Source organism: Stenotrophomonas sp. BIGb0135 (genome assembly GCF_024810105.1).
Classification (GTDB): Bacteria; Pseudomonadota; Gammaproteobacteria; order Xanthomonadales; family Xanthomonadaceae; genus Stenotrophomonas; species Stenotrophomonas maltophilia_AB.
This window is the reverse complement of sequence record NZ_JANUDX010000004.1, coordinates 1-114,975: the sequence shown is the minus strand read 5'-3', so window position 1 is coordinate 114,975 and position 114,975 is coordinate 1. Positions and strand designations below refer to the sequence as shown.

The 114,975-nt window shown below is 67.7% G+C and carries 103 protein-coding genes (1 of these 103 only partly in view); 45 read left to right on the top strand and 58 right to left on the bottom strand.

What is annotated here, in order from left to right; translation table 11 throughout:
* The 10 genes from M2421_RS10910 to M2421_RS10865 form a co-directional block, all read left to right on the top strand.
* Positions 1–1,981 carry the 3' portion of a hypothetical protein gene (locus tag M2421_RS10910; protein WP_259206664.1) on the top strand. The gene continues 128 nt to the left of window position 1, outside the view, so 1,981 of the gene's 2,109 nt are visible here — the last part of the coding sequence; its start codon lies off the left edge, out of view; its stop codon occupies positions 1,979–1,981.
* On the top strand, positions 1,978–4,362 hold the full coding sequence (locus M2421_RS10905; RefSeq protein WP_259206663.1) for a hypothetical protein: 2,385 nt from the start codon (positions 1,978–1,980) through the stop codon (positions 4,360–4,362). The genes M2421_RS10910 and M2421_RS10905 overlap by 4 nt, the downstream gene beginning before the upstream one ends.
* Positions 4,362–6,890: a hypothetical protein gene (locus tag M2421_RS10900; protein ID WP_259206662.1), complete on the top strand. Its 2,529-nt coding sequence runs from the start codon at positions 4,362–4,364 to the stop codon at positions 6,888–6,890. Before M2421_RS10905 ends, M2421_RS10900 begins: the two co-directional genes overlap by 1 nt.
* A complete protein-coding gene (locus M2421_RS10895; RefSeq protein ID WP_259206661.1) occupies positions 6,887–7,213 on the top strand; it encodes a hypothetical protein in 327 nt (108 codons plus the stop codon). Before M2421_RS10900 ends, M2421_RS10895 begins: the two co-directional genes overlap by 4 nt.
* The gene (gene terL, locus M2421_RS10890) at positions 7,200–8,867 is read left to right on the top strand and encodes a phage terminase large subunit (protein ID WP_259206660.1); all 1,668 of its coding nucleotides are present in this window, start codon (positions 7,200–7,202) and stop codon (positions 8,865–8,867) included. Before M2421_RS10895 ends, terL begins: the two co-directional genes overlap by 14 nt.
* A 21-nt stretch (positions 8,868–8,888) precedes the next feature.
* Positions 8,889–9,137, top strand: a complete 249-nt coding sequence (locus tag M2421_RS10885; RefSeq protein WP_259206659.1) for a hypothetical protein — start codon at positions 8,889–8,891, stop codon at positions 9,135–9,137.
* Positions 9,130–9,669 (top strand): lysozyme, encoded by a 540-nt coding sequence (locus tag M2421_RS10880; protein ID WP_259206658.1) that lies wholly within the window; start codon positions 9,130–9,132, stop codon positions 9,667–9,669. The genes M2421_RS10885 and M2421_RS10880 overlap by 8 nt, the downstream gene beginning before the upstream one ends.
* The gene (locus tag M2421_RS10875; protein ID WP_259206657.1) at positions 9,666–10,058 is read left to right on the top strand and encodes a hypothetical protein; all 393 of its coding nucleotides are present in this window, start codon (positions 9,666–9,668) and stop codon (positions 10,056–10,058) included. Before M2421_RS10880 ends, M2421_RS10875 begins: the two co-directional genes overlap by 4 nt.
* Positions 10,059–10,227: 169 nt before the next feature.
* The gene (locus tag M2421_RS10870; protein ID WP_259206656.1) at positions 10,228–11,757 is read left to right on the top strand and encodes a hypothetical protein; all 1,530 of its coding nucleotides are present in this window, start codon (positions 10,228–10,230) and stop codon (positions 11,755–11,757) included.
* Positions 11,757–13,211: a hypothetical protein gene (locus M2421_RS10865; protein WP_259206654.1), complete on the top strand. Its 1,455-nt coding sequence runs from the start codon at positions 11,757–11,759 to the stop codon at positions 13,209–13,211. Before M2421_RS10870 ends, M2421_RS10865 begins: the two co-directional genes overlap by 1 nt.
* Before the next feature lie 29 nt (positions 13,212–13,240).
* Here M2421_RS10865 and M2421_RS10860 read toward each other — a convergent pair whose 3' ends face one another.
* The 7 genes from M2421_RS10860 to M2421_RS10830 form a co-directional block, all read right to left on the bottom strand.
* Complete coding sequence (locus M2421_RS10860) at positions 13,241–13,618, bottom strand: hypothetical protein (RefSeq protein ID WP_259206652.1); 378 nt, start codon at positions 13,616–13,618, stop codon at positions 13,241–13,243.
* Positions 13,619–14,050: 432 nt separating this feature from the next.
* Positions 14,051–14,785: a hypothetical protein gene (locus M2421_RS10855; RefSeq protein WP_259206651.1), complete on the bottom strand. Its 735-nt coding sequence runs from the start codon at positions 14,783–14,785 to the stop codon at positions 14,051–14,053.
* A 27-nt stretch (positions 14,786–14,812) separates the two neighbouring features.
* Positions 14,813–15,121: a hypothetical protein gene (locus tag M2421_RS10850; protein ID WP_259206650.1), complete on the bottom strand. Its 309-nt coding sequence runs from the start codon at positions 15,119–15,121 to the stop codon at positions 14,813–14,815.
* Between the two features lie 280 nt (positions 15,122–15,401).
* The gene (locus M2421_RS10845) at positions 15,402–15,941 is read right to left on the bottom strand and encodes an ATP/GTP-binding protein (RefSeq protein WP_259206649.1); all 540 of its coding nucleotides are present in this window, start codon (positions 15,939–15,941) and stop codon (positions 15,402–15,404) included.
* Positions 15,938–16,894, bottom strand: coding sequence for a hypothetical protein (locus M2421_RS10840; protein ID WP_259206648.1), 957 nt, complete (start codon positions 16,892–16,894; stop codon positions 15,938–15,940). Before M2421_RS10840 ends, M2421_RS10845 begins: the two co-directional genes overlap by 4 nt.
* A gap of 95 nt (positions 16,895–16,989) precedes the next feature.
* Positions 16,990–17,349: a roadblock/LC7 domain-containing protein gene (locus M2421_RS10835; protein ID WP_259206647.1), complete on the bottom strand. Its 360-nt coding sequence runs from the start codon at positions 17,347–17,349 to the stop codon at positions 16,990–16,992.
* 76 nt (positions 17,350–17,425) lie between these two features.
* A complete protein-coding gene (locus M2421_RS10830; RefSeq protein ID WP_259206645.1) occupies positions 17,426–17,878 on the bottom strand; it encodes a roadblock/LC7 domain-containing protein in 453 nt (150 codons plus the stop codon).
* Between the two features lie 307 nt (positions 17,879–18,185).
* Between M2421_RS10830 and rocF the strand changes: the two genes are divergently transcribed.
* From rocF to M2421_RS10815, 3 genes are all read left to right on the top strand, one after another.
* Positions 18,186–19,106 (top strand): arginase, encoded by a 921-nt coding sequence (gene rocF, locus M2421_RS10825; RefSeq protein WP_259206642.1) that lies wholly within the window; start codon positions 18,186–18,188, stop codon positions 19,104–19,106.
* Between the two features lie 236 nt (positions 19,107–19,342).
* Positions 19,343–19,480 (top strand): entericidin A/B family lipoprotein, encoded by a 138-nt coding sequence (locus M2421_RS10820; RefSeq protein WP_038691079.1) that lies wholly within the window; start codon positions 19,343–19,345, stop codon positions 19,478–19,480.
* 192 nt (positions 19,481–19,672) lie between these two features.
* Positions 19,673–19,894 (top strand): CsbD family protein, encoded by a 222-nt coding sequence (locus M2421_RS10815; RefSeq protein ID WP_256775189.1) that lies wholly within the window; start codon positions 19,673–19,675, stop codon positions 19,892–19,894.
* A gap of 96 nt (positions 19,895–19,990) precedes the next feature.
* Here the strand turns inward: M2421_RS10815 and M2421_RS10810 are convergent, their stop codons facing one another.
* Positions 19,991–20,824 carry a hypothetical protein gene (locus tag M2421_RS10810; RefSeq protein ID WP_259206637.1) on the bottom strand — a complete coding sequence of 278 codons (834 nt, stop codon included), beginning with the start codon at positions 20,822–20,824 and terminating at the stop codon, positions 19,991–19,993.
* Positions 20,825–20,932: 108 nt separating this feature from the next.
* On the opposite strand from M2421_RS10810, the gene M2421_RS10805 reads away from it, so the two are divergent.
* The 4 genes from M2421_RS10805 (at position 20,933) to M2421_RS10790 (ending at position 25,397) form a co-directional block, all read left to right on the top strand.
* On the top strand, positions 20,933–22,222 hold the full coding sequence (locus M2421_RS10805; protein ID WP_259206636.1) for a tryptophan--tRNA ligase: 1,290 nt from the start codon (positions 20,933–20,935) through the stop codon (positions 22,220–22,222).
* 131 nt (positions 22,223–22,353) lie between these two features.
* Positions 22,354–22,692, top strand: coding sequence for a hypothetical protein (locus M2421_RS10800; RefSeq protein ID WP_259206635.1), 339 nt, complete (start codon positions 22,354–22,356; stop codon positions 22,690–22,692).
* 30 nt (positions 22,693–22,722) lie between these two features.
* Positions 22,723–23,655 carry an MBL fold metallo-hydrolase gene (locus M2421_RS10795; RefSeq protein ID WP_259206634.1) on the top strand — a complete coding sequence of 311 codons (933 nt, stop codon included), beginning with the start codon at positions 22,723–22,725 and terminating at the stop codon, positions 23,653–23,655.
* Positions 23,656–23,744: 89 nt separating this feature from the next.
* Complete coding sequence (locus M2421_RS10790) at positions 23,745–25,397, top strand: M28 family metallopeptidase (RefSeq protein ID WP_259206929.1); 1,653 nt, start codon at positions 23,745–23,747, stop codon at positions 25,395–25,397.
* A 6-nt stretch (positions 25,398–25,403) separates the two neighbouring features.
* Here the strand turns inward: M2421_RS10790 and M2421_RS10785 are convergent, their stop codons facing one another.
* Together M2421_RS10785 and M2421_RS10780 are read right to left on the bottom strand one after the other, a co-directional pair.
* Complete coding sequence (locus tag M2421_RS10785; protein ID WP_259206633.1) at positions 25,404–25,985, bottom strand: hypothetical protein; 582 nt, start codon at positions 25,983–25,985, stop codon at positions 25,404–25,406.
* Between the two features lie 123 nt (positions 25,986–26,108).
* Positions 26,109–27,449 (bottom strand): MFS transporter, encoded by a 1,341-nt coding sequence (locus tag M2421_RS10780; protein ID WP_259206632.1) that lies wholly within the window; start codon positions 27,447–27,449, stop codon positions 26,109–26,111.
* Between the two features lie 213 nt (positions 27,450–27,662).
* Between M2421_RS10780 and yedA the strand changes: the two genes are divergently transcribed.
* Positions 27,663–28,568, top strand: a complete 906-nt coding sequence (gene yedA, locus M2421_RS10775) for a drug/metabolite exporter YedA (RefSeq protein WP_259206631.1) — start codon at positions 27,663–27,665, stop codon at positions 28,566–28,568.
* On the top strand, positions 28,565–29,470 hold the full coding sequence (gene rarD / locus M2421_RS10770; protein WP_259206629.1) for an EamA family transporter RarD: 906 nt from the start codon (positions 28,565–28,567) through the stop codon (positions 29,468–29,470). The genes yedA and rarD overlap by 4 nt, the downstream gene beginning before the upstream one ends.
* A 551-nt stretch (positions 29,471–30,021) precedes the next feature.
* Here rarD and M2421_RS10765 read toward each other — a convergent pair.
* The 5 genes from M2421_RS10765 to M2421_RS10745 all read right to left on the bottom strand — a co-directional run bounded on the left by M2421_RS10765 (position 30,022) and on the right by M2421_RS10745 (position 38,184).
* Positions 30,022–32,844, bottom strand: a complete 2,823-nt coding sequence (locus M2421_RS10765; protein ID WP_259206627.1) for a TonB-dependent receptor — start codon at positions 32,842–32,844, stop codon at positions 30,022–30,024.
* Between the two features lie 729 nt (positions 32,845–33,573).
* Entirely contained in the window at positions 33,574–34,884 is a 1,311-nt protein-coding gene (locus tag M2421_RS10760; protein WP_259206626.1) for an ABC transporter permease, read from the bottom strand.
* Positions 34,885–34,894: 10 nt separating this feature from the next.
* Positions 34,895–36,055: an FtsX-like permease family protein gene (locus M2421_RS10755; protein ID WP_259206625.1), complete on the bottom strand. Its 1,161-nt coding sequence runs from the start codon at positions 36,053–36,055 to the stop codon at positions 34,895–34,897.
* A gap of 14 nt (positions 36,056–36,069) precedes the next feature.
* The gene (locus tag M2421_RS10750) at positions 36,070–36,759 is read right to left on the bottom strand and encodes an ABC transporter ATP-binding protein (protein ID WP_259206624.1); all 690 of its coding nucleotides are present in this window, start codon (positions 36,757–36,759) and stop codon (positions 36,070–36,072) included.
* Positions 36,760–36,942: 183 nt separating this feature from the next.
* Positions 36,943–38,184 (bottom strand): efflux RND transporter periplasmic adaptor subunit, encoded by a 1,242-nt coding sequence (locus M2421_RS10745; RefSeq protein WP_259206623.1) that lies wholly within the window; start codon positions 38,182–38,184, stop codon positions 36,943–36,945.
* A 206-nt stretch (positions 38,185–38,390) separates the two neighbouring features.
* Between M2421_RS10745 and M2421_RS10740 the strand changes: the two genes are divergently transcribed.
* The 5 genes from M2421_RS10740 to M2421_RS10720 are packed head-to-tail and all read left to right on the top strand — an operon-like array spanning position 38,391 to position 42,910.
* A complete protein-coding gene (locus tag M2421_RS10740) occupies positions 38,391–39,290 on the top strand; it encodes an ABC transporter ATP-binding protein (protein WP_259206622.1) in 900 nt (299 codons plus the stop codon).
* Positions 39,287–40,060, top strand: coding sequence for an ABC transporter permease (locus tag M2421_RS10735; protein WP_259206621.1), 774 nt, complete (start codon positions 39,287–39,289; stop codon positions 40,058–40,060). The genes M2421_RS10740 and M2421_RS10735 overlap by 4 nt, the downstream gene beginning before the upstream one ends.
* A gap of 18 nt (positions 40,061–40,078) precedes the next feature.
* Positions 40,079–41,305: a sensor histidine kinase gene (locus M2421_RS10730; RefSeq protein ID WP_259206620.1), complete on the top strand. Its 1,227-nt coding sequence runs from the start codon at positions 40,079–40,081 to the stop codon at positions 41,303–41,305.
* A complete protein-coding gene (locus tag M2421_RS10725) occupies positions 41,302–41,904 on the top strand; it encodes a response regulator transcription factor (RefSeq protein ID WP_259206619.1) in 603 nt (200 codons plus the stop codon). The genes M2421_RS10730 and M2421_RS10725 overlap by 4 nt, the downstream gene beginning before the upstream one ends.
* 40 nt (positions 41,905–41,944) lie before the next feature.
* The gene (locus tag M2421_RS10720; protein ID WP_259206618.1) at positions 41,945–42,910 is read left to right on the top strand and encodes a hypothetical protein; all 966 of its coding nucleotides are present in this window, start codon (positions 41,945–41,947) and stop codon (positions 42,908–42,910) included.
* A 19-nt stretch (positions 42,911–42,929) separates the two neighbouring features.
* Here M2421_RS10720 and M2421_RS10715 read toward each other — a convergent pair whose 3' ends face one another.
* The 10 genes from M2421_RS10715 to M2421_RS10670 form a co-directional block, all read right to left on the bottom strand.
* Positions 42,930–43,490 (bottom strand): cytochrome b/b6 domain-containing protein, encoded by a 561-nt coding sequence (locus M2421_RS10715; RefSeq protein WP_259206617.1) that lies wholly within the window; start codon positions 43,488–43,490, stop codon positions 42,930–42,932.
* Positions 43,487–44,599 (bottom strand): catalase family peroxidase, encoded by a 1,113-nt coding sequence (locus tag M2421_RS10710; RefSeq protein ID WP_259206616.1) that lies wholly within the window; start codon positions 44,597–44,599, stop codon positions 43,487–43,489. The genes M2421_RS10715 and M2421_RS10710 overlap by 4 nt, the downstream gene beginning before the upstream one ends.
* Positions 44,600–44,755: 156 nt before the next feature.
* Entirely contained in the window at positions 44,756–46,126 is a 1,371-nt protein-coding gene (locus tag M2421_RS10705) for a leucyl aminopeptidase family protein (RefSeq protein ID WP_259206615.1), read from the bottom strand.
* A 28-nt stretch (positions 46,127–46,154) separates the two neighbouring features.
* Entirely contained in the window at positions 46,155–46,865 is a 711-nt protein-coding gene (locus M2421_RS10700) for an HAD-IA family hydrolase (RefSeq protein WP_259206614.1), read from the bottom strand.
* A gap of 65 nt (positions 46,866–46,930) precedes the next feature.
* The gene (locus M2421_RS10695) at positions 46,931–47,407 is read right to left on the bottom strand and encodes a hypothetical protein (protein WP_259206613.1); all 477 of its coding nucleotides are present in this window, start codon (positions 47,405–47,407) and stop codon (positions 46,931–46,933) included.
* Between the two features lie 85 nt (positions 47,408–47,492).
* Positions 47,493–48,584: an AI-2E family transporter gene (locus tag M2421_RS10690; RefSeq protein ID WP_259206611.1), complete on the bottom strand. Its 1,092-nt coding sequence runs from the start codon at positions 48,582–48,584 to the stop codon at positions 47,493–47,495.
* Positions 48,585–48,700: 116 nt separating this feature from the next.
* Positions 48,701–49,159: a protein sip-5 gene (locus M2421_RS10685; protein ID WP_259206610.1), complete on the bottom strand. Its 459-nt coding sequence runs from the start codon at positions 49,157–49,159 to the stop codon at positions 48,701–48,703.
* A complete protein-coding gene (locus tag M2421_RS10680) occupies positions 49,156–49,656 on the bottom strand; it encodes a phage holin family protein (RefSeq protein WP_259206609.1) in 501 nt (166 codons plus the stop codon). The genes M2421_RS10685 and M2421_RS10680 overlap by 4 nt, the downstream gene beginning before the upstream one ends.
* Before the next feature lie 6 nt (positions 49,657–49,662).
* Entirely contained in the window at positions 49,663–50,028 is a 366-nt protein-coding gene (locus M2421_RS10675) for a hypothetical protein (RefSeq protein ID WP_256777031.1), read from the bottom strand.
* A gap of 133 nt (positions 50,029–50,161) precedes the next feature.
* Positions 50,162–51,589 carry a Do family serine endopeptidase gene (locus M2421_RS10670; protein WP_259206606.1) on the bottom strand — a complete coding sequence of 476 codons (1,428 nt, stop codon included), beginning with the start codon at positions 51,587–51,589 and terminating at the stop codon, positions 50,162–50,164.
* A 420-nt stretch (positions 51,590–52,009) separates the two neighbouring features.
* Between M2421_RS10670 and M2421_RS10665 the strand changes: the two genes are divergently transcribed.
* From M2421_RS10665 to M2421_RS10650, 4 genes are all read left to right on the top strand, one after another.
* A complete protein-coding gene (locus M2421_RS10665) occupies positions 52,010–52,498 on the top strand; it encodes a hypothetical protein (protein WP_259206604.1) in 489 nt (162 codons plus the stop codon).
* Positions 52,499–52,944: 446 nt separating this feature from the next.
* A complete protein-coding gene (locus M2421_RS10660) occupies positions 52,945–53,898 on the top strand; it encodes a histone (RefSeq protein ID WP_259206602.1) in 954 nt (317 codons plus the stop codon).
* Between the two features lie 509 nt (positions 53,899–54,407).
* Positions 54,408–55,841, top strand: a complete 1,434-nt coding sequence (locus M2421_RS10655; RefSeq protein ID WP_259206601.1) for a DUF4932 domain-containing protein — start codon at positions 54,408–54,410, stop codon at positions 55,839–55,841.
* A 95-nt stretch (positions 55,842–55,936) separates the two neighbouring features.
* Positions 55,937–56,614, top strand: a complete 678-nt coding sequence (locus M2421_RS10650) for a hypothetical protein (protein WP_259206600.1) — start codon at positions 55,937–55,939, stop codon at positions 56,612–56,614.
* A 51-nt stretch (positions 56,615–56,665) separates the two neighbouring features.
* Here M2421_RS10650 and M2421_RS10645 read toward each other — a convergent pair whose 3' ends face one another.
* Complete coding sequence (locus M2421_RS10645; RefSeq protein ID WP_259206599.1) at positions 56,666–57,241, bottom strand: metal-dependent hydrolase; 576 nt, start codon at positions 57,239–57,241, stop codon at positions 56,666–56,668.
* 88 nt (positions 57,242–57,329) lie between these two features.
* Entirely contained in the window at positions 57,330–57,692 is a 363-nt protein-coding gene (locus M2421_RS10640; protein WP_259206927.1) for a DUF1428 domain-containing protein, read from the bottom strand.
* A 698-nt stretch (positions 57,693–58,390) separates the two neighbouring features.
* Between M2421_RS10640 and M2421_RS10635 the strand changes: the two genes are divergently transcribed.
* Both M2421_RS10635 and M2421_RS10630 read left to right on the top strand, forming a co-directional pair.
* Positions 58,391–58,963: an Ax21 family protein gene (locus M2421_RS10635; RefSeq protein ID WP_259206598.1), complete on the top strand. Its 573-nt coding sequence runs from the start codon at positions 58,391–58,393 to the stop codon at positions 58,961–58,963.
* 132 nt (positions 58,964–59,095) lie between these two features.
* Complete coding sequence (locus tag M2421_RS10630) at positions 59,096–59,524, top strand: NUDIX domain-containing protein (RefSeq protein WP_259206597.1); 429 nt, start codon at positions 59,096–59,098, stop codon at positions 59,522–59,524.
* A gap of 60 nt (positions 59,525–59,584) precedes the next feature.
* Here M2421_RS10630 and M2421_RS10625 read toward each other — a convergent pair whose 3' ends face one another.
* The 3 genes from M2421_RS10625 to M2421_RS10615 are packed head-to-tail and all read right to left on the bottom strand — an operon-like array spanning position 59,585 to position 62,438.
* Positions 59,585–60,517, bottom strand: a complete 933-nt coding sequence (locus M2421_RS10625; RefSeq protein ID WP_259206596.1) for an alpha/beta hydrolase — start codon at positions 60,515–60,517, stop codon at positions 59,585–59,587.
* Positions 60,514–61,383, bottom strand: a complete 870-nt coding sequence (locus tag M2421_RS10620; protein WP_259206594.1) for an alpha/beta hydrolase — start codon at positions 61,381–61,383, stop codon at positions 60,514–60,516. The genes M2421_RS10625 and M2421_RS10620 overlap by 4 nt, the downstream gene beginning before the upstream one ends.
* Complete coding sequence (locus tag M2421_RS10615) at positions 61,383–62,438, bottom strand: sugar phosphate isomerase/epimerase family protein (RefSeq protein ID WP_259206593.1); 1,056 nt, start codon at positions 62,436–62,438, stop codon at positions 61,383–61,385. The genes M2421_RS10620 and M2421_RS10615 overlap by 1 nt, the downstream gene beginning before the upstream one ends.
* Positions 62,439–62,550: 112 nt before the next feature.
* Here M2421_RS10615 and M2421_RS10610 point away from each other — a divergent pair, with 112 nt between their 5' ends.
* The gene (locus tag M2421_RS10610; protein WP_259206591.1) at positions 62,551–63,141 is read left to right on the top strand and encodes a TetR/AcrR family transcriptional regulator; all 591 of its coding nucleotides are present in this window, start codon (positions 62,551–62,553) and stop codon (positions 63,139–63,141) included.
* Positions 63,142–63,152: 11 nt separating this feature from the next.
* On the opposite strand, the gene M2421_RS10605 is transcribed toward M2421_RS10610, so the two are convergent.
* From M2421_RS10605 to M2421_RS10580, 6 genes are read right to left on the bottom strand one after another with little or no spacing between them, the layout of a single operon-like run.
* Positions 63,153–64,256 (bottom strand): sugar kinase, encoded by a 1,104-nt coding sequence (locus M2421_RS10605; RefSeq protein WP_259206590.1) that lies wholly within the window; start codon positions 64,254–64,256, stop codon positions 63,153–63,155.
* Complete coding sequence (locus M2421_RS10600) at positions 64,253–65,434, bottom strand: GDSL-type esterase/lipase family protein (RefSeq protein ID WP_259206589.1); 1,182 nt, start codon at positions 65,432–65,434, stop codon at positions 64,253–64,255. Before M2421_RS10600 ends, M2421_RS10605 begins: the two co-directional genes overlap by 4 nt.
* A gap of 35 nt (positions 65,435–65,469) precedes the next feature.
* Positions 65,470–66,225, bottom strand: a complete 756-nt coding sequence (locus tag M2421_RS10595; RefSeq protein WP_259206588.1) for a glucose 1-dehydrogenase — start codon at positions 66,223–66,225, stop codon at positions 65,470–65,472.
* 44 nt (positions 66,226–66,269) lie between these two features.
* On the bottom strand, positions 66,270–67,562 hold the full coding sequence (locus M2421_RS10590) for an MFS transporter (protein WP_259206587.1): 1,293 nt from the start codon (positions 67,560–67,562) through the stop codon (positions 66,270–66,272).
* Positions 67,559–69,793, bottom strand: coding sequence for an oligoalginate lyase (locus M2421_RS10585; RefSeq protein ID WP_259206586.1), 2,235 nt, complete (start codon positions 69,791–69,793; stop codon positions 67,559–67,561). The genes M2421_RS10590 and M2421_RS10585 overlap by 4 nt, the downstream gene beginning before the upstream one ends.
* A complete protein-coding gene (locus tag M2421_RS10580) occupies positions 69,790–72,015 on the bottom strand; it encodes a polysaccharide lyase 6 family protein (protein WP_259206585.1) in 2,226 nt (741 codons plus the stop codon). Before M2421_RS10580 ends, M2421_RS10585 begins: the two co-directional genes overlap by 4 nt.
* Before the next feature lie 281 nt (positions 72,016–72,296).
* Here M2421_RS10580 and M2421_RS10575 point away from each other — a divergent pair, with 281 nt between their 5' ends.
* The gene (locus M2421_RS10575) at positions 72,297–75,179 is read left to right on the top strand and encodes a TonB-dependent receptor (RefSeq protein WP_259206583.1); all 2,883 of its coding nucleotides are present in this window, start codon (positions 72,297–72,299) and stop codon (positions 75,177–75,179) included.
* A gap of 92 nt (positions 75,180–75,271) precedes the next feature.
* A complete protein-coding gene (locus tag M2421_RS10570) occupies positions 75,272–76,015 on the top strand; it encodes a FadR/GntR family transcriptional regulator (RefSeq protein WP_259206582.1) in 744 nt (247 codons plus the stop codon).
* Positions 76,016–76,036: 21 nt separating this feature from the next.
* Here the strand turns inward: M2421_RS10570 and M2421_RS10565 are convergent, their stop codons facing one another.
* Positions 76,037–76,426 carry a DUF6165 family protein gene (locus tag M2421_RS10565; RefSeq protein WP_259206581.1) on the bottom strand — a complete coding sequence of 130 codons (390 nt, stop codon included), beginning with the start codon at positions 76,424–76,426 and terminating at the stop codon, positions 76,037–76,039.
* Positions 76,427–76,664: 238 nt separating this feature from the next.
* Here M2421_RS10565 and M2421_RS10560 point away from each other — a divergent pair, with 238 nt between their 5' ends.
* On the top strand, positions 76,665–77,306 hold the full coding sequence (locus M2421_RS10560) for a TorF family putative porin (protein WP_259206925.1): 642 nt from the start codon (positions 76,665–76,667) through the stop codon (positions 77,304–77,306).
* A 273-nt stretch (positions 77,307–77,579) separates the two neighbouring features.
* On the opposite strand, the gene M2421_RS10555 is transcribed toward M2421_RS10560, so the two are convergent.
* On the bottom strand, positions 77,580–78,770 hold the full coding sequence (locus M2421_RS10555) for an MFS transporter (RefSeq protein ID WP_259206580.1): 1,191 nt from the start codon (positions 78,768–78,770) through the stop codon (positions 77,580–77,582).
* Positions 78,771–78,882: 112 nt separating this feature from the next.
* Here M2421_RS10555 and M2421_RS10550 point away from each other — a divergent pair, with 112 nt between their 5' ends.
* The gene (locus M2421_RS10550) at positions 78,883–79,809 is read left to right on the top strand and encodes a LysR family transcriptional regulator (RefSeq protein WP_259206579.1); all 927 of its coding nucleotides are present in this window, start codon (positions 78,883–78,885) and stop codon (positions 79,807–79,809) included.
* On the opposite strand, the gene M2421_RS10545 is transcribed toward M2421_RS10550, so the two are convergent.
* Positions 79,784–80,254, bottom strand: a complete 471-nt coding sequence (locus M2421_RS10545) for a DUF1456 family protein (protein ID WP_256777010.1) — start codon at positions 80,252–80,254, stop codon at positions 79,784–79,786. The genes M2421_RS10550 and M2421_RS10545 overlap by 26 nt on opposite strands.
* 156 nt (positions 80,255–80,410) lie before the next feature.
* Between M2421_RS10545 and M2421_RS10540 the strand changes: the two genes are divergently transcribed.
* Complete coding sequence (locus M2421_RS10540; RefSeq protein WP_259206577.1) at positions 80,411–80,896, top strand: hypothetical protein; 486 nt, start codon at positions 80,411–80,413, stop codon at positions 80,894–80,896.
* A gap of 261 nt (positions 80,897–81,157) precedes the next feature.
* Positions 81,158–81,907, top strand: coding sequence for an SDR family NAD(P)-dependent oxidoreductase (locus M2421_RS10535; protein ID WP_259206575.1), 750 nt, complete (start codon positions 81,158–81,160; stop codon positions 81,905–81,907).
* 216 nt (positions 81,908–82,123) lie between these two features.
* On the opposite strand, the gene M2421_RS10530 is transcribed toward M2421_RS10535, so the two are convergent.
* The 6 genes from M2421_RS10530 to radC form a co-directional block, all read right to left on the bottom strand.
* Positions 82,124–82,480: a VOC family protein gene (locus M2421_RS10530; protein ID WP_259206573.1), complete on the bottom strand. Its 357-nt coding sequence runs from the start codon at positions 82,478–82,480 to the stop codon at positions 82,124–82,126.
* A gap of 72 nt (positions 82,481–82,552) precedes the next feature.
* Positions 82,553–83,353 carry a helix-turn-helix domain-containing protein gene (locus M2421_RS10525; protein ID WP_259206571.1) on the bottom strand — a complete coding sequence of 267 codons (801 nt, stop codon included), beginning with the start codon at positions 83,351–83,353 and terminating at the stop codon, positions 82,553–82,555.
* A complete protein-coding gene (locus M2421_RS10520; protein ID WP_259206570.1) occupies positions 83,350–83,673 on the bottom strand; it encodes a hypothetical protein in 324 nt (107 codons plus the stop codon). The genes M2421_RS10525 and M2421_RS10520 overlap by 4 nt, the downstream gene beginning before the upstream one ends.
* Positions 83,674–83,891: 218 nt before the next feature.
* Positions 83,892–84,767 carry an SPOR domain-containing protein gene (locus tag M2421_RS10515; RefSeq protein WP_259206569.1) on the bottom strand — a complete coding sequence of 292 codons (876 nt, stop codon included), beginning with the start codon at positions 84,765–84,767 and terminating at the stop codon, positions 83,892–83,894.
* Positions 84,768–84,785: 18 nt separating this feature from the next.
* Positions 84,786–86,474, bottom strand: coding sequence for an arginine--tRNA ligase (argS, locus tag M2421_RS10510; RefSeq protein WP_259206568.1), 1,689 nt, complete (start codon positions 86,472–86,474; stop codon positions 84,786–84,788).
* 162 nt (positions 86,475–86,636) lie between these two features.
* Positions 86,637–87,335, bottom strand: coding sequence for a DNA repair protein RadC (radC, locus tag M2421_RS10505; RefSeq protein ID WP_259206923.1), 699 nt, complete (start codon positions 87,333–87,335; stop codon positions 86,637–86,639).
* Positions 87,336–87,598: 263 nt separating this feature from the next.
* Here radC and M2421_RS10500 point away from each other — a divergent pair, with 263 nt between their 5' ends.
* On the top strand, positions 87,599–88,258 hold the full coding sequence (locus tag M2421_RS10500; protein ID WP_259206567.1) for a hypothetical protein: 660 nt from the start codon (positions 87,599–87,601) through the stop codon (positions 88,256–88,258).
* Positions 88,259–88,596: 338 nt separating this feature from the next.
* Here M2421_RS10500 and M2421_RS10495 read toward each other — a convergent pair whose 3' ends face one another.
* Positions 88,597–91,506, bottom strand: a complete 2,910-nt coding sequence (locus tag M2421_RS10495; protein WP_259206566.1) for an XVIPCD domain-containing protein — start codon at positions 91,504–91,506, stop codon at positions 88,597–88,599.
* Between the two features lie 49 nt (positions 91,507–91,555).
* Entirely contained in the window at positions 91,556–92,203 is a 648-nt protein-coding gene (locus tag M2421_RS10490; RefSeq protein ID WP_259206565.1) for a DUF1629 domain-containing protein, read from the bottom strand.
* Positions 92,204–93,094: 891 nt separating this feature from the next.
* Between M2421_RS10490 and coaBC the strand changes: the two genes are divergently transcribed.
* The 3 genes from coaBC to M2421_RS10475 are packed head-to-tail and all read left to right on the top strand — an operon-like array spanning position 93,095 to position 97,179.
* The gene (gene coaBC / locus M2421_RS10485; RefSeq protein ID WP_259206564.1) at positions 93,095–94,354 is read left to right on the top strand and encodes a bifunctional phosphopantothenoylcysteine decarboxylase/phosphopantothenate--cysteine ligase CoaBC; all 1,260 of its coding nucleotides are present in this window, start codon (positions 93,095–93,097) and stop codon (positions 94,352–94,354) included.
* The gene (gene dut / locus M2421_RS10480) at positions 94,351–94,824 is read left to right on the top strand and encodes a dUTP diphosphatase (protein ID WP_259206563.1); all 474 of its coding nucleotides are present in this window, start codon (positions 94,351–94,353) and stop codon (positions 94,822–94,824) included. Before coaBC ends, dut begins: the two co-directional genes overlap by 4 nt.
* Positions 94,825–94,839: 15 nt before the next feature.
* Positions 94,840–97,179, top strand: a complete 2,340-nt coding sequence (locus M2421_RS10475; protein ID WP_259206562.1) for a phosphomannomutase/phosphoglucomutase — start codon at positions 94,840–94,842, stop codon at positions 97,177–97,179.
* A 212-nt stretch (positions 97,180–97,391) separates the two neighbouring features.
* Here the strand turns inward: M2421_RS10475 and M2421_RS10470 are convergent, their stop codons facing one another.
* From M2421_RS10470 to pyrE, 9 genes are all read right to left on the bottom strand, one after another.
* Positions 97,392–97,829: a hypothetical protein gene (locus M2421_RS10470; RefSeq protein ID WP_259206561.1), complete on the bottom strand. Its 438-nt coding sequence runs from the start codon at positions 97,827–97,829 to the stop codon at positions 97,392–97,394.
* A gap of 371 nt (positions 97,830–98,200) precedes the next feature.
* Positions 98,201–98,920 (bottom strand): response regulator transcription factor, encoded by a 720-nt coding sequence (locus M2421_RS10465; protein WP_259206560.1) that lies wholly within the window; start codon positions 98,918–98,920, stop codon positions 98,201–98,203.
* Positions 98,901–101,561 carry a sensor histidine kinase KdpD gene (locus M2421_RS10460; RefSeq protein WP_259206559.1) on the bottom strand — a complete coding sequence of 887 codons (2,661 nt, stop codon included), beginning with the start codon at positions 101,559–101,561 and terminating at the stop codon, positions 98,901–98,903. Before M2421_RS10460 ends, M2421_RS10465 begins: the two co-directional genes overlap by 20 nt.
* Positions 101,562–101,598: 37 nt before the next feature.
* The gene (gene kdpC, locus M2421_RS10455) at positions 101,599–102,243 is read right to left on the bottom strand and encodes a potassium-transporting ATPase subunit KdpC (protein WP_259206558.1); all 645 of its coding nucleotides are present in this window, start codon (positions 102,241–102,243) and stop codon (positions 101,599–101,601) included.
* Entirely contained in the window at positions 102,240–104,291 is a 2,052-nt protein-coding gene (kdpB, locus tag M2421_RS10450) for a potassium-transporting ATPase subunit KdpB (protein ID WP_259206556.1), read from the bottom strand. Before kdpB ends, kdpC begins: the two co-directional genes overlap by 4 nt.
* Before the next feature lie 26 nt (positions 104,292–104,317).
* The gene (gene kdpA, locus M2421_RS10445; protein WP_259206555.1) at positions 104,318–106,036 is read right to left on the bottom strand and encodes a potassium-transporting ATPase subunit KdpA; all 1,719 of its coding nucleotides are present in this window, start codon (positions 106,034–106,036) and stop codon (positions 104,318–104,320) included.
* Between the two features lie 12 nt (positions 106,037–106,048).
* Positions 106,049–106,141, bottom strand: a complete 93-nt coding sequence (locus tag M2421_RS10440; protein WP_017355708.1) for a potassium-transporting ATPase subunit F — start codon at positions 106,139–106,141, stop codon at positions 106,049–106,051.
* Between the two features lie 397 nt (positions 106,142–106,538).
* Positions 106,539–107,201: a hypothetical protein gene (locus M2421_RS10435; RefSeq protein ID WP_259206554.1), complete on the bottom strand. Its 663-nt coding sequence runs from the start codon at positions 107,199–107,201 to the stop codon at positions 106,539–106,541.
* A 20-nt stretch (positions 107,202–107,221) separates the two neighbouring features.
* The gene (pyrE, locus tag M2421_RS10430; RefSeq protein ID WP_259206553.1) at positions 107,222–107,881 is read right to left on the bottom strand and encodes an orotate phosphoribosyltransferase; all 660 of its coding nucleotides are present in this window, start codon (positions 107,879–107,881) and stop codon (positions 107,222–107,224) included.
* Positions 107,882–108,076: 195 nt separating this feature from the next.
* Between pyrE and M2421_RS10425 the strand changes: the two genes are divergently transcribed.
* From M2421_RS10425 to M2421_RS10415, 3 genes are all read left to right on the top strand, one after another.
* The gene (locus tag M2421_RS10425) at positions 108,077–108,877 is read left to right on the top strand and encodes an exodeoxyribonuclease III (protein WP_259206552.1); all 801 of its coding nucleotides are present in this window, start codon (positions 108,077–108,079) and stop codon (positions 108,875–108,877) included.
* Positions 108,874–110,169 carry an MFS transporter gene (locus M2421_RS10420; protein ID WP_259206551.1) on the top strand — a complete coding sequence of 432 codons (1,296 nt, stop codon included), beginning with the start codon at positions 108,874–108,876 and terminating at the stop codon, positions 110,167–110,169. The genes M2421_RS10425 and M2421_RS10420 overlap by 4 nt, the downstream gene beginning before the upstream one ends.
* Positions 110,170–110,264: 95 nt before the next feature.
* Positions 110,265–110,492, top strand: a complete 228-nt coding sequence (locus M2421_RS10415) for a hypothetical protein (protein ID WP_259206550.1) — start codon at positions 110,265–110,267, stop codon at positions 110,490–110,492.
* Between the two features lie 135 nt (positions 110,493–110,627).
* On the opposite strand, the gene M2421_RS10410 is transcribed toward M2421_RS10415, so the two are convergent.
* Both M2421_RS10410 and M2421_RS10405 read right to left on the bottom strand, forming a co-directional pair.
* Positions 110,628–111,755 (bottom strand): anhydro-N-acetylmuramic acid kinase, encoded by a 1,128-nt coding sequence (locus tag M2421_RS10410; RefSeq protein ID WP_259206548.1) that lies wholly within the window; start codon positions 111,753–111,755, stop codon positions 110,628–110,630.
* 88 nt (positions 111,756–111,843) lie between these two features.
* Positions 111,844–113,325: a peptidoglycan DD-metalloendopeptidase family protein gene (locus M2421_RS10405; RefSeq protein ID WP_259206547.1), complete on the bottom strand. Its 1,482-nt coding sequence runs from the start codon at positions 113,323–113,325 to the stop codon at positions 111,844–111,846.
* 168 nt (positions 113,326–113,493) lie between these two features.
* Here M2421_RS10405 and tyrS point away from each other — a divergent pair, with 168 nt between their 5' ends.
* Entirely contained in the window at positions 113,494–114,705 is a 1,212-nt protein-coding gene (gene tyrS / locus M2421_RS10400; protein WP_259206546.1) for a tyrosine--tRNA ligase, read from the top strand.
* Positions 114,706–114,975 lie beyond the last annotated feature (270 nt).

The window sequence follows — 114,975 nt, the reverse complement described above, 5'->3', positions numbered from 1 at the left end:
GCGCATCGCGAACCACGCCCAGGTGTTGCAGGAGCAGGAGGCCCGCCGGCAGAAGATCGAGGATGAGGCGCTCGCCCGCGCCAAAGCGGCCAACGCTCAGCTCGACTACGAGATCGAGGTGCAGGACCGCACGCTCGCCACGCAGGATGCTGTGGTCACCGGAGGGCTCAACTATGAGCAGGCCCGGGAGCAGTACGCGACCGAAATTGGCAAGATCAAGGCGCCCGAGGTGCAGGGCCTGGCACCAGACATGCAGCTCGCCTACGAGCGGGGCATCCAGCGCACCCAGCGATCGGGCGAACTCAAGATCAACTCGGCGGTGCAGAAGGCGCAGCGCGCCGACCTGCAGACCCAGTACACCGCGGCGATGGACAAGCTCGGGAAAATCGTGGGCATGCCAGGCGCCGACATCGACGGGGTGATTCAGCGGGCTGAATCCTTGGCCCCGCTCGCCAAGTCTGCAGGGCTCACCGACGTGCAGATCAGCAAGGCAGCGCAGGACTTTCGAGATCGGAGCTGGACCTCGCAGGCGACCCAGCGCGCTATCCAGTCGCGCGAGGACCCGGATGGCCTGGCCAAGCTCGAGCACGACCTCGCCGACCCGGCAGGCTTCTACGCCGACAAGCTGGATCCAGAGAAGCGCAACGCGCTGTGGGCTCAGGTATCCAACCGCCAGCAGACCCTGCTCGACAAGGCTGAGCGCGCACAGGACCGCCTCGACGCGAAGGGCAACCGCGTGCTCGACCAGATCGACAAGCAGATCGCCAGCGGCGTGCCGGCGAAGCCAGACCAGTGGACGTCGTGGTCGGATGCGGTGAAGGGCACCTCGGCGGAGGCAGAGTTCAGCGAGCGCGTCGCGCAGGAGCAGGTGGTGCAGAAGGTGCTGCGCATGTCGCCAGACCAGCAGCAGACCTACATTCAGGCCGCAGAGGCGTCGCTATTGTCCGACGGCGGCAGCGTGACGCAGAAGGCGAACCTCGATCGGCTGAAGACGGCCGTCACCAGCAACCTGAAGCAGATGCAGGACGCGCCGCTTCTGTTCAACGCCGCGCGCGAGGGCGGCGAGGTGGAGCCGCTGAAGCTGGAGGCACTGGCTTCGCCGGCTGATGCGTGGGAGCTGGGTGCGCAGCTGAGCGACCGGCAAGCCACGATCGATGGCATGCGCAAGCGCTACGGCACGCAGGTGTCCCAGCGGCTACTTCTGCCGCAGGAAGCCCAGGTGTTGACCGACACCCTGAAGAACTCAACCTCGACGCAACAGGTGTCGATGCTGGGCCAGCTGCGCACGGCGGTCATGGACGACAAGGTCTTCAACCGCGTGATGCAGCAGATCGCGCCCGATGAGCCGGTGGTGGCATACGCCGGCATGCTGGCCACCAAGGAGCGCGCCCGCATCACCCTCGCGAAGAACACGTTCAGCGCCAACGTCACCGCTGGCGCGAGGGAGGTCTCAGCGACCATGCTCGAGGGCAACCGCTTGCTGCAGGGGAAGGGAGACAGCAAGTTCCCGCTGCCGCCCGAGAAGAACTTCCGGGAGCAGTTCACCGCGGAAATCGGCGGCGCGGCCAGTGCGTTGTTTGCCGGCCGGCCCGGTGCTGCTGAAGTCGCCATGCAGGCGGTCCGCGCCTACTACACGGGCAAGTCTGCAGCCGATGGCGATCAGTCTGGAGAGGTCGATTCCGCACGCATGAAGCAGGCCATTCGCGCCACCTTGGGCGAAATCTCCGACGTCAACGGGCGCGGCGAGGTGCTGGCGCCGTGGGGAATGTCGGAGGACGAATTCGAGGACCGCGCTGAGGCCGCCTTCGTCACCGCCGCGCGCGCGGCCAAGCTGCCGGATTCCACGGTGAACAACTTCCGCGCGTTCGGCCTGCGTCAAGCGGGGGAGAACACGTTCTACGTCGTCAGCGGGATGAGCTACCTCTACGGCGAGAACGGACAGCCGGTGATCCTCAATATCTATCCCGGGAGCGCGCCGTGAGCATTTTCGATATCGACGAGCAGGGGCGGAAGTCGCTCGACGAGCAGGTCGCGCTGAATCCGCTGGACCTGTCCAAGGTCTCCACGGGCATGTTCTCCGGGTTCGGCGCCGCGTTGGGCACGGGAATAATGCAGGGCGGCTCGCGCACCGCCACCACCGTGGCTCTGGCCGGCTCACCTGTCCCCGGCGCGCGCGACGACTACCTCAACTCCTTCCGCACCCCGGAGACGCAGCAGCTGGTTAAGTCCCTAGGCATCAAGCCGGATACCAGCGCGCCATCGACGGCAGGGCAGGACTGGTACTTCCAGAACGTCGTGGAGGACTTGGGCCAAGCTGCAACCGACTATTGGGCCCCGGACCCGGCGCAGATCGGATCGGCGGGCAGAATCGCCAATGGGCTGGCCCAGATCGTTCTCCCGTTGGCGGCCGCCGGCGGAAATCCGGCACTGCTGGCCGGCAACGAGGGGCTGGAAACTCCCGCCGCGCTGGTGAAGCAGGGCGTAGACGCACGCACGGCAACCGGGTTCGGCGTCGTTTCGGCGGGCGCAACGATGCTGGGCTTCAAGGTGCCGGCCAGTTTCGGCACCACACTGCTGCAGCGCTTGGGCACCGGTGCTGCTGCGAACCTCGCCGTCGGAGTGGCCACCAGCGCTGCGCAGTCAGGCGCCCTCAAGGCAGGCGGCTACGACAAGCAGGCGGAAGCCTACAGCCCGATGAACGCCGAGGCGCGAGCCGTGGACGCGCTGACCGGCCTGGTGTTCGGCGGCATTGCTCACGCGCAGGCGCCCAAGGTGACCGCTGCGCAGCGCGATGCCGTCCTGACCGCGGCGAACGCCAAGCACGTCCAGGTGGACACCGCCCCGGGCCTGCCGGTCGATGAGGCTTCCAACGGCGCGCACCAGGCTGCGCTGGCGTCGGCCATCGGCTCCATTCTGCGCGGCGAGCCGGTGAGCATCGCCGAGTCCATCAACGCGGCCGAGTTCCTGCCGGTACAGCGCCAGGGCATGTCTACCGACCCGCTGGCCACCTACACGCTGCCGCCGGTCGAGTACGGGGCCTATCGCCGCGCGTTGGAGTCCGGCGGCGACCCGAACGCGACCAACGGTCGCAGCACGGCGACCGGTATTGACCAGTTCACTGCCGGCACCTGGCGGCGCATCGTGGCGCAGACCCGCCCAGCCTGGGCAGAGGGATTGAACGACAACCAGATCCTGGCCGCCCGACGCGATCCCACGAAGTCGGGGCAGATGGCGGAGGCGCTGGACGACCAGAACACAGCTGCGCTGGAATCGGCCGGCTTGGAGCCCACGGCCCACAACCTGTATGCCGCCCACCATTTCGGGAGCGAGGGCGGCGTCAAGTTCGCCCGGGCCGCCGATGACACGCCGATGTCGCGCATTCTGTCGCGCGGCCAGTTGGAAGCGAACCCGTACCTCAAGGGCAAGACCAAGGGCGAGGCGATCGCCAACTGGGACGCGCGGGCCAAGCGCGCCGGCGTCGGCATTCCTGAGCCTGTCCGTGCTGATGTGCCGGCCGAGACTGCCGCCGTGGCCCAGGTGCCGGTCCAGATCCCAGCTGCGATGACCGGGACCGACGCTGCCCAGGTCATCGAGCAGCGCCTGTCCACGCTGGACGAGCTGGCCACCACCGGCCGCCTGCAGCCCGAGGAGGTGACCGCGCTGCGCGCAGAGGACCAGAGCTTGGTCGAGCTGATCCGCCGGCAGGAGCAGCTTGCCCGCGACAACATCCTGCCGGCCGATCCCCGCGAGCGGCTGGCCCCCTCCGACCTGGAGCAGCTGAGCGCTCGTCGCGTGGAGATCCGGCAGGCCATTGAGCAGTCCAATGCCGCAACCGGTTACGCGACCGTCGCGCGCCAACTGCGCACCAGGCTGGAGAAAATCGACCAGGACTCAGACCTGATCGGGTTGGCGGAGCGCATTACTGGCCGCACGCCGCGCGCGGAGGCCCCCACGCGCCCCGTACTCCCTGACGCCCGCCCGACCCCCGACGTGGGTATTGCAGCGGTCCCTCGTGGCCGCCCGGGCCCGTCTGCGCGTGCAGCAGCGGCTCTCGACGAGGCGCAGCCGCGGGCGACCCCTGATGTCGCTATGGAGCAGGGCGAGTCCGCCCCTGCGCCGCTTGGGGGCGTAGAGCCCCGGCCGACGCAATCCATGGCTGCGGGTGGCGACATTCCCGATGTCACCCAGCAGGCCGCCCTTGAGGCCGTGGCCGCATCGCCTGACATGCAAATCACGATGGACGACGGCACGGTCATGACCGCAGCTGAAGCCCTGGCCGCCGTTGATGCCGACATCTCACAGGCTCAATCGGACTCCCGCGGCTTTGCTGCCGCTGTTGCTTGCTCGCTGAGGTTTGCCTGATGCGCCCCGAATGCATTACCGCCGTCACCAAAGCTATCGGCCGCGCCTTGAACGCCGCCGAGATCAAGGGTATCGAGGATCGAATCAGCCGCCACATGCGGCAGAACGCGATAAAGGACCCCAACGGGGCCCTGAGCATGTCGCCGGAGCAGCGATTGAACGAAGCCGCCACCAGCGCCGCAAAGGAGCTGGTGTACGAGGCGCAGAAGAAGAAGCAGCGGGTTGCGCAGACGATCCTCGCCCATGACCGAATCCAGCGTCACCTGGAGCAGTTCCCCGATATGTTCGACGGCCTGGACCGGATGATTGCGTTCCATGCCGACGGGAAGGCGAACACCCTCTCGGTAGAGTCGCGCGCACGGGCGATCGAGCGCGACGCCCTGCGCCAGATGCTCGATACGCTGGAGGCCACCAATCCCAAGTTCTTCGGGCTGCTGGAGAATCCGGAGGGCGTGCAGATGTTGGTCAAGGAGCTGCACGGCCAGAAGACGGGGGACGTGGATGCCGCCCAGGGCGCGAAGGTGTTCCACGAAATCGCGGCCAGGCTGCGGGAACGGTTCAACCGCTCCGGCGGCGATGTCGGCCAGCTCGACGACTGGGGCATGCCCCACCACCATTCCCAAGCGCAGGTGGCCAAGGCCGGCCGGCAGCAGTGGGCGACCGACGTGCTGCCGCTGCTGGACCGCAAGCGGTACGTCAACGAGGACGGCACCCGCATGACTGACGCCGAGGTGGGCGACTTCCTCGGGCACGCATGGGCATCGATCGCCACCGGCGGGGTGAACAAGCTGGAGCCGGGGCGGGGCGGTATGGGTAGCGGGATGCGGGCCAACCGCGGCAACGAATCGCGGCAGGTGCATTTCAAGGACGGCGAGGCATACATCCAGTACCAGCAGAAGTACGGCGAGCGCTCGCTCTACGAGGTGCTGACCGGGCACATCGCCGGGGTGTCCAAGGACATCGCGCTCGTCGAGACCTTCGGGCCGAACCCTGACCTCGCGTACTCGCTATTCCGCGACAGGGCAGTCAAGGAGCAGACGCTCGCCGACCCCACGAAGGTTGGCCGGCTGCAGAAGCGCGCGATCAGCTCGGAGAACCTCTACAACTACGTCGCCGGGCGAACCCAGCCGGTGGCATCGGCGCGCCTGGCTGAGACCTTCGACACGCTGCGAAGTTGGATGACGGCATCTCGTCTCGGCTCTGCTGTTATCACCTCGTTCTCCGACGACGCCACGATGTATCTGTCGGCACACGTCAACAAGCTGCCAGCGATGCGCTTGTTCGCCAACGAGCTGGCCGCGCTCAACCCAGCGAACCGCATGGAGAAGCGCATGGCGATGCGGGCAGGGCTGGCGATGAACACTCTGCTGTCGTCGCTCAATCGGTTCGGCGCCGATACGTTCACCTCCGACGCGCCGGGCTTCCTGTCTGCCCTGTCCAACACCAGCACCAAGCTGGCAGGAGCGACCCTGCGCGCCAGTGGGCTCAACGCGCTGACCGAGGCGAGGAAGCGCGCCTACGGCGTCACCTTCATGCATGCCCTGGGCGCGGTGACCAAGGAACACAAGGCGCTGTCGGCGTTGGATGCAGCAGACCACCGCATCCTGCTCTCCAAGGGGATCACCGAGACTGACTTCACGGTGTGGAAGCGGGCGAGCCTGGAGGACTGGGGCGGCGGCAACGATGCAATGCTGACCCCGGATGCCATCTATCGCATCCCGGATGCCAAGCTGGCCGACCTGGGCAACCCGCAGAAGCTGCGCGAGGACGCCGCTACGCGTTTGCTGGGCGTGGTGCTGGAGGAAACCGACGTGGCGGTGATCGAGCCAGGCGCGAAGGAGCGGGCGATGATGATGTCCGGCCTGCAGCGTGGCACTTGGAAAGGCGAACTGACGCGCTCGTTCTTCCTGTTCAAGTCGTTCCCGATCGCCATGATGACGCGGCACATCCAGCGCGGCTGGTCCATGCCCACCGGGACTGGTCGCGCGGCGTACATCGCCAGCCTGATTGCGTCGACGACGGTCATGGGCGCGGTGTCGCTGCAGATCAATGAGATGCTCAGCGGCCGAGATCCTCGAGACATCACTGATCCCCGCTTCGGCGTGGCAGCCATGCTGAAGGGTGGCTCGCTCGGCCTTTACGGTGACTTCCTGTTCTCCGAGTCGTCACGGTATGGGCAGTCGCCTTTCGCCGCGGCCTTGGGCCCAGTGGCCGGCCTGGCCGAGGACGTCCTGAAGCTGACGCAGGGCAACCTGATGGAAGCGGCCGAGGGCAAGGACACTCACGCTGGCGCCGAAGCCGTGCGGTTCGTCAAGAGCAACACTCCTGGCGCGAACCTCTGGTACTCCAAGGCAGCGCTCGACCACCTGCTTTTCCACCAACTGCAGGAGTATTTCTCGCCTGGCTACCTGCGCAAGATGCGCCGACGCAGCGAGAAGGAGTTCGGCCAGAAATACTGGTGGGAGCCGGGCGAGGTCGTCCCCGATCGCGCCCCTGACATGGCCGCGATGGCCGGGGAGACTGCATGAGGCCCGATCAGAAAAAGCGCCTGGCCGAGGTGAGCGAGAAGTTGGCCGAGGTCGCGATCAACGATGCCGACCCGGCCAATTGGACCGGCGACGGAAAGCTGCTATCCCAGATGACGAAGGAGGAGCGCGGCGACGCCGCGTGGTGTCGGAAGACGGCCGTGCAGTCCGTGGCGCTGCTTGGCCGCCTGCAGCAGCTCCTGCGGGACGACACTGCCGGGAAGGGTGGCAATGACCCCGATCCAGAGGACGACATCCGCCGGGCGGAACAGGAAGCGGCGAAGATGCTCAAGCGGGTGGGGGCCAAGTCGCATGGCGCTGCCTGATCGCCTGCGGGTCCCGCCAAAGATCAGCTTCCTGGCGTTCTTCCACATGTGGGCCGAGTGCAGGCGCTGGGAGGTCCCAGACCTCCACATCCGCGCGTGTGTTTTCCTGCAAGAAGCCTGGATCAGCGATTCGACGCTGCTGCTGCTGATGCTCCCGCGAGGTCACGCGAAGTCGACCATCCTGGAAGTGTTCAATGCATGGATCTACTACTGCTGGGGCCTGACCCGGATCCTGCACCAGTCCGAGTCCGACGGCACCGCCCTGAAGACCAGTCGCGGCACCCAGAACGTGTTGAGGAACCACCCGCTCACCACGAAGCTGCTGCCGGCAAGTGTCGGCACCATCGAGCAGTGGTGGATCGCTGGTGCAGCCCTCAACGACGCGCGTAACGCCAGCATGTACGCCCGGGGCATCTTGTCCAACACCACCAGCTCGCGCGCCGATTTCATCCAGAACGACGACATCGAGGTGCCCGGCAACATCGGCACTCCCGAGGCGCGGGAGAAGCTGCGCTTCCGTCTGGGGGAGCAGATCCACATTGCTGTCCCGGGCGCTCCGAAACTCTACATCGGCACCCCGCACACCCACGACTCGATCTATGAGGACGTGAAGCGGCAGGGAGCAATGGCAATGGTGGTCCGCATGTTCGCCCAAGAGCACCGAATCGAAAAGGCCGAGCGCGGTCGTTACCCCATCGGGTTTGTTCCCGAGTACGTGTTCATGGGGATCGGCGAAACGGCGCGCCTGCTGCGCGAGGGGCTGGACTACCAGCTCGAGGGCACGGTGCTGCTGCTCGACAATCCGGCAGGGGCGCTGATCGACTGCTACGCCGGCGCAGCCTGGCCCGAGCGGTTCGACGCCGAGGAAATGCAGATGCGCCGCCAGCAGACGCGGACCATCGGCGAGTGGGATTCGCAGTATCAGCTGCACGCCAAGCCCGTCACACAGGTCCGCCTGGACCCGGCACGCATCGTCCCCTATGACGTGATGCCTACGGTCCGAAAAGCCAACGGCGCGGCGGCGATGTTCCTGGGCCCGGTCCAGATCGCCGGTGCGGCCGTGCGCTGGGACCCAGCCGGGGGCAAGCTGCGCTCGGACGTGTCGGCGGTGGCCGTCGTGCTGCAGGACCTGGTGGGCCGGCGTTACCTCCACCGGATCGCCGCACTCACCGGCGACGTTGCCGATTTCTCCCCGGACGGGAAAACCATCGTGGGCGGCCAGGTGTTTCAGCTGTGCGACCTGGTAGAGGAGCTGAACCTGCCGCGCATCGTCATCGAGACCAACGGCATCGGCACCTTCGCGCCTGCAGTGCTCAAGGCCGCGCTCAAGCAGCGGCGGCTGCAGTGCGGCGTCGCTGAGGAGATGGCCGTCCAGAACAAGAACCGTCGCATCCTAGAGGCGTGGGAGCCGCTGTTGATGGCCAACGGCCAGCTGTGGGCGCACGTGGACGTGCTGAAGGGGCCGCTGTGGGATCAGATGCGCGATTGGAAGCCGGCCGTCCAGAACCAGGCCGACGACCTCCTGGACGCTGGAGCGGGCGCCCTGACCGACACGCCTGAACGGATCACAAAAATAGTCGGGAACCCGCACATCACGGCCCGCGACGATTGGCGCACCAGCGCAGGGGACATTGAAGCCACCTTCGAGCGCTGAACGCCCCCGTTCGGAGTTTCGATGAAAGAGCAGATCACCAAGGACCTGGCCGAGTCGGCCGCCAAGATCGCGCCGGCGGCAGGCGTCACGGTGGGGACGTACACGCCGGGCTACACGCTCAGCGACGTGGCCGTCATCTGCACCATCCTCTTCACCCTCATCCAGACCTTCACGGTGGTGGTGAAGAACTGGGGCGACTGGAGCGCCTGGTGGGCTGCACGCTGGGTGACGGCGCTCCGCTTTGTCGCGTGGGTGCGCCGACGTGGCTGAGGACACTTCGAAGGGCAAGAAGGTGGGCTTCGCGGCCGCGCCGATCGCGCTGGTGCTGGCGTTGGTGGCCGCACTCGGCCAGAACGACTCCGCGCATGAGGGGCGGAAGTTCGTCCCTTACCGCGACTCGGCAGGCATTTGGACTGTCTGCGCCGGTATCACGGGGCCCGCCGTCGTGCCCGGCAGGACCTACAGCCCCGCCCAGTGCGAGCATTTGGAAACCACCTACGTGCGAACCATGCTGGGGCACATGGGCCGGTGCGTTCGCGGGGAGTACCAGTTCCACGAGATCAAGGCCTGGGGCCACTTCGCCTACAACGTGGGCAACAACGCGTTTTGCGGCAGCACGGCGGCACGGCGGCTCAACGCTGGCGAGCGCGTGACCGCGTGCGATGAGATGTGGAAGTGGCGCTTCGTGACCATCGATGGCGTCAAGCGCGATTGCGCGCTGCCCCAGTGGCGCTCGAAGTGCGGCGGCATCATTGCCCGCCGGCAGTGGGAAATGGCCACCTGCAGAGGAACCCTCCAATGATCGTGCTGACCCCGAGACAGTCCCTCCAGCTCGCCCTCGTGGTGGTCCTGGTGTCGATCGGGGGCTGCTACTACCTGAAGGGCCGCGGCGACAACGCGACCGCCACCCAGAACGCCACCCTCCGCGCCGACGCCCGGGCTACCGCAGCCAGCGTCCAGATCAGCAGCGAGACCGCTGCCGCGATCGACGTGGAGTCCCACGACACCCGTACACGCACCGCTGCCGCGGTGGAGGCCATCAATGCGACACCTGCTCACTCTGACCCTGCTGCTACTGATGACGTCCTGCGCTTGGCTCGGGAAGCGCACGACCGCGCCATACGTTCCGCCTGCAGGGTGCAGCGAACGGGCGATTGCCCAGCGGCCGCCGGGGCCGCCGACGGTCGCTGACTGGAGGAAGTGGGCTGCAGCCTACGTCGGTGCGCTGGGCGCCTATGAAGACAGCGAGAACAAGCGCGCGGCGACTGCCGATTGCCTGGACCAGCATCGCGGCAAATAGTCGGGAACCCGCCCCCCTCCTGGCAGGAGCATTGGCGGCAGTCTCCAGCAGGTTGCGCGCATGACCGTCCCCGTTTACACCGGTCCCAACACGTCGATCGCCAACGGCGTCACCACGACGTTTCCTTACGGCTTCAAGATCCTTGCTGCGACGGACCTGCTTGTCGCGGTGAACGGTCTCCCGCGAACCCTGGGGACCCACTACACCCTGACCGGCGTAGGCAACGAGTCGGGCGGCAACGTGGTGTTCACGACGCCGCCTGCCTCCGGCTCTACCGTGACCCGGCAGCGGAACATGCCGTTCACCCGGGACACCGAGTACCAGAACCTCGGCGACCTCTTGGCGGCAACGCTGAACGCCGATCAAGACGCCCCAATCATGATGATCCAGCAGCTTGCGGCCGGATCGATGCAGCTTGTTCCGGACGAGGAGTCGGGGCTATTTGCGTGGGACGCCAAAGGCTACCGCATCGTCCGCGTAGGTGACGCGCTGCTGGCCACCGATGCGGCCAACATGGGGATGGTGTGGGCGTACGTCGAGCAGGTGCTGGGCGGTGGCAGTTCGGTGGGGGTCTCGCCTCGGGCCTGGTCCTGGGTGGGCAACGGCACTGACACCGACTTCCCGATGCCTGGCGCCGACGTCTCAGACCCGCTGTTCTACGACACGTCTGCCGAGACCAGCCCGAACAGTGGCGAGTATCTGGTGCTGCGCCCGGGCACGGACTTCACGGTGCTGACGGAACTGGATCCCGAGCTTTCCATGATCCGCTTCACGGTGCCGCCACCGGCCGGGGAGAGGGGCTTTACCGTCCTGCGCGGCTACGCGCGCCCGTATAACGGGCCGGCCCCGGTCACCTCCCTTGCCATGAACGTGGTCACCGGGATCAACTCCAACACCACGCTGGACCGTTCGTACCAGAACGCGCTGATCGTGATCACCTCCGCCACCGACATCACGCTCACCATTCGGGCCAACACCGGCGGTGGAGCCCCCTGGAAGGCCGGAGAGTTCTTCTCGGTCATGCAGTTGGGCACCGGCAAGGTTCGCCTGGCGATCGAACCCGGTGGCACCCTCGACGTTCCGGCCGACTTCCAAGCCGAGACCCGCGGGCAGCGCTGCGTGATCAGCGCCACCTGTCGTGGCGCGGACTCCGACTCTTGGGTGGCCGCCGGCGACCTGCTGCGCAACGTGGCTGGCCCGGACCTGCAATACGTGGCGATCGAGGACCGCAGCGTCCTGATCGGGACCAACATCACCGCCGGCACTACCAAGGCGACGTTCGTCATGCCTTATGGCCTCAAGCTCCGCACAGTTGCCAACGCCGGCTGCTATGCAGGCCTGGCCGTGGCGCAGGCGGCCGGCACGGTGTTGACCGTGGACGTGAACCGAAACGGGGTCTCGATCCTCTCCACGCGACTGACCTTCGACAACGCCGAGAAGACCACCTTGACCGCGGCCATTCCGCCGGTCTACGTGGACGGTGGCGACATGCTGTACGCAGGGGATGAGATCAGCATCGACGTGGATCAGATCGGCACCGCGCTGGCCAAGGGCCTGACGGTCTACCTGGTGGGCGAGAGGATCTCCTGATGGGTGCGCGTTCCTTTGATCGCCCCGACCTGGACCAGCGACGCAAGCTGCTTGCGCTTTACGTCACCGGGCCGCTGCTGTCGGCCAAGCCCTCGCTGGCCTACCGCGGCACGTTGCAGATCCACAATCAGATTGGGGCGTGCGCCGTCGAACAGATCGACGGCGACCAGCTCCCGCCAGGATCCAGCCTGTCTGTCGAAGGCGACAAGGTCGTGATCACCTGGCCGGCCTACCAGGCCACCGGCGTTGTGCCCATCTTCAACGGGAACCTCGAACAAGGGGACGTTGGCTGGGAGAAGGGCGCGGGTTGGGCCATCGAGAATGTCGGCAGCGGAAACGATGGACGCGGCAGCAAGGTTGCGGTTTACCGCGGCCAGGGCGAGTCGGTCATGGAGGGGGTGAATTATTACCCCTGCACCGTGGGCCAACCGTTCAATGCCCAGCTCGACGTCCAGCAGGGCGCCAGCAGCGCCAACAATGTCGGGGCCTGCGTCGGGGTCCGGTTCTACAACCAGCAAAAGCAGCTGCTGGTGGAGCAGCGCGGGAACATGGTTTGGTCCGGCGAAAACGGGCAGTGGCACTTTTCCAACCTCGCGGCCGAGCCGCCGCCGGGCACCGCCTTCGCCCGCCCCGTCTACATCGCCAACCGGCGCCGGGAGAACAAGCGCTTGTGGGTGGACGACGGCACATGGACCCTGCAGGCGGTGGTCGGGATCAACTTCGAGCGGGACTTCGCACTGACCCTCCGCGTGCGCGATTCCGGCGGGCGCAGCTTCACCTGGGCGGGTACGCTGCGGGTCAAGCAGTACGTCAGCCCGGTGCGCTTCGACCTCAGCACCGCTCCCGCCGATGGCCTGATGACTCTGCAGCTGGACGGCACAGCACCCAGGGTCGTCTCTGGTAGCGCGTTTGTGATTCGCGCGGTGCGAAGCTCCGCATTGATCCCCAACGGTGATTGGTATTTCGAGTCGGACACCCGCGGGATCAACTCCGGCGGCGCCTACCTCTGGGGGCAAATCGGCGTGGTTCGGGCCTCGACGTTCAACAACGCCGTGCAAATCGGCACGGGCGCCGGCACGGCCAACGCTGGCGGGCCCTCCTTGTCGGCCGGTGAGACGTGGACCTGGTATCCGCACGTGTATGCCAGCTCCTTTGTGGGCTCGGCGTTCGTCTGGGATCCGGGCGCAATGAGGTTGATGCGCCTGCGCCACCGGATCACGGTTTCAGGCGGCGTCGCCTCCTATCAGATTGCGGTTCAGGACGGCCCTTGGATTCCCGTATTCTCTGGCCTGGCCGGCCCGTTCGCAGCCGCCGCCTCCGTGCGAGGACTCACGGACGTGCCGTCAGACCCGGCCAACCTCTACGCTCAGGCGCGCCTGATCAGCCTGCCCACCGAATTCGCCTACGGCATGCCCTCGGGCTGCGAGCCGCTGGCCGGAATCGTGGCGTCGTGACCGGGGGAGCGCTGCTCTCCCCGCGGTCTTCAGGCGACGGGCTGCTGCCCGATTGCGTGGCGTCGGCCAGCCTGCAGCAGGGACCAGATCCAGCCTGATCCCATGACAAGGCCGGCCCAGGTCGACAGGTCATCCGCGTGGGGGGTGAAAGCCCCCACTTCGTCCGTCCATCCCCAGTTCCCCGGCATCCAGGACAGCAGCATGCCCACGCCGGCCATGGTGATTGCCACGGCAGCGGCCCATGCCAGCACCTGCAGGATGATCCCGACGGTGCGCCAGCGGCCTCCCGGCACATACAGGGCGCGGACCCAGCTCGGCACCAGCCAAGCCGATACCTGCAGGTGCAGGAAGGCCAGCAGGCACAGCGTGCCCAAGCCGTAGACCACCGCCATGACGTTCTCGTGCACCACCGCCGCTCCCTCCGTGTCAGCCGGGCGAAGTGTACCCCGGCCATGTGGGCAGTTCACCCTTGCTAACGAGCCGATCAGGGCGCACGAAAGGCACACGGCACCCCGGCAAGCCTTGTGCCGCAACGGGTTCCGTTTCCGATAAGCGGCACCACTCTCCGCTCCGCTGGCATCCAAGAATGTCCGGTGCAGATCAACCCGTTGAAATAGCGGGTTTTCTGCGGGTTCTTGTACTCGGTCGTCCATGCGCCTCCGGTGTGGCAGGGGCGCAATCAGGGTTGGGCGCCGCCGGGCACAGAAAAATCGGAGGCATCCAGACCGGGAATGGTGTGACGCGCGCCCTTGGCTGCAAGAATGCCAGGCTGCCAGTGACAACTGCGCAGGTCGCTCGTGATCATACTTGCAGGCTGCCGCCAGTTATAGACAGCGCGCTCAGACGCGCTGTTGTGCGACCTCGCCTTGTGCCCGATGCAAGTCATCCTGCGCCCGCTCTGCGTGAGCGAGTTGAGCAGCGTGTGCAGACGCGTCTGTCGCAAACGCTTGGCCGTGCGGCGACTGTTGCAGCGCCTCCATCGCGATCCTCAGACGCTCTGGGTCCCCGGCGGAAGCCAAGAGCTGCTCGACCTGGGAATCGCGCCCGTCTGTCATCGAAAGCGAGTCAGATGACGATCCGCGATCTTGGGCTTCGGTCGGTTGGCGCGGAGCGTCCTGGGAGGTGCCACGCTCCTTCTCAAGTGCGTCGATGCTCTCGCGGATCTGTCGCGGGGTTTCCGTCAGGCCCGCCAGCTCAGACGCATTGACACGCTCTCCCGTCACCCGGTACGCAGTCTCGCTGGCCCAGGAGGCGCATGTATTGGTATATGCCCAAGTAACCTTCTCACGGGTCGCCGCTTCGAAGGTCCTGAGCTGATCAGGGGACAGCTCGTAATATCGACTCGCTGTCGCCTCAAAATTATTCTCGACGCCGCGACGTACGTCGGTCGCTGGCGGAGACGACTCCTGGCTGAAACGTGGATGATCGGCGGGCCAGAGGCCGTAAGCCTCGGTCTTTCCGTTTCGCGTGATCGTCAACCATGCGTGCCCATCGATTAGTGGGGCACCGGGCTCGGTGTTTGTATGAATACCTAAAACAGCGCGGTCGTTGACCCTTGGATCTTGCTCAGACATCCGTGTGTCCCTCTTTGCGCGGAATGATTAGGGGTATACCTGCTTCTCGCCATCGGTATGAACCACGACGACGCGCGCCCCATCAAAGGGGAGGTGCACTTCCGCCTGCCAGGTATCGTCCAAAGGAATGACCGATTTCGCCATCGGCTCGCAGGGGGAGCCCACTGCGCAGCGACGGATGACAATGCGAAGCGCATCGCCAACACGCTCAAAGTCAACGCCTCCGGAGTAATGGCTACTTTCAGGGCGAACCTTGTACCGGACGGAAATTTCAGTATCCGAGCGCTTTTCAACACTGACAGGCTCGACCATCGACTGTGAATAGACGGGATTCATCCTTGCTCCTGTGCATGCGGCCAGGGTAGAAGATAACAGCAATAGCAGCGGCAACGCCCTGCTTCCATAATGCTTAAGTGATCTGGGGGGCATGTCAGAGCTCCGGTTTTACGCTCCATCTCCATATTGATCCTAGCATGCGAGCTGGCAGCGGAGCATGGACCACTCCCGGTGGGGCGGCACGGACAAACATGGCCGCGGGCGCAGACGCATCGTGCAAGCGCCGACGACCCGTGGCCGGACGGTCCACGCGTCAGATTCAGCCATGCGCAACCACGCCTTACTGCGTCTCGGCAAACCGATACGACAACAGCGACTTCACCAGGAAGGTCACCTGCGTGGCCGAGCGCGCGTCCACGCGCATCACCGGCAGGCGGAAGCCGGCATCGAACAGCGCCTGGCGTACATCGGGGATCAACAGTTCGGGGTATTCGTCGGTACGGGTGATGCCCACCGCGAGGCTCGCCTCCGGGGCGATCCGCGAAAACTCCTGCAGCAGCTCGACCGTGGAGGCGATCGGCTCGGGGTGGCGCGCGCTGACCAGTACGATCACGCCGAGCGCACCCTCGCAGACCATCGGCCACATGAAGTCCAGATAGCGCTGGCCGGGCACGCCATAGACATGCAGCAGCTCGCCGTCATCCAGCTCGATCGAGCTGTAATCCAGCGCGACCGTGGTTTCGACCTTGTCACCGTAGGCATCCTCGCTCAACGGCATTTCGGTGCTGACCGGCTCCACGTCGGAGATCGCACGCACGGCCGTGGTCTTGCCTGCGCCCATGCCACCGACGAAGACCAGCTTGTTGGCGGGCAGGCTCATGATGCCGCTCCCTGGAACAGGCTGAGGCCGAAGCGCCGCGCCACCCACGAGAAGAAGCGCGAATCGTGGGTATCGCCACGGCGTTGGGAAGGCGTCACGGGGGCATCCTGGTTCAAGGCGAGGCCGCTGGCCAGCGCGGCGGAGAACAGGCTCTGCGCGGCGTCCTGCGGGATCCGGCAGGCGGTGGCCAGCGCGGTGGCGCGCCAGGGCCGCGCATGCAGGCGGGCGATGGCCAGCAGCCAGTGGCCGGGCACGTCATCGGCGCTCAGGTCGGGCCACTGGCGCAGCTGCAGCGAGGCCTGCGCGGCCGGCGCGGGCATCAGTTCGGGGCGATGGTGGGCAATGCAGAAGAACAGGGCTTCGAACGAGTGCCGCTGCGGCAGGCGGTAGGCGTACTGGTGCTGGAAGGTCTCGACGTCGATCGGGGTCAGCGACCAGGTCGCATCGTCCAGTTGCGCGGCCACCTCGGCCAGCGTGGTGCTGGCGGGCAGGGCAATGCTGCGCGTGGCCGGGTCGACCAGCAGCGTCATCGCCCCCCGCTGCAGCAGGTGCATGCCCGCTGGCTGCGCATCGTGGCGGGCCAGCTGCATCAGCAGCGGCGTGCCCTGCACGACGTCGGCCGCATCCGGCGTGGCCAGCAGCAGCGTGGAGAGCTGTTCGTTGAGGTCGCGCACAGTGGCGCCGTGCGGCAGTTCGCCGCGTGCGATGGCGCCGAAGCGCCGCGCAACCAGCAACGTCGGCACGCCCAGCGCATGCGCCTGGTGCAGTGCAGTGGCGCTGGCCGGATGGTCCAGCCCGATCACCAGCAGGTCCACGGCCTGCCCGGACCACGGCTGCAGGGCCACGTCCATGCGCTCGGCCAGCAGCAGCGAACTGGCCAGCTTGAGCCGGGTCTGGTGCAGCAGGTCGAGGCCTGTCGCGGCGATCTGGAAGGAGCGGATGGGGGTTTTCATGGGGGCGTGCCACAAGGCGGCCGCTCGGCGCGCGCGGGGCGCACGCCGGGGCGCGAGCGTCCCGCACGGCGCGAGCCGGGCGGGACATGGTGCGATCAGCTGAAGTCCAGGGTCTTCTCGAAGGCCTTCAGTTCATGCCGCGACATCGCCAGGTTGGCCTTGCTGCGGTCCATCACCACGTACAGGAACAGCAGCGGGTTGCTTTCCAGCGGGCGGATCAGGTGGTACTGCGTGCTCAGCGTGATCAGCAGGTCTTCCAGCGTGTCCGACAGGCCCAGCTGCTCGGCGACGCGGCGCTTGGCGCGGACCACTTCGGTATTGCCGGCTGCCGCCAGCTCCAGGTTGATGTTGCCGCCGCCGACCATGGCCAGGGCCATGCCGCTGTCACCGTCGACCAGGGCGGCACCGACGAAACCCGCCAGCGAATTGAGCTTTTCCAGATTGAGATTGGGCACGTAAATCCTTTTGCTTCAGGCAGTGGGAGGGCAGGCCAGGGGCCTGCCGGAAGGGCACAACGAAAGGGAAGGCGGATCAGCCTGCGCGCGGGCGCAGCACGGGCTCGAGGCGGGTGGCGCACTCGCGCGCATGGAACAGCAGCACGGCCATGTTGAGCTCGTGGCCGGCCACGGCGGTGAGGGTGAGCGGCTTGTCGCTCTGGATGCGGATCAGCACCACGTTGCCCTGCTTGGTGCAGATGGTGGCGTAGTCGGCCTCGCTGAGCGACAGCTCGCGCGAGACGGTTTCGCCGAGGGTAAGGAACGAATTGGCCATCGCGGCCAGGCGGCGTCCATCCACGTCCAGCGCCGAACTCTCGGCGACGGCGCGGCCATCGGCGGTGGAAAGCATCAGCAGCTTGAGGCCGCGCTCGCGTTCGCGCGCCTGGCCGAACACGGCGTCGATGCCGTCGATGTCATGCAACTGGCGGGCCGGCTGGCTCTCGCCGCTGGCACTGCGGACGATCTGGTGAATGGCACTGCGCTGCACGTACTGCCCCCTGGCACACAACGAAAAACGACCAACCCGTTTGGATTAGTCAATCAGTACTGCGTCGAAGTGTGAAATGTAGCACGGAAATTTTGCCTTCACGGACAACGCAAGATGAACCGCCGCGTGTCTTGCGTATGCGTCAAATGCTTGACGGGCAAGGGGTTTCGCTCCGCGTCGAGATCGGACGCGGGCGGGCAGGGAATGCCGCGTGCAGTCAATCGCGCTGCCTGCTGCACCGCCGCGAGTGGGCCTGCACGGGGCTGGCTAGACTGTGGCTCTTTTTCGTCATTGCAGGAGGCACCCCATGGCCACGTATCCCCCCGTATCCCTGATCGGCGTTCCCACCGACATCGGGGCCGGCCATCGCGGCGCGGGCCTGGGCCCGGATGCGCTGCGCATCGCCGGGCTGTCCGACGCGTTGGTTGCCCGTGGGGTGGACGTGCGCGACCTGGGCAACCTGGACGGCCCGCGCAACCCGTGGACCGCACCGGTGCAGGGCTATCGCCACCTGGACGAAGTGGTGGCCTGGAATCGCGCGCTGATGGACGCCACCTACGCCGAGCTGCAGGCCGGGCGCATGCCGATCATGCTCGGCGGCGACCACTGCCTGGGCATCGGCTCGATTACCGCGGTGGCGCGCTGGTGCCGCGAGCAGGGCAAGACGCTGCGCGTGCTGTGGCTGGATGCGCACTCGGACTTCAACACCAGCGAGGTGACCCCGTCGGGCAACGTACATGGCATGCCGGTGGCCTGCCTGTGCGGGCTGGGCCCGGATGCGCTGACCCGGCTCGGCGGCGACGCGCCGGCGATCCGCCCGCAGCAGGTGCACCAGATCGGCATCCGCTCGGTGGACCAGGAAGAGAAGCGCCTGATCAAGCAGCACCAGGTGGATGTGTATGACATGCGCTACATCGACGAGGCGGGCATGAAGCGCACCATGGAAGCGGCGCTGGCGGGTATCGATGCCAACACCCACCTGCATGTCAGCTTCGATGTCGATTTCCTCGACCCCAGCATCGCGCCGGGCGTGGGCACCACCGTGCCGGGCGGGGTCAATTACCGTGAGGCGCAGCTGGTGATGGAGATGATCGCCGACACCGGCCGCATGGGCTCGCTGGACATCGTGGAACTCAACCCGCTGCTGGACAACCGCAACAGCACCGCGGTGCTGGCAGTGGACCTGGTGGAGAGTCTGTTCGGCAAGTCCACCCTGATGCGCGACTGAGCATGGCGCCGGGTTACCGGGGCTTTCCTGCGGGTGGCTGAACGCCGCCGTGGTGCGTTCACATTCGCTGCACGCGCCAGCCGCCAGATTGCATCCACGCGGCGGCGGTGCTGGAAACAGCCACGACGTCACCGCGATCAGGAAGAAGGGCCGCGGCGCGCAGGGCGCGCTGGCGGGCCCATCTGACAGGTGGGACCGGATTGCCGGTGTCGACGTAGATCAAACAGGAGAACCCCATGAAGCGTGTTATTGCACTGATGCTGTTGTCGATGTTCTCGGTGGCCATGCTGTCCGGCTGCAACACCGTTGCCGGTGCTGGCAAGGACGTGCAGAAGGCTGGCGAGAAGGTCGAAGACGCCGCCAAGACCAACTGATCCACGCGATCAGGTGGCGACGGAAAAGGCCGGGATCTCCCGGCCTTTTTCGTTTGCGTGGCCGGGGGCGGCGCATGGCCTTCATTCAAGCAGGTGAGCATCCGTTTCATGCGCGCTTGACCGCCACCGAACGTCCGCCGCGGCACTCTGTACGTGCGGCGAAGGTGCCGTTGCAACCAAGGATGCCAACCCATGAACAAAGACATCATTTCCGGCAAGTGGACGCAGCTCAAGGGCAAGGCCCAGGCCAAGTGGGGCGACCTTACCGACGACGATTTCAAGGTGGCCGAAGGCAATGCCGAATACCTGGCGGGTCGCTTGCAGGAGCGCTACGGCTGGGCGCGCGACCGCGCCGAATCGGAAGTCAAGGACTTCGAGAAGGCCATGCACAAGGATTATCCGGACTTCCATTGATGCGGGCCGGCGCCGCGTAAGCGCGGCCGCTTCATCGGGCGTATGAAACACACGAGGGGCCGCGCAAGCGGCCCTTCGTGTGTCTGCGCGACCGCTTCAGCGCCAGCGGCTGTCCTGCGGCGGGTCCGGTACGTACTGCGACGGGAATGCGCGCGGGGTGGCATCGCGCGGCGTCGGCCCGGGCAGGATGCCGCGCGCACGCAGGTTCTGCGCGCTGTCGTAGCGCACCTCGACCTGCTGGGCGGGGGCCACGCTGGCACGCTCGAAGGCGGTGTCGCGCACGCGCGAGGTTTCGCGCGCGCCGTGGCCGGTGCCCAGGCGCTGGGCCGGCGCCGGTGCGGCCGGCGCGGCGGCGGACGTGGCCTGGACGCTGTCGGCCATGGCCGATTCGGCCGCGGCCGGCGCCTGGACGCGACCACGCGGTACGGTGGTCATGCGCCGCTCGACGGCCGGGGACAGGTCGCGCGGGATCGCGCCGGCCTCGCGGAACACCGCGATCCCGATCACCCCGATGTTGTCCGGCCGGCCGGTGCGGCCGGCGTAGCTGCGCCCGGGCGAGGTGAACACGAACTGCGCCACCTCCTCGTCGGACTTGCGCCAGCCGCTGATGTCGGCGGTCTGCCAGGGGTTGAGCACGTAGCCGGTCTGACCGGGCGCGGCCACCTCGCCGGTAATCGCGTTCAGGCCGTCGACCGAGACCACGACCAGCACGCGCTCGGCACTGCGGTTGCGCAGCCGCACGCTGTAGCGGTGGCCCTTCTCGCCGGCAATCCAGCGCTGGGCACCATCGCGGTACTGCGCCAGCGCGCCGTCTCCGTCGCGGTCGATCACGGTGAGGTAGACCGGGCCGCTCGGCTGGGGTGGCAGCGGGGCCGGGCGGAAGCCGCACAGGGCCAGCACGGCGAACAAGGGCAGGATCAGGCGTTTCATGGCAGCGCTCCGCGATGGGGTGATCCGTTCAACGGCCCGGGGGGTGCAACGGGGTTGCGCCGGGGCAGGTAAACTGGGGCGGTTCACCTGTCCGTAATGATCCCCCACATGACCACCCGCGTTCTTACCGGCATCACCCCCTCCGGCACGCCCCACCTGGGCAACTACGTTGGCGCCATCCGTCCGGCCATCGCGGCCAGCCAGGCGGCAGGCATCGAGAGCTTCTTCTTCCTGGCCGACCTGCACAGCCTGATCAAGGCGCAGGAGCCGGCGCGGACCCAGCGCTCGACCCTGGAAATCGCCGCCAGCTGGCTGGCGTGCGGCCTGGACCCGGACAAGGTGTGGTTCTACCGGCAGAGCGACATCCCTGAAACCACCGAGCTGATGTGGTTCCTGACCGCCATCGCCAGCAAGGGCATCCTCAACCGTGCCCACGCCTACAAGGCGGCGGTGGACAAGAACCGCGAGGAGCAGCTGGACGAAGACGCCGGGATCAGCGCCGGGCTGTTCATGTATCCGGTGCTGATGGCCGCCGACATCCTGATCTTCAAGGCCAACCGCGTGCCGGTGGGCCGCGACCAGATCCAGCACATCGAGATGGCGCGCGATTTCGCCCAGCGCTTCAACCATGTCTACGGCAAGGAGTACTTCCCGCTGCCGGAGGTGGTGATCGACGAACAGGTGGCCACGCTGGCCGGCCTGGACGGCCGCAAGATGAGCAAGAGCTACCAGAACACCATTCCGCTGTTCGCCCCGCGTGCGGAGCTGAAGAAGCTGGTGTTCTCCATCCTGACCGATTCGCGTGCACCGGGCGAGCCGAAGAGCACCGAGGGCTCGGCGCTGTTCCAGATGTACCAGGCCTTTGCCAGTGCCGAGCAGACCGCCGCGTTCGCGCAGGCGTTTGCCGACGGCATCAGCTGGGGCGACGCCAAGCAGCAGCTGTTCGAGCGCATCGATGCCGAACTGACCCCGCTGCGCGAGCGTTATGACGCGCTGATGGCCGAGCCGGAGAAGATCGAGGCGCTGCTGCGCCGCCGCGGCCAGCAGTTGCGCGAGCAGTATGCGATGCCGCTGTTGAAGGAGCTGCGCCATGCGGTGGGCCTGCGCGACTTGTCCAGTGCCGGTGACATCGCCGGCGATGCCGCCACCGAGGCGCGCGCGGCGCCGCCGTTGTTCAAGCAGTACCGCGAGGCCGATGGCCGCTTCTACTTCAAGCTGCTGGCCGGCGATGGCACGCTGCTGATCCAGAGCGAAGGCTTCGATTCGCCGCGCGATGCGGGGCAGTTGATCGGCGTGCTCAAGCAGACCGCGCACGGCGACGGGCTGCAGAGTGAGCTGTTCAAGATCGAGGCCGAGGTGGACGTGGTACTGGCGGCGTTGCAGGAACTGCGCGCCTAGGGCCGGCCCGTGGCCGGCGTTGCCTGAGGCACGGTGTTGCGTGACGCCGGCCAACGGCCGGCATAGGCGTGGCCCGGCGCGGTCGGCGAGGCCGCGTGGCATGATGCGGGCATCCTGAAGGGGAGACTGCGATGGCCTGGTTGTCGTTGTTGTTGTTCCTGCCCTGGTTCGTGCTGCTCGGTGCGCTGTACTGGCTGTTCCCGCGGCAGCCGCGCGATGCGGCCCGGCGCTGGTTCGATGGCGTTGCGCTGCTGCTGGCCTTCGTGCTGAGCATCGTGGCGATGCTGTGGGGCCACCACATCGGCGTGGTGCAGGCCGATGCCGGGCCGATCTGGCGCCAGGTGCTGGCGGTGCTGTACGCCTACGGCGCGTTCCTGGCCGTGCTGGTCGCCGCGATCCTGCTGCGCGGGGCGTGGCTGGCCCAGCGTGCTACCAAAGCCGCATCGAAGCCGATGCGCGGATCGTCCTAAACTGGGGCGTACTTCGCCAGGGATGAACCGATGTTCGTCGACCCCAGCATCCACACCATCGACACCGCGTTCCAGCGCGAGGATTTCGACGCGGCCTACCTGGTAGTGGAAAACGGCCGGGCCGCGTTCATCGATTGCGGCACCGGCCTGGCCGTGCCGGCCATGCTGGCAGCGCTGACCCGTGCGGGCCTGTCGCCCGATGCGGTCGACTGGCTGATCCTCACCCATGTGCACCTGGACCACGCCGGTGGCGCCGGGTTGTTGATGCAGCAGTTGCCGGACGCACGCCTGCTGGTGCACCCGCGCGGCGCGCCGCACATGGTCGACCCCGCGCGGCTGATCGCCGGGGCCACCGAGGTGTATGGCGAAGCCGAGATCGCGCGCAGTTACGGGCCGGTGTTGCCGGTGGCGGCCGAGCGCGTCGTGATCGCCGAGGATGGCCACCGCGTCGACCTGGCCGGGCGCAGCCTGCTGTGCCTGCATACCCCGGGGCACGCCCGCCACCACCTGTGCGTGTGGGACGAACGCAGCCGCGCCTGGTTCACCGGCGATACCTTCGGGCTGTCCTACCGCGAGCTGGACAGTGCGCGTGGTGCCTTCATCGTGCCCACCTCCTCGCCGGTGCAGTTCGAGCCGGATGCGCTGAAGCAGTCCATCGCACGCATGCTGGCCCATGCGCCGCAGGCGATGTTTCTCACCCATTACGGCCGGGTGGGTGATGTCGCCAAGCTGGCCGCGGACCTGGTCGAACAGATCGATGCGATGGTGGAGATCGGGCGGCAGTGCGATGCGCGTCCGGACCGGCACCGCTGCCTGGTGGCTGCGCTCACCGCGCTGTACCTGGAGCGCGCACAGGCACATGGCTGTCCGCTGGATGATGCCGCGGTGACCCAGGTGCTGGCGATGGATATCGAACTCAATGCCCAGGGCCTGGCGTGCTGGCTGGATCGCGACCGCCGCTAGCGCGGCCGTGCATGCAGTACGCGGTCATGCAGGTGTCACGTTACACTCGCAGGCCCCTGCTTTCCGTCCTGGTGTCTGCCGTGAATCCGATGCGCATGCTGCTGCTGTCGTCCTGCCTGTTCGTGGGCGGCCTGGCCCACGCGGCCAATGACCTGCCCGGCGGCGGCATCGACCCGCAGGCACTGTCGCGGCATGTGCGCACCCTGGCCTCGGACGAATTCGAGGGCCGTGCCCCGGCCACCGCGGGCGAGGAACGTACCGTCCAGTACCTCATCGAAGAGTTCAAGACCTACGGCCTGCAGCCCGGTGGCGTGGATGGCAGCTGGGTGCAGCCGGTGCCGATGGTGCGTGCCCAGGTCGATGGCCCGGTACGCGCGCAGCTGCGCCAGAAGGGCAAGGCACGCGCGCTGGTCAATGGCGAGGACGTGACCCTGCAGAGCCTGCGCCCGCAGCAGGCGGTGGACATCCGCAATGCACCGCTGGTGTTCGTCGGCTATGGCATCGACGCCCCCGAGCGCCACTGGAATGACTACAAGGACGTGGACCTGCACGGCAAGATCGCCGTGGTGCTGATCAACGATGCCGACTTCGAGGCCGACCAGCCCGGTGCCTTCGATGGCAAGGCGGTCACCTATTACGGCCGCTGGACCTACAAGTTCGAGGAAGCCGCGCGACGTGGCGCGCAGGGCGTGCTGATCGTGCACGAGACCGCGCCGGCCGCCTACGGCTGGGCGACGGTGAAGAGCTCGGGCACCTCGCCGCTGTTCGACATCGAACGCACCCCCGAGCAGGCGCTGGCCCAGCACGTGCCGGTGCGCGGATGGCTGCAGCGCAGCGTGGCCGAGCAGCTGTTCCGCGAGGCCGGCCTGGATTTCGACGCCGAGAAGCGCAAGGCGATGACCCCGGCATTCACCCCGGTGGCGCTGGGCGACGCGCAGCTGTCGGTCGCCTTCAAGCTCAAGCGCGAGCAGGTGGTCACCCGCAACGTGGTGGCCAAGCTGCCCGGCGGCGCGCATGCCGACGAAGCGGTGATCTTCTCCGCGCACTGGGATGCGTTCGGGATCGGCCAGCCCGATGCCAAGGGCGACCGTATCCGCCGCGGCGCGATCGACAACGCCACCGGCGTGGCCACCGTGCTGGAACTGGGCCGGGTGTTCGCCGCCGGCCCGCAACCGCAACGCACCCTGTACTTCGTGGCGCTGACCGCCGAGGAGAAGGGGCTGCTGGGCGCCAGCTACTACGCCGCCCATCCGCTGGCGCCGCTGGACAAGACCGCGGCGGTGATCAACATCGAGATGTTCAGCCCGGACGGCCCCACCCGCGACATCGCCTCCTGGGGCAAGGGCCGGGTATCGCTGGAAGGTGACCTGGAGCGCGTGGCCAAGGCCCGGGGCCGCAGCTACTCGCCCGACCCGAACCTGGAGGCCGGCTTCTTCTACCGCGCCGACCACTTCGCCTTCGCCCGCCTGGGCGTGCCGGCGATCACCATCGGGCCGGGGCTGGACATGCGCGAGGGCGGGCTGGAGAAGGGGCGTGAGCTGCGCGAGGCCTACTTCGCCGCGTGCTACCACCAGGCCTGCGACGCCTGGACGCCGAGCTGGGATGCCAGCGGCCATGCCGCCGACACCCTGCTGGTCTACGACCTGGGCGCGGAACTGGCCAACAGCCGGCGCTGGCCCACGTGGGAAGAGGGTTCGGAGTTCCGCGCCGAACGCCAGAAGACCGAATCCGCGCGCCGCTGAGCCTGCTCAGCGCCGGCGCGGGCCGCGCCGTGGCAGCGGGTTGGCGGCCCGCGGCGGCCGGTTACCGCGCACCACTACCCAGGCGATCACCAGCGCGGTGATCGCGAGGACGAGGTTCACGCACTGATGCACGGTGAAGGTCGCCGGCGACAGGTCGTACCAGATCCAATATGTTCGCCCGCGCATGCTGTGCCGCATGACCCCGCGATACAGCGCCAGCGCGTTGTCCAGCAGCAGCCAGAGGGCCAGGCAGTGCAGCGCCACGAAGGCAGGCACATGCGCGTAGCTGCGACGCCGGGAGCGCCATGCGTGCAGCAGCGCCAGCACGGCAAGCAATGCGCTGCCCACCATGCCCAGGCCGAGCGTTCGTTTCAGCGGCGCCAGCCACGGGCGCAGCGCCTGGTTGCGTTGGGCCAGCCGCTGGCAGGCCAGCACGTGGGCCTGCATCGCCGCTGCGGTGGGCGGCGCGGCCACGCGGCTGGGCTGGCGATCGGGGACCGGCTGCCCGGCACGACATTCGCGTGCGGACCCCATGGCCGGCACTGCCACGCCCAGCATCAACACCATCATCAGGATCCATCCCCGCACCGGCTGCTTCCTCGTGCTGCATCGTCCCGTGGCGCAACGCCGCAGGATCTGCTGCAAGGGTAGGTGATACAGCCGCTGCGACGGAACTGCGGGCCGCGTGTGCGGCCCGCATCATGGCCGTGTTTACGGATGGGTACGGGTACCGTCCAGCCAGTTCGGGCCCTTGTTCTTCAGGAAGAACACGTAGACCAGCAGCGACACCGCGATCACCGCGGTGACGTAGATCGCGAACGAGTTGACGTGCCCGGTCTTCAGCGCGGCCTGGTACAGCAGCGGCGCGGTGCCACCGAACAGCGAGTTGGCCACCGCGTAGCCGAAGCCCACGCCCAGCGCGCGCACGTGGGTGGGGAACAGCTCGGCCTTCACCACGGCGTTGATCGAGGTGTAACCGGTGAGGATGACAAAACCGATGGCCAGCACCACGAAGGCCATCAGCGGATCGTGCTGGTTGGGCAGGGCCGTGACCAGGTAGTAGCTGTAGAGCACGCCACCGACGCCGAAGAACACCAGCAGGCTCTTGCGCCCGACGATATCCGACAGCCAGCCGCCGATCGGCTGCAGCACCATCAGGAAGGTCAGCACGCCCAGGTTGAGCAGGGTGCCGGTCATCACGTCATCGCCGGCGAAGGCGCTCTGGATCATCTTCGGCCCGTTGACCGAATAGGTGTAGAAGGCCACGGTGCCGCCGGCGGTGATCAGGAAGCACAGCAGCAGCGGCCGCCACTGGTGCACGAACAGCTCGTACATGGACCCGGACGCCTTGGCGCGTCCTTCCTTGGCTGCCTCGATGGAGTCCTCGCCCAGCGACTCGTCCATGGTGCGGCGCAGCCAGAACACCACGATGGCCGCGATGCCGCCGATGCCGAAGGCGATGCGCCAGCCCCACTCGGAAATCTGCGGCTTGTCCCAGAAGCTGAGCATGCCCAGCAGGGTCAGCTGGGCCAGCACGTGGCCGCCGACCAGGGTGACGTAGTGGAACGAGGACAGGAACCCTCGCCGGCCCGGGATGGCCGCCTCGGACATGTAGGTGGCGCTGGTGCCGTACTCGCCGCCGGTGGCGAAGCCCTGCAGCAGGCGCGCGAACAGCAGGATCACCGCCGCCCAGATGCCGATCTGCGAGGCGGTGGGGGTGATGGCGATGAGGAACGAACAGCCGGCCATCACCGTCACCGACACGGTCAGCGCCAGGCGCCGGCCGTAGCGGTCGGCGAAGCGGCCGAAGTACCACGCCCCGATCGGGCGCATCAGGAAGGTGGCGGCGAAGATCGCCCAGACATACATGGTGGAGTTCTTGTCGGCGGCCGAGAAGAACTGCGATTCGAAGTAGACCGCGAACACCGAGTAGACGTAGACGTCATACCACTCGACCAGGTTGCCGGCCGAGCCTTTGAGGGTGTTGGAGATCGAGCGCCGCAGCGCGGCACGCTCGGGATGGGCGGCGGCGGAAGGGGGGGAAGTGCTCATGCTGGGAGGGTGTCCTCACGGGAGTCGTTGCGGGTGGGGAAGGTGCCCGGGGGCGCCCTGACGCCGGGTACCCTCCTGGCACCACGGCGCATGGCCCAGAGGGTAACCATTTCCCGGCGCAGAAAACGTGAGCGGAAACAGCGTGCCGCCCGTCGAGGTGATCCCGACACCATCGTGGCCTAGAATCGCGGTTCCCCCGGATGGTGGTGTGCCATGTCTTCGCCCGAACCCTCAGCGGCTGCTCCCCGGAGCGGCCTTGTCGTACTGGCCCTGTTGCTGGTGTACGTGGTCTGGGGGTCCACCTACCTGGGTATCCGGCTGGCGCTGGAAGGCGGCGCGCTACCGTTGACGATGGTGTCCGGCGCGCGTTTCATCATCGCCGGCACGCTGATGTATGCGGTACTGCGCTGGCGCGGGATGGCCGCGCCGACCCGACGCCAGTGGCGCAACCTGGCGATCATGGGCCTGACCATGCTGGTGCTGGGCAACGGCATGGTGGTGCTGGCCGAGCGCACGGTGTCCTCGGGGCTGGCCGCCACGGCGGTGGCCTCGGTGCCGCTGTGGATGGCGCTGTTTGGCGCGCTGCGCGGCCAGCACGCCAGCCGCGGTGAATGGCTGGGCATCGCGATCGGCTTCCTCGGCGTGGTCTGGCTCAACGCCGGCAGCAGCCTGACGGCCTCGCCACAGGGGCTGATCCTGCTGCTGGTGGCGCCGATCGGCTGGGCATTCGGCTCGGTGTGGGCGCGTGGGCTGGACCTGCCCAATCCCTTCATGACCGCGGCGGGGCAGATGCTGTGCGGCGGGGTCATGCTGGTGGCGCTGGGACTGGCGACCGGCGAGCGGCCGACCACCTGGCCGAGCATGGACGGGCTGCTGGCGGTGGCCTACCTGTGCGTGTTCGGCTCGATCGTGGCGTTCACCGCCTACGTGTGGCTGCTGCACAACGTGCGCCCGGCGCTGGCGGCGAGCTATGCCTATGTGAACCCGGTGATCGCGGTGATCCTGGGCGCGATCATCGGCCACGAACACTTCGGTGGGCATGACCTGCTGGCGATGGCGGTGATCCTGGCCGGCGTGGTGGTGCTGACCCTGGCACGGACCCGGACACGCGCGAAATGAGCACGCTGCCGAACCACAGCCTGCAGGAGCAGCGCCGCGGCTTTGCGATCACCGCCTTCACCTTCACCCTGTGGGGGCTGGTGCCGGTGTACTGGCACCTGCTCAAGGCGGTACCGTCGCAGCAGATCATCGCGCACCGGATCATCTGGAGCACGGTGCTGGTGGTGGCCTGGTTGCTGTTGAGCGCCGGCACGGGCTGGTGGAAGCAGATCGCGGCGCAGAAGCGCGCGCTGCCGACGCTGGCACTGAGCAGTCTGGCGATCGCGTTCAACTGGGGCCTGTACATCTGGGCGATCAACGCCGGGCATGTGATCGAGACGAGCCTGGGCTATTTCATCAATCCGCTGGTGAGCGTGCTGCTGGGCGTGGTGGTGCTGAAAGAGCGCCTGCGCGGGCTGCAGTGGCTGGCGGTGGGCTGCGCGGCCGTGGGGGTGGCGTGGCTGACGATCGATGCGGGGACGCCGCCATGGATCGCGCTGGGGCTGGCCTGTTCGTTCGGGTTGTACGGGTTGTTGCGCAAGCTGATTTCAGTGGACCCGGTGGCGGGGCTTGGGGTGGAGAGTCTGTATCTGTTCCTGCCGGCGATCGGGTTTGCGCTCTGGAGCGAGAACGGGCACGGCGGTGGGTTCTTCGGGGGGTGGGGCTGGAAGAACGATGCGCTGCTGATCCTGGGCGGTGCGGTGACGGCGCTGCCGTTGATCGGGTTTGCCTACGGGGTGAAGCGGATTCCGCTGTCGCTGGTGGGCATTCTCCAATACATCGCGCCGAGCCTGGGGTTGTTGCTGGGGGTGTTCTTCTTCCGCGAGCCGTTCGATACGGCCAAGGCGGTGGGTTTCGCCGCGATCTGGACCGGGCTGCTGCTGTTCATTGGTGACAGTGTGTGGCGGTCGCGGCGGGGGTGAGGGGTGGTTTCTTTTAGAAGCTGAAGAGCTGAAGAGCTTGAGAGCGCGAAGCCTTGGTTGGCGCGCGCATCTGGATGGGCGGGGGTGTGTGGGTTCGCGGGACACGCCGCAAGTACGTCCCTGTAGGCTCGCGTACGCCATCCATGGCGTACGACGGTCCCGCGAACCCACACACCCCCGCCCTGGACAGTTGGCTGGTTGCCTTGGCAACGCAACGCAACGCAAAGCGATGTCTGTTGGGTGGTTCGTTGCCTGTATGTGTTGCGGATTGTGGTTCGTTGCGCGCCGATGAACTGTCCAGGGGCGGGTGCGGGTGGGGGTGCGGGACCGTCGTGCGCCATGGATGGCGCACGTCGAGCCCCCATGGATGGGTTCACGGCGTGTCCCGCGCCCCCGCCCGTACCCGCCCGGCCCGTACAAGCACGCACTCGCGGCTGTCGATCTGCCTGATGCATAAAAAAAGACGGCGCCCGAGGGCGCCGTCTTCCTTCCACTCTACGGCTTGGAGAGAGTAAGCCGTGGATCAGAACAGGTGGATCAGGCGGGCCTGATCAGAAACGCTGCTGGTACTTCATGTACATGTAACGGCCGATGTCGAAGCCACCGTAATAGGTGAAGCTGCTGTTCGGCTGGCTGTACATGATCGGACCCTGGTGGTCGAACACATTGTTGATACCCATCGACACAGTGCCGTTCCACGGCAGGATGTAGCGCATCTGGATATCGTGGAAGGTGTTCGAACCCACCTTGTTGATGCCCTGGTTACCGGTGTACGGCGAGCTGAAGCCCGGGTTGCTGCACTCGGTCGCATAGGCGCAGTTTTCCTGCATGCTCGAGTAGTAGCGTGCCGTCCAGCCCAGGCCCAAGTTGCCGTACTGCCAATCCAGGTTCAGATTGGAACGCACGCGGAAGTTGCCTTCCCAGCCGGCGTACTGGCGCACCGGCGTGGTCTCGGCGTTGTCGTTCTTGCGCTCCAGGTAATCCACGTAGGTGGTGTTCCAGGACACGGAGAACTTGCCGATCGCCAGCTCCGGCAGACGGTAACGCACCGCGATGTCGTAGCCTGCGGTTTCCTGGTAGCCGGCGTTGAGCAGCGTGCGGTCCAGCGCGCTGACCTGGCCGATCGTCTTGCCCGACCTGGAACGGGTGAAGCGGTTGCATGCCGCATCCACGCCCTGCACATAGCACTGGTTGAGCATGTCCGTGGCTGACTCGCCCACGATCACGTCGTTGATGCGGATCTTCCACCAGTCCAGGCTCAGGTCCAGGCCCGACACGAACTCCGGGCTGTACACCAGGCCCACCGTCCAGGTCTTGGCGGTTTCCGGCTTCAGTGCCTCGTTCGAGCCGGAGGTGAAGTCGGTGCCACCCTGCTGGCCCGGCACCGTCGCCGGATTGCCATCGGCCGCCAGCTGGCGGAAGTTGGCCGGCACACCGCCGGCGCGGCAACGTGCCTGCACCTGCGCGTTGTTGGCCGCCGCACCGAAGGTGGTGTCGCACGGATCGGTGTACGAATCACGCGTCGTGACCGTACCGCCGTAGAGGTTTTCCACCGTCGGGGCGCGGAAGCCGGTGCCGTAGGTGGCGCGCACCAGCAGGCTGTCGATCGGCTTCCACTTCAGGCCGAACTTGGTGTTGGTGGTCGAACCGAAGTTGTTGTAGTCCGAGTAACGACCGGCCACGTCCAGCGACAGCTCGCGGGCGAAGGCCATGTCCGCCAGCAGCGGCACCTGCAGTTCCAGGTAGGCTTCGTTGAGCGCGTAGTCGCCACGGGTCGGCTGGCCGCTGGTGCCGGCGATCTGGCCATTGCGCACCATCAGGTCCGGGTCGTAGCTGGCTTCTTCGCTGCGGTGCTCGACGCCCATCGCGCCCATGATGTCACCGGCCGACAGGCTGAACAGAGAGCCGGAGATGTTCGCGCTGGCCACCTTGGTGGTGCTCTGCATCTTGTCGGTGAAACGGGTGAACAGGTAGTCCTGCACGTCCTGGTTGCCCAGTGCGCCCGGGCCGGTGTAGCCCATCGGGGCCAGCGGATTCCACGGCGTGCAGCCGGCGATCACGTTGCCGACGCTGCCGCAATGCGCGACGCCCTGGCCATCGATGAACGACGGACCGACGGACTGGTTCACGTTCGGCTGGTACATGCTGCCCGTGCCGATGCGCTCGCCTTCGTTGCGGTTGTACATGTAGCTGACGTTCCAGTCCCAGTACCGCGAACCGGTCTCGAAGCTGCCTTCCACGCCCACGCTGGCGCGCTTGGTGGTCAGGTTGTTCTCGGTGCCGCGCGGCAGTTCTTCGGTGCGGTGCGCAAAGGCAACGTCACGGCCGAACGGATTGAACGCGCTGTCCTTGGACAGCAGCGCACGCCCGCCGGTGCTCTGGTACGGGTAGCCGGCCAGCTGCTTGGTCGACTCGCGCTCGGTGTACAGCGCGTCGGCCACCAGGCGCAGGTTGTCGTTGATCGAGAAGCCACCGTTGGCGAACACCGACTTGCGCTGCAGGCCGGTGAGCAGGCTCATGTTGGTCTTGGTGTTGGCATCGTTGGCCTTGTCGGCCGGCACGAAGTTGCCCAGCACGGTCGGGTCGCCGCCCGGGCCCACGCTGAGGTTCTTGCCATCGACAGTGGCGTAGCCCCACGGGGTGACGCCGCTCAGGCCGTCGGTCGGGTGGCGCGGGCCGTTCGGGTAGGCGGTGAATTCACGTGCGCCGCCCAGGATCGGATCTTCGTCGGAGTATTCGCCGCCGACGGTGACCCAGCCACGGTCGAAGGTCTTGCCGAAGGTCGCGCTATAGCTGGTCTTCTGGCCGTCGCCTTCGCTGTACTGGCCGACGTAGGCGTTGACTTCCGCGCCGTCGAAATTCTTGCGGGTGATGATGTTGACCACGCCGGCGATGGCGTCCGAGCCGTACAGCGCCGAGGCGCCGTCGGTCAGCACTTCCACGCGGTCCACGATCGAGGACGGGATGGAGGCCAGGTCGGAGTAGCCGGCGGCGGACACGCCCATGCGGCGGCCATCAATCAGCACCAGGCTGCGTTCCGGGCCCAGGTTGCGCAGGCTGACGTACATGCCACCGAAGTCGCGGCCGGACTCCAGCGAGTTGGCGCGGCTCATGCTCGGCGCGCCGGCCGCGGTGACGTCCTGCAGGATGTCGGCGACGTTGACGTAGCCCTTCTTTTCGATCTCGGCGCGGTTCAGCGCGACGACCGGCTGGGCGCTCTCGACGCTGGCCTGGCGGATGCGCGAGCCGGTGATTTCAATGCGATCCAGATTGGTGGTGCCGTCATTGGCGGTCTGGGCGAAGGCAGGGGCACTGCAGCTGGCGACAAGCGCGATGGCAATCGCGTTGCGCAGCGGGTGGGTCTTCAAATACATCCGTGCGATTTCTCTTTCTCGGTAAAAACAAGCGCCTTTGCGGGCGGCGTGGGGACAACATCACGACGCGGGGGGCGGGAGTCTAATGACTTTTCAAATTTTTTACTTTCATCTGAAAGCATAAAAACCGCTAAAAATGAACGCTCGCTGACAAATTCGCGGGTCGGCGAACAATCTTTTTTCAATGCGCTGCAGTACGTGCGATGCGCGCCGCGCCGATGCAGGCAGAGGCACCGATAACGGCGATGGTCCCGTCAACTTGAGTACACGCGGATGTGCATCGACGGGAAGCGTTCAGTGTGTGCCGACGGTGTGCGAAGAAATCTCTTCTCCCTTCCGCGTGGCCGCATGAAGTGCGCTGTGACTTTCCGTCAGAAGATCCCGCTCTGCCGCCTACGCACCGCAAGCCGAGCCTCGTAGCAGCCGGTAGGCTCCTGGGCAAAATAAAGGAGGAGGCCGCTTGCGGCCGGGGGACATTTGCACCAGGGGCCTACCGGCTGCTACGGGGCCCTAACGCTCGCGACAGACTAGAGCGAAGACACCATCGCCAGGACTACCCACGCGCGCGTACAGCCGCAAGCCATCTGCTACGTCCCGTGAAACGAGGCGCTCCCTCCGCTGAGAAAGAAAAAAACCGCACCCTTGCGGATGCGGTTCGTGGTCTGCTATTTCGTGCGCGCCCCTGCGCGCCCCTGCGCGCGCATGCTCTTATCAGTGCACCGCCACGCATCAGGTCTCGCGCAACGCCGTGGTGATCGGCAGGCGCGCCGCACGCAGTGCCGGGAACAGACCACCGACCAGCCCAATCCCCAGCGCCCACTTCAGCCCCGTCCACAACAGCTGCGGCGAAACCCGGAACTGGAACACCACCTGGCTGAAGTTGTTGCCCAGCGTGGACACCGTGTAGTTGTTGAACACCAGCCAGGCCAGCAGGCCGCCGAGCACGCCACCGAGCAGCGCCAGCAACATGGTCTCCAGCATCACCGCGGTAACCACCGGCAGGCCGCGGAAACCGATGGCCCGCATCGTGGCGATCTCGCGCGCCCGCGTGGCCACCGCGGCATACATGGTATTGAGTGCCCCGAACACCGCGCCAATGGCCATGATCCCGCCGATCACCGTGCCCAGCACGCTGATCAGCTTGCTCAGCCCACCCGACTGCTTGCTGTAGTAGTTGCGCGTCGTGTCCACGTCCAGCTTCAGCCGCGGGTCCGCCTCCATCGCCGCCTTGAACTGCTTGAACCCGTCGGCGCCCGCGGTGCGCACGTTGACCGACTGGTAGGCGCTGCGGTTGTAGGTGGTGGACAGGGTCTGGGTGTCGGCCCACAGCTCGGACTCGTGCACGTCGTTGGACGCGAACACGCCCACCACCGTCCAGTCCTGTTTGCCGAGCGCCAGTGTCTTGCCCACCTCCAGGCCCTCGAACTGGGCCTTGGCCCCCTTGCCGACCACGATCTCGCGCAGGCCCGGCGTGAAGCGGCGGCCCTCGACCATGCGCACCTGGCGACGCACCGCCCAGGCTTGCTCGCCGACGCCGCGGAACTGCACGTTGGTATCGGTATGGTCGCTGCGCGACGGCAGGCTGATCACCTGCGACAGTTCGGCCGACACCAGCGGCTTGCCGTCCTCGCCCCGCGCGATGCCCGGCAGGCTCTGGATCAGCGGCAGCTGGTCACGCATGATCACCGAGTTGGTTTCGGCCTGCGAGCCACCACGCAGCACGATCGCGACGTCGTCGCTGCCGCTGCGTTCCAGGGTGGCCTTGAAGCCATCGCCCATCGCCAGCATCGCCACCAGCACGCCGACCACGCCGGCAATCCCGACCACGATCACCGAGGATGCGCCCCAGCGCTGCGGCAGGCTGGCGATGCCGATTCTGGCCGCCTCCAGCGACAGTCGCCCGCTGCGGGTGAACAGCAGCCAGCCCGCCACGGCCACCGCCAGCCCCAGGACCGCCGACCACGGCAGCACGATCCATACCACCAGCGCGACCAGCAGCCCCAGCACGGTCAGTATGTTCCACATCCATTGCTTGTTCATGCGGGTCTCCTCAGCGTCCGGCCAATGCATCGACGATCTTCAACCGCTGCGCGCGCAGGGCCGGCAGCAGCCCCACCACGATCCCGATCACCACCATCAGCCCCATTGCCATCGCCCAGGTCTGCGCCGGCACGCCGGGCAGGTTGATGATCCCGTTGCTGCTGGCGCTGACCACCGGCATCACCACCGATGCCAGGCCCATGCCGAGCAGCCCCCCGAGCACGATCAGCAGCACCGATTCGACCATGACCAGCACCAGCACGGTGCCATCCTTGAAGCCCAGCGTCTTGAGGATCGCCAGTTCCGGGATGCGCTCGCGTACCGCCTGGGCCATGGTGTTGCCGGTCAGCAGCACCAGGGTGAAGAACACCGCGGCCATGATGCCGGTGACGATCAGGCCGATATCGGCGAACTGCTTGGCAAATGCCTGCGAGAAGGCCGCTTCGGTCTGCGACTTGGTTTCGCGGTCGGAGTTCAGCGACAGCGCATCGATCGCCTGGGCCACGCGCGAGGCATGCGCCGGGTCGTCCAGTTGCACGGTGTAGAAGCTCACCTGGTTCTTGATGTAGTCGTTGGACTCGTCGAAGTAGCTCCAGTGCAGCAGCAGCTGGCCCTCCGCCGCGGCGTTCTTGCGGTCCCTGGCCCGGTAGATCCCCACCAGTTGCAGCGGCCAGTCGTTGCTGCCCTGGCGCGGGAAGATGGTGGCCTGCATCGGGATGGTGTCGCCGATCTTCCAGCCGAAGCGCTTGGCCAGCGACTCCCCCACCAGCGCGCCGGTGCGCGTGTTCTTGAATGCCTCGGCCTGGGCGGGTGGCAGCTCCAGCTCCGGGTACAGGTCCATGTAGTTGTCCGAGACCGAGAAGCTCGGGAAGAAATTCTTCTGGTCCTGGTAGATGCCGCCGAACCACATCGCGTAGTTCACCTGGCGCACGCCGGGCGTGGCTTCGATATCGCGCAGCAGGCGCAACGGTAGGCTCTGGGTGATCGACAGCTTGGAGGACACCACCAGCCGCTTGGCGCCCTCGATGGTGTCGCCGCCGGAGTTGAACGCCACCCGCACCGAGTCGAGCATGCCGAACAGCAGGAAGGCGGCCACTACCGAGAGCAGCGTCAGCAGCGTGCGCGTCTTGCTGCGGAACAACTGCGCCCAGATCAGCGAGAAATACTTCATCGCGGCAGCCTCCGTCAGTGGGCCGCTGGCGCGGTGGCCAGTTCGCCCTTGTCCAGGTGCACGGTATGGGTGGCGTACTCGGCCGCCTTGGGATCATGGGTGACCATGATGATGGTCTTGCCGTGCTCGCGGTTGAGCTGCTGCAGCAGACCCAGGATTTCCTCGGCGGACTGCCGGTCCAGGTCGCCGGTGGGTTCGTCGCAGATCAGGAAGGTCGGGTCGGAGACGATCGCGCGGGCGATGGCCACGCGCTGCTGCTGGCCGCCGGACAGTTCATTCGGGCGGTGGCTGCGACGGTCGGCCAGGCCCACCAGGGTCAGCGCGATCTCGGCATTGCGCTTGCGCTGGGCAGCGCCCAGGTGGGTGAGCAGCAGGGGCAACTCGACGTTCTTCTGCGCGGTCAGCATCGGCATCAGGTTGTAGAACTGGAACACGAAGCCGACGTGGTGGCTGCGCCACGTCGACAGCTGCCCGCCGCTCATGCGGTCGATGCGCTCGCCTTCGATCTCGATTTCGCCGGCGCTGGGGGTGTCCAGCCCGCCGATCAGGTTGAGCAGGGTGGTCTTGCCCGAGCCGGATGGCCCCATCAGGGCGACGAAATCGCCGCGCTGGATGTCCAGGTCGATGCCGTGCAGCACCTGCACCTTCTCGGGGCCGCGCTGGTAGGTCTTGGTGATGTTGCGGAGCGAAACCAGGGTCGACATGAGCGGTTCTCCGTGGATCAAGGCGGATCGAAAACGCAATGGCATGCAGCGGCACGCGCCTGCATGCGACGAGGGGGGCCGTGGCCGGACAGGGCGCAGTGGCGGACAGCAGCCTGCCTGCGCGCCGGCACGGCACGGGTAGCGCGCTTGCATGGCATCGCCGCGCCCTTCCGGCGCGGCGCGCTATTGCTGCTGTTTTTCCACGACCTTGCTGCCGTCGTGCAGGTCCGCCGGCGGGTCCAGTACCACCACCTCGCCAGCGCTCAGCCCCTGGTTGACCTGGCGATCGGTGTTGAGCGTGGCGCCGGCAACGACCGCGCGTTGTTCGACGTGGCTGTCGTCCCCGACCACGAAGGCGACCGTCTTCTGGTCGCGCTCCACGATCGCCGTGGCAGGTACGCGCACGCCCTTGGGCGCGGCCGCCCGGGCCGGTTGCGCGGCTTCCAGGAAGCTCACCCGCACGCCCATCTCCGGCACTATCCGCGGGTCTTTCACTTTCAGTGCCACGCGCACCTTGACCGTGGCCTTGCCGCGGTCGGCGGTGGGGATGATGGCGATCACCTCGGCCGGGATCTTCCAGTCAGGGTAGGCGTTGAGGGTGGCTTCCACCGGCATCTTCGGCTGCACGCGGCCGATGAACGACTCGCCCACGTCCACCTCGATCTCCAGCGATTCCATGTCCACGATGGTGCCGATGCCGGTGCGGGTGAAGCCGCCGCCGGCCGACAGCGGCGACACGATCTCGCCCGGCTGCGCGGCCTTGGCGGTGACCACGCCGGAGAACGGGGCGCGCACGGTGTTGTTGTCCACGCCGAGGTCGGCGATGGCCAGTGCGTCGTTGGCCACCTTGGTGTTGCGTTCGGCCGTGCGCAGCTGTGCACGCAGGCTGTCACGCTGGGAAATGGCCAGGTCGTACTGCGACCGCGAGACCAGCTGCTGGCCCACCAGCGTCTGCAGGCGGCCGGCCTCGGCATTGGCCTGGGCCACCTGCGCCTGCAGTCCGGCCAGCTGGCTGCGCGCGGCCTCCAGCTGCGAGGCCGACAGGCTGCGCTGGGCATTGGCATCGATCGGGTCGAGCGTGGCCATCACCTGGCCTTCTTCCACCCGCATGCCTTCTTCGATCATCACCTCGCGGACCTTGCCGGTGATCTTGGCCGAGACGGTGGCCATGCGCCGCGCCACGACATAGCCGCTGGCATCCAGGACCGAGCTGCTGGCGCTGCCCTGCTGGATGGCCACCACCGGCGCGGTGGTCACCTCGATGGCGCGTTGCCGGCCGAACACGAACCAGCCGATGCCGACGAGCAGCAGCACGATGAGGATCGCCAGCCCGATCCAGCGCCCACGGCGGGGCGAGGACGGCGGCGGCGTGGCCGCCTTGCGGTCGATGCGAAGTTCCTTGAGCAGTTCAGCGGATGTGTTCATCGTGAGTCTGGACGGGGAATCGGGCCGAGTGTGACCGCAACGGTGCTGGCGGGGCAAACCGGCGCTGGGCCGGGTGGTGCACAGCATGCCTGCCGCCCGGGCGGCCCGGCAGTGACAGCTGTCACCTGCTTGCGCTGACGCCGGCCACTGGGACCGGGGCCGGCAGGGCGCCAGTCTGTGCCCATCCCGTCACGGAGCGCGCCCCGATGTCCGATCCCTCCCTTCTTCCCCTGGCCAGCCTGCAGGACGTGCAGGTGCGCTACGGTGCCGTGGCCGCGCTGCAGGGCGTGAGCATCGCGCTGCAGCGCGGCGAGGTGCTGGCCCTGCTCGGCCGCAACGGCGCGGGCAAGAGCACCGCGATATCGGTGTTGCTGGGGCTGCGCGCGGTGGATGCCGGTCGGGCCGAGCTGCTCGGTGGGGATCCGCAGCAGCGGGCCAGCCGGCGCGGCATCGGCGTGATGCTGCAGAGCACCGCGCTGCCGCCGGTGCTGCAGGTGGGCGAGCTGATCGACCTGGCCCGTGCCTGCTACGACGACCCGCGCCCGCTGCAGGAGTGCCTGGCCCTGGCCGGGCTGACCGACCTGGCCACGCGCCGCTACGGCCGTTTGTCCGGCGGCCAGCAGCGCCGGGTGCAGTTCGCCATCGCGCTGTGCGGGCGGCCGCAGCTGCTGTTCCTGGATGAGCCCACCACCGGCCTGGATATCCAGGCGCGGCAGGGGCTGTGGCAGGCGATCCGGCAACTGGCCGGCGAGGGCTGCGGGGTACTGCTCACCACCCACTATCTGGAAGAAGCCGAAGCGCTGGCCCAGCGGGTGGTGGTGATCGAGCGCGGTCGCGTGCTCGCCGACGGCCCGCTTTCGCAGTTCCGTCAGCAGTTGGCGCCGCGCCGGATCCGCTGCCGCAGCGAGCTGGATGCGGCGCTTGTCAGGACCTGGCCGGGCGTGCGCGAGGTGCAGCGCGATGGGCTGCGCCTGCAGCTGCTGGCCGAACCGGCCGAGCCGGTGGTCGCCCGCCTGCTCGCCGAAGACCCGGACCTGCAGGAACTGGAAGTGCATGGCGGCGGCCTGGCCGACGCCTTCGTCGAACTGACCCGGGACGCCGCATGAACACCTTGACCCCTGCTGCGATCTCCGCGATCCACCCGCGCGCGTCGCGCCTGCGCATCTACCGTGCCGAAGCGCTGTGCGAACTGCGCCGCGCCTGGCGCACGCCGGCCTTCATGCTGCCCTCGCTGCTGTTCCCGGTGCTGTTCTATTCGCTGTTCGGCCTGTTGCTGGGCCGCGGCCACGCCGCGCAGTACCTGCTCGCCACCTACTGCGTGTTCGGCGCGATGGCACCGGCGTTGTTCGGCTTCGGCGTGCAGTTGGCGCTGGACCGCGAGGGCGGGCTGCTCACGTTGAAACGTGCATTGCCGATGCCGCCGATGGCACCGCTGCTGGCACGGCTGCTGATGGCGGTACTGTTCGCGCTGCTGGTGGCTACGGTGCTGATCGGCGTGGCGGCGCTGGCCGGGGTGGCGCTGTCGCCGCGCATGCTGGTGCACCTGCTCGCCGTGGCCGCCTTCGCCGCGCTGCCGCTCGGTGCGATCGGCCTGTGGATCGGTAGCCACGTCAGTGCCAGTGCGGCGCCGGCGGTGGTCAACCTGGTCTACCTGCCGCTGGCGTTGCTGTCCGGGCTGTGGCTGCCGTTGTCCGGGTTGCCCCCGGTCTTCGGTACGCTGGCCCCGCTGTGGCCGACCTGGCACCTGGCCCAGTTGGCCCTGCCGGCGGTCGGCATGCCCGCGCAGGGCAGCGCGGCGGTGCATGTCGCGGTGTTGCTGGCGGTCACGGCCGCGGCGTTGGGGCTGGCCCGGCGCCGGCTGCGCCGGGTCGGGTGAGCGGCGGAGGAAACTGGCATGATCGCGCCTGACCACCCCGCCCTGGAACCGCCCGTGTCATCGCGCTGGATCGCCTCGCTGCTGCGCCCTGCACCGGATTCGTCCGTGGCCGACAACCTGCGCCGTGGCAAGCCGGCCTGGGCCGACGCGGTGCACCTGCTGTGGACCGGCTGGGTGTTCTTCACCCCGATCTTCAGCAACGGCTACACGCTGCGCTGGCTGTGGCTGACCCTGCTGACCTACCCGCTGTTCCTGGCGTTGTACGTCCGTCTGCTGCTGGCGCCGCGCCACCATGGGCCGCGCTATGCGATGGCGATGCTGGCGATGGGCCTGGTCCTGCTGCCGTGGTACCCGTCGGGCATCAGCTACTTCATCTTCGGCTGCGTGATGTTGCGGGTGTGCCGCAACACCTCGATGTGGCGGCACATGCTGCAGCTGCTGGCGGTCAATGGCCTGTTCGTCGGCATCGCGCTCTGGGTGGGCTACCAGTGGCAACTGGTGGTGTGGATCCCGTCGATGGCGCTGATCATCGGCATCATCGTCAACGTCGAGCGCCTCAACAAGGACCGCGATGCGGCGTTGCAGCTGTCGCAGGAGGAAGTGCGGCGGCTGGCCGCCACTGCCGAACGCGAGCGCATCGGCCGCGACCTGCACGACCTGTTGGGGCATACCCTGTCCCTGATCACCCTGAAGCTGGAGCTCTCGCGCAAGCTGGCCGAGCGTGATCCGCTGGGCTCGCGCCGCGAAGTGGCCGAGGCCGAGACCATCGCGCGGCAGGCCCTGGCCGAAGTGCGCAGTGCGGTCACCGGCATCCGCGCCAGCGATCTGGCCGCCGAGCTGGCCTCGGCGCGGTTGCTGCTGGAGTACCAGCACGTGCACCTGCACTACGCACCGCCGCCGCCGATGCCGGTCGATATCGAACGCGCGCTGTCGCTGGTGCTGCGCGAGGCGGTCACCAACGTCGCCCGCCACGCCCAGGCGCGGCAGGCATGGGTCAGCTTCGAACAGGACGGACGCAGCCTGTTGATGCAGATCCGCGACGACGGCCGCGGCGGGGTCCACGTCGATGGCAACGGCCTGAGCGGCATGCGCGAACGCGTCAGCGCGCTGCGTGGCACGCTGGCCCTGCAGTCGGCGAAGGGCGAGGGCACCTGCCTCACGGTGCGGGTCACCCTGCCGGCGGCGACCGCGCCGGTACTGCCGGTACTCGCCCCCGATGCCGTCCCGGGCGGAGCCGCGCCATGATCCGCATCGTATTGGCCGAAGACCAGGCGATGGTGCGCGGCGCGTTGTCGGCGCTGCTGGGGTTGGAGCCGGACATCGAGGTGCTGGGCAGCGCGGCCGATGGCGAAACCGCGTGGCGCATGCTGCAGCAGCTGCAGCCGGACATCCTGGTCACCGACATTGAAATGCCCGGGCTGTCCGGCCTGGAGCTGGCCCAGCGCATCGCGCGCCAGCAGCTGCCGATCAAGGTCGTGATCGTGACCACGTTCGCGCGCTCGGGCTTCCTGCGCCGCGCGCTGGATGCCGGCGTGTGCGGCTACCTGCTCAAGGACGCCCCGGCCGAACGCCTGGCCGATGCCTTGCGCCAGGTGCAGCATGGCGGCCGTGCGATCGACCCGCAGCTGGCGCTGGATGCCTGGTCGCAGGCCGACCCGCTCAACGACCGCGAACGCCAGGTGCTGCGCCTGTCCGGCGACGGCCGCTCGGCCAGCGAGATTGCCGCCCAGCTCGGGCTGTCGCATGGCACGGTTCGCAACTACCTGTCCGAATGCATCGGCAAGCTGGGCGTGGCCAACCGGATCGAAGCGTATCGGCTGGCGCGGCAGAAAGGCTGGTTGTAGGCCGGTATCCTGTGCGCTCCATGGACCGGATGCGCCGCCGATGAAACACCACTTCGCCGACCTGCTCGACCGCGCCGAGGGCGTGTGGACCATCACCCCGAACGCACAGCGTTGGGCATGCCATAGCGAGGACGTGGCCGACGTGCCCGACGACGCCACCCGGCTGACGCTGACCCGCCGCGACCGCCACTGGACCCGCGTGCTGCAGCTCACGCAGTTGCGCGAGCTCACCCTGCACGAGCCCGACGCGGCACAGTTGCAGGCGCTGGCGCAGTTGCCGCAGCTCACGGCGCTGCGGATCAGCCACGCCCGGCCGACGACGCTGGCGATGCTGGAGGGCATGACCGGGCTGCGCGAGCTGGTGCTGGAGTACGTCTCCGGCGTGGCCGACCTGTCGCCGCTGGGCCGCCTGCCCGCCCTGCAGGCGCTGCACCTGGAGAACCTGCGCCGGGTGAGCGACTTCGCCGGGCTGGGCGGTTCACGCACGTTGCGCGACCTGGCCATCGTCGGCACCCTGGACTGGGACCAGCCGGTGCAGGACCTCGGCTTCCTGGCCACGTTGCCCGCCCTGGAGCGGTTGCGCTTGACCTGGTTCCGCGCGCCGAAGACGTTTCCCGTGCTGGGCGCGCTGCAGGGGTTGGCGCAGCTGCGGACGCTGGAGCTGGGCATGAACGCGCTGCCGCTGGAAGACTTCGCCTGGATCGAGGCCAACCTCCCGCACGTGGAGGGCGCGCTGCGGCCGGCCGCGGTGCCGACCGATGGCAACAACCGCGAGCTTCCCGCCCGCGATCCACGCGCCGCGCTGCCGTTGGCCGCGTTCTACCAGTTGCCCGACGTGTTCGTGGGCCACCAGGGCAAGCGCTACGAGAGCGCACAGTACGACGCCCTGCTGCTGGGCAAGGGCGAACGCATGGCGACCGGCAAGCCGGACACCGTGCGGGCCCGCTGCGAGCAGCACCGGCAGCGCTACCGCGCGCTGGTCGACGGCTTCCTCGCCGCCCGGTAGTACCGAGCGTTGGCCGGCGCTACCGGGTGGGGTCGTCGCGGGTGTTCCCCGGGCCCTTCGCCATCGCCTGGAATACCCCGTCGCGGCGCACCCACAGGTGGAACAGCGCGGCGGACAAGTGCACCACCACCGTGGCGAACAACACATAGGCCAGCAGGCTGTGCGCGCTGCGCAGTGCCGCGTACAGCGCCGGATCATGCGGCACGATCGGCGGCAGGTTGAAGCCGGACCACATCACGATCGGGTAACCGCCAGCGGACAGCATCGACCAGCCCACCAGCGGCATCGCCAGCATCGCCCCATACAACACCCAGTGCGAGGCATGCGCGGCAGCGGCCTGCCAGGCCGGCAGGTCGGCCGGCAGCGGCGGCGGGCGATGCCGCAGGCGGTTGTACAGGCGCACGATCACCAGCAGCAGGATCGCGATGCCCAGCGGGCGGTGCAGGTCCACCAGCATCGGTCGCCAGTGCAGGGCGGCCACCATGCCCACGCCGACGAACAGCATGGTCAGGATCATCGCCGCCATCAGCCAGTGCAGCACCCGCGCGGTAAGGTTGAAGTGGCCGGCATCACGCTTCATTTCGCACCTTCCTTGCCGGTGGCGGCGGCGCCGGTGCCGTTGGCGATCTCGCGCTCGCGACGGTTGAACGACTGCGAATACACCGCCGAACGTGCGGCCAGAATGGGGTCGCCGGAGCCGGCGATGCCGCTGGGCAGGATCAACGGGTCATAGTTGAGGTCGCGGCAGGCGCCGTCGGCCTGCGGCTGCATGGCGGCCAGGCTGAGCGTGCCCACCTTGACCTGGCGACGCTGCATCGGCCACACCTGCGAGGGATCATCGACCGGGTCGCCCTCTTCGGCGATGGTCACCCACATGTCCCAGCGCACCGGGCCCTGCGCCAGCCGCTGCTGGAACTCGTCGGCCAAGTAGTCCAGCCCGGCCTGTGCGCGCTGGTCGGCGGTCATCTCCACGAATTCGGCCTGTGGCCGCATGCTCCAGCGCACGTCGTGGCTGCGGCCATCGGCGGCGGTGAAGCGGAAGCTGTTGACCCCGTTATAGGCGGTATTGGCCCAGCTGTTGGACCACGGCGCGGTCTTGGCCCACTGCTGGAAGGCGCGCGCGCTGGGGTACTTTTCCAGCACCGCGGCCATCTTCGCCGGGTCCGGCTTGCCGGTAGCCGGGTCGGGGATGCCGGCGCGGGTCTGTTCGAGGAAGGCCTCGGCCGTGGGCACCGCGAAGAACGGGAAGCTGTTCATCGCCGTGCGCCATTCCTGGCCATCGTCGCTCACCAGCTGCAGCGCCATGCTGCGCACGCGTGCGTTGGCGTCGGGCCCATGCGGGTCGCCGCCACCGATCGACAACCGGCCCAGCACCGGCACCTGGCGCTGGGCGAACACGCGCGCCGAACTCAGCGCCACGCCCTCCGGCGTGCCCTGGAAACTGCCACTGACGCACACGCCCTTGGTGTGCGCGCGGCGGAACCCGGGGTGCGGTGGGCCGGTGGCCTCGATGCTGTCGGTGAAGGCCTGCGCGGTGACGCGGTCGCGACCGATCCAGCCGGCCAGCCAGGCGAAGGCCAGCACCAGCAGGCCGGCGATGAGCGCGATCAGCGCGATCCACAGCAGCGGCGACGGCGGCCGCGGGGCGCCCGGCTCCTGGCCGGCGCGGGTGTAACCGAAGAGCGACATGTCCGGAATCCTGCCTTCACGATGCGTGTGGGTGGGCGACAGGACGCATGGTGTCAGAACGGCGCCGGCACCGATATTCACATTTTCGACAACTGTTCAATACGCAGATCCCCGCCGGAGCGGGGATCTGTGGGCAACCGCGTGGTGCGCGCAGGCTCAGCCGGCGTATCGCGCCTTCAGCATCGCCCACGCCGAGCGCAGCGCCAGGGCTTCGCCACCGGCCGGACGGCCCGGGCGTTCGCCATCGTTCCAGGCATACACGTCCAGGTGCGCCCAGGCCTGGCCGTCGGCGATGAAACGCTCCAGGTACAGCGCCGCGGTGACCGAGCCGGCCATGCGCGAACCGGCATTGGCCAGGTCGGCGATGTTGCTGTGCAGGTAGCGCAGGTACGGGCGCCACAACGGCATGCGCCAGACCGGGTCGCGGGTCTGCTCGCCGGCCTGCAGCCACTGCTGGGCCAGGGTGTCGTCGTTGCTGAACAGCGCCGGCAGGTCCGGGCCGAGCGCGATGCGGGCCGCGCCGGTGAGCGTGGCGAAGTCGAGCACGATCTCCGGTTTCTGTTCGCTGGCGTAGGTCAGCGCATCGGCCAGGATCACCCGGCCCTCGGCGTCGGTGTTGTCGATCTCGATGCTGAGGCCCTTGCGGGTGGCGATCACTTCGCCGGGGCGGAACGCATCGGGACCGATCGCGTTTTCCACCGCCGCGATCAACAGCGTCAGCTGCACCGGCAGCTGCTGGGCCATGACCAGCCCGGCCAGGGCCAGCGCGTGCGCGGCGCCGCCCATGTCCTTCTTCATGTTGCGCATGCCGTCGCCCGGCTTGATGTCCAGCCCGCCGGTGTCGAAGCACACGCCCTTGCCGACCAGCGCCACGTGCGGCTGGCCGACCGTGCCCCAGCGCAGCGCGATCAGCCGCGGCGCGCGGTGCGAGGCGCGGCCCACCGCATGGATGGACGGGAAGTTCTGCTCCAGCAGCGCATCGCCGGTGATCACCTCGATCTGCGCGCCGTGTGCGGCGGCCAGTTCGCGCGCCGCGTCTTCCAGCTCCTGCGGGCCCATGTCTTCGGTGGGCGTGTTGACCCAGTCGCGCACGCGCAGGCTGGCGGTCACCACGTCGCGCACTTCGGCCGACGGCGTGGCCAGCAGCTGCGCCGGCGCACGGTTGGGGGTGCGGTAGCGGGCAAAACGGTAGCTGCCCAGGCCCCAGCCGAGGTGCAGCAGGGTTTCGATCTCCACCGGCAGGGTATCGGCTAGCTGCCACACGCTGCCCTCGGGCAGTGCGAAGGGCGCATGCGCGTAGGCATAGGCATCACCGGCATCGCCCACCCCGACGATCGCGCCGGCCAGGCCGTGCTCGCCGGGCAACAGCACCACGCTGCCGCCACTGCCATTGAAGTGCTGCGCGTCGATCCAGGCGCCCAGCGCGGCGCTCTGCCGCGCGCGCCACGTGGCGAACTGCTCGCGGTTCATCACGTGCAGCGGCAGTGCCTTGGAGGAGTCGGTGGTGAAACCGGTGATCTGGGTCATGCGGGGTCGTGCTCCATTCGCGGCCGGCTCAGGGACGCCCGGCGGATGCGTTGGCATCCAGCCAGTCGGCCAGCCCGGTCAGGGTGTCGAACTGCAGGTCGGGCTGCAGCGAAGGATGGTGCCAGGCGTGCGCCTCGCGGTTGATCCAGCAGCCGCGCAGACCGGCCTGCATCGCCCCGACCACGTCCATCTCGGCGTGGTCGCCCACGTGCAGCACGTGGCTGGGGGCTACGCCCAGGCGCTCGCAGGCGGCGTGGAAGATGCTCGCCGCCGGCTTGGCCGCGCCATGCTCGCGCGAGCCCAGCTGGAAGCTGAAATGGTGGGCCAGGCCGATCCGCTGCAGGTCGGCATTGCCGTTGCTGAGCGCGGCCACCGGCACCTTGGCCGCGATACGCGCCAGCGCGTCGAGTGCGTCCGGGTAGAACTCCACCTGGTTGCGCGCGGCGTAGAAGGCCTCGTAGGCCGGCTCCACCAGGGCCAGGTCGGCGCCGCTGTTTTCCAGCGCCTCGTGCAGGGTCAGCCGGCGCAGCGCGCTCAGATCGTGGTGCAGCTGCGGGTTGGCATGGAAGGAGCGCTCGCGCAGTTCCCGCATCGCCGCCACCGGGTACATCGCGGCGGTGGCGGGGCTGTGCTGCAGCATCCAGTCGTACAACACCTGGTCGATCCGCGCGCCGATGGGGGCGAACGGCCACAGGGTGTCGTCGAGATCGAGGGTGATGGCTTGGATGGGGAAATTCACCCCGCCATTCTACGCCTGCCCGCGCGGGCTTTCATGGCGCGCGCCGGCAGCGCAGTGCAGTGCCTTCAGCGCAGGTCGTAGGAACAGTCGATGGATGTCTGGGCATCGTCCTGCCGCACGCTCAGGTCATGCCGGCCCACCTCCCGGGTGTAGTCGCCGGCAGCGTTGCGCGGGGTCCCGGCGAGGGCGGCGATCTGCTCGATACCGGCCGTGGTGAAGTACGCGGTGTAGCTGTCGATACCGTCCTCGCCGTTGGCGCCGTCGTACAGGTGCAGGCGGCTCACCGGCTGGCCCAGCACCAGCAGCGGCGTGGTCAACGCATACTCGCCATCGGACAGTGGGCCGTACGCCTGCAGCTCGGTTGCCTTGAGCGCCTTCGCCAGGGCGGCAAACTGCGCAGGGGTCAGGTGGCGCTTGCAGGTGACCGCCTCGACCAGTTGGCGGCTGGCCACCTCGGCGCTGGGCTGGGGAGCGGCCAACGCCGGCGCGGCGAGGGTGACGAGGCCGGCAAGGGCGAGGCAACGGGCTGCGAAGGAAGACATCAGGGCCGGGATCCATCCGAGAAAGGGCCGGTATTCTGGCAGCATCGGCGCTTGCGCGGCCAGCCATGACCCTGGCCCGGCCTGCTCATTCCAGCAGGCGTGCCCAGCCCTGCATCCCGTCCAGCCGGGCCAGCACCAGTTTGATGCAGACCAGCAGCGGCACCGCCAGCAGCAGGCCCACCATGCCCCACAGCCAGCCGAACACCAGCAGCGACAGGATCAGGATCAGCGGCGAGATCGCCATGCGCCGGCCCAGCACGATCGGCGTCACCACCTGGCCCTCCACCGTGTGCAGGGCCAGGTAGCAGGCTGCCGGCAACAACGCCTTGAGCGGGTCGCTGAACTCGACGAAGCCCATCAGCAGCATCAGCGCCACGCCGATCAGCGGGCCCACGTAAGGCGCGAAGTTCAACAGTGCGGCCACCGTGCCCCATAGCAGCGCTTCCTGCAGGCTGATCCCGAGCAGCAGCAACACCCCGGAAAACACCAGTCCGACCAGCGCGTTGATCACCGTGATGGTGAGGACATAGCGCGACACCTCGCGCTCGATCGAGCGCAGGATATCGGTGGTGAAGCGCTGCTGCTGGCGGCTGGGGAACAGCGCGATCGCATGCTTCTGCAGGCTCTGCCCGTAGATCATGAAGAACAATGTCAGCAGCACCACCGCCAGCACCGAAGCGGCCAGCCGCGGCGCACGGGTGAGCACCTTGTAGGGGTCGTCCAGCTGGGTGCGCACGATCTGCACGCGACGGCTGCCTTCGCCGCCAGCCACCCGTGCGAAGTTCTCCGCGGCCTGGTTGGCCTGCTGCACCGGCTTGGTCAGGTCCTGCACCTGGCGCGCCACCTTGCGCAGCTGCTGCGGCGCTTCCTGCGCCCACTCCATGGCCGGGCCGACCAGCTGCACGCTCAGCGCCGTGGCCGCGCTCAGGCCTGCGCCGATCACCAGCACCGCACCGAGGAAGCGCGGAATCCACAGCTTGCCGAGCAACCGCAGGATCGGGTTGCCGACCAGCGCGAAGAACATCGCCAGCAGGATCGGCAGGATCACTTCCTGCGCCGCCCAGAGGGTGAACGCGACGGCCAGCGTGGCCAGCACCACCAGTGACATCGGTGCCCGGGGACGCGGCGGCGGCGGAGCGGCGACAACGTCGTCGGGTGTTGCGGCAGGTACGCTCATGCGGGCGCCGGGCAGGGAAGGATCGCCATTATTGGGCAAGCCGGGTGCGGGTGGCGTGTTGTGAACGTGCACGAAAAGCGAGGCCCCGGCGCGGCATGCGACGGGGCCGGGCCGGGTCAGCGTTCGGAAAGATCGGTGGCCGCTTCGGCCGGCTGCGGCTGGCGCGGGGCGGCCGGGTCCACGCGGGTTTCCGGTGCCATGCGCGGTTTCGGCGCGGCCGCGCGGGGCAGGTCGTCGGTGGCCTCGTCCACCTTGTCGGCGGCCTGCTCGGCGGTATCGGCCGCCTCGCTGGCCTGCATCGAGGCGAACGCGGCCTGGGTACTGGCCAGCAGGTTGGACACCGAGCCGATCATCTGCAGCCAGCGTGCGCCCTGCACCTTGGCCCCCAGACCGGTCGGTTCCAGCTTGCCGGCCAGGAAGCCGCCGGCCAGGCCCACGGTAATGATGCGCAGCGGCGTCCAGCCGGCACGCCAGGCGGTGCTGAGGGTGAACCAGCTGCTGCGGGTCTTTTCCACCCGCACCGCCACCACCAGCTCGGCGCGCTGCACGCGTTGCCGCAAGGCTTCAAAGTTCATCGCTTGGCCCCCGTCGTGTCGACGTCGGCATCGGGATCGTCCTCGCTCGGTTCGTCATACAGGCCCAGCCGCGACAACTGGCGGCGGGTGGCATGCATGCCGGTATGGCGGAAGAAGAACGACACCCGCCACATTGCATACCCGGTCACCAGCAGGCTGAGGATCGAGGTGATCAGCAGCGAGTGGAACCAGGACATTCCCCAGCGCTGCATCAGCGCGATCAGCGTGCCGGCAAGCAGCAGCCACGCCGAGGCGCCGAACACGATCGCCACCCCGCTCCACGCCAACGCACGCCCGAAGGCGCTGCGCGCGAGGGCGAAGTCGGCCGAGGCCAACCGTCGCAGCGAGCGTAGCGTGTGCTTGGCCGACTCGACGGTATCGCGGCCGGCCGCGCCAACCTGGCGGATGCTTTCGTCCAGGTGGGGCGCTTTTTCACCGCTGTCCGGTGGCGGGGATTCCGCGCCACCGGTAGCGGTCGACTGGGCTTGATCGCTCACGCCGACTTACTTGTCGCCGCCGCTGCGGGCCAGCTTGGCGATGATCCAGCCGGCAGCGAAGGCCACGCCGAACGAGGCCAGCGGACGCTCGCGGATGAGTTCGGCGGCGCTGTCGACCAGGTCCTTGCCCTTGTCCATCAGTGCATCCACCTGTTCCTTGGCGGCGGCGCCACCAAACTCGGCCGCAGCCAGGCCGGACAGCGCGGTATCGGACAGCTCGGCCTTGACGTTGGCCTTGCCGATGCGCAGTTCATCGCCGGCAGCGCCGGTGGCGCCCTTGATCGCACCGCCGGCGGCGCTGGCCGCGGACTTCAGGTGCGAACCGGCTTCGCCCAGGTGTTCCTTCAGGTTCTCGGTATTGGTGGGGCTCATCGTGACTCTCCGTTTTGTGCGATGGGGAAGGTGACCGTGGCGGTGCCGCGGTAACGAACACAAGGTAATAGCATCGGCCGGGTGTAGGGGGTGTTAGCTCACGTGAGATGCGCGCGAAGACCGCCTGACCCGTTCAGCGCATCACCAGCACGCCCGGCGTATTGCCGCGCATGATCCGCAGCACCAGCTGCGGTGGGCGCTGCTGGAAGTTGGCGCGCCAGCTGGCCAGGTCGGCGAACTCGCCCACGCTGGCTTCCATGATCACGTCGCCGGCGGCCAATCCCGACGTCGCCGCGCGGCTGCCACGCTTGACCTCGCTCACCTGCACGCCGCTGATGCCGGCCTGGCGCAGCGATTCGGGCAGGTCGATGAAGGTGGCGCCGGTCAGGCGCGGGTCCAGCGCATCGCCGCTTACCGCGCGCGCCTGTTCCTTCAGGGTGGCCTTGAGCTGCAGCGGCTTGCCGTCGCGGCGGATGTCCAGGCTGAGCACGCTGCCCACCGGCTGCAGGCCCTCGATGTTGTGCAGTGCCTGCGCGCTGTCCACGCGCTGGCCGTTGGCCGACACCACCACGTCGCCCGGGCGCAGCCCGGCGGCCGCGGCACCGGAACCGGCCAGCACCCGCGTCACCAGCGCGCCGCGTGCCTCGCTCAGGCCCAGGCCCTGGGCGATCTGCTGGGTCAGGTTCTGCGCTTCCACGCCGAGCGTGCCGCGCACCACCACGCCATGCTTGACCAGCTGGTCGACCACGTCGCGCGCCAGGTTGGAGGGGATGGCCAGGCCCAGGCCGATGTTGCCGGCCATGCTGCCCTGCGGGTTGAAGCTGGCGGTGTTGATGCCCACCAGCTGGCCCTGCAGGTTGACCAGCGCGCCGCCCGAGTTGCCCGGGTTGATCGAGGCGTCGGTCTGGATGAAGTTCTGGTAGCCGAGCCCGCGGATGCCGCTGCGGCCCACGGCCGAGACGATGCCCGACGTCACCGTCTGGCTGAAGCCGAACGGGTTGCCGATGGCCACCACGAAGTCGCCCACGCGCAGCTGGTCGCTGTTGCCCAGCGGCAACGCGGTGAGCTTGTCGGCCGGGATGCGGATCAGCGCGATGTCGGTATCGCGGTCCGAGCCGATGAACTCGGCCTTGACCGTGCGCCCGTCGGCCAGCGTCACCTGCACGTCGTCGGCGTTGTCGATCACGTGGTGGTTGGTCAGCACAAGGCCGGCGCTGGCATCGATGATGACACCCGAGCCGAGCGACTCGTTGATGCGTTCCTGCGGCACTTCCGGGAACAGCCGGCGGAAGAACGGGTCGTTGAAGTACGGGTTGCGCACCCGCACCACCTGCTTGGTGTTCACGCTGACCACCGCCGGCATCGCCCGGTCCAGCATCGGTGCCAGCGAAGGCACCGCCTGCCCGGCCACCGAAGCGGGCAGCGCGGCAGTGGCCGGAATGGCCAGCGACACCGGCGCCGCTTCGGCGCGGTTGTCCAGGTGCACGTTGATGGCCGAGGCCACGAAGCCACCGAAGGCGGCGGCAAGCGCGAGCGTGAGCAGGGTCGGGAGCGGTCGCATGGTCCGGCGGTTCCGTAACGAAGAGGGAGAGGCACGCATACGGTAAAGCAAGCTGAATGAGTGTGTCCGCCCGCGCCTAAACCGCGAATGAAATCCGGTCCGCTGCGGGATCGCGAGCGCCCTTCCCGGCGGCGTTGACAGCGCCCCGGGTCGGGGTAAGCTGGCCGGGCATCGGCCACAAGATGTTGCGTTGCCGATCGGGACTGCCCCAAGGAGTTGGGTCTGCTGGCTGGGGCAAGCACATCGCGCCACCATGTTCGGGCAGCCCTGGTTGCCCGATGGAGCCTGCATCGATGAGCACGCCACCGCTGGTCGTGATCCGCCACGCGCCCCGCGCCGACCGCGTCCCGCCGCAGCCGGCCTCGCTGCACACCCGGCACCGCCATTACCGGCTCAAGACCCGGCAGGGCGAGCCGCTCGATGCCGATAGCGACGCCGCCTGCCTGCGTGCCGCCGGCACACAAGCCTGCCACCCGCACCATCCACTACACCGCGGCCTGCACCGTCGACGACGCGATGGTCGGCATCCTGCGGAAGGCCAAGGGTCGCCGCGGCGCGCGGATCGGCACCGTCAACATGATCCACCCGGACGCGGGCGAGTTCATCCGGAGCAGGCGCAGGGACGGCCGATTGCTACGCGAGCCGAGCCCGGCGTCATCCCGCAACGTGATCCTGGGCGGCCGCAAGCGCAGGGAAAACGTGGACGTGTTTTCCTGCGCACTGCCGGCCTACCGGCGCCGGCTCAACCCGCAGGCGATGCCGTTCGCCGCCCCGGCCCCGGCCCGGCTGTCGGCCTGCTTCGTCGCCGCCGACGATACGTCACCCATGGCCCATGTCGACATCCAGGTCGCCGCGCATCACCGGGTGGACAGCGCGATTCCGAAGACGGCCAACGTCCCCATCGACTGACCGTTCGAGCAGTTCAAGGACATCTACCGCGACGCCCACACGCAGAGGTTGAAGGGCTGCACCACCGTCGGTTTCAAGCTCGCCGCGTTCCAGGGCGTACCGGTCGCGGAGGCAAATCCGGCGCACACCCCCCTGCCGTTTCGAGCGCGAAGACGGCGCAGTTGTGGAGATAAAGGGCAACGAACAGATCGAGTACGACGGCCAATTGCACACCGCCGCCATTCTGTTCGACATCCTCAAGGAGGGCTGCTGCGGCCTGTTCTGTTCCAGGTACGGAAGCTGTTTTGAAGGGGTTTGGTGCAGATGCCCGGTTCGCCGGGCGCGCGCATCGCCGGCCCGCCAAGCACAGATGCGGCTCATGGCGTGCGACAAGACCGTTCCACGAAGGACCGCGCCGGTATAGCATCGCCAGCGATTTGACTAACCAGGCCCCTTAGGAGGCAATCATGAGCAACGGTAATGGTGTGACCGCGACCCTGTCGCAGGGCGTCGACGAAGTGAAGGAAGTGGCCGGCAAAGTGGGCGAGACCATCGCCACCACCGCTGAAGATGCAGTTGCCTCGGTGAAGAAGACCGTCAAGCGCGCGCGCAAGGCTGCCACCACCCAGGTCGCCAAGGTCAAGAAGGCCGTGCAGAAGGCCGAGAAGACCGTCGCCAAGAAGGCTGACAAGGCCGCCAAGTCGGTCGGCAAGACCCTGGCTGCGACCAAGAAGAAGCTGGAAGCGGCCAAGAGCAACGCCAAGGCCGAAGCCGCCTCGCTGAAGAAGCAGGTCGCCAAGAAGAAGGTTGCCGCTGAAAAGGCCGTGACCAAGACCACCAAGGCTGCCAAGAAGGTTGCCGGCAAGAAGGTCGCCACCGCCAAGAAGGCCGTGACCAAGAAGACCGCGACTGCCAAGAAGGTCGTCGGCAAGAAGGTCGCCGTGGCCAAGAAGGCCGTGGCCAAGAAGACCGCGACCGCCAAGAAGGTTGCCGGCAAGAAGACTGCCGTAGCCAAGAAGACGGTCGGCAAGAAGGTCGCCGTGGCCAAGAAGGCCGTCGCCAAGAAGTCGGCCGTGGCCAAGAAGGCCGTCGGCAAGAAGACCGCCGCCGCCAAGAAGGTCGTCGGCAAGAAGACCGTCGCTGCCAAGAAGGTCGTCGGCAAGAAGGTCGCCACCGCCAAGAAGGGCGTGACCAAGAAGACCGCAGCCGCCAAGAAGGTCGTCGGCAAGAAGACCGCCGTCGCCCGCAAGACCGTCGGCAAGAAGGTCGCCGTGGCCAAGAAGTCTGTGGCCAAGAAGACCGCGACCGCCAAGAAGGCCGTGTCCAAGAAGTCCGTGGCCCGCAAGGCTGCACCGGCCAAGCGTGCCAGCGCCGCCAAGACCGTGGCCCGCAAGGCCCCGGCCAAGCGCGCCCGCAAGTAAGTCGGTAAGCACGGCGCCTGCCTCCGGGCAGGCGTCGTGACGCCGTCGCAGACGGATACACCCGCGCACGCGCGCGAGGAACCGCGCCATGGCGGTCAGGACCGACCAGAAGATCACCGCCTTCTCCGCACTTTCGCCCGCCGGGTTGACCCGCCAGGCCGCTGCCAGCGCAGCATCGTCGCCTACCACCCGCCGCCGCCGCGGCCACCGACACCATTGTGCAGATGCACGAGCGCACCGGGCGCCCCGACGTGTTGGTCGGTACTACCTGCACGATCGACGCCCGCTGGTGGAGCACGCCGGCTGCGTGACCAGCAACGACATCGTGCTCCCATCCCCGCAACCTGCGCTGCGCCGCCCATTCCGGCCGATCGTCGCGCTGACCCGGGCCATGAGGGGCGTCAGCCGCTTTCGCGCGACCGCCCGCCGGGCCATGACTTGCGTCCCATGCGGACCGCGGATGCCGCGTGGAATAGTGTCCTGCAACCCAGGCCAACAGGATGGCTGCCATGGATCATCTTCGTCCCGCCCATCGGCCGTGGTTGGCCGCGTTGCTGGTCGTGCTTGGCCTGTTTGGCAGCCAGCAGCTGGCGGCATCGCCTCGCCCGGTGGTGGTGGATCCAAGTGTCGAGCTGGCCGCGGTGGCGAATCGCCTTGCCGGCTTCGAGGAATTTTCGGCGCCCGGCATTGCCGACTATGACGCTGCGGTGGAGACCCACTTCCGGCGTTATCAGGATCATCCAGCGGTGCAGCTGCTGCGGGCGTTGCGCCAGCAGCACGGCATCGGCTACAGCGACACCGTTGCGCTGGCCCTGGCGGCAACGCCGCATCGCTGGCAGCCGCGCCAACCCCTGCCCGAGTGGCTGCGCGACATGCCGGGCCGCTGGACCCTGGACACGGCGCACGCCTACCTGCGCGCCATGGCCGCCTTCGAGCGGGATACCGACGCGGCGGGCTTCTTCCGCGGGCAGCAGCGTTTCTACCACCGGGTGGAGACCGAGCTCGCGACCGGCCTGCAGGGATGGCCGCAGATCGCCTGGTTCGAACAGACGCTCGGGCCGCAGCCGGGGCTCCGGTTACAGATCATTGCCGGCCTGTTGCACGGGCGTGGCAACTACGGACCGCGACTCCGCGGCGGCGACGGTTCGGTGCAGATGTATGCGGTGCTGGGGGTGCCGGCCACGCCGCAGGGGCAAACGACGGCATGGCCGTTTGCCGCCATGCAGCGCCTGCTGGTGCATGAGTTCGCCCATTCCTGGGTGAATCCGTGGGTCGACCGGCAGGGCGCGGCATTGCAGCCCGCCGCCACTGCGTTGCTGGAGGCCAGGATCGAACAAATGCGCGCCCAGGCCTACGGCAGTTGGCAGGCCGTGACCTATGAAAGCCTCGTGCGCGCCGTGACGCGGGGGTATTTCCAGGACCGCCGTGACAGTGACAGCGTGGGACTGCTCTTCCAGGAGGATGCCGCGCGCGGCTTCGACTGGGTGCCGGCGGTCACCGACCAGCTGCGCGGCGATGCCCGCGGTGGGCGCTGGCTCAACGAAGGCACGGCTGCCACGATGGCCGCCCTGTTCGAGGCCCAGGCGTCGTTGCTGCATGCCCGCGCCGATGCCGGCGTCACCACGGTTTCCCTGGCCAGGCAGGTGCCCGCGGCGGGCGAGGCACAGGTGGATGCCGCGCTGGCGCACCTGGAGCTGCACTTCGACCGCCCCATGGGGCGAGGGGTGGGCATCTTCGGTGATCGCAACCCGACCTTCACCGCGGCACCGCAATGGGATGACGATCGCCGCGTGCTACGCCTGCCCGTGGCGTTGCAACCGGCCACGGCGTATGTGATCGAGCTCAACAGCCCCGGCATGCCAGGCGGTTTTGTCGGCAAGGACGGGACCGTGCTGCCTGCGCAGGTGTGGCGCTTCCGCACCCGGGATGCGCCTGCGCAGTGACGCCGTGCAGCGGGCCTGCGCACGGGTAGGCGAGGGCCGTGACGGAAGGCGGAGGACGCCCTTGCTACGCTGCGCGACATGACGAAGGAGGGGGCATGCGCGGTCTAGACTTCAGTTCCTGGCAGGCGATGCTGTCCACCCTGGTCGGGCTGGCGGTGATCACCCTGATCGGCGTCGGTATCCGGCTGCTGGTGATGCAGACCCTGCAGCAGCGGCGCGAGCGCGAGAACCGGCAGATCAACGAGCGCCTGCGTACCCTGATCGCCGCCTACAAGACCCTCGGCGGCTCGTTCACCGGGGCGTTGCACGTGGACCCGCGCCACCTGCGTGACCTGCGCCCGGCGCCGGGCGAGGACGGAGTGGCGTTGCCGGCGGGCATCGATGCCGGCAGCGATCGGGCGCGCCGCATCCGTGATGCGGTGGAGGCGGCGCTGTCGGACATCATCCTGCTCGGCACCGATGACCAGGTGCGGCTGGCCGCCAACGCGGCTACCGAGCTGGCCCAGGGCCGGCCGGTGCAGACCGCCGCGTTGGTGGTGTCGCTGCGCGACTTCATCCGCGGTGCGCTCGACCTGGCGCCGATCCCGTCCAGCGTGGGCATTCCGCAGCAGGGGCCGGCACGACCGAGCGCCGGTGCGAAGGGCAAGGGCGACGGCGACAAGGCCGGCGGCAAGGCGGGTGGCGGTGGTAGTGGTGGTGGCATGGGCGGCATGGGTGGCGGCGGCATGGGCACGGGCCACGGCGCGGACGACGACGGCAGCCACGCACGCTGAGCGCGCCTGCCGCAGTTGGCGGCTGTCACGGCGTGCAGCGCCGCGCAGGCGTCAACGCGGCAGGCGGATCGACCAGATGACGAACGCTGCCCAGAGCGGCGCGATGCACCACGTCCACGCGCGCCAGCGCCCCCACGCATGGCCCCGTGCCAGCGCGACCAGCGCGGCGAACACCGGCAGCAAGACCCCCAGTTCGATCAGCAGGTTGCGCCACAGGTAGGCGTTGCCGACCCTCAGCGCACCTGCGCTGGGCAGCATGCCGCGCACCGCCACCCCGTCCTGCAGCGGCCAGAACAGCGGCACCGGATGCGCGCCCACCAGCAGGTCCAGCAACGGGTGCGACACGCTCGCCAGCAGCAGCCACCGCAACGGCTGCGTGTTGCCGGCGGCCTTCGCCACGCACTGCACCGCCACCGCCGCGACCAGCGCGAACAGCAGGCTGTGGGTGATGCGCGGGTGTGCGCCGTAGCCGAGCAGCCAGACCCCCAGATAGTCCAGGTCCGGACAGACCGCGACGAACACGAACGGCACCACCGCCCATCGCGATGGCGCCCGCGCCCGCGCGCCCCCGGTGCTGCACAGGTAGGCGGTAACCCCGGCGAGGGCGTGGCCGGCGAAGGAAGACATGGCGGCAGGACCGATGACCGTGGAGGGGTCAGGGTCCTGCCTGCGCGTGGGCGAACGATGAGGCCACGGTGTGGCCGGGATGAAGTGCCTACTTCCCGCCCAGTTCCACCACCGGCACGAAGCCGCCGTAGATCATCCGCTTGCCGTCGAACGGCATCGGGTTGTTTTCCGGGTTCATGCGCGGGTCCTCCATCATCTTCTGCATGCCGGCATCGCGGGTGGCCTTGTCCGGCCATTCGATCCAGGAAAACAGCACGGTCTCATCGTCCTTGGCCTCCACCGCACGGTAGAAGTCGGTCTGCTTGCCGCGTGGCACGTCGTCGCCCCAGCACTCCACCACGCGGGTGGCCCCGTGCTCGATACAGATCGCATCGCCCATCTGCGCGTGCTTGAGGAATGCCTCTCTGTTCGCGGTGGGGACGGCAATCACGAAGCCATCGATATACGCCATGGTCAGCTCCAGATGGCGCACCGGGATGGGCGCCTTCATTGCAAACGACGAACGGGGGGAGGGGAGATCGACACTGTGCCCTGACCCCGCCCCATCGGTGTGATGGCCGCCCGGCGCGACGTTGAAAGAACAAGTCTTTCAATAGGTTACGCAATACGAATACCTCCCCTCGCGTACGGGGGGTCAGAAAAGTCCTAACGCTGGCGAGGAAGATCCTGATAGCCGCCGCGGGTTATTCCGCCGACTATGGGGAGCCGGAAAGGAAGCCACTACGCGCTACCGAGCAGTGACGCCACGGCGCGTCGCCGGTGTATTACGGAGGATGGACGCGTTAGCCGACTACTCCCCAAGAGCGGCTTCCCCAACGCGTGACGCCCCGCAAGGGCATCGTCGTGACCAGATTCCATCTTGCTGTTTGCCGATGCTGGCGTGTCGCCGCATCCCGCGCCTGTCCTGCCTGATGCTCGCGTTGCCGGCGTCCCACGCTCACGCCGCCTGCACGTTGCAGCGCTGTTTTACCGCTGAAATCGCGGCGCGCGCGTATATGCCAGAGCGCAACTGAACCCCCGCCAAAAATCCACCGATATGAAACGTGTCGACTTCAGGGCGGGTTGTGGCGAATAACGGAGAATTTACATTCCCGATGCAGAGCGGCGTACGCGCTGGCTGCAAGCAGTTCAAGACAGAGGTGTACCCCCATGAAGACTTCGTTGATTGCCCTGGCGCTCGCCGCCGCCCTGCCGTTCGCCGCGTCCGCTGCTGAAGGCCTGTCCTACAACTACGCCGAAGGCGACTACGTCAAGACCGACGCAGACGGCGGCAAGGCCGATGGTTGGGGCGTGAAGGGTTCCTACGCGTTCCTGCCGAACGTCCACGCCTTCGGTGAGTACAACCAGCAGAAGACCGACATCGGCAACTTCAAGGTTGACCAGTGGCGCGTCGGCGTTGGCTACAACCAGGAAATCGGCAACAGCACCGACTTCGTGGGCCGCGTTGCCTACAACAAGTTCGACCCGAAGGAAGGCCTGGACTTCAACGGCTACAGCGCTGAAGCCGGTATCCGTACCGCGTTCGGCCAGCACGCCGAAGTCTATGCAATGGCCGGCTACGAGGATTACAGCAAGAAGCACGGCGTCAATCCGGATGGCGAGTTCTACGGCCGCCTGGGTGGCCAGGTGAAGTTGAACCAGAACTGGGGCATCAACGGCGACATCAAGATGGATCGCCATGGTGACAAGGAATGGTCGGTCGGCCCGCGCTTCAGCTGGTAATCCCGGCGTGACCGCATCGCCACGCGCCTGATCGGCGTGGCAGGAAAGGCCCGGCAATGCCGGGCCTTTTTCGTGGGCGCGATTCAGGCGCGGGGCTCGAGGGATAATGAGGCACCGCCATGGAGATGCCCGATGCCCCAGTCCCCTGATCTGCAGCAGCCCCGCCTCGGCTGTGGTGCCGTGATCCAGCGCGCCGATGGCGCGATCCTGCTGGTCCAGCGCGGGCGTCCGCCCGAGCAGGGGCATTGGGGGCTGCCCGGCGGCAAGGTGGACTGGATGGAGAAGGTCGAAGATGCCGTGGTGCGTGAGGTGGAGGAAGAAACCGGGTTGCGCGTCGCAGTGACGCGCCTGCTCTGCGTGGTCGACCACTTCGAGCCGGCACTGGGGCAGCATTGGGTGGCGCCGGTGTATCTCGTGCATGCGGAGGATGCCACGCAGGTAGCGGCGGTGAAGGAACCGGAGGCGTTGCTCGCCCTGGGCTGGTTCACCGCCGACGCGTTGCCTACGCCGTTGACCGTGTCCACGTTGCGCGCGCTGGGACATCTTTCGATGGCGCATTGACCCGACGCCCGTATCAAGGCCCGGCAATGCCCGGCCCGTTTCATTGCTGCAGGTAACGCACTACCTCGCCTCGGCCAGTAACGCCGCGCTGCGATCCAGCAGCCCGCGGGCGGCCGGTGCCGTGCCCAGCAGATGCAGGCAGGCATGGACCATGCCGGGCACGCGTTCGCAGTGCACCGCTACGCCGGCCTGCGCCAGGCGCGCGGCGTACTGTTCGCCTTCATCGCGCAGCGGGTCGTATTCGCACACCAGCACCGTGGCCGGCGGCAGACCGCACAGGTCCTGCGCGCGCGCGGGTACGGCGTAAGCGTTGGCCGCGTCACCCGGGTTGAGGTAGGCGTCCCAGCAGCGTTGCATCAGCGCGGTGGTGAGGTAATGGCCTTGGCCGAAGCGGCGGTGGCTGTCGTGGTCGATGGCGGTGTCCAGCGCTGGATACAGCAGCAGCTGGTGGTGGAGGGGCGGGCCATCGCGGTCGCGGGTAAGCAGTGCGACGGCCGCGGCCAGGTTACCGCCGGCGCTGTCGCCGCCCACCCCCAGCCGCGCCGGATCGATGTCGAGCATCGCCGCGTGGCGGCTGGCCCAGCACAGAGCCGCGTACACGTCCTCCAACGGGATCGGGAAGCGGTGTTCCGGCGCCAGCCGATAGTCCACCGACACCACCACGCAACCGATCGCGTTGGCCAGCGCCCGGCAGGGGTTGTCGTAGACCGCCAGCGAACACTGGAACCAGCCACCGCCATGGGCAAACACCATGCCAGGGCGTGGCTCGCCGGGGCGATGTCCCGCCGGCCAGTAGGCGCGCACGGCAATGGCCTGGCTCTCGCCGGTATATACGCTGAAATCGCGGACCGACGCGACCGCCTCCAGCGGCCCGTGCAGGGCGGGCAGCGCGACCTCGCTCGCGCCACGTAGCTGCGGCAGTGACATGCCTGCCACCGCCTCTGGCGGTGGCAGGGTGGACAGGAAACGGGCGATATCCGGGTCCAGGCTCATGCGGTGACGTCCGGCAACAGGAACGGCAGCAGCTGGGCCAGAAACGCCTCCGGTGCTTCCTCCATGACGAAGTGGCCGCAGTCGGCAATCATCGTGCCGCGCAGGTCGCGGGCGTGTGTGCGCATCGTGGCTATCGGCATGTCGGCGGTGGCGTGCTCGGCGCCGATCGCCAGCACCGGCATGGCCAGCGGGGTGAGCGCGCGCTGCCGGTTCTGGCGGATGGTTTCCGGGATCGCCCGGTAATAGCCGAAGCCGCCGCTGAGCCCACCCGGCGCGGCGTACGCGCGGATGTAGACCTCGCTGGCCACCGCTTCACGGCGGTGCGCCCAGCGGTCGAACATGAAGGTCAGGTAGGCGCGCTCACGTCCGGCGATCAGCGCCTCGGGCAGGTCGCGCACCTGGTTGAACATGAAGTGCCACAGGAAGATGTTGTCCTCCGGCGCCACGAACACCGGCGGTGCATCGGCCAGGCCGGGGATCACCGCCTCGGTGATGGCCAGGCGTTGCACCGCCTGCGGCTGGTCGCTGGCCAGCGCGTAGGCCACCCACATGCCGACGTCATGGCCCACCACCTGGTAACGCGCGTGGCCCAGATGCTGCATCACCGCATGCAGCGTGGCGGCGATGTTGCCGGTGTCGTAGCCGTGTGCGGGCGTGTCCGAATCGCCGGTGCCCGGTGGATCCACGGCGATCGCCTGGAAGCCCTGCGCGGCCAGTGCCTGCATGACGTGGCGCCAGGCATACCAGGTCTGCGGCCAGCCGGGGATCAGCAGCACCGGGCGGCCTTCGCCAAGGAGCGCGCAATGCACGCTGCGCCCATCAATGCGAACATGGCGATGGGTGACGCCTTCAAGTTCCCGGTCCATCAGAGGATCCCCAACATGCCGTGGATCTGCGCACGGCTGACCGGCGCCCCGGCGAAATCGTCGAAGATGCGGTCGGTTACCTTGATGATGTGCGCGTTGATGAACGCCACGCCCTCGCGTGCGCCGTCTTCCTGGTTTTTCAGGCAGCACTCCCACTCCAGCGTGGCCCAGCCGTCGTAGTCGTACTGGGCCAGCTTGGAGAAGATGCCCTTGAAGTCCACCTGACCGTCACCCAGCGAGCGGAAGCGCCCGGCCCGCTCGGTCCAGCCGCTGTAGCCGCCGTAGATGCCCTGGCGCCCGCTGGGGTTGAACTCGGCGTCTTTGATATGAACCATGCCGATGAAGTCGCGGTAGATATCCAGGAAGCTCAGGTAATCCAGCTGCTGCAGCACGAAGTGGCTGGGATCGAACAGGATCCGGCAGCGTGGATGCCCACCTACGGCGGCATGGAAGCGCTCGAAGCTGGTGCCATCGTGCAGGTCTTCGCTGGGGTGGATCTCATAGCAGAGGTCCACGCCGTGCGCGTCGCACACCTCCAGGATCGGCAGCCAGCGCTGTGCCAGTTCCTCGAACGCGGCCTCGATCAGACCGTCCGGACGCTGCGGGAACGGGAACAGATAGGGCCAGGCGAATGAACCGGAGAAGGTGCCCATGCGGTCCAGGCCCAGCCGCTGCGACGCCCGGGCCGCCAGCTTGATGCGCTCCACCGCCCAGGCGCTTCGTGCGGCCGGATCGCCCCGCAGGTGCGCCGGGGCGAAGCTGTCGCACAGCGCGTCGTAGGCCGGATGCACGGCCACCAGCTGGCCGAAGATATGCGTGGTTAGCTCGCTGATTACCAGCCCGTGGCCGGCCAGCATCGCGATCATGTCATCGCAGTACTGCTGGCTGTGCGCAGCCTTCTCCACATCGAACAGGCGTTCGTCCCAGGCCGGAATCTGAAGGGCCTTGAAGCCCTGGCCAGCCGCCCAGGCGGCGATGGACGGCAGGTCGTTGAACGGGGGCTGGTCTGCACTGAACTGGGCCAGGTGCAGGCTGGGGCCTTGGAGGGTGCGCATCGAATGTCGCCTTATTGTTTGTCGAGCGACAAAGAATAGGCGCACGGATGTCCCCGGTCAATGCCGGGTATCGTTAGAATTCCCGCAATGCTCTTTCCCGTAGTGATGCCCCATGGCCGGACGCCCGCGCGAATTCGACAAAGACCACGCCCTCAAGCAGGCGATGCTGTTGTTCTGGGCGCGGGGTTATGAAGGCACCTCGATGTCGGCGCTGGTGGAGGCACTGGGCATTGCCTCGGCGCGCATTTACGCCGCCTTTGGCAGCAAGGAACAGCTGTTCCGCGAGGCGGTGGCGTTGTACGAAGCCGGCGACGGTGGCTTTGCCGACCGCGCGCTGGCCGATCAGGCCGTGCGCCCGGCGATCGAGCGCATGCTGCACGATGCGGTCCTGACCTACACCCGGCGCGGTCGCGCGCAGGGCTGCCTGGTGGTCTCGGCGGCGACCGCCACCGCACCGGAGAATGAAACGGTGATGGACTGGCTGGCCGAACATCGCCGCCAGCGCACCCAATCGATCATCGCGCGCCTGCAACAGGCCGCCGGCGCCGGCGAACTGGCCGACGGCGCGGATGTCCAGGCGCTCGGCGACTACTACGCCACCGTGCTGCATGGCATTTCAACCCAGGCCCGCGATGGTGTGAGCCGGGCGCGGTTGCTGGCAGCGGTGGCGCAGGCGATGCGCGCACTGCCGACTCGGGACTGAGCCCGGCAGGGTCAGCGTTTCGCGGCGGCGCTGTCGCCGCGCGCCACGGCTTCCACTTCGTCCAGGCTGGCACAGGCGTTGTCGCCCGGCGTGGACATCGCCAGCGCACCATGTGCGGCGCCCAGTTCCACCGCGGCCTGCTCGCCCTTGCCGCTGAGCAGGGCATGCACCACGCCGGCCACGAACGCATCGCCGCCACCCACGCGGTCGAGCAGGTCCACCTCGCGCGTGCGCGAGACGAACAAGGTTTCGCGGGTACGCAACGCGCCGCCCCAGCCGTTGCGTGCGGCGTTGCTGGCGTCGCGCAGGGTGAACGCCACCGCCTGCAGGGTCGGGAAACGCTGCAGTGCACGCTGCGCAGCCGCATCGGCCGGACCGACATCCATCGGCGTCGCGCGCCGGCCCAGATCGGCCAGGTCCATGCCCAGGCATGCCGCGAACGAGTACTCGTCGCCCACCAGCAGGTCGCACTCGGCGGCGATGGCGCAGTTGGCATGCCGGGCCGCATCCGGATCGGGGTGACTGTCCCAGAGACTGGCGCGGTAGTTGAGGTCGTAGGACACCGCCACCCCGTGCCGGCGTGCGGCCTGCACCGCGGCGATGGCGGTCTGCGCGCTGTGTTCGGACAACGCGGCGAAGATGCCGCCGGTATGCAGCCAGCGCACGCCATCGCGGCCGAACAGCGCGTCCCAGTCGTACTCGTGCGGCTGCAACTGGGAGGCGGCCGAGGTGGCGCGGTCGGAGATGCCCAGCGGGGCGCGCACGCCGAAGCCGCGCTCGGTGAAGTTCAGGCCCATGCGCGTGTTGCGGCCGATGCCATCGTAGTCGCGCCAGACGATCTGGCTGGCATCCACGCCACCCGCCTGGATCAACTGCTGGGCCAACGCACCCAGCTCGTTGCGCGGCAGCGCGGTCAACACGCCGCTGCGGTGCCCGAAGGTGCTGCACAGGCCACGCGCGACGTTGTACTCGCCACCGCCTTCCCACACGGTGAACTGGCGTGCGTTGCGGATCCGGCCTTCGCCGGGATCGAAGCGCAGCATCACCTCGCCCAGCGCCAGTGCATCCCAGCGCTGGCCGTGCGATGCGGCCAGCGCGAACTGCTGCGTGCTCATCGTGCCTTGCACCCCAGCAGGCCCAGGTCGATGCCCTCGGCCATGCGCCGGTAACCTTCATCGTTGGGATGCAGGTGGTCGCGGGTGATGGCCTCGGGCAGGTTTTCCGGGTTGGCCGGATCGCGCAGGATCTGGTCGAAGTCGATCAGGCCGTCATAGCCGCTGCGGCCGCCGCGCATCCAGCTGTTGAGCTGGGTGCGGGTGGCGGCGGCGGTCGGCTCGTAGCGGTCCGAGCCCCCGAACGGGGTGATGGTGGCCGCGATCGCGCCGATGCCGTTGCCGTGCAGGCGCTCGGCGATCTGCCGGTAGCCCAGCACCATGTCCTCGGCGTTGCGGCCGGCCTTGGGCGGGGTGCCACCGTCGTGGCGGATGTCGTTGATGCCTTCGAACACGATCACCTTGCTCACGTGGGGCAGCGCGATCACGTCGCGGTCCAGCCGCGCCAGCGCGCTGTGGCTGCGGCCGTGGTCCATCACCTTGTTGCCGCTGATGCCGGCGTTGACCACCACCACCCGGTCCGGGCAGGCCTGCTGCAGGCGCGCGGACAGCAGTGCCGGCCAATCGCCGTTGCTGCCGCGCGTGGCGGTGGCGCCCTCGGTGATCGAATCGCCCAGGGCCACCACCACCACCGGCGTGGTGGCGCGTTCGGCCAGCACCGCCGATACCACGTTCTGCCGGTAGGCGAGTTTGACCTTGTCGCCCACCTCGGCCTGGCGGCCGTCGACGATGCGCAGCGCGGTACGCCGCACGGCAGGCTTGGTCGGTTCGGGGAAATACACGGTGAGCGATACATCGGCCAGTGCCGGCACCGTCATCGCCACCGGGTCGCTGAGCAGGGCGGCGCCCACGGGCACTACCACTTCGCTGCGACCATTGAAGGTGACCAGCTTGGCCGGGGTGGCCGTGCCGGTGCGTTGGGCCGAGGCGCCGCCGATGGTCAGCGGCGCATCGCCCAGTTCATTGCTGATGCGGAAGCGCAGTGCGGTGGCCGAGCTGGCCAGGCGCATGTCCTGGCGCACGGTCTGCCGGGCGAACTGCACCGGGGCCTCCGGCGTGCCGTCCAGGCGGTCCGGTGCCGGCGAGGCAGTCCATGCCGGCACCCAGACCTGGGCATGGGCGGGCAGCGCAGCGGCGCTGGTGGCAAGTGCAATCGACAGTGCAGTGGTCCAGCGCAGCATGGCAGCCCTCCCAGGCGGTCAGCAGAACATATCCATCAAGAGAAGTAGGTGCCGCCGTTGACGTCCACGTTGGCACCGGTGATGAAACCGGCCGCGTCCGAGGCCAGGTACACGGCGGTGTCGGCCGCTTCCTGCGGACGGCCCTGGCGACGCAGCGGCGTGTTGCCGGCCACGGCGGTGCGCACTTCCGGCTTGGTGAATTCGTCATGGAAGCGGGTGGCGATCATGCCGCAGCACAGGGCGTTGACGCGGATGCCGCGCGGGCCCAGTTCCTTGGCCATGGCACGGGTGAAGGTCATCACCGCGGCCTTGGCGGTGGCATAGATGGCCGCGCCCGGGCCACCGCCGTCGCGGCCGGCCTGCGAGGCGAAGTTCACGATCGCACCGCCGTCGGGCATGTGCGGCACCACTGCATGGGTGGTCAGGTAGACCGAGCTCATGTTGAGGTCCATCACCTTGTGGAAGAACGCTTCGTCGATCTCGGCCAGCGGCCGGCGCTGCACCATGCCGCCGGCCACGTTCACCAGCACGTCGATCTGCGGGCCGAACGCGGCCTGGGTGGCCGCGACCATGCCGGCCACCGCCTTGGCATCGGTGACGTCGGCGCGGTGCACGATGGCAGTGCCACCGGCCGCTTCGATCTGCTTGAGGGTGTCCTGCGCGCTGGCCTCGTCGTTGGCGTAGTTGATGCACACCTTGGCACCGGCGGCGGCCAGCTTGAGCGAGATCTCGCGGCCGATGTCACGGCCGCCACCGGTGACGATGGCCACCTTGTCGTTGAATTGGGTCATGGAATGCTCCAGTAGTGCGTTGGGGGAAAAGGAATGAGATGGGCTCAGCGCGGCCGGGCCGGGCCGTCGAGTTTTTCGACGCGGCCGGTCACCAGCCACAGCGCCAGCAACGAGGCCGGCACCAGCGCGGCCACGAGGATGAAGATCGGTGCATAGGAGTCATGGGTCATCGCCGGCACCAGCCAGGTGGTGATCAGCGTGCCGGCCACCGCGGCCATGCCGCCCAGGCCGGCCACCGAGCCCACCGACTTGCCGCTGAAGATGTCGCCCGGCAGGGTCTGGATGTTGCCGATGGCGATCTGGAAGCCGAACAGCACGAAGGCAATGGTGACCACGGCCCACACCGGGTCGGTGGCCAGCACCGCGCCGAGCAGGGCCGGGGCCATGATCGCCCCGCCCAGGGTGATCACCACCTTGCGCGCCTTGTCCACGCTCCAGCCGGCCCCGATCAGGCGCCCGGACAACCAGCCGCCGCCGAGGCTGCCGATCATCGCGCCCACGTAGGGCACCCAGGCGAAGATGCCGATCTGCTTGATGTCAAAGCCGAACGTGTCGGCCAGGTAGAGCGGCAACCAGGACACGAACAGCCACCAGATCGGGTCCAGGAAGAACCGCGAAATCAGGATGCCCCAGGTCTGCCGATGGCCCAGCAGCTGGCGCATGCTGGGCACGTATTCGGCCCTGGGCGTGGCTGGCTGCTCGCTCGGTGCATCCAGGATCAACGCGCGCTCGGCCGCGCTCACCCAGGGGTGCTTGTCCGGGCCCGCGCGGTAGATGATCAGCCACGGCAGCAGCCAGATGAAGCCGATCGCACCGATCAGGATGAACGTGCCGCGCCAGCCCAGCCAGAGGAACAGCACCGCGATCAACGGCGCCGACACGATCGCGCCGATCGACGCGCCCGCATTGAACACGCCCTGTGCCAGCGCCCGTTCGCGGGCGGGGAACCACTCGGCGTTGGCCTTTACCGCCCCCGGCCATGCACCGGCCTCGCTGATGCCGAGCATCGCCCGGACCAGGCTGAAGGACAGGATGGAGTGGGTGACCGAATGCAGCGCGATGGAGATCGACCACACCGCGATCGACAGGGCGAAGCCCAGCCGCGTGCCGATGATGTCGAACAACCGGCCGAACACGAACTGCCCGGCGGCGTAGAACAGCATGAACACGGTGACCAGCAGCGCGTAGTCTTCCTTGGTCGCGCCCACATCCTTGGAAATCTGCGGCCACATCACCGCCAGTGCGTTGCGGTCGATGTAGTTGATGACCGTGGCGATGGCGATCAGCGCCACGATCAGCCAACGGACGTAGGTGCGGGCCTGGGTGGTGACCTTCATTTGCCGTCCTTGCCGCTGCCGGTATCGAAGCGCTTCCAACCGCCGTCCCAGCGCCAGCTGTGGCCACCGCCACTGACCTCATGGCTGCCGGGCCTGTTCGGTTCATCGGCAATGCCCACCGCCACCTGCCTGCCGCCGGCCAGCGCCAGCACCAGCACATCGGCATCCTTGCCGCGGTAATGGCGGATGGCATCGATGCGGCTGTTGGCGCCGCGCACGGTCTCGGCGGTGCCGTCGTACTGGCCATGCGGCTCCAGCACGCCATAGAAGGTGGTGGCGCCCTGGCCATCCACGCGCTGCAGCAACATCGGCTCGCGGCGCAGGTTGAACGACGGATCATTTGCGCCGCTCTCGCCGAGCAACGCACGCGAGGGGGCGGTGCTGGCGAAGCGGTACGTATAGAAGCGCCCGTCCAGCAGCCAGGTCAGGCTGCGCGCCTCGCTGGTGGGTTCGCTGGCCGCGTCGATCCACACGTGCTGGTAGCCGTTGGCCTTGCCCAGCACCGGCCGCGCGGCCACCGCCGACTGCGCCTTGAAGCCCACGTCCATGATGTGGCCGTTGAAGTGCAGCGGCAGGTCGTAGCGCGCCGCCTTGCTGCCGTTGACCCGCAGCAGGTCCAGCACCACCGGTTCGGTCAACGCGGGGTGGGCCAGCAGCACCTGGGTACGGGTGAAGCTCACTCCGTCGTAGGCGCCGTCCATGCGCGCCGAAGCGATCTGGGTGTCGTCGCCCGCGGCGAACAGCAGCGGCGTCGGTGCCAGCGCCTGGCCCTTCTTCCAGTCGCCGCCGAAGTGGCTCTGCTCGTTCACCACCAGCGTGTTGTGGGCAAGCGTCTGCCGCGCCCAGCTGTTGTTCTCCGGCAGGTAGATGCCGCCGGACTTGGCTTCGATATTGAGGAAGCGCGCGGCGCCGTAATCGGTGACCACGCGCTGGCCGTTGTCGTAGAACAGCCAGTTGAGCTTGTCGAAGTGACCGTGGCCCATGCCCTGCTTGGTGTTTTTCATCACCAGTGCCTGGCCGTTTTCACCGCCCATGCGCAGGATCGCCAGCGCACCTTCGGTGCCGTCCGGGCCATCGCGCAGCAGGGTGGGCACGAAGGCGAACGGCTTGGCCTTGTCCTGTGCCAGCGCCTGGGCCACCTGCAGGCCCTCGGGCGACAGCAGCACGCGCTTCTGCGCCTTGGCCACCGATAGCAGCCGCGCGTCGCTGGTCTGCGCGTAGGCGATGTCGATGCCGGCCACCAGTTCCTCGGTGTCCAGGCCCTTGTCCAGGATGGCGTCGTTGATCGGGAAGAAGTACCCGCCGTAGCTGCTCTGCACCAGCGAATCGACCGCCTTCAGCAACACCCCGTCGCGGCGCGTGAAGATGCCGCGCTGCGGTTCGTTGCGCTGGACCGCATTGGCGAACAGGATGAACGGTGCCAGCGCATAGCGCTGGTAATAGGGGCCTTCCTCGTAATAGCCGTCCGGCGAGAACAGCTGGTCCACCTGCTTGAGGAAGCCGGCGCTGCCATCGCGCCTGCTGCCGTTCAAGGCCTTGTCCACGTAAGTCGGGTCGCGCAGCACGTAGCCGGTCATGCCCACCGCCGCCACCGCCCAGGTGGCGTGGTTGTGGATCTTGTCGAAGTTTTCCGGCGTACCGCTGAGGAAGTCGGCCATCGGCCGGAACACGCCGTCGTCGATGGTCTTGCGGTCTGCCGCGCTGAGGCTGTCGCGGATCGCGTCATAGCCCTGCACCGCGCTCACCAGCCACACCGAGTCGTTGAGGGTCTGCCAGAACAGCCGGCCGGGGATCTGGCCGCGGCCCTGCGGGTGCGCGCCCAGCCCGGGGTACAGCTTGGCGTAGCCGACCAGCAGGTCGCGCGCGTAGTCGGCATACACCTTGTCACCGGTCAGCCGGTACAGCGCGCCGGCCGCCTGGATGGCCTGGTAATTGCGCTTGTGCTGCTCGTGGGTGTAGCCGCCGCCCTTGTCCTTGGGCACCGGCACGTCGATGCCGGCCTTGATCATGCCGCGCACCAGGCGCTCGGCGCGCTGCTGCTCCTTGGCAAACACCGGGTACCTGCTGCCATCGCTGCGCATCTGCTGCCACTGCGCGGCGGTGACCAGGACCGGGGCGCTGGCAGCGGCCGCCGGTTGTTGGCTGCCGGCAGGTGCAGCGGCAACGGCGGGCAGCGCGGCAGCGCTGAAGGAGGCCGCCAGCAGCAGCATCAGGGGCGTGGAACGCGTCATGGCAGGGTCTCGGCTGGAGTATCGGACTGCATCGCCGCGGTGGCGTCGAGCACGTTGCCGTGCGCGGCCAGGCGGGGCTCGCCGACGCGGTGGCTGAAGCGCACGCGTCCGCTGCGGAGGAACTGGTTGTCGGTCAGCGTGGCGGTCTGCACGCCGTGCAGGCGCAGGCTGGTGTCGGCGGCCACGCCCACGTTGTCGAGCTGGTTGGCATGCACCCGCAGCGTCGGGCCGAAGGTGCTTTCATCGGTGCCACCGCGGTACAGGTTCAACAGCGGCCCGGCGATGTTGCGGAACGTCGACGCAACAATGTCCACCTGCTCGGCGTTGTAAGTGCCCAGGTCGTCGGTCTCGGCAGCGGCGGCAATCACGCTGCCGCTGATGTCCTCCACCGTGGTGTTGGTCATGCCGATGCGCGCGGCCAGGCTGCCCTTGCCGGCATTGACTACATCGAAGGCCTTGTTGCTGGTGAGCCCGTGGATGTGGCTGTCTTCGATCAGCAGGGTGTAGTTGAAGGCCTGGCTGCCCGGGGCGATCCGCACCACGGCGTTGCCGGCCGCATCCGGCGCCAGGGCGCCGTCGATATCCAGCCGGGCCAGCTTGAGCGAACCGCCGGCGCGGATCTCGAACAGGGTGGGGCGCGAGAACTGCAGGCTGGCGCGGCCACGGCGCGGGCCGATCACGCTGACCGGGTGGTCCACGTTCACCACCTGGTCGATGCGGTACTGGCCGCGCTGCAACTGCAACTGGTCACCCGGCGCGCTGCTGGCCATGGCGCGGGCGAGGGTGTCCTCACCCGGCGCCACCTTGCGGGTGGCGCCACTGTCCAGCGTGGTACGGGTCAGCGCCTTGGGATACCAGCCCACGCCCACCTGCTCGCGCGCGATCGGCGCGAGGTCGCGCGGCGCACCGGCGGTGATGGTGTCCACCGGGTACTGCAGGCCGTTGGCCGCGCGCTGCAGGGTCACCTTCCGCGCGCTCACTCCCGCAGGGAAGCCGGGCGACACGCTGGGGCTCTGCACGTTGCCGCTGAAGGCGATGCCGGCCAGGTCGCCCTGGCTGCGCAGCAACTCGCGACTGCCATCGCCGATGAACAGGTTGCCGCGCATCCGGCTGTTGACCGGCATGGCGTTGCGCTCGTCGTCCAGGCCGGCGCCGAGGAACACCTGGCGCACGCCGACGAAGCTGTTGCGCTCGATCAGCGCATCGTCCACCTGCTCATAGCGGTTCAACGGCGCATCGCGGGTGCCGGCCATCACTGCCAGCGCGGCGGCGAAGTTGTCGCCGGCGATGTTCTCGAAGTAGTTGTCGCGCACGATCTGGTGGCGGTTGATCACCCGCACGCCGCCGGTATGGGCCTTGTTGTTGCCGAGGAACACATTGCGCTCGACCACGTTGCCGTGGCCGTGGCGCAGCACCATCGAGCCGCGCGATTCGAAGAACACGTTGCCGCGATACAGGTTGCCGCCGGATTTGTTGGACACGATCTCCACTTCGCCATCGCACTGCTCGAACCAGTTGTTCTCCACCACCGTATTCGAATCGGACTGCGAGTCGGTGCTGGTGCCCACGCGGATGGTCTCGCCGCCGTTGCTGCCCAGGTTGGGGCGCGGGCCAAACCAGTTGTGGTCGATGCGGTGGCGGTTGTCCAGCCCGCTGGTGGTGTTGCGTACCACCACCAGGGTGGTGCCGGCGTTGGTCTTGCCCACCAGCTGGTTGTGGTCGAAGCGGTTGTCCTGGCCGTACATCCCCACCCAGTTGTCCGACTGCTGGCGGTCCGGTTTGTTGTAGCCATCGATCACCACCCCGGTCACCCGGCTGTGGGTGGCCCATTCCTTGGACGAGGCCCGGAAGGACACCACTTCGCTGCCGGGTGCCCAGCCATCGCGGAAGACGAGGTTGGATACCTCCAGGTAGGACCCGGCCAGGCGCAACTGCGACTGCCCGCTGAGGATCACCTTGCCCGGGGTCTGGGCCGTCAGCTTAATTGGTTGACCAATTTTACCGGTGCCGCGCAGCAGAAGGTCGATGTCGCGCCATACGCCGTCGGCGAGGATGACCGTATCGCCCGGCTGCAGCGCTTTGGTCGCTGCGGCATACCCGGCGGCGTCGTGGACCAGATGGTCGGCCGCGAAGGCGGGCAATGCGCCGGCCGCAAGGGCCAACGCCAGGGCGGTCAGCAGCGGGCGCAGCGCACGTGGCGCTTGAGAATGTTGCAGAGTCATCGGCTTACCCTCCCAGATCGACCGTGGCATCGAACGCGAGCCCGGATCGTAACAGGTCCGGCAATGCGCGCGTCAACCACAATCGCATACCACTTTAGGTGCATGTGGTTCGCCACTTGCGCATATCTCTGCTGCATCTGCACATTAATTTGTCGCAAAGTGGTCTAGGCGGATCACAGGGGTAGACTTTAGTACCAATTCATTGACATTGGTCCAGTAACCGTGAATCTTCCGGATCGAATCCGTGTAATCGGACGATCCATCCTGGGAGGGAGATCACGATGTTGCATGACCGCCGTACGGCCTCGCCACGAGGCCTTCGCCGCACCGCGCTGCATGGCGCGCTGTTGTATGCCCTGTCCGTCACTGCGGCCGTGCCGCTGGTACACGCACAGGATGCCGAGTCACCGCCCGCACCGCCCACCACCCTGGACCAGGTCCAGGTGACCGGCGTGCGCGGCACCATCCAGACCTCGATCGACAAGAAGCGCGAGGAGACCGTCATCTCCGACGTGCTTGCCGCCGATGACATCGGCGACCTGCCGGCGCTGTCCATCGGTGAAGCCATCGAGACCATCACCGGCGCCTCCACCCATCGCGAGAAGGGCGGTGCGTCGGAGATCTCGATCCGCGGCCTCGGCCCGTTCCTCGGTTCGTCCACCTTCAATGGCCGCGAAGCCACCAACGGCAGCGGCGACCGCTCGGTGAACTTCAACCAGTTCCCGTCCGAACTGATCAACACCGTGGCCATCTACAAGACCCAGCGCGCCGACTTCGTCGAAGGCGGCGTCGCCGGCACGGTCAACATGGAGACCGTCAAGCCGCTCGAGTACGGCAAGCGCACCATCCAGCTGGACGGTCGCGGCACCTGGCAGGATTACGACAACCGCCTCAAGGACAAGGACGGCGTGGGCTGGCGCGGTACCGCCAGTTACATCGACCAGTTCGACATGGGCGGCGCCGGCAAGCTCGGCGTCTCCGTGGGCGTGCAGGCGCTGGAAGGCAGCAACCCGGAGGAAATGTTCTCCAGCAGCTCCACCTGGGTGGCCTGCGATGGCCGCGAAGTGGTCGGCGCCACCCGTAACTGCACCACCGTGGACGGCAACCAGGTCGCCAACGGCGTGCCCTACTACCTGGTGCCCAGCAGCCGCATCTACCGCCAGTTCATCGAACACGACAAGCGCGACTCGCAGTTTGCCGCGCTGCAATGGCGGCCCAGCGACGCGTGGGAAGTGAATCTGGATTACCAGCACTCCAAGCGCGACTACACCGAAGACCGCTCGGACCTGTCGTTGTCGTCGATGATGCGCAACCTCAACAACCGCGTGGTCACCGACGATGGTGCGCTGCTGCACCACACCGGCAGCACCACCATCGATTCCACCGGCAACTTCCTCGAGCGCAAGGAGGAGTACACCGGCGGCGGCCTCAACGTCATTTTCCGGCCGACCCCGGCCTGGACGCTGTCCACCGACCTGTCCTACTCCAACACCCAGCGCGACCAGATCGAGCGCTCCACCCGCCTGCGTGCCGGCCGCACCGACGTCAACGGCAGGCCGGTGGGCGGCATCAAGAACACGCGCTACGTCGACTACACCTACGACTACAGCGGTGACGTGCCCAGCATCACCCTGGACCCGGCGTTCGACGTGAACAACCCGGACAACTACACCGACTCGTCGCTGATCCGCCGCCGTCAGCAGAGCCGCGAGCACACCATCCGCGCGCAGCGCTTCGATGCCGCGTTCACCCCGGAAAGCGGCTTCTTCACCGCCATCAAGGGCGGTCTGCGCCATTCCGAAGCCACCTACACCGACTTCACCGACACCCGCGACATCACCACCACCAATGTCGCTGCCATCCGCGCGGCCAACCGGGCCTGCCGCCAGGCCTTCCCGCAGAAGGACTTCCTGGCCAACGCCAGCGGCAACACCATCGACCAGTGGGCCAGCTTCGACAGCCGCTGCCTGTTCAACGCCTTCACCGGCGTGGACGACACCGGCCTCAGCGCCGACCTGCGCAACCCGGCCAACAACGATGTCACCGAGAAAACCAACGCCGTCTACCTGATGGGCGACTACAGCAGCGAATGGTTCGGCCTGCCGGTCACCGGCAACATCGGCGTGCGCTGGGTACGCACCGACGTCAGTTCGGTGGGCCTGCGCAGCGGCCTGGACGTGACCAACAACCCCGATGGCACCGTCTCCCTCACCCCCACCGGCGATTTCACCCGCCAGGTGCTCAAGTCCAGCAACGCCGAATGGCTGCCCAGCTTCAACGCGTCCTTCGAACTGCGCCCGGACCTGCTGCTGCGCGTGGGTGCCTACCGCGCCATGTCGCGCCCCGACCTGGCCGCAGAAGGCTTTGGCCGCAGCTTCACCCTGGACGAGGCCGATACCGACTTCCGCAGCGTGGCCGAGGCGCTGGGCAACATCACCGCCACCGGCAACCCGCGCGCCAAGCCGCTGATGTCCTGGAACGCCGACGTCTCGCTGGAGTGGTACGCCAACGCCGATTCGATCCTGTCCACGGCCATCTACTACAAGCAGTTCAACGGCGGCTCGGTGCCGGTGGTGGTGGGTGAAACCTTCGACATCGACGGCCAGAGCGTCACCGTGCCGGTCGAGCAGCTGGCCACCAGCGACCAGAAGAGCGACCTGATCGGCTTCGAGCTGACCGGCTCGCACACCTTCTCCTACCTGCCCGGCATCTTCTCCGGGCTGGGCGTGAAGGCCAGCTACAACTACGCCCACTCCAACTTCAAGACCGAAGACCTGCGCCTGGGCGAGTCCACCGACCCGATCACCGGCGTATTCACCCCGGGCATCGTCGAGCCGGCCAACATCTTCGGCCTGTCCAAGCACGTGGCCTCGGCCCAGGTGTACTGGGGCCTGGGCAAGCTGGACCTGCAGGCGATCTACAAGTACCGCTCGGACTATTACCAGCAGTTCGTCGGCGACCCCTCGCAGAACCGCTACGTGCGAGACAATGGGTCGCTCGACTTCCGCGCCACCTACAAGGTGAGCAAGCACCTGTCGCTGTCGCTGTCGGCCAGCAACCTCACCGATGAGCCGCGGGTCTCGGATATGCCCATCCTGGGCAGCTTCCGCGAGTACACCACCTACGGGCGGCGCTATTATCTGGGGGTGCGCTACCGCTTCTGAGGTCAGTGGCGCGGTTTTCCAGGACCGCGCCGCTCTCTGAGGGCGCGGGTCGCGTGTCGGTCCCCAGCCACCGTTACAGCCAGGTCTTGATGATGTCCGAACCCCGTCTCTACCAGTCCATTGCCGCCGAAATCGTCGCGCTGATCGAGAAGGGCGAATTCCCGCCGGGCTCGCGGCTGCCTGGCGAACGCGACCTGGCCGAGCGCCTGGGCGTGAGCCGGGTGACCGTGCGCGAGGCGGAAATCGCGCTGGAGGCACAGGGCCTGATCACCATCAAGACCGGCTCGGGGGTGTATGTGAAGGCGCGCCCGGCGCAGGCCCCCGGCGCGTTGCCGGATGTATCCGCCTTCGACCTCACCGCCGCCCGCGCGGTGATCGAGGCCGAAGCGGCGGCCATGGCTGCCAGCCGCATCACCGATGACGAAGTGGAGGCCCTGGCCGGGCTGATCGCGGCCATGGTCGACCCCACCTCGGGCGAGGCGGCGGCCAGCGAGGCCGACCGCCAGTTCCACCTGTCCATCGCGCGGATCGCCGGCAACCCGGTGGTGGAGCACTGCGTGCAGCTGATCTGGCGGATGCGCAACGAGCTGCCGCGGGTGAAGCAGGTCTACGCCAACGTCTGCCACAACGACGACGATACCCGCGACGAAGAACACACCGCCATTCTCGACGCGCTGCGCGCACGCGACCCGGCCGGCGCACGCCTGGCCATGCGCAACCACTTCCAGCGCCTGTTCGAATCCATGCTGGAAGCCACCGAGAACGAAGCCCTGGCCGAAATCCGCCGGCGCACCCAGCAGGACCGCGAACGCTTCATGGCCGCCACCGGGCACTGAGCCCGGCGCGGGCGGGGCGGTTTACTCGCCCTGGTACTGCTTTTCTTCCACCAGCGCAGACCCTGCGATGCGGTTGATCTCGTTTTTCACCTTCACCCGCTCACCGTTGGTGCCGTAGACGCCACGCGCCAGCTGGATGAACGCATCGTCGAACACCTGCGCCGCTTCCTTGTCGCGCAGCTGGTCCTGGATGTCCCACATGCGCACGTTGATCGCCTTGAGCTGATCCTTGAGCGCGTCCAGCCCGGGCTGGCTGGCCAGCTGCTGCTGCCACAACGGCCACAGGCCATCGAGTTCCTTGCGGACGTTGGCGTTCTTGCCGGCGTCGGCGATGCGTTCGGCCTTGATTTCCAGGATGGTGATCTTGTCGATCAGCTCGCCAATCGACACCGGGGTCAGGATCGCGTCCACGCCATTACTCGCAACAGGTCAGGGGGCCCATGATAGCGCGGGGGTTCCGCCGCATCGTGGATGCAGGATTTACACGGAATTTGCGCCGATCCCCCGGCCGCGCCATGGCGGCTTTACGGCCGCTGCGGGAACACTGCCCACCTCGACGGCGCCGCCGTCCGATGGAGTGCTTACCGTGGTGGTTGAACAGAACAAAGGGCGCCTCGTGCGCCGCTGCAGCGTGCTGCTGCTGGGCCTGATGCTGAGTGGTGCGGCGGCGGCCGCCGTGGAGGGCAACGCGACGCTGACCTCCGATTACGTCTGGCGCGGCAGCTCGCAGAGCGACGGCGACCCGGCCGCGCAGGCCGGCGTCAAACTCGGCAGCGAGAGCGGCTGGTATGCCTCGGTGTGGGGGTCGGGGGTGTCGTTCCAGCCGGACAACGGCGCCCGCAGCGAGTTCGACGTGGTGGCCGGGTGGGGCGGGGCATTGGGCGAGGACTGGGCGCTGGACGTCAACCTCACCCGCTATCTCTATCCGTCCAGCAACGTGGACCTGGACTGGACCGAGCTCAACAGCACGCTGACCTTGCAGCAGCGCTACTGGCTGCAGGTCGGCGTCTCCGACGATGCATTGGCCGGCGGGCACAGCGGCACCTACGCCCAGTTGGGCGCACGCCTGCCGCTGGGCGAGCAGTGGCGCCTGGAAGGTGCGGTGGGGCATTACTGGCTGGCCAGCGCGCAGGGCGACGATTACCTGCATGGCCAGCTGAGCGCGATCTGGAAGGTGCACGGGCCCTGGGAACTGCGCTTGACCGCGCACGACACCGACAACGCCGCCAAGCGCCTGTTCCCCGGCAACGCCGGTTCCCGCGTGGAGTTCGCCGTCCAAACCACCTTCTAACGTAGAGCCGACCGTTGCTCGGCAGCTTCTCGTAGAGCCGACCGTTGGTCGGCTGCTCCACGTAGAGCCGACCGTCGCTCGGCAGCTTCTCGTAGAGCCGACCGTTGGTCGGCTGCTCTTACCCACCGCGCAGATGCAGCCGACCAACGGTCGGCTCTACGGCATCACGTCGCGGCAGCCGACCAACGGTCGGCTCTACGGCATCACGTCGCGGCAGCCGACCAGCGGTCGGCGTTACGGCGCCGCATTGCGGCAGCCGACCAACGGTCGGCGTTACGGTGCCTTCCGCTTCTCCGCGATCACCGCCCACGCCCACACCCCCATCGCCACTACCGCAACACCGGCGCCGGTCAGGCACACCCCGATCCACCCGTAGGCGCCATACACCTGCGCCGACACCAGCGACCCCACCGAACCGCCGATGAAGTACCCGGTCATGTACCCCGCATTGAGCCGGTTGCGCGCCTCCGGGCGCAGCGCGAACACCACGTTCTGATTGCTCACGTGCAGCAGCTGCGCCGCCAGGTCCAGCACCAGCACGCCTACCACCAGCGCCACCAGCGACTGCGTGGAAAAGCCCAGCGGCAGCCACGATGCCGCCAGCAGCACCAGCGCCAGCGTCGTCGCCAGCGCCGCCTTGCCGCGGTCCGCCATTCGTCCCGCCAACCCCGCCGCCAACGTGCCCGCCGCGCCTACCAGCCCGAACAGCCCGATCGTCGCGTCGCTGTAGTGGTACGGTGCGCCCGCCAGCAGGAACGCCAGCGGCGTCCAGAACATCGCGAACATCGCAAAGCTCAACGCGCCCAGCAGCGTGCGCAACCGGAACACCGGCTCCTGCGCGAACAGCGTCCCGATCGAGCGCAGCAACGCCCCGTAACCCAGCCCCGCATGCTGATGGAAGCGCGGCAACGTGCGATACAGCACCCACGTCGTCAGCACCAGCGTGCCCGCCGCCATCCAGTACACCCAGCGCCAGTCGCCCAGCGACGACAACGCACCGGCCACCGTCCGCGCCAGCAGGATGCCCAGCAGCAGCCCGCTCATCACCGTGCCGACCACCCGGCCACGCTCTTCCGGCCGCGCCAGCGTCGCCGCGAACGGCACCAGCACCTGCGCCACCACCGAGAACAACCCGGTGATCGCCGTGCCCACCAGCAGCCACGCGAACTGATGGCTCAGCGCGCTCACCACGAGCCCGGAAGCCGACAACAGCGACATCACCACGATCAACCGCCGCCGCTCGAACATGTCGCCCAGCGGCACCAGCAGCACCACGCCCACGCCGTAGCTCAACTGCGCCGCCGTCACCAGCGTGCCCGCGCGCCCGAACGACACCCCGAACTCGCCGGCGATGGTGTGCAGCAGCGGCTGCGCGTAGTAATTGCTGGCCACCGCCACGCCGGTGGCAAAGGCCATCAACAGCACCTGCCAGCGGCTCAAGGGGGTGTGGACATCGGCGGTCATACGGCTTCCAGGTGTCAGGGGGACGCCAGTGTCCGCCTCCCGTCGCGATGATGGAAATGAATAGTTATCATCCAACGCATCTGGAAAATAGATGGGTAATGGAGATGCCGGCGTGAACCTCAAACAGCTCGAGTTCTGCGTGGCCCTGGCCGAGGAGCGCAACTTCACCCGCGCCGCCGCGCGCTGCCACGTCGTGCAGTCCGCGCTCAGCCACCAGATCGCCCACCTCGAAGAAGAACTGCAGGCCACCCTGTTCGAACGCCTGCCGCGGCAGGTACGGGTCACCCCGGCCGGCGAGATCGTGCTTGCCCACGCGCGCCAGGTGCTCGATGCGCTGCGCCACCTGCGCGAAGACGTCGCCGCCGTCGCCGGCCAGGTGCGCGGCACGCTGACCATCGGCCAGATCACCTCGCTCACCGCCGTGGACCTGGTCGCCTGCCTGGCCGCCTTCCACACCCGCTACCCGCAGGTGGAATTCCGCCTGCGCATGGACAAGAGCGAAGTGCTGATGGAAGACGTGCGCGAGCGCCGCGTGGACGTCGCGCTGGTAGGCCTGTCGCCCGGTACCGCCATCGACGGCGCCTGCCACCGCCTGCTCGCCGAAGAATCGATGGTGGCCGTGCTGCCGCCCAGCCACCCGCTGGCCAGCCGCAAGCGCCTGTCGCTGGCCACCCTGGCCGAGCTGCCGCTGGTGGATTTCCAATATGGCAGCGGCGCGCGCCGCCAGACCGACGAGGCCTTCGCCGCTGCCGGGCTACCGCATCGGGTGCCGTTCGAGATCAACCACATGTCGCTCATCGAGCGCTTCGTCCAGCAGGGGCTGGCGGTGGGCATCGTGCCGGTGGCCATCGCCGCCGGTTTCACCGGCGTGGCCTGTGTGGCCATCCAGGATGCACCGGTGCGGCGCGTGCATGCGGTCTGGTCGAAACTGCCCACGCCGGCGGCGCGGGCCTTCATGCAGGAACTGCTGCAGCACGTGGCCCCGCAGGCGGAGCCACGCGCCAGCGGGGGGCTCAGGCAGCGCGCACGCGCAGGGTGAGGCCCTTCAGGAAGTTGCGCAGCAGCTGGTCGCCGCAGGCACGGTAGTTCTTGTGGTCCGGCTGGCGGAACAGCGCCGACAGCTCCGGCTTGGACACCGGGAAACCGGCGTTGTCGAAGATCTCGTGCATGTCCACGTCCTTCAACTGGAACGCCACGCGCAGCTTCTTCAGCACCAGGTTGTTGGTGATGCGCTTTTCCACCGGGCGCAGCGGCTGGCTCTCGTCGCGGCCACGGAAATGCACGATCAGCCCATCCAGGAAGTGCGCCAGGGTGCGGTCATCGCACGGCACGAAGCCTTCCTCGTCTTCCTTGCGCAGCCAACCGGCCACGTCGGCCTTGTCGATCACGAAGGCCGGGTCGGCCAGGGCACAGGTGTCGGCGATCATGCCGTCGCTGAGGTCGAGCATGTAGCGGATGCTGCGTAGTACATCGTTGTTGATCATGGGACGTCCAATACCGCCGGCGCGGCTGCGCGGCTGGCGGCCATTTTACCCCCTGCCGGTCCCGCCGCCCGCCGCGACCGGCCGCCCTGTCATCTGGCTGCCATGAAAGTGAAGCACAGTGCCGCCATCAGGCATCGACAGGCAGTGGAGCAGGCAATGCGCAGGTGGCAGGCAGTGGCGGGTGTGGGCATGCTGTGGCTGGCCGGAGCGGCCGCCGCCCAGGTGCCGTACGAGGCGATCGAACAGCGCGTGGACCCGCAGGCACTGGCTCAGGTGGGGCTCACCCCGGCCCAGTTGCAAGCCCTCAACTGCCTGCTGAGTGAGGCCGACGCCCGCACCCCGGCCCCGCCCGTGGCCGCCGCCCCGGTCGCCGCGCCCGGCGCGCCCACCCCCGCCCCGATGTTTCCCGGGCTGGACGACGGCCCGATCAAGGCCAGGGTCACCGGCCAGGTGGACGGCTGGGCCCCGGGCACCGTGTTCACCCTCGACAACGGCCAGCAGTGGCAGGTGCTCAAGGGCGAGATGACGCTCAAGGCCAGCCGCAGCAACCCCGAGATCGTGGTCGTGCCGGGCATCGCCGGGCGCTGGTTCCTGCAGGTGGACGAAGACCTGCCCAAGGCCCGCGTCTTCCGCATCCGCTGATCGCAGATCGCGTAGAGCCGGGCGCTGCCCGGTCGCCGGAGATCCCCGCGCCCGAACGTAGAGCCGGGCTCTGCCCGGCTGCTCAAGACCTCCGCACCCCACGTAGAGCCGGGCTCTGCCCGGCTGCACGCGAACCGGCAACCCACGCACAGCAGGGCAGAGCCCGGCTCTACGCCATCCCGCCCCGTGCAGCACATTGCGCCCGGCACACACCCCCCCGCATCGGTGCGAAAATACCCGTGATTCCCACGGAGTACCCCGATGACCCGTACCGCTCTGATTACTGGCGCCACCTCCGGCTTTGGCGCTGCCGCCGTCCATCGTTTCGCCCAGGCGGGCTGGCGCGTCATCGCCACCGGCCGGCGCGCTGAACGGCTGCAGCCGCTGGTCGACGCCTACGGTCCCGAGCGCGTCCACGCGGCCGTCTTCGACGTGCGCGACAGCGCCGCCATGGAGGCCGCGCTGGCCGCCCTGCCGGCCGACTTCGCCGCCATCGACCTGCTGGTCAACAACGCCGGCCTCGCCCAGGGCACCGCCCCGGCGCAGAGCGCCTCGCTTGAAGACTGGCGCACCATGATCGACACCAACGTCACCGCGCTGGTCACCCTCACCCACCGCCTGCTGCCGCAGCTGGTGGCGCGCAAGGGCGCCATCGTCAACATCAGCTCGGTGGCCGGCGTGTACCCGTACCCGGGCGGCAACGCGTACGGCGGCACCAAGGCCTTCGTCAGCCAGTTCTCGCTCGGCCTGCGCGCCGACCTGCACGGCACCGGCGTGCGCGTCACCACCATCGAGCCGGGCATGGCCGAGACCGAGTTCACCCTGGTGCGCACCCACGGCAACAAGGCCGCCTCGGACACCCTCTACACCGGCGCCAACCCGATGACCGCCGAGGACATCGCCGAGCAGATCTTCTGGGTGGCCAACCTGCCGGCGCACCTCAACATCAACCGCCTGGAGCTGATGCCGGTGAGCCAGTCGTTCGCCGGTTTCCAGGTCGCGCGCGACTGATCCAAGCGGATCGTCCCGGTGGTGCCGGCCCCTGGCCGGCGCCCCGCCACGCGAACAAACCGGTAGAGCCGACCGTTGGTCGGCTGCTCTTGGCTCGGCTCTACCCTCCGGGGCGCGGCATCCCGGTAGAGCCGAGCCATGCTCGGCTGCTCTTGGCGCATACCGCGCGGCCCATGCCCCCCCGCTGACGGCAGCCGACCAACGGTCGGCTCTACCTCAGGCGGCCGTCCACACCGCCAACTCATACCCGTCCGGATCACGGAAATGAAACCGCCGCCCGCCGGGAAAATCGAACGCCGCCCGGCAGATGTCCGCCCCGGCCGCTTCCACCCGCTGCTGCGTGGCCACCAGGTCATCGGCATACAGAATCACCAACGGCCCACCCGCGCGCACCGGCTCGTCCGTGGTGAACCCACCGCGCAACCGGCCATCGTCGAACTCGGTATAGCCCGGACCGTAATCGGTGAACGACCAGCCGAACACCGCCCCATAGAACGCCTTGCTGCGGGCGATATCGGCCACGTTGAATTCGATGTTGTCGATGCGGCGGTCGTTGCCGTGTGCTGTGCTCATCGCTGTGCTCGGGTTGAAAGGAAGCCCCAGCATCGCGACCTCGGCCGCGTCCGTCTTGAACAAAACGGCCAGTCAGCTCCGCCACTGCGCGCACAACTGCGCCGCCCCGATCCCCGCCAACGCCCGTACCTCTCGGCTCAGGTGCGACTGGTCGGCATAGCCCACGTCCGCCGCCAACCCCGCCAGCCCATCCCCCGGTCGCGCCCGGGCCATCGCCAGCAACCGCTGCAGCCGCAGAATCCGCTCCAGCATCTTCGGCCCGTAACCAAACTGCGCATGGCACAACCGGCGCAGGCTGCGCGTGCTCAACTGTAGTGTCGTAGACACACCCGCCAGATCCCCATGCCCCGCACGCACCTGGGCAAACACCTGCGCCGCCGCGGCATCGGCAACGCCATTGCCAGCTACCCCGGCCAGCTCCCGCGCGAACACCTGCTGCCGCACCTCGGCATCGCCCACCGCGTTCAACCGCGCCGCCATCCGCCGCGCCCGCACGCCCAGCACGGCGTCGAGTTCCACCGCCGTCCCCACGATCTCCGACAGCGGCAACCCCAGCCACGCCCGCGCCGCACCCGGCTGGAACCGCGCGCCCAATACCTGCGCACCGGGCGTCAACTGCGGGTGCGCCGCCACCACATCCGGCCCCACCACAAACAGCCGTCCATCGCGCCAGAGAATGTCCACGCAGCCATCGGGCAGCACCGCCACCTCACCGCCATGGCCCACCGGCAGATCGCTGCGCCACAGCTGCCCGAAACAGCCGCGCAGCGCAGCCGGCGGCGCCCATTCGCGATAGCGACCGGTAGCGCCGGCAACGCCGGGAAGTTCAGCAGGATCAGGGCGGGAAGACATGCGCGGACGATAGCGGATCAATCCAGAGAAACAATCTTGATCACACCCTTCGTGGACGACCCATCGCCAAAGAGAACTGAAGCGCCGCTGTGCAGTGCCTCGATTGCACCGTCGTGATTGAGGAACGAGATGGTGCAGGTCACCGTGGCCCCAGGTTCAATCACCGGCATGGCTGGATCGTTCAGGACGAAGCCGTACCACATGGGTTCGACACCAAAGGCGTATGCCATGGGGCGCGCCGTGGATGCATTCAGCGCCATGACCGTGCGCCCGCATGAATCAACGGCGTCAAGGCAGAGTTCAACGCGAACCGGTCTCAGGGCTGGATAAGGCTCGACCATTTCGGCACCGCCTCTGTTCGACATGGGCAGAGGCGCAGATGCACCCCGTCGCGCACGATAGCGCAACCGTAAACCAGGTAGAGCCGAGCCATGCTCGGCTGCTACCGGACGCGCGTTGATTCCCCGGAGGTGGTAGAGCCGAGCCATGCTCGGCTGCTCTTCACGTCCCAAAAAAACGCCGGGCAAGCCCGGCGTCCTAAAAAAACCTGCAGCGCCACTTACTGCGCCTTGATCGCCATCGCCTGAAGCCCCGTCCCATCCAGCTTCTGCTTGGCCTCCGCCAGCTCGCCCGCGCTGCCATACGGCCCCATGCGCACGCGGTACACCGTCTTGCCATTGATCTGCGCCGATTCCACCCGCGCCGCCAAACCGATCATCGCCAGCTTGGCCTTGGTCGCCTCGGCATCGCCAGACGCGCCAAACGCGCCGGCCTGCAGGATGTAACGCACGTTGCTGGCCGCCGGCTCAGCCGCCGCCGCAGGCGTCGCCGCTGCAGTAGCTGCCGGCTTCGGTGCAGCCGGCGCAGCCGCTGCGGTCTGCGCCGGCGTGGCCGTGGCAGTGGTAGCCGCCGCCGGGCGCTCCGCCACCGGGGCGGGCAGCGGCGCGGTGCTTACCGTTGCCGGCGAGGTAGTCGCCGCCGTGCTGGTCGGCGCAGGTGCCGGTGCCGGCGGCAACGGACGGCCTTCCAACGCCGCCTGCGCGCGCTGCGCCTCGGCCTTGGCGCGGCGCTGGTCCTCGGCACGCGCGCTGGCCGCCAGCTCCGCATCGGACATTTCCACTTCCTTGCCGGGCAGCAGGGTGTAGAAGTCGTACTGCGTGGCCGGCTTGGCCGGTTCGGCAGGCTTGGCCGCCGCGCCCGGCTTGGGCAGTTCGGTGCCCACGTCGGTATCGGCGTCGCTCACCGGGGCCGGCTGGGCGTTCGGGTTGGGCTGCGGGCCAACCCGCAGGAAGCCGTCACCGTCGTTCTTGAACAGGTTCGGTGCCGCCAAAAACACCACGGCCGCAATCGCCACACCCGCAACCAGCCACACCCATCCCGGTGTGCCCTGGCTGCTGTTGCGCCGTGCCTGGCTCTTGCCGCGTCGTGCTGCCATTTACTGCTTCTCCACTGCTTACATTTTTTCCGGGGCGGAAACGCCCAGGACGTTCAGACCATTGGCCAGCACCTGGCGCGCCGCGCACGCCAGCGTGAGCTTGGCGTTGCGTTCGGCGTCGTCAGCCACCAGCACCTGCGTGCCGTGATACCACGTGTGGAAGGCGTGCGCCAATTCACGCAGGTACTGCGCGATCAGGTGCGGTTCCAGCGCGATACCGGCCGCTTCCACCACTTCCGGGAAGCGCGACATTTCCACCATCAGCCACAGCGAGGCGTCATCGCCCAGCGAGGCCATGCCGGCCAGGCCTTCGCCCGGCGTGTAGCTCAGGCCCTTCTCCTGCGCCTGGCGCAGCAGGCTGCACACCCGGGCGTGCGCATACTGCACGTAGAACACCGGGTTGTCGTTGCTCTGCGCGCGGGCCAGGTCGATATCGAAGGTCAGCTGCGAATCGGGCTTGCGCGCGATCAGGAACCAGCGGGTCGCATCGCGACCGGCTTCTTCGATCAGGTCGCGCAGGGTCAGGTAGCTGCCGGCCCGCTTGGACAGCTTCACTTCCTCGCCGCCGCGCATCACCGTCACCATCTGGTGCAGCACGTACTCCGGCCAGCCCTTGGGGATGCCCACATCCAGCGCCTGCAGGCCGGCGCGCACGCGCGCCAGGGAGCCGTGGTGGTCCGCGCCCAGCTCGGTGATGGCGCGCTCATAGCCGCGCTGCCACTTGCTGAGGTGATAGGCCACGTCCGGCAGGAAGTAGGTGTAGGTGCCGTCGGACTTGCGCATCACGCGGTCCTTGTCGTCACCGAAGTCGGTCGAGCGCAGCCAAAGCGCGCCGCCGTCCTCATAGGTGTGGCCGGCCGCCTGCAGCTGGGCGACGGTCTCTTCCACCTTGCCGTCCTTGTACAGCGAGCTTTCCAGGAAGTAGATGTCGAAATCCACCCCGAACGCGGCCAGGTCCTGGTTCTGCTCGTTGCGCAGGTAGGCCACCGCGAAGCGGCGGATCGCATCGAGGTTGTCCGGGTCGCGCTCGCCCACCACCGCGTGGCCTTCCAGCTCCACCGTGGCGCCGGCCAGGTAGGCGTTGGCCACGTCCTGGATGTAATCGCCGCGGTAGCCCGCTTCCGGCCAGCCGGCGTCATCGGGCTTGAGCCCCTTGGCGCGCGCCTGGGTGGACAGGGCCAGGTTTTCGATCTGCACGCCGGCGTCGTTGTAGTAGAACTCGCGCTTGGCGTTCCAGCCGTTCACATCCAGCAGGCGCGCCAGACAGTCGCCGATGGCGGCGGCGCGGCCATGGCCCACGTGCAGCGGACCGGTCGGGTTGGCCGACACATACTCCACGCCCACGGTACGGCCGTTGCCGCTCAGGTTGCGGCCGTAATCGGCGCCTTCCTTGAGCACGCTGGCCGCTTCGCGCTGGTAGGCGCTGGGGGCGAGGTGGAAATTGATGAAGCCCGGGCCGGCGATCTCAACGCGCAGCACGTCATTGCTCTTGGGCAGCGCATCCAGCAGCGCCTGGGCCAGGGCGCGCGGGTTGCTGCGCGCCGGCTTGGCCAGCAGCATCGCGGCATTGGTGGCGAAATCGCCGTGCTCACGGGTCTTCGGGCGTTCGACCACGAATTCCGGGGTCAGGGTATCGGCCGGCAGAGTGCCGTTGGCGCGCAAGGCTTCGATGCCTTGGCTGATCAGGGCGCGGAGGAGATTTTTCACAAGGCCTGCTTTGGGACTGGAGCGGCGGAATCGGCAATTTTAGCCTAGATGGCGGGCCGATCCATTGAACGGGGTTGGGGCAGGGGGCTTTGGGGGGCTTTGCGGACCCCTTGGGGCGGGTCTGGGAGCTGCGGACAGGGGTGTCCGCGCTGTCTGGGGTGTTCAGCCTGCGAAGGACAGGGTGGGTTGGAGCCAGCCTCGTTCAGCCATGGAAACGGGGGTGCCGTCCCCTACCACCACGTGATCCAGGAGCCGGATGCCGACCAGGTCCAGGGCCTGCTGCAGGTGGCGGGTGATCTCGCGATCTGCGGCTGAGGGTTCGGCGCTGCCGGAGGGGTGGTTGTGGCTGACGATCACCGCTGCGGCGTTGTGGAGCAGGGCACGGCGGACGACCTCCCGTGGATACACTGCCGCCGCATCGATGGTGCCGGTGAACAGTTCTTCGTAGGCCAAGGTCCGGTTGCGGGTATCGAGAAACAAGGCGGCGAACACCTCGGTCGGTCGGGATCTCAACCTCTGTTTGAAGTAGCGGGCCGCCGACGCTGGATCGCGCAAGCTATCGCCCCGGTCCAACTGCGCTCGTAGATGGCGGTTGGTCAGTTCCAGGGCAGCTACCAGCTTGCAGGCACGGGCTGGACCGAGAGCAGGGAGCTTCTGGAGTTTTGCGGCGTCCAAGTCCAGTAGCCTGCGGAGCGGGCCGTGCGCCGTCAAAAGCAGATGTGCACTTTCCAGTACATTGAGACCTTTGCAGCCGGTGCCCATGAACAAGGCCAACAGCTCGGCGTCGGACAATGCGCTCGCGCCGCGTGCCAGTAGCTTTTCACGGGGCTGTTCGTTCTTGGGCCAGTTTTTTATTGCCATATGGAACAGTTTCAAGCGACGAAATCGTTGATTCCATCGGGGACAGCCGCGACATGGGGTAGGAGATGCAAGCGGTTCGTCTACAGCGAAATCGCCACATTGACGGGTAAATAGATTTGACTCGCGGCGCGCGACTTGCGCAAGGGGCGTTGCGGCGAGCGTATATGCTGATTCTGCAAGTAAAAGAAATTTGTTCGGGATTGCCTTGAGGGTCGGGTAGTGTCTACACTTCCGACTTTCAGTTCAGCTAAGGAGAGCTTTCCGTGAATGGGACTTGCTATTGTTGCGAAGATGCCAGTGTTGGGCAGGGTGATCACGTTCCACCTAAGAAGCTGTTTGCGCCAGGGGCTTTCGCTTTTGTGCGTCCGATCATTGTTCCTTCGTGCGCCGTCCATAATCAAGAAAAATCGAACGCGGATGAGTACTTGAAGTTTATCCTAACTTCCTCTGCAGATGGGGTTCCAGAAGAGGCGATGAAGGGAACTGTCAGGTCTATCGTGAGAAACGCATTAAGTCCAAAGGCATCCGTCGATCGCTATGGAATTGAGCGGACTGAGGAAGGCATTAGGATCAGTGGAAGTGCGCCCGTTGACGAAAAACTCCTCGAGGAAGCGCTGGCTAAGGTTGCTCGTGGTGTCTACTATCATCATCACGGTGGATTGAGGAAGCTGGTCGGTGAAGTGGTTGTAATGCCGATTTTCCTTGGGATTGTCGATGATGCGCCGACTAAAGTGAGGGATCTCTTCGATAGCGCCACTAAGTTGGTGGCTGGCGACATTGCGGAAAACCAGCTTCTAGGTGATCATCCGGATGTATTTTCATACCACGTTATTGAGAATGCGCGCGCTATAACTGTCAATATGGTTTTCTACCGAACGAAAGTCGTATCGGTCATAAAGAGAGTTGAGTTGATTGATGTATGAAAAGTCTGTTTCCCATCGATCATAGGGGAAGTATCGACTCCGGCCCCAACGGTAGGTGCCCATGACCGCCGGGGCCCAGTAGTTCGTCACTACTTGAGCTTGTAGCCCATGTCCGGCCCACCCACCCGCACACCCTGTGAGACAGTGCCGCCGAGCAGGCCATGAGCCATATCGATCCGTCACGCTGGCCCGACCGCATCATGGTGGGCCGGCTACCGCCGACGGATGTCGATACCGCGGACGGGTATCGATAGTCCCAAGTTCAGCGCCAGGATGGGGTTGATCCGCAGCCCCCGTTCTCATCTCGTGCCAGCAGCAGGCATCCAAATGCCCCGCTGCTAGCGTGCGGCATGCGGCTGCTGCTCCAACTGTTGCTCTTGTCCGCGCTGCTGCTGATCCTGACTTAGCACGTTGAGCTTGTGCAGCGATTCCTCCACCGACGTCTGCGCGGCCTGCGCGGTCGGCATGCCCGCACTCTGGCGCATAGGGCTATCTGGCTCGCCCTGAACCACGAACACGATATGAGCGGCGGGTAGCGCAGCGGTGGGATTACTCAGTAGCACGTGGTCCACGCGTTCCAGCCCATTATTCTTGGCCAGCACCAGCAGGCTGGCTGTCATCCGCTCGCTGGTCGCGTCGAAGCTGCGCCCGTGCTCGGCATCCAGCGCAGCCACGCCATGGCGTACCTGCTCGTAGAGCCTGTTGTCGGGGTGACCGGTCTGCATCGGCGTGGACTGGAGGTCGGGCGGCGCCGTGCCCTCCCAACTTGACTTCACCGGACCATCGCTGCGCTCCGGCGACGGATTAGGCGCGTGCTGCTCGTTCGAATGCGGCGTGGTCAGAGGTGGCACGTCAGTCTCGTGCCGCGCGGATGGCACCGGTGGGGTACTGGTCTGATAGCCGGCATGCGTGGCTCGACCTCCGGGATTGTCGATCAAACCCGTTACCAGTGGCTCTTCCGTCGCGGCGGTCGATGCATCCTGAAGCTCTCCGCTGCTGTATGCCGCCTGCCGGTCGGATTCGCGCATCGTCTGCTGATGCACCTCACGCTCTTGCAGAGGCAGCGTTGCGAAGCGCAGATCGGGTGAAGTCTGCTGCGGCGTCTTCTGTTGCCTAGCAACGTTCAGCTGAGCTTGCGCGATGTCGTCGGGGGTGGCGGTGCTCTTGAGCACCATGCGGTTGCCGCCGCCGTCGCTAAAGCTGGCAATGGCGCTGTCAGCACTTGGCGCGCGCGTGCGCGGGTCGGGCATCAGCTCCAGGGTAAAATCCTGGTTCAGTCCAGCGCGAATATGGTTGCGCTCCACTGCTGCCACCGACGCATCCAACTGTGCAGCACTGCGCTCAATGCCGTGCTTGGCGTATAGAGCAGCCAGTTGCCCGCGGGCCCCCTCCGGTTCCAGGTGCGGGTTTGCCTTGGCGTAATCGGCCAGAGCGTTCATTTCCTGCACGCCGGTCTGCAGACTCCGAAACGTCAACTCCAGTTCGTCGCGCAGGTTCAGATTGGTCGTGCTGTTGTAGAGCAAGCCATCGCTGAGCCACTGGCCTTCCGCTCCGCGCGTGTAGGTGTTGCCGTCGCTAGCCTGCAGCGTGTTGGTCTTCAGTAGTTCATTGCTAATGGCCGGCGGTAATGCTGGATCGAAGTCACTCCAGCGGCCCTGTTCGTACGCTACCCGGTAACGCGAGGCCATTGCCGTCGGCGAGTTGGCCGCATTCTGGGCGATAACGGCCCGCGATTGCTCATCCAGCTCAAGTCCGCGTTCTGCACTGACGGCATCGAGCCGCGTACTGGGGGTACGGCCGTCGAGCATCTGTTTGATCTCAAGCCGCCACTGTCCAGACTGTGGATCGCGCACGAAGGCGCGTTCGGTTTCAAAGGGCGTGCGCGCAGGCTGCTGCTCAGCGCTGGCATTCAGTCGGAAGGGATCTTGGGGCAAGGGCGGATTAGCCAGACCAATTTCGTAGGACGCATTGGCAGCCTTGTGGTTCAGAAGCCGCTCCAGCCGCCCGGTGGCAACGTAGTCGGCACGGAACAGCACGTCCTCGCCCAGCGGGGTCTGTACCGGCTTTACCTCGACCTCACCTGCCAGCGCGCTGATCTGCACCTGCTGCTGATGCGCTCCGCGTACCCATCGCCCCTGCGGGTCCTGCGGGTCCCGCGTCCAAGTACGTCCGCCCGGATCGGTCTGCGTATAGATTCGATCGATGTCTTTCTGTTCCGCCCAGCGATCACCCATGTAGGCGCCGATCACGCCGCCGCCCAGTCCGGCGACAAGTGCGCCTGGGCCGCTCCAGGAGCCCGTCAGCGCACCCGCGCCAGCACCTGCAACGAAACCACCCATCGCGCCACCGACGTTGCGGCCGACGAAATGCGATGCCGTGGAATCCGCGCCGGTCTGATTACCCTCGGACTGCAGTTGAACCCATCTGTGCCCAGAGGTGCCAAAGTCGTAGGCTAGGAATGCTACCCCGGCGGCCCCCATCACACGCGTGCCTGGAGAGAGATTGCTGCCTAAGAGCTCAGGAGCGATGAAGCCGCCTTGGCCGCGAGGGACGCGAATCGAATCGATTGATGCCTCGCCCGCCTCGCTCAGGCGTAGACGCCCGCTCGCCTGCGCGCTTTCCACTGCATCAACGAGTACCTGCTGCCCGAGAGCTGCATCGCCTTTGACTGGCTTGAAGCCTGGGCGTTCGATGGCTTCAACACTTGCAGTAAGAGTGGATTCCGATCTTGTGGCAGCTGGCCAGCGTGCTTCCGGTCCAGCCAATCTCCCCAAGGCGGCTATCCGCGGGCCATTGCTCTTTTGATAGTCATCCAACTCGATGAAGAACTGGCGGTTGACACTATTGGCTGCCTCCGGCGTCATGCCGAGAGGGGTATTGGTCAGTAACCTGTTGTCCACCATCGCAAGTTTCAGCGTGTCGCACAGGGCATCCACCTCAGCCGCGACACGTTTACCCGCCTGAAGGTCGCGGCCCATTAAGAACGCCCTTCCATCTTTACTATCTTGCAGATCTTCCAGTGATTCCTGGAGACCGACCGAATAAGCTCCGAGGGGGCCTCCGTTGTGCGGAGACACTTCCAGTTGCATGGCCAACTGTTTGTCTGCCGGCAAGTTAAGCATGTTCCGATCGTGATGAAGATCGAAAAGATTTTCCTCGCCAAGGCGTTTTAGCAGATTGCTCTCTCTAAACGCCTGCTGCTCTATAAGGTGATGCCCCTGAAAGACTGGCTTATCATTCTTTGCCATGCGGCACTACGCTCCAGAGATCATTGCGGAGAGAGCCGAGCTACTGGCCTCAGCACTCAGTTGCCTCTTTAAAGTTCAGACCGCCGGAGTTTGGTTTCACGCCAATTCCAGCCTTGCGCGTAGCCTGCCGCATGTAATCGTCGCATACGATCACTGATGGCCGCTCTGCCATCCTGAAAATATGTGCGTTGCCAACTGCGGCACTATCGAATGCCAATTGAGCTCCGCCAACCAGTGACGGCATTTCTACTTCTTCGCCGATTCGCTCGTCAAAGAGAAGCTTGGTCTTGAACCTTGATCGCTTTCGATCCAGTGCGGCAACTTCGCGGACGACGTCGCAAAGATAGTATTTTGGACCTTCACTTCCGTCAGGAAGAATGTAATCGCACTCGGCGAACGCAAAGGCTTGAGGATCAACATCCTCAAAAACCCGTTTCAGCCGTTCCGACACCAGCCAGTAGCCGCTGTACCCTCCCTCAAGGTCGCGTGGTGGCTTATTTCTACCACTGGAGTGGCTAAGCCTCGGCCTTTCGGAGAACTCCGGAATTCCGCCCAAAGGTGGCCTGATGATGAGCGAGGGCGGGGTAAGCAACACTGCCTCGTTCTCAATGGTGACGTTTGTTCCAGGTCCGCCGCCCCGTACGTCGGGCCTAAGAACATAGAACTCACCGGCAGGCAGAGTGCTTTCATGTTTCATTTAAAGTTCCTTCCTGCCAAGCTTTATGTTAATGGATGCTGCTATCGCCGGCGATCATCATACCCATAATCGTGGCCATAGATCAGCAGTCAGCTGCATCCGTTAAGTGGAGTCCCTTCGGACAGGGATTCAGCCACGTTCCTGCATCATGAAAAGAGTCGCGCATGAAGGCATGGCGGACGATGATCGACGGACGCGTGCTCATGCAGATAATGGGCGAATCCGGTATGCCGCCCAACAGTGAGCGGGTCATCAACGATGGGGTGCCAGTGGCGTGCGTGCGTTCAACGGGTTTCACGTCGGCATGTAACGGCGTCGGCGCCAAGGCGCCGCTCTCAGAGTGTTGATCAACCGCCGATATCGCGTGTTCCGCATCGGCCGGTGCCTAGCCAATGTGTCTGAAATGACATTGCCCACCGGTCGACGGCAAAGAAGCCCATCCGCACCGGTCACTTGGGTCGGAGCGGGCGCGCGACCTCCGGGGGGCGTCCGGCGACCTGGCCCAGTTGCTCCGGTCAATCCGAGCAGAGTAATCAGTCATCACTGCGACGCTGCGCGATCCGAACCGACGAGTATCCAACCATCCTGAAAGATGACCTTGCCCGTGAATCGGGAGCGTTCCGCAGGCTCAAGCCTCGCCGGGGGGACGATGGGTTCAGGGCAGGCGCGGGCAAGCTGGGCGATGAGCGTTCGTCCAGGCCACTGCCTGCCCATCCGGCCAACGGCCGGCGGGTGCAACGCGGTACCGCCCGGGCGCCGCCGCGTCCAAGGGCCGCCCATCCTCCATGACGCCCCTCATGACCAAAAACACCCCCCTCATGCCCCTGAGGCATGAGCCACCCACACCCCATCAGGTAAGCTAATCGCCTCAGTTCGACAGGAAATTCGCAGGTGGCTGACTCCCCCCAGGCTTCTCCGGCGTCCGCGCGCCCGCTGCAAGGCCAGAAGCTGTTGTTGTGCGTAGGGGGCGGCATCGCCGCCTACAAGTCGCTGGAACTGGTGCGTCGCCTGCGCGATGCCGGGGCCCAGGTGCAGGTCGCCATGACCGCCGGGGCCCAGCAGTTCGTTACCCCGCTGAGCTTCCAGGCCCTGTCCGGCCAGCCCACCCGCACCACCCTGTGGGACAGCGCCGCCGAGCAGGCCATGGGCCACATCGAGCTGGCGCGCTGGGCCGATCGCATCGTGGTGGCCCCGGCCACCGCCGATCTGCTGGCCCGGCTGGCCCACGGCAACGCCGATGACCTGGTCACCACGCTGTGCCTGGCCACCACCGCGCCGCTCACCGTGTGCCCGGCGATGAACCACCGCATGTGGCAGCACCCGGCCACGCAGGCCAACATCACCCTGCTGCGCCAGCGCGGCGCGCAGGTGATCGGGCCGGAAGACGGCCCGCTGGCCGAGGGCGAATCCGGCCCGGGCCGGCTGACCGAGCCCAATGCGATTGTTGCGGCACTGGCCGCGCTGCAGGCGCCAGCCGGTGCCGACGCCGCGCCCGAGCAGCAGCTCACGGGTCTGCGCGTGGTCATCAGCGCCGGCCCCACCTACGAAGACCTGGACCCGGTGCGCTACGTGGGCAACCGCAGCAGCGGCAAGATGGGCTACGCGCTGGCCGCGGCCGCCGTGCGCCAGGGCGCGCAGGTGGTGCTGGTGAGTGGCCCGGTGCAGCTGCCCACGCCGGCCGGGGTGCAGCGGGTGGATGTGCGCTCGGCCGCGCAGATGCGCGAGGCGGTGCTGGGCGCGCTGCCGGCCGACATCTATATAGGCGCGGCGGCGGTGTCCGATTACACCCCGCGCCAGGTGGCTCCGCAGAAATTGAAGAAGACCGCCGGCACCCAGACCCTCACGCTGGAGCTGGTGCGCACGCCGGACATCCTGGCCGAGGTGGCCGCGCAGACCAACGCGCTGAAGCTGGTGGTCGGCTTTGCCGCCGAAACCCACGATGTGGAGAAGTACGCGCGCGGCAAGCTGGTGGACAAGCGCCTGGACTTGGTGATCGCCAACCAGGTGGGCATCAGCACCGGCGGCTTCGAAAGTGATGAAAATGCGGCCACGGCCTACTGGCAGGGCGGCGAACAGGTGTTCCCCGGTACCTCCAAGGCGCTGCTGGCCGAACAACTGTTGTCCCTGATTGCCCAGAGGTTGCACGCATGAGCGTTGATTCCCCCCTTCAGCCGTTGCAGGTCAAGCTGCTCGACCCGCGCTTCGGCGATACCTGGCCGCTGCCGGCCTATGCCACCGAGCACAGCGCCGGGCTGGACCTGCGCGCGGCGCTGGAAACCGAGCTGACCCTGCAGCCGGGCGATACGGCGCTGATTCCCAGCGGTATCGCCATCCATATCGCCGACCCGAACCTGGCCGCCGTGGTGCTGCCGCGCTCGGGGCTGGGCCATCGCCACGGCATCGTGCTGGGCAACGGCACCGGGCTGATCGACGCCGATTACCAGGGCCCGCTGCTGATCAGCGCGTGGAACCGTGGCCGCGAGCCCTTCACGCTGCAGCCGGGCGACCGCATCGCGCAGCTGGTTGTGCTGCCGATTGCACGCGTGGGCCTGCAGGTAGTGGATACTTTCACCGACAGCGCCAGGGGAACGGGTGGATTCGGCCATACCGGGGTGCGCTGACAGGGGGAAGTGTTCATGAGCAAGGCAACGGCGGAAGGCCAACCGCGGCTGGCAAGCAAGCGCACCGGCCCATTGCTGGTGGGAATGCTGGTGCTGCTGGGCGGATGGTTTGGCTGGAGTGCGGTGAACCAGTGGCGGCAGGCGTCGGTCGGCGGGTCACTGGAGGAATCGCGTGACCAGATCGTGTCCGGGGTGCAGACCGCGCTGAACGGCCAGGTGGCGCAGCTGGCCAAGCTGGTGAAGAGCGAGCGGGTCACCGCGGCGCTGGCCAGCGGCGATGCCGAGGCCACCGCCGTGGCCATTCGTGAAGGCTGGCCGGGCACCGAGGAGGTGCAGGTGGTGGCCGCCACGCTGGATGAGGCGTATGCCGACCCGAAGGCCTTCGGCTATTCGCGGTTGGCCCTGCTGGAAGCGGCCAATGCCGAAGACACCGTGGTGGCCCGCGTGGTCCGCGATGCCGGCGGCCAGCGCCTGGGCCTGGCGGCACCGGTGGTGCTGGGCACCCAGGGGCCGGCGCTGATCTACGTGCGCCAGCCGTTGCTGCGCCTCACCGCCACCTTCGACAAGGTGCGCGTGCCCGAGGCCGGCTACCTGGCGCTGCGCCAGGGCAATCACAACATCATCGAGCAGGGCACCACGTCGCTCGGCGATGGCGCCGAGGCACTGGCCCGCCCGATCGGCAAGAGTGGGCTGCGCCTGGCGGCGGCCGTGCCGGATGTCGACGCGGGCCCGCTGGGCCTGTCGGCCATTCCCTGCGCGGTGGTGGCAGTGCTGTTGCTGGCCATCGCGGCGATGCTGCAGTTCGGCAAGGGCAAGGTGCCGCTGCCGCGCCGTCGCGCCGCAGGCAACACCCAGCTGGAAGAGGGCCCCACGCTGCGCGAGAGCCTGGAGCAGGTGCCGCTGGCGGTGGTGCCCCCGCCGGCCGAGGGCGGTCCGCCGCCGGTGCCCAGCGTGCCGGGCCAGGACGTGCCGGCCGGGATTTTCCGTGCGTACGACATCCGTGGCGTGGTCGGGCGCGAGCTCACCCCGCAGGTCGCCGCGTTGATCGGCCAAGCCATCGGTTCGGTGCTGCAGGTGCAGGGGCTGCGCGAGATCGTGGTGGGGCGCGACGGCCGCCTGTCCGGTCCGGAGCTCAGCGCCGGGCTGATCGAAGGCCTGCGCCGTGCCGGTTGCGATGTGATCGATATCGGGCTGGCGCCCACGCCGGTGGTGTACTTCGCCAGTTACCACCTGCGCGCGGGCAGCTGCGTGGCGGTGACCGGCAGCCACAACCCGCCGGACTACAACGGTTTCAAGATCGTGGTGGGTGGCGAGACGCTGTCCGGCGATGCCATCACCGAGCTGTACCAGCGCATCCGCGACGGCCACCTGCACGTGGCTGCCGAGCCGGGCAGCCTGCAGGAGCGCCAGGTCAACGCCGACTACATCCAGCGCATCGCCGATGACGTGCAGCTGGACCGCCCGCTCAAGATCGTGGCCGATGCCGGCAACGGCGTGGCCGGCGAACTGGCCCAGCCACTGCTGGAGGCGATCGGGGCCGAGGTCATTCCGCTGTACTGCGACGTGGATGGCACCTTCCCCAACCACCACCCGGACCCGAGCGACCCGGACAACCTGGAAGACCTGATCCAGACCGTGAAGCGTTTCGACGCGGACCTGGGCCTGGCCTTCGACGGCGATGGCGACCGCCTCGGCGTGGTCACTCGCGAGGGCAGGATCATCTACGCCGACCGGCTGTTGATGCTGTTCGCCGCCGACGTGCTGATGCGCAACCCGGGCGCGCTGGTCATCTACGACGTGAAGTGCAGCGGCAAGCTGTCCGATTACGTGCTGCGCAATGGCGGCAGCCCGCTGATGTGGAAGACCGGGCATTCGCTGATGAAGGCGAAGATGCGCGAGACCGATGCGGAGCTGGCGGGTGAGATGAGCGGGCACTTCTTCTTCAAGGAGCGCTGGTTCGGGTTCGACGATGGCCTGTACGCGGCGGCGCGCCTGCTGGAAATCCTGGCGCAGCGCGAGGAGACCCCGTCGGAGGTGTTCGAGGAACTGCCCGACAGCGTGTCCACGCCGGAGCTGAAGGTGCCGGTGGAATCGGGCACGCCGCACGCGCTGGTGTCGCTGTTCGTGGCCACCGCGCAGTTGGAGGATTCGCCGTTCGCCGGTGCACGCCTGGCCACCATCGACGGCCTGCGCGCGGACTTCCCCGACGGCTGGGGCCTGCTGCGCGCCTCCAACACCACCCCGGTGCTGGTGCTGCGCTTCGAGGCCAATGACGACGCTGCGCTGGAGCGCATCAAGACCCTGTTCCGCGAGCAGCTGCAGCCGCTGCTGCCGGGTGTGGCGCTGGGGTTCTGAGGGAAAGGCAGCCGAGCATGGCTCGGCTCTACCTTGGAATTGGCGCGTCTTGATGGGTCACGCCCGTTGATCGCGACGCGCCGGCAATGCCGCGCATCGGTAGAGCCGAGCCATGCTCGGCTGCCCTCCCGCCCGAGATCACGATCGTTGGACATGGCGCGCGGGCATTGGCACGCATCCGTATTACGACAGTTGGTCACGGCGCGCGGGTATTAGCGCGCATCGGTATCACGACCGTTGGTCACGGCGCGCGGGCGTTGGCGCACATCGGGATTACACCCGTTGGTCGTGTCGCGCGGGCATTGGCGCGCACCGGGATTACGACCGTTGGTCATGGCGCGCGGGCGTTGGCCCGCACCGGGATTACGCCCGTTGGTCGCGGCGCGCGGGCGTTGGCGTGCATCGAGATTACGACCGTTGGTCATGGCGCGCGGGCATTGGCGCGCACCGGGATTACGCCCGTTGGTCGTGGTGCGTGGGCATTGGCACGCATCGGAATTACGCCCGTTGGCCATGGCGCGCGGGCGTTGGCGTGCATCGAGATTACGACCGTCGGTCATGGCGCGCGGGCGTTGGAACGCATCGGGATTACGCCCGTTGGTCGTGTCGCGCGGGCATTGGCGCGCATCGGTATTACGACCGTTGGTCATGGCGCGCCGGCGTTGGCTTGCATCGAGATTACGACCGTTGATCGTGACGCGCGGGCATTTACCCGTACTGGGATTGCGCCCGTTGCCACAACGCGCGGGCGTTGGCACGCATCGGGATCACGAGCCTTGATCGCGACGCGCGGGCATTGGCCCGCATCGGGATTACGCCCGTTGGCCATGGCGCGCGGGCGTTGGCAAACATCGCGATTACGACCGTTGGTCGTGTCGCGCGGCATTGGTGCACATCGCGATTATCCCGTTGGTCACGACGCGCAGGCATTCGCGCACATCGGGACTACGACCGTTGATCGCAACGCGCCGGCAATGCCGCGCATCGGTAGAGCCGAGCCATGCTCGGCTGCTCTCCCGCCTCACCCCTTGAACCGCAACCCCACGCCAGGTTCGGTGAACAGGTACCGCGAATCCAGCGCCGAGTCGCCCAGCTTGTGCCGCAATTTCCCCACCAGGATGCGCAGGTAATGCGTGTCTTCCTGGTGCGTCGGCCCCCATATTTCCTGCAGGATCTGCGGCTGGGTCACCACCCGGCCGGCATTGCGCAGCAGCAGCGACAGCAGCGCATATTCCTTGCGGGTCAGGGCCACCGGCGTGCCATCCAGATGCACCTCGCGCCGCACCAGGTCGATATGCAGGTGCCCATCGTCGAACTGTGGCAGCACCCCGTCGCTGGATACCGTGCGCGAGCGCAGCAGTGCGCGCACCCGCGCCATCAGCTCCTGCGTGCCGAACGGCTTGGTCACGTAGTCGTTGGCGCCGTTGTCCAGCGCCCGCACTTTTTCGGTCTCGCTGGCACGCACGGTGAGCATGATCACCGGTACCTGGCTCCACTGGCGCAGCTCGGCCAGCACCTCATGCCCTTCCATGTCCGGCAGCCCGATATCCAGGATCACCACGTCCGCGCCCTCGCTCACCAGGGCTTCCAGCCCGGCCTGGCCGGTGGCGGCCTGCACCACGCGGTAGCCCTGCGCGCGCAGGCTGATGTCGAGGAAGCGGCGGATCTGCGCTTCATCGTCGATCACCAGCACGCGGGCCGGGGGTACGCCTTGGGTGGGGTCAGGATTCGTCGTTGTCATCGGCAGGGTGCGGTTGCAGCAGGGGCAGCGTGATGCGGATCAGGGTACCGCGTCCGTCGCGCCCCGGCAGCGCCTGCACGCTGCCGCCGTGCGCGCCGATCATGCCCTGGCAGATGGTCAGCCCCAGGCCGGTGCCATGCCGGCCGCGGTCACCACGCTCCACGCTGTAGAACATGTCGAAGATGCGCGCGCGCTCCTCATCGGGGATGCCCGGGCCGGCGTCCAGCACGTCGATGCGCAGCTCGCCCTCCACCAGCCGCGCCTGCACTTCCACCGCCGCGCCGGGCGGGGAGAACTTGGCCGCGTTCTCCATGACGTTGAACACCGCCTGTTCCACCAGCGCCGGATGCACCCAGATCGGGGCCAGCGTGGCCGGGATGTCCAGCTTGAGCTGCACCTCCGGCTGGTAGCGCTGCAGACGGCGTGCGGCCGAGCCGACCAGCTCGTCCACGCCGATCCAGTCGCGGTTGATCTGCAGGCCTTCGTGGCCCAGCCGGGTCATGTCCAGCAGGTTCTGGATGTAGCGGTCCAGCCGCTCGCCTTCCACCAGGATGGTGTCCAGCAGGGCGCGGCGGTCCTGCGCGTCCATCGCATCGGCATAGCTGCCCAGGCTGTCGGCCGAGCCGATCATCGCCGCCAGCGGCGAGCGCAGGTCGTGCGACACCGACGACAGCAGCGCCGAGCGCAGGCGCTCGGTCTCGTTGCTCACGTGCGCCTTTTCCAGGTCGGCCACCAGCTGCGTGCGCAGCGCGGCCTGGGCGATGTCGTCCACCATCGCCTCGGCCAGTTGGCGCTGCTCGGGGGTGAGGCGCGGCGCATTCCGCGCGAAGCGCATGCCGGCCACGCCGATGGCGCGGTCATCGCCATCCAGCAGCGGCAGGAACCACCACTCCGCGCCGGCCAGGGTATCGGTGAAGCGGCCGCTGGGCTGGCCATGGCGGCGCGCCCAGTCGGCGGCGGCCAGGTCGGTCTCGCCCGGCGCGGCGCTGCCGCTGGTGCTGGTGTGCGGGCCGATGCGCAGCCAGGCCGGGGCGTCCATCGCCTGTTCCAGCGCTTCGCGCCCGGCCTGCGCCACTTCTTCGTTGCTGGCTGCGCGGGTCAACTGACGGCCCAGTGCCTGGCGCGCGTTCGCATGCCGGTTGGAGGCGCGCAACGCCAGCACCTGCATGCGCAGCCGCGAGGCGAGCCGGCCAGCCACCAGCGCGGCGGCCAGGAACAGGAAGACGGTGATCACGCCCTGGCGCGCGCTGATGGCGAAGGTGAAACGCGGGGCGATGAAGAAGAAGTTGTAGGCCAGGAAGCACAGCGCCGCGGCGATTACCGCCGCGCTGGTGCGGCTGCGCGCGGCCACCATCACCACCGCCACGATGAACACCATCGACAGGTCGTACAGCCCCACCCAGCGCTCGGCCACCAGCGCCACCAGGCAGGCGATCGCGGTGGCGCCCAGCGCCAGCAAGGTGTCCTGGCCGGTGCTGCGGCTGGGCATCGACAGCCCGGTGCGGCGTGCCCGTGCGCGCGCCTGCGGGGTGCCGATGATGGTGATCTCGTAATGCGCGCCGCGCTGGATCAATTGCTGGGTGAGGGTGCGGTTGAGCATCCGCGCGACCGGGCGCTCGCGGGTGCGGCCCAGCACCAGCGTGGACACGCTGTTGTGCGCGGCGTGATCCAGCAGCGCGTCGGCGATGCTCGATCCGTGCAGCAGTTCGGCCTCGCCGCCGAGGCGGCGGGCGAGGGCGAAGGCCGCGTCGATCTCGCGCCGGGTGTCTTCGTCGTTGCGCCGGCCCTGCACGGTCACCACCGTCCACGGCGCATCGCGGCGCTCGGCGATGCGCCGGCCCACGCGCACCAGGTACTCGCTCTGGCCGCCGCCATCGATGGCCACCAGCACGCGTCGGCGCAGCGGCAGGTTGGCCTCGCCGCGCGCGGCGCGGGTCTCGCGCAGGCTGCTGTCCACCCGATCGGCCGCTTCCTGCATGGCCAGTTCGCGCAGCGCGGTGAGGTTGGCCGGCGAGAAGAACGCCTGCAGGGCTTGGGCGGCCTGCTCGGGCACGTACACCTTGCCCTGCTGCAGGCGCTCGATCAGCTCGCGCGGGGGCAGGTCCACCAGCACGATGTCGTGCAGGCGGTCGAGTACCGCATCGGGCACGGTCTCGCTCACCCGCACGCCGGTGATGCGCATCACCACATCGTTGAGGCTCTCCAGGTGCTGGATGTTGACCGTGGTCCAGACATCGATGCCGGCCTCCAGCAGTTCCTCCACGTCCTGCCAGCGGCGCTCGTGGCGGCTGCCGGGCACGTTGCGGTGGGCCAGCTCGTCCACCAGCACCAGCGCGGGGTGGCGCGCCAGCACGGCGTCCAGGTCCATCTCGCCCAGCACGTGCTGCTGGTAGTCGCGCTGCACCAGCGGCACCTGCGGCAGGCCCTCCAGCAACGCGGCGGTCTCGGCGCGGCCGTGGGTTTCCACCAGCCCGACGACCACATCCACGCCGCGACGCAGTTGTTCGTGCGCGCGGCTGAGCATGCTGAAGGTCTTGCCCACGCCGGGGGCGGCACCGAGGAACACGGTGAGCTTGCCGCCGGCTTCGCGTTGCAGGCGTTCAACCAGGGCATCGGCCTGGCGGGTACGTGGGTCGCTCATGGGTGGCGATTGTGCACCGGCCGCTGCGATCCCCGCATCACGGGGCGGCCTTGAGGTCATCCAGCGCCAGGTTGAGGGTCATCACGTTGACCCGCGGCTGGCCGAATACGCCCCATTGCGGCCCCAGCGTATGTGCTTGCACCAGCGCCGCCACGCGCTCGGCCGGCCACCCGCGGCTGCGCGCCACGCGGGCGACCTGCAGCTGTGCGGCCGCTGGCGACAGCTCCGGGTCCATGCCCGCGCCGGACTGGGTCACCAGGTCGCTGGGCACCTGCGCGATGGCCACGCCTTCGCGCACGGCCACCGCGGCGATGCTGGCCTGCACGCGTTCCTGCAGCGCCGGGTTGGTCCGGGCCAGGTTGCTGCCGGCCGCGGCCATCGGGTCGTAGTTGGCCGCCGACGGGCGCGCCTGGAAGTAGCCATCGCCGGTGAACGGCTGGGCGATCAACTGCGAGCCGCGCACCTGGCCATCGCGGATGAGCAGGCTGCCGTCAGCCTGCGCCGGGAACAGCAACCGGCTGGCACTGGTGGCGGCCAGGGCATAGGCCAGGCCGAGCAGCAGCAGGCTGACCAGGCCCAGCACCAGTGCCGGGCGCCACGCGCCGTGCTGCTGCAGGGTGGCCGCGCGTGTGGCAGGGGCGCGCGCGGCGCGGGGCAGGGAGGTTGCGAGTGAGCGGTTCATGCGCCGAATACCGAGACGAGGAAGAGGTCGATCAACTTGATGGCTGCGAACGGCAGCAGTACGCCACCCAGGCCGTACACCAGCATGTTCCGGCGCAGCAGCGCGGTCGCGGTGGCCGGGCGGAAGCGCACCCCGCGCAGCGCCAGCGGAATCAACGCCGGGATCACCAGGGCGTTGAAGATCAGCGCCGCCAGCACCGCGTTGCGCGGGCTGGACAGGTGCATCACGTTCAACGCCGCCATCGCCGGCAGGGTGGAGGCGAACAGCGCCGGCAGGATCGCGAAGTACTTGGACACATCGTTGGCCAGCGAGAAGGTGGTCAGCGCGCCGCGCGTGATCAGCTGCTGTTTGCCCACTTCCACCACCGCCAGCAGCTTGGCCGGGTCCGAATCCAGGTCGACCATGTTGCCGGCTTCCTTGGCGGCCTGCGTACCGGAGTTCATCGCCAGGCCGATGTCGGCCTGGGCCAGCGCCGGGGCGTCGTTGGTGCCGTCGCCCACCATCGCCACCAGCCGCCCGCCAGCCTGTTCGGCCCGGATACGCGCCAGCTTGTCTTCCGGGCGGGCCTCGGCGATGTAGTCGTCCACGCCGGCCTCGGCAGCGATGGCCGCCGCCGTCAGCGGGTTGTCGCCGGTGATCATCACCGTGCGGATGCCCATCGCGCGCAGCTGCGCGAACTTCTCGCGCATGCCGTGCTTGACCACGTCCGACAGCTCGATCACGCCCAGCACGTGGCGGCCTTCGCACACCACCAGCGGGGTGGCACCGTTGCGTGCCACCTGCTCCACGCGGCCCGGCAGTTCCGCCGGCACGGTGCCGCCCAGCTCACGCACATAGGCGCTGATCGAATCGGCCGCGCCCTTGCGGATGCGGCGGCCCCCGTCCAGGTCCACGCCGGACATGCGGGTCTGCGCGCTGAAGGCCAGATAGTCCGCGCGGTCCGGCTCTGCCGTGGTGCAGCCCTGCTCGCGCGCCAGGCGCACGATCGACTTGCCTTCCGGGGTCGGGTCGGCCAGCGAAGACAACAGCGCGGCTTCGCGCAGCTGCGGCGTGTCGATCCCGGCCAGTGCATGGAAGTGCGTGGCCTGGCGGTCGCCGTAGGTGATGGTGCCGGTCTTGTCCAGCAGCAGCACGTCCACGTCGCCGGCCACTTCCACCGCCTTGCCCGACTTGGCCAGCACGTTGGCGGCCAGCGCCCGGTTCATGCCGGCAATGCCGATGGCCGGCAGCAGCCCGCCGATGGTGGTGGGAATCAGGCACACCAGCAGCGCGATCAGCAGCAGCGGGTCCACCTGCACGCCGACGAACGCCCCGATCGCCGGCAGCGTGGCCACCACGATCAGGAAGGTGAGCGTCATCGCCGCCAGCAGCAGGGTGAGCGCGATCTCGTTGGGGGTCTTCTGGCGGTTGGCGCCTTCCACCAGTGCGATCATCCGGTCCAGGAAGCTGTGCCCCGGCTCGGCGGTGATGCGCAGGATGACCTGGTCCGACAGCACCTTGGTACCGCCGATCACGCCGCTGCGGTCGGTGCCGGCCTCGCGCAGCACCGGTGCCGATTCACCGGTCACCGCCGCTTCGTTGATGGTGGCCAGGCCCTGCACGATCTCGCCATCGGCGGGGATCAATTCGCCGGCGCTGACGATCACATGGTCGCCGGGGCGCAGCTCGGCGGCCGGCACCTGGGACTCGCTGGCACCGGCATGCGCGGCGGCCAGCCGACGCGCGCTCAGGTCTTGCCGCGCCCGCCGCAGCGAGGCCGCCTGGCCACGCCCGCGCGCTTCGGCCACCGCTTCGGCGAAGTTGCCGAACAGCACGGTCAGCAGCAGGATCGCGGTGACCGCCAGGCCGAAGCCCAGCGGTGCGTTGCCGCTCAGGGTAACGACCAGGCTGACCACGGTGCCGGCCATCACCACCGCCATTACCGGGCTGTGCAGCAGGTGGCGCGGGGACAGCTTGATCACCGCATCGCGCAGGGCGCGGCGCCAGCCGGCGGCATCGAGCAGGCGCTGGCGGCGGTGGGAAGAAACGTTCAAGGGATAGGTACTCATGGGAGATGTACTCACGACATCAGGTCTCAGTGCAGCGTCAACGACAGGTGGTCGGCCACCGGGCCCAATACCAGCGCCGGCATGAACTGCAATACGGTCAGGATGACGATCAGCGCGATCAGGGTCAGCGCGAAGGTCGGGGTCTCGATCTGCAACGTGCCGGCCGATTCCGGCGCCCGCCGCTTGGCGGCCAGTTGCGCGGCCACGATCAGCGGGATGATCAGCACCGGGTAGCGGCCCAGCAGCAGCACCAGGGTGCAGCTCAGGTTCCACCACGGGGTGGCATCGCCCAGGCCTTCAAAGCCCGAGCCGTTGTTGGCAAACGCCGACACGTACTCGTAGAACACCTGGCTGACGCCGTGGAAGCCGGGATTGGACGTGCCGGTGATCGCCGGAATCGCCAGGGTCACCGCAGTGAAGCCCAGGATGGTGATCGGCTGCAGCAGCACCAGCAGCGCCAGCAGGCGGATCTGCGGGGTCTCCAGCTTGCGCCCCAGCAGCTCGGGGGTGCGCCCGGTCATCAGCCCGGCGAGGAACACGCCCAGCAGCAGGTACACGATGAACTGCTGCAGGCCGCAACCGATGCCGCCCCAGATCGCGTTGACCAGCATGTTGATCATCGGCACCGCACCGGCCAGCGGGCTGAGCGAGTCATGCATGCCGTTGACCGAGCCGTTGGACACCTGCGTGGTGATCGCCGCCCACAGGCCGGTGCCATCGGCGCCGATGCGCACTTCCTTGCCTTCCATCAGCAGCGGGCTGGCCGCCGTGGCCGAATGGCCTTCCAGCCATACCGTGGCCGCCACCGACACGCTGGACATCGCCAGCATGCAGCCGAACACCAGCCCGGCCAGGCGCCGGCGCCCGGTGAACGCACCCAGCATGAAGATCACCGCGATCGGGATCAGCAGGATGCCGATCAGTTCCAGCGCGTTGGACAACGGGGTCGGGTTCTCCAGCGGCATCGAACTGTTGGGGCCGTACCAGCCACCCCCATTGGTGCCCAGTTGCTTGGCCGCGACCATCGCCGCGACCGGGCCCAGCGGCAGTTTCTGCGTCTCCATGCCGGCGGCCGCATCGATCGGCGTCGCCTGCGGCCCGGCCGCCAGCGTCGAGGGCACGCCCTGGCTGGTCAGCAGCACCGCCCACAGCAGGCACAGCGGCAGCATGAAACGCACGCACGAACGCACCACATCGGCGTAGTAGTTGCCCACGTCCACGCGACGGTCCGCGCTGAGCTGTGCGGCCTGTTCTGCATCCACGTCCTCCGGACGCGCGCCGAACAGCGCACGCAGCGTGGCCACGACCAGCGCCAGGCCCATCATCGGCGTCACCACCTGCAGGCCGGTGATGGCGGTCATCTGCGCGAAGTAGGACAGCTGCGCCTGGCCGGAGTAGTGCTGCTGGTTGGTGTTGGTCAGGAACGACACCATCGTGTGCAGCGCCGTGTCCCAGCGCATGTTGGGGATCTGGTCGGGGTTGAACGGCAGCCAGGCCTGGGTCATGAAGACCGCCTGCACCAGCACCGCGATCACCACGTTGCTGAGCACGAAGGCCATCACATAGCCGCGCCAGGACATGCCCCGGGCGGGATTCACCCCCAGCAGCCGGTACAGCGGTTTTTCAATCAGCCCGAACAGCGCATCGCCCCGCATCGGCGCGCCGCGCATCACCCGGGCCAGGTACAGCCCAAGCGGAAAGGCCAGCACGATGCTGGCCAGCAGGATCAACAGGATCTCGGTCATGGTCGGCTCCGGTCAGAACGCTTCGGGCCGAAGCACGACGTACAGCAGATAGGCGGCGGCGACGAGCACCAGCACGCCGCACACCAGGGAAAGCCAGGCAGGCATGGTCGTGGCCTCAAACGCGGGAAGGGAACGCGGCGGCGCAAGGCGCAGCGGCGGTGGGGAACACAGGCAGAAACAGGCTCATGGGACGTCCAGGTGGAACCACTCCACGTCAGGCCCCCATCGTCTGCCCCACCGGCATAAAGGGGCCACGCCCGGCACCACGCCCCAGCGTAAAAAGTGCATAAACAATCGTAGAGCCGACCGTTGGTCGGCTGCTCCTGGCTGCGCATGGCTGCTCCCGGCCATCCCGCATCTGGCCGGTCGTGCCGGCCGTTGACCGGCGCCTCATGACCCTGGCCGGAGGTGCAATGCGCCCAGCGGCCGGCACGCCCCCCGGTCGACACCCACAAAAAAGGCGGCCAACCGGCCGCCTCTCTTGTCCACACCGTCCGCCCGCTCACGCCCGCGGATCGGTCCCCACGCCCTTCAACAACCGATACCGCTGCAGCGTCTCCTCGATCTCCACGTCCAGCGCCTTGCGCTGCGCTTCGAACGAGGCCTGCATGCGCCGCTGCGTCACCAGCTCGCTGTGGCGTTGCTGGATGCTCCTGGCCTGCTTCTCGGCCACCGGCTTGCCAGCCAGCTCGCGATCGCCGGCCGTGCCCAGCAGGCTCACCAACGCCTCGCGCAGGCTGGCCACGTTGTAGCGCGCGGTCTGCACGTTGTTGTCCAGGATCCCGGTGCGCTCGGTGAACACCCGGCGCAGGTCGTCCTCGCTCTCGTAGGTGGACAGCATCGCCTGCTCGGTGCGCTGCCGGGTCTGTTCGGCAGCCAGGTCGAGCTGGCGCTGCGCGGCCACGACCGCCGCCTCAGCGCGCTCTTCCTCGGTCAAGGTGCGCTCCACTTCGCCACGACGCAGGCCGCTGGCGGCGCTGAATTCCTCGCGCGCGCTGTTCACCGCTTCCTGCGGCAGGGCATCGCTGCAGATCCGCTCGGCACCCTTGTTCCAGCAGTACAGCTTCTTTGCTTTTGGCTCGTTCTTGCCGCGCTGGGCCTGCGCCGGCAGCGTGGATACGGCCAGCAACAGGCCGATCAAGATGGTCGTGGCAATCCTGGACATGGTTGGCGAGCCCCCTGCTCTCAACGCGTAGGACGGCTGCCGTAACGGGACCGATAGTCCTCCAGCGGCTGCCGGTACCCCACAAGTTCCGGATTTCCGGAGGCAAAATCAAGCAGGTCGGCCAGCGTGGCCACGGCCACCACCGGAATCCCGGCTTCTTCGGCCACCGACTGGGCGGCCGAGCGACGGTCGGTTTCCGAGGCGATCTCCTGGCGGTCCAGCGCCACCACGATCCCGGCCGGGGTGCCACCGGCGTCCTTGATGATGGTCAGCGCCTCGCGGATGGCGGTACCGGCCGTGATCACGTCATCCACGATCAGCACGCGCTTGCCATTCATGTCCGCGCCGATCAGCTGGCCGCCTTCGCCATGGGCCTTGGCTTCCTTGCGGTTGAACGACAGGGGCAGGTCGCGGCCGCGCTGGGCGAATTCACAGGCGGTCGCGGTGGCCAGCGGGATGCCCTTGTAGGCCGGGCCGAACACGACGTCGAACTTCAGCCCGGTGGCCTCCACCGCATCGGCGTAGCAGGCGGCCAGCTGGACCATGAGGGCGCCGGAATCGAAGCGGCCGGCATTGAAGAAGTAAGGGCTCAGGCGGCCCGACTTGAGGGTGAACTGGCCAAAACGCAGGGCGTCGGCGGTGAGGGCCAGTTGCAGGAAACGGTGGCGATGGTCGCTCATCAGGACTCTATTCAATTCATTTGGACCGCAAATCCTAATGCATGGGGGCTTTTTTCGCCCTCCGGGCCCGGCCGGCGCGGGGGCGCAGCCGGCCCTGGGGCCCGGCCGACGCGCGCTGCCATGGCGCATCCCGGCGAGCCGGGGCGGGGTCTTCCCGGTATGCTTTCCCGGTTACCGCTCCAGACCCGGGTCAGCATGCGCATCATCAGTTTCAACGCCAATGGCATCCGCTCCGCCGCCACCAAGGGCTTCCTCGACTGGTTCCGCGCCCAGGACGCCGACGTGCTCTGCATCCAGGAAACCAAGGCCCAGGAAGACCAGCTCACCGACCCGATGTTCCGCCCGGACGGCCACCATTGCTTCTACCGCGACGCCATCACCAAGAAGGGCTACAGCGGCGTGGCCATCTACAGCAAGCGCGAGCCCGACCAGGTCATCACCTCGCTCGGCTGGGCGCCGTTCGACGATGAAGGCCGCTATATCGAGGCCCGCTACGGCAACCTCAGCGTGGTCTCCTTCTATATCCCCTCGGGCAGCTCGGGCGACCTCCGCCAGGGCTTCAAGTACGAAGTGATGGAGTGGCTGCGCCCGATCCTGGCACAGTGGCTGGCCAGCGGCCGCGACTACGTCCTGTGCGGCGACTGGAACATCGTGCGCTCCGCGCTGGACATCAAGAACTGGAAATCCAACCAGAAGAATTCCGGCTGCCTGCCGCCCGAGCGCGACTGGCTCAACGGCCAGTGCGCCGATGCCGGCCAGGCGCTGGACATCGGCGCCGGCCAGGGCTGGACCGACGCCTACCGCCTGCTGCATCCGGAAGGCCAGGACTACACCTGGTGGAGCAACCGCGGCGCGGCCCGGGCCAACAACGTCGGCTGGCGCATCGACTACCAGTTCGTCAGCCCCGGCCTGCGCGATCGCCTGCGCAGCTGCGCGGTCTACCGCGATGAACGCTTCTCCGACCATGCCCCGTTCACGGTGGACTACGCCCCATGACCGACGCGGCCGCGCCGGTGTCCTACAAGGGCTGGGCCGGGATCAAGCGTGCCTTCGGCACGCCCTCGGCACTCACCATGGCCTTCCTCGGCTTTGGCAGCGGCCTGCCGTTCCTGCTCATCGCCTCGCAGACCCTCTCCACCCGCCTGCGTGACGTCGGCCTGGACCTGGGCAGCATCGGCCTGATCAGCCTCGCCAGCTTCTTCTACCTGCTCAAGTTCGTCTGGGCGCCGTTGATCGACCGCTATGCCTTCCCGTTGATCGGCTTCCTCGGCCGCCGCCGTTCGTGGCTGCTGGCCTCGCAGGTGGGCGTCACCGGCGGCCTGTTCGCGCTGGCATTCGTGCGCCCCGAGCTGGGTGTCACCCCGCTGGTGCTGTGGGTGCTGGTGGCGTCCTTCGCCGGTGCCACCCAGGACTCGGTGGTCGATGCCTACCGCATCGAGATCGCCCCGGAGAGCGCGCAGGCTGCGCTGGCCGCCACCTACACGCTGGGCTACCGCATCGGCCTGATCCTGGCCGGTGCCGGCGCGCTGTACCTGGCCCAGTTCGAAGGCTGGATCGTGGCGTACCTGGCGATGGCCTCGCTGATGGTGCTGCCGATCATCGCCACCCTGGTCTGCCGCGAGCCGGCGCAACCGGAAGTGCGCATCCAGCGTCGCATCGATTTCTTCGGGGCGTTCTGGCAGCCGATCGCCAGCTTCTTCACCACCAATGGCATCGTCCTGGCGCTGGTGCTGCTGGCCTTCGTCGGCCTCTACAAGTTCCCCGACCAGGTCATCGGCGTGATGGCCGGGCCGTTCTACCTGGACTCGGGCTTCACCAAGGCCGACATCGCCACCGTGTCCAAGCTGTTCGGCGTGTGGATGGGTATCGGCGGGGCCTTCATCGGCGGCATCGCCGTGGCCGCCTTCGGCTTCCGCCGCATGCTGCTGGTCGCCGCCCTCGGCGTGGCGTTGTCGAACCTGGCGTTCCTGCTGATGGCGCACAACCCCGGCCAGCTCTGGGCGTTCTACGCGGCGCTGAGCGCGGACAACCTGTTCCAGGGCTTTGCCGGCACCGTGCTGGTGGCCTTCATGTCCTCGCTGACCGACCGCAACTTCACCGCCACCCAATACGCGCTGCTGGTCTCGCTGGCCAACCTGCCGGGCAAGTTCGTCGGCGGCGCCTCCGGCTATATCGTCGAAGCCACCTCCTACAGCACCTTCTTCATCTTCAGCGCCACCACCGTCATCCCGACCCTGCTGTTGCTGGTCTGGCTGTGGCCGCGCATCCGCGACCGCAGCAGCGCCTGAGCCGGACGGGCCTGTCCGGTTGCCCGGCGCGCCCTGCTGCGCCATGATCCACCCCGTTGTACCGTGGGGGCGGTGCGTTGCCAACGGGGAGAACAATGGTCGATCTGCTGCTGCGGGATCTGGACCCGCTGTTGAACGAACGCATCCGGCGCGTGGCGGTCGCACGCGGCTGGACCCGCGAATACACCTGCATCGCGCTGCTCGAACAGGGGTTGTTCGCCAGCGAACTGGAAGTCCGCAGCGGTTTCCAGAACCCGGAAGTGGACGCCCTCGCCGACGCTATCGCCGCGCTGCAGGCCTTGCCGGACGCCAAAGGGGTGTAACGCAGGGCGGTGGCGCCCCCACCGATAGGGGAGCGATCCGCAGGCGTGCACAAGGCCTCCCGCCCCGGTAGAGCCGAGCCATGCTCGGCTGCTGTTGCTCTTGCCCTTGCTCTTGCCCTTGCTCTTGCCCTTGCCCTACGCCGGATGTATCGCCCCCAGGATCCGCGGTCCCCGCGCCCCGCTCACGCTCGGCAGATTCCCCGGCAAGCCGTCCAGCGTCCGCTGCGCCAACCACGCAAACCCCATCGCCTCCAGGTAATCCGGGTCCAGGCCATGCACCGCGCTGGATTCGATCACCACCCCCGGCAACCGCGCCGCCAACCGGCGCAGCAACTGCGGGTTGCGCACCCCGCCGCCGCACACCAGCACCCGCGCCGCCCCCGGCAGGTGCGCCCGCAACGCATCGGCCACCGTCGCGGCGGTCAGTTCCAGCAACGTGGCCTGCACATCGGCGGCGGCGTGCTGGCCGTCGCCCATCGCCGCCTGTGCCCAGTCCAGGTGGAACTGCTCGCGCCCGGTGCTCTTCGGCGGCGGCAGCGCGAACCACGGCTCGGCCAGCCACTGCGCCAGCAGCGCCTCGTCCACCTGCCCACTGGCCGCAAACGCCCCGTCCGCATCGAACGGCACGCCCCGGTGGCGCTGGCACCAGGCATCCATCAGCGCATTGGCCGGGCCGGTATCGAAGCCGCGCGGCACGCCGTCGCGGGGAATCAGGGTCAGGTTGGCGATCCCGCCCAGGTTGAGGATCGCCCGGTCTTCCCCGGCGGTACCGAGCATGGCCAGGTGGAAGGCCGGCATCAGCGGCGCCCCATGGCCGCCTGCAGCCACATCGCGACGACGGAAATCGGCCACGGTGGTGATCCCGGTCGCCTCGGCAATCCGGTTGGCATCGCCCAGCTGCATCGTGAACGCCGGATCGGCCAGCGGCCGGTGGCGCACCGTCTGCCCATGCGAACCGATCGCCCGCACCTGGCTGCGCTCCACGCCGCTCAAACGCAGCAGGGCATTGGCTGCCTCGGCAAAAGTGATCCCGATCGCCGCATCGATGCGGCCCAGCGCGTCCAGCGAGCCGATCGCCCCGCCTTCGCCCAGGCCGATCAGTTCGGCGCGCAGCGCCGGGTCCCACGGGTGGGTGTGGCCGAAGACGAAGCGGCAGCCGCCCGCCTCGGGGAACTGCACCAGTGCGGCATCGATGCCATCGGCGCTGGTGCCGGACATCAGGCCCAGGTAAAGCGGGGTATGCGGATCAACGACAGCGGTCATGGCCGGCCAGTCAAACGGGGTGCGCCCAGCTTCCGCGCAACCCGTTGCCGCCGTCAATGCGCGCGTGGCCGCGCGCTGCCGCGGCCGATCAGCCGCGGGTGCGCTTGCTCGGCTTGGCCACGCTGGCGGTCTGGGTCTGGGTCTGGGCCTGGGTGGCGGCCGGGGCCGCCTGCGGCGCCGGGCTGGCATCGGCGTAGATCAGCTTTTCCATGCCCTGGATACGGGCCAGCGCCGGCGCGGTCTGCGCGCGGAAGGCCACCAGCTCGGCACCCTTCAGCGGCTCCGGCGGCGGCATCGTCACCGACAGCGGGTTGCGGTGCTCGCCGTTGACGCGGAATTCGTAGTGCAGGTGCGGGCCGGTGGCGAGGCCGGTCGAGCCGACATACCCGATCACCGTGCCCTGGGCCACGCGCTGGCCGGTCTTGATCGCGCCGAAGCGCGACATGTGCCCGTACAGCGTGGTGTGGCCGCGGCCGTGGTCGAGGATCACCACGTTGCCGTAGCCACGCTGGGTGCCGGCGAACTGCACGCGGGCGTCGCCGGCGGCCATGATCGGGGTGCCGGTGCGCGCGGCATAGTCCACGCCCTTGTGCATGCGCATCTTGCCCAGCACCGGGTGCTTGCGCGCGCCGAAGCTCGAGCTCAGGCGGGCGAACGGGATCGGCATGCGGATGAAGCTCTTCTTCAGCGGCCGCCCGCTCACGTCGAAGTACTCGGACTTGCCGTTGCGGTCGAAGCGGAAGCCGCTGTAGGTCTTGCCACCGGAGGTGAAGGTGGCCGCCAGGATCTTGCTGGTGTCCACCTTCTCGCCTTCGCGCCAGGTTTCATCCAGCACCACGCTGAAGCGGTCGCCCGGCTGCAGGTCCTTGGAAAAGTCGATGTCGTACTTGAAGATCTCGTCGGTCATCGTGGCGATCGCCGACGGCGACAGCCCCGCCTTGCGCGCGGCCACGTACAGCGAACTGGTGATTTCGCCACTGGCGACCACGCGACGGGTCGAGGATTCGCGCTTGATCACCTTCTCGGCGATCTGCCCATCCTTCAGCGACAGCTCCACGCGGTTGTCGGCATCGCGGTCGAAGCGGATCGTGCGCAGGTCGCCGGACAGCGGCAGGTCGAAGGCGATCTCCGCGCCGGGGCGCAGCCTGGTCAGCGCCTCGCGCGCGCCCGGGTGCTCCAGCACCTGGTGCATCACCGTGGCCGGGATGCCAGCCTCGTCGAACAGGTTGCTCAGGGTCTGCCCGCGCTGCACCCGCAGCACCTGCCAGCTGTCGCCCGGCACCTGCTTCTGGCGCTCCAGCGACAGCGGCGGCAAGGGCAGGGCAAGGGTCGAGTGGCCCACGGTGTAGGGGGTGTCGATGGTGTGCGAGAAGCCCGGCACGATCGTGGCTACCAGCGCGCCAATGGTGGCGAACAGGCTGGCGTGCATCCAATGACGGCGCGTCCAGCGCTCGTTGAAGGCGGCAGGAAGATGCTGTTTGAGCTTCCGATGCAGGGCGGTGTCGTGGAGGACGTGGAGACGTTCCTTGAAGCGCTGCTTGCGTGCGCGGCCTTGATCGGAATTGAGCATCGTCGGTCTGTTCCTGGCTGGCCCGGGAGCGCGGGCCCAAACGTCGGTAACATAGACAGGTATAAATACCGCGTCAAACCCTTGTGCCCATTGGCTTTTGTGAAGCGCTTGCGGTTAACTTGTACTTAACGTCATTCATGTAAATAAGGCATTGCCGGGAGTTGTCACGTGTCCTCGATTGAAGAAGCCATCGCCCTGATCGGTCGTGGCGCCGACGAAATCCTCAAGTCCGAGGAACTGCGTCAGCGCCTGGAAAGCGGCCGCCCGCTGCGCGTCAAGGCTGGTTTCGACCCCACCGCCCCGGACCTGCACCTGGGCCACACCGTGCTGCTCAACAAGCTGCGCCAGTTCCAGGACCTCGGCCACCAGGTCATCTTCCTGATCGGCGACTTCACCGGCATGATCGGTGACCCGTCCGGCAAGAACGCCACCCGCAAGCCGCTCAGCAAGGACGACGTGCTCGCCAACGCGCGTACCTATGAAGACCAGGTCTTCAAGGTGCTGGACCGCGAGAAGACCGAAGTCCGCTTCAACTCGGAGTGGTTCGGCAAGATGGGCGCGGCCGACATGATCCGCCTGGCCGGCCAGCACACCGTGGCACGCATGCTCGAGCGCGACGATTTCGCCAAGCGCTATGCGGCGCAGCAGTCCATCGCCCTGCACGAGTTCCTGTACCCGCTGGTGCAGGGCTATGACTCGGTGGCCCTGGAGGCCGACGTCGAACTCGGCGGCACCGACCAGAAGTTCAACCTGCTGATGGGCCGCGGCCTGCAGGAGCACTACGGGCAGAAGCCGCAGATCGTGCTGACCATGCCCCTGCTGGAAGGCCTGGACGGCGTGGCCAAGATGTCCAAGTCGCTCAACAACTACATTGGCATCAATGAGCCGGCGATCGACATGGTCACCAAGACCATGAAGATCGGCGACGACCTGATGTGGCGCTGGATCGAGCTGCTCTCCTTCGATATCAGCCAGGCCGAAGCGCTGGCCCTGCGCGAGCAGGTCCAGGCCGGCGGCCTGAATCCGCGTGAGGTCAAGCTGCGCCTGGCGCGTGAGCTGACCACCCGCTTCCATGACGCGGCGGCGGCCGAACAGGCCATCGCCGGCTGGAACGCGGCGGTGACCGGGCAGGGCGATGTGACCCTGCTGCCGCTGCAGGAAGTGGCGATTCCGGCCGAAGGCCTGCGTATTGGTGCCCTGCTGACGGCTGCCGGGCTCACCCCGAGCAACTCCGAGGCCTCCCGCAAGCTCAAGGAGCGGGCAGTGAAGGTCGATGGCGAGGTCGTGGACGACGCCCAGCAGGTGTTCGTGCCCGGTTTTGAAGGCCTGCTGCAGGTCGGCAAGCGCACCTTCGCACGCGTCTTGCTGGTCGCAGCCTAAGCGGCACAAGGGGTTCCGGACCATCCGGACCCCATCCAGCATGAATGGGAGGGAGGCGACGTGAAAAAATGTCGTCTACCCCCTTCACAAACGCTCCCGATAGGGACATACTTTCCCTCCCCCGACGCAGGGGTCGCCGCAAGGCGGCAACCGCGAAGGAACAGGACTTCAACCACTTCGAAAGAAGGTGTTGACGGAAACGAAAAGCCTGACATAATAGGCGGCTCGCAACGACGAAAGCCTCTCGGGGCAAACGACGAAGCGGCATCG

Coding starts and splice junctions, on each gene's coding strand:
- dut (WP_259206563.1), top strand. CDS start 94,351: ATGAGCGTTGATTCCCCCCTTCAGCCGTTGCAGGTCAAGCTGCTCGAC.
- M2421_RS10710 (WP_259206616.1), bottom strand. CDS start 44,599: ATGTCGCTCTTCGGTTACACCCGCGCCGGCCAGGAGCCGGGCGCCCCG.
- M2421_RS10750 (WP_259206624.1), bottom strand. CDS start 36,759: ATGTCGACCCTGGTTTCGCTCCGCAACATCACCAAGACCTACCAGCGC.
- M2421_RS10580 (WP_259206585.1), bottom strand. CDS start 72,015: ATGACTCTGCAACATTCTCAAGCGCCACGTGCGCTGCGCCCGCTGCTG.
- M2421_RS10535 (WP_259206575.1), top strand. CDS start 81,158: ATGACCCGTACCGCTCTGATTACTGGCGCCACCTCCGGCTTTGGCGCT.
- M2421_RS10625 (WP_259206596.1), bottom strand. CDS start 60,517: ATGAGCCTGGACCCGGATATCGCCCGTTTCCTGTCCACCCTGCCACCG.
- M2421_RS10475 (WP_259206562.1), top strand. CDS start 94,840: ATGAGCAAGGCAACGGCGGAAGGCCAACCGCGGCTGGCAAGCAAGCGC.
- M2421_RS10755 (WP_259206625.1), bottom strand. CDS start 36,055: ATGAAGTATTTCTCGCTGATCTGGGCGCAGTTGTTCCGCAGCAAGACG.
- M2421_RS10640 (WP_259206927.1), bottom strand. CDS start 57,692: ATGGCGTATATCGATGGCTTCGTGATTGCCGTCCCCACCGCGAACAGA.
- M2421_RS10735 (WP_259206621.1), top strand. CDS start 39,287: ATGAACACCTTGACCCCTGCTGCGATCTCCGCGATCCACCCGCGCGCG.
- M2421_RS10705 (WP_259206615.1), bottom strand. CDS start 46,126: ATGACCCAGATCACCGGTTTCACCACCGACTCCTCCAAGGCACTGCCG.
- M2421_RS10575 (WP_259206583.1), top strand. CDS start 72,297: ATGTTGCATGACCGCCGTACGGCCTCGCCACGAGGCCTTCGCCGCACC.
- M2421_RS10715 (WP_259206617.1), bottom strand. CDS start 43,490: ATGAAGCGTGATGCCGGCCACTTCAACCTTACCGCGCGGGTGCTGCAC.
- M2421_RS10895 (WP_259206661.1), top strand. CDS start 6,887: ATGAGGCCCGATCAGAAAAAGCGCCTGGCCGAGGTGAGCGAGAAGTTG.
- M2421_RS10855 (WP_259206651.1), bottom strand. CDS start 14,785: ATGTCTGAGCAAGATCCAAGGGTCAACGACCGCGCTGTTTTAGGTATT.
- M2421_RS10540 (WP_259206577.1), top strand. CDS start 80,411: ATGCGCAGGTGGCAGGCAGTGGCGGGTGTGGGCATGCTGTGGCTGGCC.
- M2421_RS10745 (WP_259206623.1), bottom strand. CDS start 38,184: ATGAACACATCCGCTGAACTGCTCAAGGAACTTCGCATCGACCGCAAG.
- M2421_RS10800 (WP_259206635.1), top strand. CDS start 22,354: ATGGCCTGGTTGTCGTTGTTGTTGTTCCTGCCCTGGTTCGTGCTGCTC.
- M2421_RS10470 (WP_259206561.1), bottom strand. CDS start 97,829: ATGACCAACGGTCGTAATACCGATGCGCGCCAATGCCCGCGCGACACG.
- M2421_RS10600 (WP_259206589.1), bottom strand. CDS start 65,434: ATGCTGCGCTGGACCACTGCACTGTCGATTGCACTTGCCACCAGCGCC.
- M2421_RS10885 (WP_259206659.1), top strand. CDS start 8,889: ATGAAAGAGCAGATCACCAAGGACCTGGCCGAGTCGGCCGCCAAGATC.
- M2421_RS10850 (WP_259206650.1), bottom strand. CDS start 15,121: ATGAATCCCGTCTATTCACAGTCGATGGTCGAGCCTGTCAGTGTTGAA.
- M2421_RS10760 (WP_259206626.1), bottom strand. CDS start 34,884: ATGAACAAGCAATGGATGTGGAACATACTGACCGTGCTGGGGCTGCTG.
- kdpB (WP_259206556.1), bottom strand. CDS start 104,291: ATGAGTACCTATCCCTTGAACGTTTCTTCCCACCGCCGCCAGCGCCTG.
- M2421_RS10670 (WP_259206606.1), bottom strand. CDS start 51,589: ATGCGACCGCTCCCGACCCTGCTCACGCTCGCGCTTGCCGCCGCCTTC.
- pyrE (WP_259206553.1), bottom strand. CDS start 107,881: ATGAGCGACCATCGCCACCGTTTCCTGCAACTGGCCCTCACCGCCGAC.
- M2421_RS10585 (WP_259206586.1), bottom strand. CDS start 69,793: ATGACGCGTTCCACGCCCCTGATGCTGCTGCTGGCGGCCTCCTTCAGC.
- M2421_RS10685 (WP_259206610.1), bottom strand. CDS start 49,159: ATGAACTTTGAAGCCTTGCGGCAACGCGTGCAGCGCGCCGAGCTGGTG.
- M2421_RS10605 (WP_259206590.1), bottom strand. CDS start 64,256: ATGAGCACGCAGCAGTTCGCGCTGGCCGCATCGCACGGCCAGCGCTGG.
- M2421_RS10495 (WP_259206566.1), bottom strand. CDS start 91,506: ATGGCAAAGAATGATAAGCCAGTCTTTCAGGGGCATCACCTTATAGAG.
- M2421_RS10675 (WP_256777031.1), bottom strand. CDS start 50,028: ATGAGCCCCACCAATACCGAGAACCTGAAGGAACACCTGGGCGAAGCC.
- terL (WP_259206660.1), top strand. CDS start 7,200: ATGGCGCTGCCTGATCGCCTGCGGGTCCCGCCAAAGATCAGCTTCCTG.
- M2421_RS10790 (WP_259206929.1), top strand. CDS start 23,745: ATGCGCATGCTGCTGCTGTCGTCCTGCCTGTTCGTGGGCGGCCTGGCC.
- M2421_RS10415 (WP_259206550.1), top strand. CDS start 110,265: ATGGTCGATCTGCTGCTGCGGGATCTGGACCCGCTGTTGAACGAACGC.
- M2421_RS10865 (WP_259206654.1), top strand. CDS start 11,757: ATGGGTGCGCGTTCCTTTGATCGCCCCGACCTGGACCAGCGACGCAAG.
- M2421_RS10635 (WP_259206598.1), top strand. CDS start 58,391: ATGAAGACTTCGTTGATTGCCCTGGCGCTCGCCGCCGCCCTGCCGTTC.
- M2421_RS10520 (WP_259206570.1), bottom strand. CDS start 83,673: ATGGTCGAGCCTTATCCAGCCCTGAGACCGGTTCGCGTTGAACTCTGC.
- kdpC (WP_259206558.1), bottom strand. CDS start 102,243: ATGAACCGCTCACTCGCAACCTCCCTGCCCCGCGCCGCGCGCGCCCCT.
- M2421_RS10690 (WP_259206611.1), bottom strand. CDS start 48,584: ATGAGCGTACCTGCCGCAACACCCGACGACGTTGTCGCCGCTCCGCCG.
- M2421_RS10615 (WP_259206593.1), bottom strand. CDS start 62,438: ATGCGCACCCTCCAAGGCCCCAGCCTGCACCTGGCCCAGTTCAGTGCA.
- M2421_RS10620 (WP_259206594.1), bottom strand. CDS start 61,383: ATGGACCGGGAACTTGAAGGCGTCACCCATCGCCATGTTCGCATTGAT.
- rocF (WP_259206642.1), top strand. CDS start 18,186: ATGGCCACGTATCCCCCCGTATCCCTGATCGGCGTTCCCACCGACATC.
- M2421_RS10545 (WP_256777010.1), bottom strand. CDS start 80,254: ATGATCAACAACGATGTACTACGCAGCATCCGCTACATGCTCGACCTC.
- M2421_RS10425 (WP_259206552.1), top strand. CDS start 108,077: ATGCGCATCATCAGTTTCAACGCCAATGGCATCCGCTCCGCCGCCACC.
- rarD (WP_259206629.1), top strand. CDS start 28,565: ATGAGCACGCTGCCGAACCACAGCCTGCAGGAGCAGCGCCGCGGCTTT.
- M2421_RS10610 (WP_259206591.1), top strand. CDS start 62,551: ATGGCCGGACGCCCGCGCGAATTCGACAAAGACCACGCCCTCAAGCAG.
- M2421_RS10720 (WP_259206618.1), top strand. CDS start 41,945: ATGAAACACCACTTCGCCGACCTGCTCGACCGCGCCGAGGGCGTGTGG.
- M2421_RS10810 (WP_259206637.1), bottom strand. CDS start 20,824: ATGAAACGCCTGATCCTGCCCTTGTTCGCCGTGCTGGCCCTGTGCGGC.
- M2421_RS10515 (WP_259206569.1), bottom strand. CDS start 84,767: ATGGCAGCACGACGCGGCAAGAGCCAGGCACGGCGCAACAGCAGCCAG.
- M2421_RS10420 (WP_259206551.1), top strand. CDS start 108,874: ATGACCGACGCGGCCGCGCCGGTGTCCTACAAGGGCTGGGCCGGGATC.
- M2421_RS10725 (WP_259206619.1), top strand. CDS start 41,302: ATGATCCGCATCGTATTGGCCGAAGACCAGGCGATGGTGCGCGGCGCG.
- M2421_RS10870 (WP_259206656.1), top strand. CDS start 10,228: ATGACCGTCCCCGTTTACACCGGTCCCAACACGTCGATCGCCAACGGC.
- M2421_RS10590 (WP_259206587.1), bottom strand. CDS start 67,562: ATGAAGGTCACCACCCAGGCCCGCACCTACGTCCGTTGGCTGATCGTG.
- M2421_RS10740 (WP_259206622.1), top strand. CDS start 38,391: ATGTCCGATCCCTCCCTTCTTCCCCTGGCCAGCCTGCAGGACGTGCAG.
- M2421_RS10530 (WP_259206573.1), bottom strand. CDS start 82,480: ATGAGCACAGCACACGGCAACGACCGCCGCATCGACAACATCGAATTC.
- M2421_RS10795 (WP_259206634.1), top strand. CDS start 22,723: ATGTTCGTCGACCCCAGCATCCACACCATCGACACCGCGTTCCAGCGC.
- M2421_RS10645 (WP_259206599.1), bottom strand. CDS start 57,241: ATGTCTTCCTTCGCCGGCCACGCCCTCGCCGGGGTTACCGCCTACCTG.
- M2421_RS10570 (WP_259206582.1), top strand. CDS start 75,272: ATGTCCGAACCCCGTCTCTACCAGTCCATTGCCGCCGAAATCGTCGCG.
- M2421_RS10660 (WP_259206602.1), top strand. CDS start 52,945: ATGAGCAACGGTAATGGTGTGACCGCGACCCTGTCGCAGGGCGTCGAC.
- M2421_RS10595 (WP_259206588.1), bottom strand. CDS start 66,225: ATGACCCAATTCAACGACAAGGTGGCCATCGTCACCGGTGGCGGCCGT.
- M2421_RS10695 (WP_259206613.1), bottom strand. CDS start 47,407: ATGTCTTCCTTCGCAGCCCGTTGCCTCGCCCTTGCCGGCCTCGTCACC.
- M2421_RS10490 (WP_259206565.1), bottom strand. CDS start 92,203: ATGAAACATGAAAGCACTCTGCCTGCCGGTGAGTTCTATGTTCTTAGG.
- M2421_RS10765 (WP_259206627.1), bottom strand. CDS start 32,844: ATGTATTTGAAGACCCACCCGCTGCGCAACGCGATTGCCATCGCGCTT.
- M2421_RS10845 (WP_259206649.1), bottom strand. CDS start 15,941: ATGAGCCTGCCCGCCAACAAGCTGGTCTTCGTCGGTGGCATGGGCGCA.
- yedA (WP_259206631.1), top strand. CDS start 27,663: ATGTCTTCGCCCGAACCCTCAGCGGCTGCTCCCCGGAGCGGCCTTGTC.
- M2421_RS10435 (WP_259206554.1), bottom strand. CDS start 107,201: ATGTCCAGGATTGCCACGACCATCTTGATCGGCCTGTTGCTGGCCGTA.
- M2421_RS10460 (WP_259206559.1), bottom strand. CDS start 101,561: ATGAGCGACCCACGTACCCGCCAGGCCGATGCCCTGGTTGAACGCCTG.
- M2421_RS10465 (WP_259206560.1), bottom strand. CDS start 98,920: ATGACAACGACGAATCCTGACCCCACCCAAGGCGTACCCCCGGCCCGC.
- M2421_RS10875 (WP_259206657.1), top strand. CDS start 9,666: ATGATCGTGCTGACCCCGAGACAGTCCCTCCAGCTCGCCCTCGTGGTG.
- M2421_RS10410 (WP_259206548.1), bottom strand. CDS start 111,755: ATGACCGCTGTCGTTGATCCGCATACCCCGCTTTACCTGGGCCTGATG.
- M2421_RS10650 (WP_259206600.1), top strand. CDS start 55,937: ATGCGCGGTCTAGACTTCAGTTCCTGGCAGGCGATGCTGTCCACCCTG.
- M2421_RS10655 (WP_259206601.1), top strand. CDS start 54,408: ATGGATCATCTTCGTCCCGCCCATCGGCCGTGGTTGGCCGCGTTGCTG.
- M2421_RS10815 (WP_256775189.1), top strand. CDS start 19,673: ATGAACAAAGACATCATTTCCGGCAAGTGGACGCAGCTCAAGGGCAAG.
- M2421_RS10405 (WP_259206547.1), bottom strand. CDS start 113,325: ATGCTCAATTCCGATCAAGGCCGCGCACGCAAGCAGCGCTTCAAGGAA.
- radC (WP_259206923.1), bottom strand. CDS start 87,335: ATGGCAATAAAAAACTGGCCCAAGAACGAACAGCCCCGTGAAAAGCTA.
- M2421_RS10555 (WP_259206580.1), bottom strand. CDS start 78,770: ATGACCGCCGATGTCCACACCCCCTTGAGCCGCTGGCAGGTGCTGTTG.
- M2421_RS10665 (WP_259206604.1), top strand. CDS start 52,010: ATGCCGATAGCGACGCCGCCTGCCTGCGTGCCGCCGGCACACAAGCCT.
- M2421_RS10900 (WP_259206662.1), top strand. CDS start 4,362: ATGCGCCCCGAATGCATTACCGCCGTCACCAAAGCTATCGGCCGCGCC.
- M2421_RS10820 (WP_038691079.1), top strand. CDS start 19,343: ATGAAGCGTGTTATTGCACTGATGCTGTTGTCGATGTTCTCGGTGGCC.
- M2421_RS10780 (WP_259206632.1), bottom strand. CDS start 27,449: ATGAGCACTTCCCCCCCTTCCGCCGCCGCCCATCCCGAGCGTGCCGCG.
- M2421_RS10840 (WP_259206648.1), bottom strand. CDS start 16,894: ATGAAAACCCCCATCCGCTCCTTCCAGATCGCCGCGACAGGCCTCGAC.
- M2421_RS10440 (WP_017355708.1), bottom strand. CDS start 106,141: ATGCCTGCCTGGCTTTCCCTGGTGTGCGGCGTGCTGGTGCTCGTCGCC.
- M2421_RS10560 (WP_259206925.1), top strand. CDS start 76,665: ATGCTGAGTGGTGCGGCGGCGGCCGCCGTGGAGGGCAACGCGACGCTG.
- kdpA (WP_259206555.1), bottom strand. CDS start 106,036: ATGACCGAGATCCTGTTGATCCTGCTGGCCAGCATCGTGCTGGCCTTT.
- M2421_RS10730 (WP_259206620.1), top strand. CDS start 40,079: ATGATCGCGCCTGACCACCCCGCCCTGGAACCGCCCGTGTCATCGCGC.
- M2421_RS10805 (WP_259206636.1), top strand. CDS start 20,933: ATGACCACCCGCGTTCTTACCGGCATCACCCCCTCCGGCACGCCCCAC.
- M2421_RS10630 (WP_259206597.1), top strand. CDS start 59,096: ATGCCCCAGTCCCCTGATCTGCAGCAGCCCCGCCTCGGCTGTGGTGCC.